Raw genomic sequence first — 115,343 nt, forward strand, 5'->3', positions numbered from 1 at the left:
GAGGAGTCGATTGCTCGAAAACATGATTCTCCTTGGGCCGAAAAGATCCTTCCATCAAAAGGGATTACTGTATATGATCGGGGTTATCTGGATCTTGGGCGACTGGATGGATGGGAAGATCAGGGACACTTGTTTGTGGTTCGCCTTCGAGACAACACCGTGGTTTCCAAGCAAAAAGGGCTGAAACGGCTGCCGGTGGAGGGTTCCAATGTTATGGGAGATATGAGTGCGCAACTGGGTCGGGTAAAGAAAACGGATCATCGATTTCGAGTGGTTACTTTTCGCGACGGACGCGGCAAGCCGATTCGGGTGGTCACGAACCTGTGGAATGTACCTGCGGAAACCATCGCTGCGCTTTACAAAGAGCGTTGGCAGGTGGAGCTCTTTTTTCGTTGGATCAAACAGCATTTACATGTGAAAAAACTCTTCGGAACCAGCCCAAATGCAGTCTACAACCAGCTTTACGGTGCATTCATTGCTTATCTGCTGTTGAACTGGCTTTACCAACAAACCCAGCCTGAATGGCGTACCGTCAAACTTTCATTTGTTCGCTTTGTTCGAAAGCTTTGTTGGCGGCAATTACCGACAGAAGTTGAACTATCCGTTTATGAGTTATTAGACAGATACCGATGATTTTGGTTGATTTTCCCTAATCAACAGGCCTGATAAATGACGTATATAGTGAAACACCTTATCAACGGAGAGGCGAGGTGCATCGGTTTTGTGTTGGAGAATCACGATGGAACATGGGAAGCTTTTAACAATTCCGGCGAGCTTCAAAGATGGGTTTTGGAAAAAGCACCGTTTTTTACGCTGAAGATGGATGTGTGATGTGTCTTTTTGACGGGTAGTACTTAAACTGGTTGAAAAGTGTGGAAAGCCGGAAAGCGGAGTGGAAAGATGAAAATAAGACAAGTATTAACGATACAAAAAACTTTGTAACCGGGGATAAGCATGGATGCTGAGAAAATCACGTTGAAATGTTTGAGAGTAGAACGTGGAGGGAGATTGGGAAAGGGGGTGATGCGTCTCAGACGCTTGGCCTCCTACTTCACCTGGTATTACCCCTTCAAGCCCACCGGACCCGATGAGGGTCCTTTTTCTTGTATAAACATTAAAAATTTAGAATGGAGTGAGGGAAATCACCTTCAACACACATCCACTGTGGTGGGTGAACTGCAGATGACTTATGAAAATATTTGTATATTGACAGTTATCATATTATTTGATAATTTGAACGAAATGAACGTGTTCATAGAAAGAACATGTTCTTGATTTGAAATTGATTAAAGGCCTTACTCATGTCGATAGAAGAAGGTTTACATGATGGAATATGCATGACTGACTCCCCATCAAATGAATGCTGGAGACTTCTGGATTAACGGCTTGTTAACCATTCAGGGAGGGTTAAATGATCAATGGATGCAGACATCGCAGTGATTGGCGTTGGGTCGATGGGCAGTTTTGCCCTGTGCGAGCTGGCTTCAATGGGAGTGAATGTGATCGGTTTTGAACGATATGCGCCCGGGCACGATAGAGGTGCAGGACACGGGGAATCTCGCATCTTTCGCACTGCATACGGGGAAGGGACTGACTATGTCCCGTTTCTACAGCAGGCACGAGATCTATGGAAGCATCTTGAATCTATGACAGGTATTGATATTTACACTGAAACGGGAGGCATGATGATTGGCAGGCCCAATGATGGCTTTCTTGAAGAGGTGTTGATGAGTGCAGAGGCGTACAATCTACCGCATCAAGTGTTAGATGCTGAAGAAGCGCGGGGCCGATTCCCACAACATCGGTTTGATAACGAAGACATTGTGTTCCTGGATCCGTTGGCAGGTGTGTTGCGGCCTGAGCTTGCAATTCAAGCTGCATCAACCCTCGCAACGGAAAAGGGAGCACGGCTTTATTGCGGGTGCCCAATTACGGCCCTTGAACCGCATAGTGCCGGTGTGACGATCCATTGTGAAGGGGAAAAGTTTCACGTTGGCCATGTGGTGATCTCTGCTGGTGCTTGGACGTCTCGACTGCTACCGCAACTCAGCCTACCGGTTTGGGTTGAACGTCAAATCATGTTCTGGTATCCCGCAGGAAACCCGCGGGAATTTGTACCGGATCGGTTTCCAATCAGCATTCGAATCACCGACGGAGATGCATGGTATGCCCTTCCTACCCTTGATGGGAAGACGGTCAAGGTTGCCCTTCATACCGAAGGAGAGCGGGTCGACCCAGATACCATAGACCGTGCAATCCATACAAAGGACAGCGAGCTCTTATCCCAATTTGCCCAGAAATATATTCCGGATCTCGATTCTGAGCCCGAAAAGGGGAAAGTCTGTATGTACACGAACACACCAGACAACGACTTTGTTCTCGGTTCGGTATCGGGGGTTCCTCATGTCACATTACTCGGCCCCATGGGTGGACATGGATTCAAATTTGCGCCAATCATGGGCAAATTGGCTGCCGAGGTTGCCACTGGAATTTCTCCATCGCTCGCCATCGACCTATTCAGTCCTGATCGGCTGATTGGAGTGAAATAAACTCTAGTCTATATGGTTCAGTAACATGTTGTTGGTTACCTGGCACGAATGTTACTGAACCAAACCATTTAATGATACGAAGGAGGCTCCCACGATGTCCAAGATCTTGACGATGGATGATGTTCCATTAAACAAGTTTCATAAACGGGTCGCGGTATTTACAAGCGGCGGATTTTTTTGTGACGGATATATATTGGGCTTAACCGGAATTGCGCTTGCACTTCTGGTTCCAGATTTAAATGTCAATCCATTTTGGGAGGGGATGATCGCAAGTTCCGCTTTAATCGGATTATTCATTGGAGGTTTAATCTTCGGTTGGGTTACGGATCGTATCGGTAGACAGGTTGCGTTTGTGATCGATCTTGCAGCATTCATTGTCGTTTCCATTCTACAATTTTTTGTGACCGACGCGATACAACTCTTCATTCTCCGATTAATCATGGGTATAGCCATCGGGGCAGATTATGCTATTGCACCAGCATTACTTTCGGAATTTTCGCCAAGAAGGGTTCGGGGAATGTTTCTCGCTTGGTTAAATGCGAGTTGGACAATCGGATTTGTGGTAGCTGTTTTTGTTAGTTTTTTAATGCAGCATTATGGCGGTGCGGATGCATGGCGTTGGATTCTTGCAAGTAGTGCGGTTCCTGCATTGATCGTGCTTGGTTTGCGATTAGGAGCACCGGAATCACCACGATGGTTAGTGAAGCAAGGAAGGGTGGAGGAGGCCAAACGCATCATCCATGATTATCTGGGTCCCAATGTCGCCATAGATGATCTCTTTGTAGAAAAAGATACGAAAACACATTACCGGGAGTTATTTACAAAGAAATGGCGAAAACGGATTGCTGTAGGAGGAGGCTTTTGGTTTTGTCAGGTGACTCCGTATTTTGCGATTCTCACATTTGGTCCGTTGGTTTTGAGTCAAGTGGGTATTCAAAATGAATTTGCCGGGACGTTAGCAATGAACCTTGTCTTGCTCATCGGAGCGATGGTCGGTTTATGGATCGTCGATCGAGTACCTCGAAACAATTCCTGATGTCTACCTTTTTAATCATGGCACTACCGCTATTGATATTAGGTAAGGGCATCGGGTGTCGGTGTATGCACAGCGATTAGCCGAGTGGGTGCTGCACTAGGTACGTTTCTACTTCCAATATCGATCGACTCCATTGGAATCGGTAGTACACTGATGATCGCTTGTGGAATTTGTATAATAGGCTTTTTGATGACAAAAGCGTGGGCCCCAGAGACAAAGGGGTTAAATCTCATTGATGCATCGACGATTCATACAACCACTGAGATTACTGGCTCCGGCATAAAATTGCCCAAATGAATCGTTCCAGAAATACCTGCCCAATGTTCGCGCGATGTTGTGTCCCATATGCCGTAAGAATTTGGGTAGAGGTCTCATCCCTTCTGATCATAATACCAGACGCTGAACTCAGTCATGCACTTTTACCACCCTTTCTCCCCAGAAGGGGAGATTGTCTTTTTTACCGAATTATATTCAGCAACTAGCGATAGAGAGAGCAAAAATGAAGGGTGATCAGTTTGAGTCGAAAAGAGATACAAACGAAACGGATGTGGATGTATTTTGTAAATGCAACCGTTGAGATTATTGAAAAAGAAGGCATTGAAGGCGTTACGGCAAGAAAAATTGCTGATCGAGCAGGTTATACAAGTTCTACCATTTATAATTACTTTGGAGAGCTTTCCCATCTTATTTTCTTTGCCTCTATGCGATTTGTTAATGACTATATACAAGAAGTCCCTACATACATGAGTAAAGGAGTGAACTATTTAGAAAAATACTTGTTAAGCTGGGAATGTCTTTGTAAACATTCTTTCACTCGACCAGAAATTTATCATGCGGTTTTTATAGCTAATTTAGGTGGAAAACCCCAAGAACTACTGGATCACTACTATTCTGTCTATCAAAGTGATTTGATCGGTTTTCCGGACGATCTAAAACCATTAATTCTTGAGCACAACCTAATCAAGAGAAATCAAGCATTGTTGGAAATGGCGTCAAAAGAAAACATCGTAAGACCCGAAAACATAGAGGAAGTGAATGATATCATCATTCTCATTTGGGAGGGAATGATAACGACATTACTGAATCAAAGACGTGATTATGAACTGGAAGAAGCGATAGAAAAAACGATGAGGTATATTAATAAAATCGCTTCCAAATTACTTTAGATTTATTCATAGGGACGCATTTCCCGCGATAGGGAGGAAATGATGCACTCCCTGATCACAGTGCAGACTTTTCCACGCTCCAATGGACTGCATCGAATAATTCGAATGGAGGGTGACCGCATGTTCGGCAAAGATTATTTTTATCTCGCTTTTGGCAGCATGATCGGCATCGGGTGGCTGGTATCCGTCCCTTTTTGGATCGATCTGGCAGGAAGTGTCGGGGCAATCATTGCAGTTCTCCTGACAACCGCCATCGCCATTCCCATCGGCTTTGCTTACGGTGAGCTGACCGCCTCCCTGTCCGTTTCCGGGGGAGAATTCGCTTATACCTTGAAAACATGGGGGCGATTGCCGGGGTTTATTTGTGGATGGTTTTTGTGTTTGATGTATATCATGATTCTTCCCTGGGTCGCCATTGCAGTGGCTGTGCTCATCAGTTATTTGTTTCCTCAATTAGATGCTTTTCCTTTGTATACGATATTGGATTATCCGATTTATCTGCCCCACCTTCTGATCAGCTTGCTCATGGTTTTTCTCATCGTCTATATGAATATGAAAGGTGTAAAGTACACAAAGATATTTCAAAATGTAGTTACCATTCTCATGATTACGATCTTTGTTGTTTTTATCGTAAGCGGATGGTTGTTCGGTTCCGTGGAAAATACCCATCCGCTGTTTTCGCCCAAAGGTGAAGTGAATGGAATTCTCCTCGGCATCGCTTCTATTTTGTTTTTTATGAATGGCTTCGACACGATTCCGAAAATGATGGAAGAAGCGAATCAAAAAATTAAACGATCCCGCTTGGGATGGGCTATCGTGGGTACGATCCTGGCCGGGGCTCTGCTCTATATATTAATCATCTTAGCTTCGAGCATGATGATGTCTCCCGGGCAGATGGACAAGCTCGGAGACCTGCCGCTGGCTGCCGCTTTTCAAAAAGCGACCGGTTCTTCAGTATTATCCGGTATTGTCATCTTTGGGGCATTGGCTGGTGTTGTTACCACGTTTAACGGTTTTCTAATGGCGGGAAGCCGCTTGATTTCCTCTTTTTCCACGGCTGGGTTTTTACACCCCGCATTTGGAACTCAGCACCCAGAATATCGGACACCTCACGTTGCGCTATGGGTGATGGCGGTTTTCTCTATGTTCGGAATCCTGTTGGGAAGAGGGGTACTTCTTCCTTTTATCATCTTGGGCGGGGTTTCGCTTCTGATCGCTTGGTTTAGCGTCTCCTTGAGTGTCATTCGACTGCGTATGACCCATCCGGAGATGGTTCGCCCTTACAAGATGCCGGGTGGAATCTACATGGGTTACTTGGCATTCGTTCTTTCCGGTTCCTTTTTGATCATGATGTTGATCCCGGGCACTCCGGTTTCCCTCGGCAAGGTGGAATATTCCCTGTTCCTCGCTTGGGTGGTATTTGGAGGGATGATCTATTTCTTTCAGTCAAAAAAGAGACTGTTTTCTCCAGAGAAAAAATCGGATGAAGGCATGAGTTGATTGGAGGAGATCATTATGAAAAAAAGCACATTAGGTATCCTGGGATTCCCTTGGGACGGAGGCGCCACATTGGGGAGGCCCGGTTCCCGTTTTGCACCTCAAGCGATTCGTGAGGCGCTCCAATGGTTCACCAACCGGATTGGTGATCAAAAAGTGTATGATGTAGAGAAAAAGAGGCTGGTCGACCTGACCAAAATGGAATTGAGTGATTACGACGATATCGATATCGCCGCGTACAGCACGGAAAAGACGTTTCAAAACGCCGAAGACTCAGTGCGGGAATTGTTGAATTCCGGTGTGTTTCCATTAATCCTCGGCGGTGATCATTCCATCTCGTATCCCATGATCAAAGCCCTGCACGATCAGACCGAAGGAAAAGTCGGTATTATCCAGTTGGACGCCCACTTGGACTTGGTCGACGACTCCCCTGTACAAGGGCGGTTTTCCCAGAGCAGTCAGATGCGCCGGGCTTTGGAGCTCTCACGGATCGAACCGGAAAATATCGTCCAGATCGGGGTTAGAGGCTACAATTACCCTTGGTATGAGACCTATTTGAAAGAGACGGGTATCGTTCAAATCACGGCCGCCGAAGTACATCAAACGAAACCTAATCAGGTGATCGAGCGTACCTTAGCCGCCTGTGAGGGCGTGGAAAAAATCTATCTCACCTTTGATATCGACGTGTTGGATCCGGCCTTTGCACCAGGGACAGGCGCCAATGAACCTGGTGGCTTAACGCCTGTACAATGCTTGTCAATCCTGGAAGGGCTCTATCCCCACATCAATGCGATGGACATTGCGGAAGTCAATCCGCTCTATGACCATCATGGAATCACCAGCAGCCTCGCCGCTCGAATTGTTTTCGATTGTTATACGGCATTGGCTTGTAGGGGTAACTAATGTCATAAGGTAAATATGCTCAATAAATGTGAATTTGTTTATACCGGGAACTCTCTCGGTCATATTTCTCTTGTTGGATCCATCATTAAAACTAGATTTTGACAAGTTGCTCTAAAAAAAGATGGTTAAATGAGATACCATGCTTCCATTTTCTCTCATCGTGAATAACCGAAAATACTCAAAAAATAAATCCGGGGGGTACACTTCCCCTCGAAAGAATAAAGAACGCTTAGAAACCAAATTTCGAGGCCTGTTAGGGGTGATATGACCACTTCAGTTTCACACTCTGACTGGTCAGCTCGTTCAACAGGCTCAATTGATGCCGCTGCTTGGCAAAGTCAATATCAATCTCCCGGGCATAGTCTTCATGGCAGACCTCAATAATTTTTTCGTTCGCCTAGCGCAGTTGTCACTTGGGACAAATCGTTGGCTTCTTTTTTGGCAACCTGGTCCAGCAGCTATCCAAATACACCCCGATGGACGGCGACAAACATAAAAGCATCTTCCACCCGACTGAGGTGGAGTACAATTGAAAGCCAGACAAAACGCACCAAATGTAAGGGAGAGATTAGAATCGTATTATAAGTCAGAGGTTACGATACCTGCGAATAGGTGAACTTTGAACGGATCTGAGCCGAATGAGAAGCCAACCTTGTGTATGTATGGAGGGGAAAGTCACAGTGGTATTTGATAAGGAGGGCGATGTAGTTTGAAAATGGCTTAAGCCCGAAGGTAAGGGGTGCGAAAGGATGGATTGATGCTTCATATGATGGTATCGAAAAGTGCGAATGAAATAAGCAGAGGTCAAGGAAAATGGACGCTTTCTTTTTACGAACCGGAGAACAGGGAAATCATCCTTCAGCCCACATGGCCAATGGTATACGCTTATCTGTACCAGGTTGATGGAATTCATTTAAGCCAACTTTCCCTGGATTTAGAGGGAACAGGGTCTTTATGTTTGGGTGGAGGAAACGTTACCGATGAATTTGATGATCCACGGCTTGACAGGGATGTCCGGCATTTCTGCCTGATTTATTTTGATGATCCACCCGATGGGGTGGGAGTAACCCTAATCCGAAGAGACCATCTTTTCGATCCCGATGAAGAAGGTTACATGTGCTTAAATATCACTTGCGGGACCGATATCCCACTATATATGTGTGTTCCCTTGCCAGAAGTATTGGAGGCTTTTCGATACTTTTTTCATACCGGAAGACGATCACCGCATTTGTCATGGGAAGATTAAATCACGTGCCGCGCCCCAAATACCGATATGCCTACTTTTGTATGAGGTACACCCCCTTCCCATGAAAATAAATTTCAAGCCTGTACAAGGCCAAATAGAAGCCCTGAGGGGCACTCTTGGAGTTGTTCACCAACCTCCCCGAGGACGGCCAGCTGTTACTACCTGGTGGTAAAGTGTCCGCGGCGAGTTACCAGTGGGTGTCGGGGTGATCGCCGGTGTCGCCCCGGGTGTCATAGGGTACGGGCCGATTCGGAAAGTTATTGACAAGTATACGCTTTGAATCGAAACGTACCGTCCTTGATGCAGACTCGTACGTTTCGGGAAAAAGCTGGTTGACGCGGCGAGCAGTCCAAAAGACCATGCAAAGATGTCTAGAGAGTCGTGTAGTATTGAAAAATCTACTTTGTTTCGGGAAGGGGGAATGGGTACGACATTGATACCTTGATCTTTACTGAAAAAGTCCTTGAAAAATCACACCTTTTTCCTTTTACTCTTGAGGCTGGTCCCAGGAGTAAGTAGACCACTTTCGTACCATCTTACATTCCCGGCGCTTCTAGTGGCGACATGACGACCAGGCCGGAGACAAGCTGGCACAGTTGGTCGCTGCCAGCCACCAGTAGATCATCCTTATTAAAACAGATAAAGAATAGAGGTTAATGAAATCACCTTGATCGATGTGTTGGGGACAGACCGGGACGAGATCGTGGAGACTGTCCAATTGATGATCGAGAAAAGGAAGATATACGGCCATCTGCACATTTTGGACGAAAGAGAGCAGGAAGTGATCAAAAGCCGGTTCGGCCTCTCCGGCGGCAAAGAAAAAACCCAGCGGGAAATCGCCAGGGAGCTGGGAATCTCCCGGTCCTACGTTTCCCGGATTGAAAAAAGGGCCCTGATCAAGCTGTACCACGAGTTTTACCGGGTGGGTTCCTGAGATACGGGGGAGATCCGGCGATTGTCCCTGCTCTTCGCAGCGGCAATCGCTGTTTTTACGTTTTAAAAAAAGAGAGATCCCGTTATTCCGGCTGTTTTAACAAAAAAGTCGGTTTTATTTTCTTCATAAAAGTTTGACAGGAAGGGGTAAACCGATTTAGAATACCAGTACGTACTGGTACAGACGATCTTACTCTTTGGAACGGATCAGCGTAGAAACTGGTGAGAAGATGTTTTTTTCCGCACTCCGTAAGGCCCATTGACGATGGGCGGGCCGGATCTTCCGGATCCTTCGTGCGGAATTGTCGAAACTGGGTTTGCGGACCCGGAGGTTCAACTTGTATCACAGGCGATGATGGGGGCGATGAAGGGGCGGGAAGATTGATCCTGAAAACGCTTGGCCTGTTTTTGCCGGACAGAGAATAGAAGCTTGTGATTGATGGTCAGGCTCAGAAGAGGGGAAGCGCTTACCCGAGACAGGGACTTTGCTGTCCTGCCCGGTGGAGAATCAGCCGGCAAGGGCGTTCAGGGGCAAAAGCTTCTCTGTGTTGCATCCGCAGGCGTTGGCCCCTGCCCGCAGCAGGAAGATTCGGAGCGGCTTCGGGTCGATGCTGCCGCTCACTTTTTCACCATACTTCCGGTGGTGAGGAGTTTTGTTGATTTAAGGCTGAAGGGAACGGCAGGTCCATCGACGCTTTCGGTTCCGGTTAATACCAGTACGTATCCGTATTTATTTCTGAATTGAATTGTTGGAATGTTGGTTATAGAGTGAAGATGCCCGCGAAAAAGAGACGGGGGAGGGTTTTGTCTTGATTTCCTTTCAACCCACGGAAGAGGAAAGGGCGTTTGTGGATCTGGCCAAGGATTTTGCCGAAGAACGGATCCGGCCGATGGCAAGGGAGTGTGAAGAGAAACGGCAAGTGAGCCCCGAGCTCGTTGAAAAGATCAACGAACTGGGGTTTCTCGCACTGGAGCTTCCCGAGAGTTGGGGTGGACTGGAAATGCCCTTGATCTCTCAAGTGCAGATCCTGGAAGCTCTCAGTTTCGGGGATCTGGGTGTGGTGCAGGGGTTGCCCGGCGCCGGCGAAGCGGCTTCGTTGATCCGCCTGATTCCGGAACATTCCGTTCTGAATGTTTACAGGGAGGCCGGCCGGGAGGGCTCCCGGCCGACCGTCGCCTTTCTTCACGCTGTCGATAACGGGACTCCGCAAGGTTTGAAGGTCGAGGCGGAGGGAGGCGGCTATGTTTTAAACGGCACCTCCCAGCCCGTCAGGCTGGCGGCATTCGCGGATTATTTGGCCGTGTCGGCTGAAGACTCCCGGGGCGAACCCCTGCTCCTGTGGTTGGACAAAGCCGACGGTCGATGGCACGCGGAGGAAGGGGACTATCGTCTTGGATTGCTGGCTTCGGGTTGTGCCCGGATCCGCTTCGACAACGAACGTGTCTCTCAGAATCAGGTGCTCGCCAAAGGCGATGAGGCACAGGGGATGCTGTCAAAAGCGCTCTCCCGCATTCGGGTGTTGGAAGCAGCCAAAGAAGTGGGATTGATGGAAGCCGCGTTGTCTTACACCACCGGATACACCGCGCAGCGCAAAGCCTTCGGCCAGGAAATCGCCAAGTTCCAAGGGGTCTCCTTCGCTCTCGCCGATATGGCCATCGAAACCCAGGCTGCCCGTCATCTCGTCTGGCGATCGGCGACGAAAACAGACCGAGGCGAATCCGACGCCCGTGATTCTTCCTTCAGCCTGCTGTCCCGGGTGCACCGATCCCTTCGCTTTGTGACCGATTCCGCTGTCCAGCTGCTCGGTGGACACGGATACGTTCAGGAATTCCCCGTGGAGAAGTGGATGCGGGATGCACAGGCGCAAACGGTCCTTTACGGCCGGGAGGGTGATCTTTTGGTCCGCTGCGGCGAACAGTTGCTTAATGAACGAATTCCGACTGAAGTTTAAGGAGGACAACCGATGATCTCGTTTGAAATGTCATCGCACCAACAACAGGTGAAGGACGTGGTTCATTGGTTTGCCGAAAACGAAATGCGGCCGATTTCCATGGAAGCGGACAAAATGGGAAGGGTCCCGGATGACTGGCTCGAAAAGATCAATCAGCTGGGCATTCAATTGAGCACGTCCTCCTTCGACGGGGGGGAACAAAAATCAGAAAAAAAGGAAAAGAAACGGAAATCCGAGCGTCAGGGCAACCGGCTGGCGGTGATCGCCTCCGAAGAACTGGGTTGGGGAGATCCGGCGATTGCCCTGACCCTCCCGGGCCCGGGACTCGGGGGGCCGCCGGTGCAGTCAAGCGGAACGCCGGAACAGAAGGAACGTTTTCTCTCCATCTTTTCAAAAGATGAGCCGCCCCGTTGGGGTGCTTACGCTTTAACCGAGCCGGATGCCGGATCCGATGTCTCCGGGATCCGGACCACCGCCAAAAAAGTGGAGGGTGGATACGTTCTTAACGGACAAAAGATTTTCATCACCAACGGCGCACGCGCTTCCTGGGTGGTCGTGTTCGCCACTGTCGACCGCAGCTTGGGACGCGCCGGGCATCGGGCATTCGTCGTCGAAAAAGGAACGCCGGGATTCCGCTGCACCCGCCTGGCCCGCAAAATGGGCATTCGTGCTTCTGAGACGGCGGAGTTGTTGTTCGAGGATTGCTTCGTGCCGGAGGAAAACCTCCTGGGCGGCGAGGCGTACTACGAATCCCGGGGTTCCGGTCCGTCGGGTTTTCAGGTTGCGATGAAGACCTTTGACAATACCCGTCCCATTGTGGCGTCCATGGCGATCGGGATCGCCCGCGCCGCCTATGAGTATACATTGGATTGGGTCCGTCGCGAGTACCCCAGGCACGGACGCTTTTACCATCGGGCTTCGGAAGTGTTGGCGAACGCGGAATTGGACATCGAGGCGGCCCGCCTTCTGACATGGGAAGCGGCTTGGAAGGCCGACATTGGTCAGCCCAACGCCAAGGAAGCTGCCATGTGCAAGGCCTACTCGGGAAAAATCGCCCTCGATGTGTGTGCCAAATGCCTGGAACTCCTCGGCCCCGCCGGGTTGGAGAATCACATCCTCGAGAAGCTCTACCGCGATGCCAAGATCTTCGACATCTTCGAAGGCACCAATCAAATCCAACACCTGGTGACGGCCCGTCAACTGTATGAACCCCACGGGGTCCGTGTGTGAAGAAGGGGGAAAAGCGAGCCGGGAACGGTGGAGGATCCAGTAACCAGGTGTAGGAGCCGTGTTTTGCCGTAGCGAGACCGGCAAACAACTCGTTTGCCGGGAAGGATCACAATTTTGGAAAGGGGAATGGAAAATGGCGAAGAACATTCAGGATTACACCGTGGAGGAAGCCTGGGAGGAGATCGAAAAGAATTTGAATGAAAATCCCGAACCGATCAAAGGGATGAACGTTGTTTATCAGTACGACATTTCCGGAGACGAAGAAGGAGCCTATCAGCTCCACTTGTCCGGTGACAAGGCGAAGGTGGAGAAAGGAACCCCCGCCGAACCCGATTGTACGTTGCAGATGTCAGCCGAGGACTTCAAAGACTTGCTGGTGGGAAACCTGAACGGAACCGCCGCCTTCATGTCCGGGAGGCTGAAGATCAAAGGGAACATCGGGCTGGCGATGAAATTGGAAAGCCTGCTCCGGAGATATGACACCAGTCAATATCAATAATGGATGGACCCGGTTCGGCTCCCCCGGACCGGGTTGCTTTTTGATCGAAAGCCCTCTCAACCTGCGGCTCAAAATTCGCAGATAACAGGGAGAAGGATTGGCTGAGGAGGGGTATCTGCCACCAGCTGTCTCTGAACATGGGGGAAGGGGGAAAACAGGGGTCGACAAAAAATCAATGTTATGTCAAGATGCTTTTGGTGTGTGATGAGCATGGATGGATGCGTTACCATCCTGAAGATCAGTTGGGGGAGGGTCGAAGGAAAAGAGATTCGGACATGATATTCAGCGAAGAATGATTTCCCTCTATTTCCAAATAAAGTCCATTCCCGCAGACAAGAAGATCCGGGCGTTCGGGGTTTCCCTCTTCCCAAAGCGGGTAAAGGGATCGCAAGAATCCGAAACAAATTTTACCGAGTGGGCTCAGCGAGATATAATAGAGGGCGAGGATCCCCATGGTGCGGAAATGGTGGGTCCTTGCCTTTTGGGTGTTTACGGATTCATTTTTTAAATGGATGCTAAACGGGACACCGCCAGTGAATTTTAAATAAAAAGCAGTTGGAGGTTCTTTGGATGTCAACAGGGAAAACCGGAATGGGAACTCCATGGAAGGGCGTCCACAGCCACAACCTGGCGTATCTTCTGGACCAGTATGACCGATACAGCCAGGATCCGGAAGCCGTGGATCCCGAATTGAAAAAGCTGTTTGAAGAGTGGGGACCACCGCCGGCAACCATCGGGGATGCCGCCGATTTAAGGGGGGTCGCTCCCGTTCAACCTTCCGACGCCCCGGCTACCGTCCCCGATTTGAGAAAAGTCGTTTTGGCCGAGAAACTGTCCCACAAGATCCGGACGTACGGTCACCTTGACGCAAAGATCGATCCCCTCGGGGTCCACGGAAGCAAACCCAACCCCCTCCTCGACCCGGCCGAGTACGGGTTGACGGAAGACGATCTGAAAGCGATTCCCGCTCATGTGATGTGGGAAGAGGAAGATGAAGAAATTCAGACGGGACTGGACGTCTACAAACGTCTCCGTCAAATTTACACCCAGTCCCTCGCTTTTGAATTCACCCATGTGCACAACCGGGAGGAACGAAGATGGTTGCGCCACATGGTCGAATCCAAAGAATTTCTTCCCTCCCTTTCCAAGGAGAAGCGGGTGAATGTGCTGAACCGCCTGGTGGAAGTGGACGGTTTTGAAAAATTCCTCCATAAAACCTTTGTGGGTCAAAAGCGTTTCTCCATTGAAGGCGTTGACATGCTGGTGCCGATGCTGGACGAAATCATCCATCGCAGTGTGCATGGCGGAATGAACAACGTCATGATCGGCATGGCGCACCGCGGCCGTCTCAATGTGTTGGCCCATGTGCTGGGGAAACCCTATGAAACCATTTTCTCCGAGTTCCACCATGCGCCCAACAAGGAGTTGGTCCCCTCTGAGGGTTCCATGGGGCTCAACTACGGCTGGACCGGAGACGTGAAATACCATCTGGGCATGGATCGGGAAGTCGACGAAAGCGACACTCACCATACCCGCCTGACCTTGGCCAACAACCCGAGCCACTTGGAGTTTGTCAATCCCGTGGTGGAGGGTTACACCCGGGCGGCCCAGGAAGACCGCAGCAAAGCCGGCTATCCCGAGCATGACGTGGAGAAAGCGTTGGCCGTACTCATCCACGGGGACGCCGCCTTCCCGGGGGAAGGCATTGTGGCCGAAACCCTCAACATGAGCCGTCTGAGGGGTTACCACACCGGGGGAACGATCCACATCATCGCCAACAACCAATTGGGCTTCACCACGGAGCATCTGGATTCCCGCTCCACCACCTATTCCAGTGATCTGGCCAAAGGCTTCGAAATCCCGGTGGTCCATGTCAACGCAGACGATCCGGAAGCCTGTCTGGCGGCGATCCACCTCGCTTATGAGTACCGCAGGCAATTTCACAAAGATTTCCTGATTGACTTGATCGGTTACCGCCGTTTCGGTCATAACGAGATGGACGATCCCAAGGCCACCCAGCCGCAAATGTATGCCAAGATCGAGAAGCATCCTCCGGTAAGGGACCTGTATGCCGGGAAACTGAAATCGGAAGGTCTGATCACCGACGAGGAATTGAAGAAGCTGAACAAAAAGGTTCAGGATCGGTTGCAAAAGGCGTATCAAAAGGTGAAGGAAAGCCGGGAAAAGGGTGCGGAAGATGAACGGAGCTCTGAAAAAGTTCCGGGTCCCCTGCCGGAAGTGGATACGGGTGTACCGGTCGACACCCTTCGGGAAATCAATGAAGGGCTGTTGAAACGGCCGGAAGGATTCAAAGTCTATCCCAAGCTGGAGAAAGTGTTGAAGCGGCGCGCGGGCGCCCTGGACGGGGATGGCAAGGTGGACTGGGCTCTGGCGGAAACCCTTGCTTTCGCCACGATTCTGGCGGATGGAAAGGGAATCCGACTGACCGGACAGGATTCGGAGCGGGGAACGTTTGCTCACCGTCACCTGGTCCTGCACGATCCGGAGACCGGGAAAACCTACTGCCCTCTGCACGGTCTGCCGCAGGCCAAGGCCTCATTCGCCATCCACAACAGTCCGCTGTCCGAGGCGTCGGTGCTGGGTTTTGAGTACGGGTACAACGTACAGGAACCGGAAGCGCTGGTTCTGTGGGAGGCGCAGTTCGGCGACTTTGTCAATGCCGCCCAAGTGATCATCGACCAGTTTCTGGCTGCCGGACGCGCCAAGTGGGCCCAGCGCTCCAGCCTGGTGATGCTGTTACCCCACGGTTATGAAGGACAGGGGCCCGAGCATTCCAGCGCTCGTCTGGAACGCTTCCTGCAGTTGGCGGCGGAAAACAACTGCGTGATCGGCAATCTGACCACCGCTGCGCAATATTTCCATATCCTGCGCCGTCAGGCCGCGTTGGCCGGAAAGGAAGAAGCCCGGCCCTTGATCCTGATGACACCGAAGAGCTTGATCCGGAACAAACGCTCCGCTTCGAGCGGCGTGGAATTTGAGTCCGGCCGATTCCAACCGGTGATCGAAGAGCCCCTCCTGGGATCCCGTCCGGACCGGGTGGAACGGCTCATCCTGGCCAGCGGGAAAGTGGCCGTCGATCTGGAAACGGAATTGGAGGACATGGAAGAAATACCGGATTGGTTACACATTTTGAGGGTGGAACAGCTGTATCCGTTCCCGAAGAAAGAAATCCAGGCGGTGATCCACCGGCTGAAAAACCTGAAGGAAATCGTGTGGGTACAGGAGGAACCCAAAAACATGGGCTCCTGGTTCTACATGGAACCCCGGCTTCGGGAAGCCGTCCCTTCCCGTTTGAACATCCGCTACGTCGGACGTCCGGAACGGTCCAGCACCGCCGAGGGACAACCCGATGACCATGATCGGGAGCAAAGCCGTATCCTGACCGAAGCCCTCAACCCGGAAACGATCAAAACCGAAACCATCGCGGGAGGTAAATGAAATGCATGAAGTCAAAGTGCCGGAGTTGGCCGAATCCATCACGGAAGGAACCATATCCGACTGGATGGTCAACGAGGGAGACTCCGTCAACGAGGGGGACGTCCTCCTTGAGCTGGAGACGGACAAAGTGAATGTGGAAATTCACGCCGAGCACAGCGGCACCCTCCAAAACATTCAAAAACAAGCCGGCGAAACCGTGGAAGTGGGCGAAGTGATCGCCTACATCGGAGAAGGTACGGAAGAAAAACCCGCTTCCGGGGCTGAAGAAACCGCGGATGACCCGAAAGGGGAAAACCGGAAGGAGGAAGCGGCTGATTCCCAACCTGAGGAGAAGACGGAGCCGGAAACCCCGGGAGACGATATCACGGCTTCCCCTGCCGCCCGCAAACTGGCCCGTGAAAAGGGAATTGACCTCCGCCGTGTGCGTCCGGCCGATCCGATGGGTCGGATCACCGTGGACGACGTGAAAGGTCATACGGAAGAACCCCCCGCGAAGAAGGAAACACCCCGGCAAACCCAACCGGCCGCACCCGCCTCCCCGGCTCAGGAAGCGGATCCGGCCAAACCGGTGGAACGCGTTCGCATGTCCCGACGCCGGCAGACCATCGCCAACCACCTGGTTCAGGCTCAACAGAACGCGGCGATGCTGACCACGTTCAACGAAGTGGACATGAGCGCCATCATGGAAGTGCGCAAGCGGCGGAAGGAAGCGTTCAAGGAAGAGCATGAAGTCAGCCTCGGTTTCATGTCTTTCTTCACCAAGGCCGTGGTGGCGGCCCTGAAGAAGTTCCCGATGCTCAACGCCGAAATTGACGGTCAGGATATTCTGTACAAGAAATATTACGATATCGGTGTGGCCGTGGCGACCGACGAGGGACTGGTGGTTCCCGTGGTGCGCAATGCCGACAGCCGTTCCTTCGCCGAAATCGAACGGGATATTGCCCAACTGGCCAAAAAAGCCCGGGAAAACAAGTTGTCCCTGTCCGACCTCCAGGGTGGTACCTTTACCATCACCAACGGCGGTGTTTTCGGATCGCTGATGTCCACCCCGATCCTGAACGCGCCTCAAGTGGGGATTTTGGGCATGCACACCATCCAGAAGCGGCCTGTGACCGTGGACGGCGACAAGCTGGAACACCGTCCGATGATGTACATCGCCCTTTCCTACGACCACCGGATCGTGGACGGAAAAGAAGCGGTCAGCTTCCTCGTCACCGTCAAGAAACTTCTGGAAGATCCGGAGCTGCTTCTGCTGGAAGGATGACAACCGAACAAAGAGAAAAGCCGCCGTCTCGGCCGGCTTTTTTTACAGAGGGACGCGGAGTCCGAGTCCGTCGTCGCGGTGTCGGGACGCCGGATCAAAGAGACAGGGGGGGACATCGAAAAAAAACCCCGCGGGGGGAATCCCGGCGGGGGAGGGGATCAGTTTGCTTTTCGGACGGTGATGTCGCCGTCTTCCACATCCACGACGATCGCTTTCACGTCTTCTTCTTCGAGCAGCAGATCGGCGATGCCGTCTTCCACCCGTTCCTCGATCACCCGGCGCAACGGACGGGCACCGAAGGAGGGACTGTGACCCAGTTCCGCCAGTTTGGTTTTGGCATCTTCGGTGACGGTCAGGGTCAGCCCCTGTTCCTCGGCGGCTTCGTGGACGTCTTTCAGCATCAGTTCAACGATCTGAACCAGATCGTTCCGGTCAAGGGCGCGGAAGGGGATGATCCCGTCAAACCGGTTCAGGAACTCCGGCCGGAAGTAGTCGGTCAATGTGTCGATATCCGTCGGGGCCGGGGTATCCGGATCCTTCCCGAATCCGATGCTGGCTTTTTTAACACCGACGCCGGCGTTGCTGGTCATGATGAGGACGGTGTCTTTGAAGCTGACCGTGCGCCCCTGGCTGTCGGTGAGCCGACCGTCCTCCATGATTTGGAGGAACATGTGTTGCACGTCGGGGTGCGCTTTTTCGATCTCGTCCAGCAGGATGATGCTGTAAGGTTTCCGGCGAACCCGTTCCGTCAGCTGTCCGGCTTCCTCATGGCCGACGTAACCCGGAGGGGAACCGATCAGTTTGGACACGGAGTGTTTTTCCATGTATTCACTCATGTCAAGGCGGATCATGGAGTCCTCACTTCCGAACAGTTCCCGTGCCAGACTCCGGGCCAGTTCCGTTTTCCCGACGCCGGTGGGGCCGACGAACAGGAAAGAACCGATCGGACGGTTGCCCCTGCGGAGCCCCGCGCGGTTGCGACGGATCGCTTTGGCCACCTTGCGGACGGCTTCGCCCTGACCGATCACTTGGCTGTTGAGGCGCTCGGAAAGGTTTTTCATTTTCTCCTGTTCGTCTTTTTGCAGCTTGCGCACCGGGATGCCCGTTTTGTTTTCCACGATCTGTTGGATGGTCTCCACGTCGACGACGGCATTTTTCGCTTGCCCGCCGTCGCCTGCTTCCTTCAGTTTCGCTTCCAGCTGCTGCTCTTCATCCCGAAGGCGGGCTGCCCGCTCGTACTCTTCTTTTCGGGTGGCTTCCTCTTTTTCCGCTGCGATCTGCTCCAACCGGTCGCGGAGTTCCGCTTCGCCGCCGGTTTCATGGATGAGGTTCACTTTGGAGCCGGCTTCATCCATCAGGTCGATCGCTTTGTCCGGCAGGAAGCGGTCCTGGATGTAACGGTTGGAGAGCGTGACACAGGCCCGGATGGCTTCATCGGTGTACCGGACGCCGTGGTATTTTTCATAGTTCTCCCGAAGCCCTTCCAGGATCCGGACCGCTTCTTCGATGGTGGGTTCGTTCACCATCACCGGTTGGAAGCGGCGCTCCAGGGCGGCGTCTTTTTCGATTTGGCGGTATTCTTTCAGGGTGGTGGCGCCGATCACCTGGATTTCACCCCGGGCCAGAGCCGGCTTCAGAATGTTGCCGGCGTCGGAGGAACCCTCCGCGGAACCGGCTCCCACCAGTTGGTGAATTTCATCGATGAAGACAATGACGTCTTTTCGTTCCTGCATCTCTTTGATCAATTGTTTCATCCGTTCCTCGAACTGACCCCGGATACCGGTGTTCGTCACCAGGGAAGAGACGTCCAGGAGATAAATCTGTTTGTTTTTCAGTTTACGGGGAACCTCTCCTTCCGCGATCCGGAGGGCCAACCCCTCGGCGATTGCCGTTTTTCCGACCCCGGGCTCCCCGATGAGGACCGGGTTGTTTTTATTGCGTCGGTTGAGCGTTTCGATCACGCGCTCCACTTCGGCGTCCCGGCCGATTACAGGGTCGATCAGGCCGGCGTTGGCCGCGTGGGAAAGGTTTTTCCCCAGTTGGTCCAGAAGTCCGCCGTTTTGGCCGCTTTGTCCTGCCGTCATCCCCTGGGACGGGGAAAATTGCGGATTCATGCCGCTGCTTTGAGGTCCCATCATGTGACGGAACAGTTCATCAAAGGGGGAGCTTCCCCCGAAGGCCATCCCGGCGGGGAATTTCATCTGACTTTTCACTTTCCGGTAGCATGCCCGGCACAGCCGGAGATGCTCCACACGGTTGTTCATCTGCAGATGAAGTTCAACCGTGGCCGGGTTTTGTTTACATTGATTGCAACGCATCCTGCTTACCTCCTTCTGTCGTTGTTTATGGAATTCCAATTCAGATTCGTTATCCAAGGGCGATTTGACTTTGACTATCCTTGACCTTTCGGTTTTTATTATACATTGACCTTTCCTGACTTTCAAGGGGGGGGCTTCATGGCCGTTCCCCCCTGTTTCATCTTTCCGCCTCTTTCCCTGATGAAGGGAAATGGAGAGTGATGTCGCAATATGTCGGATTCAAGCCTTTTGGTCTATTGTTTTGACAGGGGGGATCGGATAAACTGTACATAGAATAGAAATGATATTCAAAAAACTCTTTCTTAATATGCAAAACGGAAACTGATCAAGGAGTGAGTCAACAGCATGAGGATTATCGGGGGCAACTACCGCGACTGGAAATGTCTCACCTGGAAAGAACAGGTGGAGCGGTTCAACCGGGCCAAGGCGGACTATTACGGCAAAATGGCGGGAGAGGCGTGCGAAAACCAACCCTTTGCGTCAAAACTCGTCGATTTCAGCGGACTCCACCATTGTTATCCCATGCAAAAACCGATTCTGCACTGATTCGATTCTTCATTTTATTTTTTTTCTGTATGGCTTCGTTCCAAATATCCGCTGTAAGAAAAGCCGTCCTTCCTTCGGGCGGCTTTTTCATATGATGAGGTCAGCCGGTGGGTGAAGGAACGTCTGCGGAATAACAGAAAACGGACTGATCCGCCTTCCGGTCGCATATCCTTTAACGGACGATCATGGACCGGAGGGGTTGGATGGTTGTGAGAAGCGAGTTCAAACGGGCGCTGGAGAAAGCCCACATGTACGGATTGTTGGCTGAGTATTACAAGTTCAGGGATCCGGATCTTTATATGTATTACTATCAAAAGCATTACAAGTATACGAAAAAAGTGGCTGCCCTGGCCCGCGGTGCCGACACCCGCATGACGGGTGAAGGAAGGAACGAATCCGTCCCTGTCAGCCGGAGGGAGCTGGAAGAGGGGGATCGGAGACAGGATCCGGCCCGGATCCGGGTGCTGCATGCTTCACCGGATGCTCCCGCGGTGGATGTGGTGATCAACGGCCGCACCCTGGCCCCCAATCTCTCCTTCGGCCAGGTTTCCCCGACCCTGGCTCTCCCGGCGGGAAGTTACCGGGTCGATCTCTTCCGGGCGGGAAGGAGGGGGACCCCCCTTTACTCCGAAGGGATCACGCTCCAACCGGGTCGGACCTACACGGTGGCGGCGGTGAATCCGCTGGACAATCTGGATCTGCAGGTGATCGAAAGTGAGCCGGAAGTGCGGGAAGGGATGTCCAAGTTCCGTCTCATCCACTTGTCCCCCGATGCTCCGCCGGTGGATCTGGCCACAAGGGAGGGGGATGTGCTCCTTTTCAACCTGAGGTATCGGGATGAATCGGAATACTACGTTTCGCCGCCGGCCACACAGGATCTGGAATTGAGGGCGGCAGGATCCGAACGGGTCCTTGTGGAGATTCCCAATGTCCGACTGGAACCCAACCGGGCGTACAGCATCTACGTTCTCGGGCGGGAAAGGCGGGCCCCCCGGTTGCGGGCTGTGGTGTTGCAGGATTGAATGGGAAGACCCGTTGTTTGCGGGTCTTTTTTTCTTGCGAAAAAAACGGGTAAAACTTATAATGGCTTATATTTGCTTAAATCATTGCTTATAAAAACTTAAAAACCCCGGAGGGATGGATGTGTACCAGGAAGAGCGGCTGCTGGCCATCCTGAAGTTGCTGAAAGAACAGGGACGGGTCAGTGTCCGGGAACTGTGCGACCGGTTCGGGATCTCCCGGGATACGGCGCGGCGGGATCTCGTCCGGTTGGATGAACAGGGAGTCATTCTCCGGACGCGGGGCGGGGCCATCCTGCGGAAACTGTCCGGGGAAGTGAAAAGTTACAAGGAACGCCTCGAGGCGGAACCGGCCGGGAAACGGGAAATCGGACGGATAGCCGCCGCGCTGGTCCGGCCCGGGGAACACCTGATCATGGATGCGTCCACCACGGTCCAAGCCGCTGCCTCCTTTCTCGAAGGTGAAGGGATCACGGTGGTAACCAACTCCATTGATATCGCCGATATCCTGGTGGACCGGGAAGGGGTGACCGTTCATTTGTTGGGCGGACGGTTGCACCCCCGGCACCGTTATGTCTTTGGGAGCACCACAGTGGACCAATTGCGGAACTACCGGGTGGATCGAGTGTTCCTCGGTGCCGGCGGGGTGACCGGGGAGGGATTGTTTTATCCGTCGGAGGAAGACGGGTCCGTGATCCGGGAAACGATCCGATGTGCTTCGGAAGTGGTCGTGTTGGCCGACGCCACCAAATTCGACAAACGGTTCTTTTTCCGCGTCTGCGGCTGGGAGGACGTCGATCTCCTGGTGACGGACCGGAAGCCGGATCAGGCACTGCTGGAATCCATCTGTCAGGCCGGAGTGGAAGTGAAAGGGTGGGAGAAGGAATGATTCGTCTGATTGTCTGCGATCTGGATGGCACTTTGCTGGATGAGGAAAAGCGGGTGAGCAAAGAAGACCGGGAAGCTTTGGAGAAAGCCGTCGACCGGGGGGTGGAGATCTGCCTTGCATCGGGGAGGATGCAGGCGGAACTGGACCAGGTGGCCCGGGAAATGGGGATTCCCGCTCACGGGGTGAGTCAGAACGGCTCCTTTGTAAGGACGAAAGAAGGGGAATCCCTTCACCACACCGTTTTCCCACTGGAACTGGCCCTGGAGATCTTCGATCGCACCCGGGGGGTCGATCTGTTTTCGATCGTCTGTTTTGAGCACCACTTGTGGTCTCCCGAAGATCACGCTTACGCCGGGGTGGTTCGGGAGCGTTTGTTTGCTCCTGTCGAGGTGGTGGAGAATCTGCGGGATCAACTCAACGGGGGGCTCCTTCCCTGCAAGTTCAGCTACTTCGGTGACCTGGAAGCATGCAAAAAGCTGAAAGAAGAGCTGGACCGGCGCTTTCCCGGAGAGATCGACACCTTTATTTCGGATCGGGATTGCCTGGACGTGATGCCGGTGGGTGTCTCCAAGGGTAACGGACTGAAGGCTCTGATCCGTCATCTGGGGATCGGTTCCGATGAGGTGATGTGTATGGGGGACGCTTTCAATGACGTTTCCATGTTCCGTTGCTTTCCCCGGCACAGTTACGCCATGGATCACGCTCCGGAGGGCGTGCGCCGGGAAGCGGCCCACACGGTCCCCTCGGTCGCCGCGGCCCTCGACCGGGCCTTCGGGGACTGAGGGGAAAAGTGGACGGACAGGGAAAACCGGAGTAAGGTCCGCTCCCGGGTTCATCCGCAAATAACATGCCCGAACCGGGTTTATCCTCCCGCCGATGAGGGAAAAAGGATACTGAAAAACCGAAAGAGTTCAGGTTTCGCGATATTCTCCCTCGAAAGGGGTTGGTCCTGTGATTCGTTCCGTATGGAAGAACCTGACGGGGAAACGCCGGGTCCAAATTCATTCCCGGGTGATCAAGCCCTTGAACCACCGGGGGATCTACGAATACCGCGAATACCTGATGCACCATGTGAAAGAGGGTCAAAGGAGTCTTCCTCCCGTTGTCTGGACCGAAAAAGAACGGGGGGCATAGATTAAACAGCAGAAGAAAAGCCGGGCCGGGATGGGTCCCGGCTTTCTTTTGTGTTGAAAAAATGGCGAAAGGAATTGATTAAAATTTAACTGATTTCTGATAATATAAAGAGAGACCAATCATGTCACAATATATAGGGACAGGAGGGGTCCGAATGGCCAGATGTTTTGCCGGGCAAAAAGCCGTTGCCGTCGCCCTGACATGGACGCTGTTGACGCCGGCGACGGCCCTGGGGAGCGAAGCGCCGCCGGAGCCGACGATCGAACCGAAAGCCGCGGTCAAGAAAGAGGTGAACCCGATGGAGAAGGGTCAGCCGGCCTACGGGGATCCATTTCCCTGGGACGAACCCGCCCCGATCAGCCCCCGGTTGCATCCGGGACACCCTGCCTCCGCCGGGATGAAGGAGAAACCCTTGAAGGCGATCGATCCGTTCATGGAGCAATCGGTTGAGAGCGGGGTGATGCCGGGATCCGTGGTTCTGGTGGCCCGCCGGGGAACAATCGTGAAACAGGAAGCTTACGGGCATGCGGCCCGGTACAAAGATGATCGGGGGAACCCCTTGGAACACCCGGTACCGATGAAGGAGGACACCATTTTCGATCTGGCTTCGATCAGCAAGGTGTTCACGACGGTGGCCGCCATGAAATTGTACGAGCAGGGCAAGTTCAAACTGGACGACCCGGTTGCCAAGTACATCCCGGAATTCGCGGTGAACGGGAAGGAAAAGGTCACCATCCGACAGCTGATGACCCACACCTCCGGGTTTGAGCCGTGGATTCCGCTGTATACCATGGGGGAAAACCGGGAAGAGCGGTTGCAGATCGTATTTTCCCACCCGCTGGCCAACGAACCCGGCACCACCTACACATACAGCGACCTGAATCTGATCACCTTGGGAGCGTTGGTGGAACGGATCTCCGGTCAGCGGCTGGATCGCTTCGTCCGGGAACAGCTGACGAAGCCTCTGGGGATGAAGGACACCCTGTACAACCCTCCTGCCTCGCTCAAGCACCGGATCGCCGCGACGGAGTACCAACCTTGGACCGACAGAGGAATGGTGTGGGGCAGCGTCCACGATGAGAATGCCTGGTCCCTGGACGGAGTGGCGGGTCACGCCGGCGTGTTTTCCACGGCGAAGGATTTGGCTGTCTTCGCCCATATGCTGCTCAACGACGGGAAGTACGGCGATGTCCGGATCCTGAAACCGGAGACGGTGGCACTGATGGAAGAAAACCGGAACGCCGCGTTCCCCGGGGAAGATCACGGCTTGGGATGGGAACTGAACCAGGGCTGGTACATGGACGCCCTTGCCGATATCCACACCATGGGACACACCGGTTACACCGGAACGTCCTTGGTGGTGAGCCGGGATAACGGAGTGATCGCGATCACGCTCACCAACCGCGTGCACCCCACCCGGAACACCGTTTCCACCAATCCGGTCCGTCGCCAGGCAGCCCGGCTGACGGCGGATGCGATCCCCGTGAGCATCCCCGGGAACGGGACCGCATGGTTCTCCGGCTACGGAGACCATCTGGATCGGTCACTTGCCAGCGGGAAGCTGACGGACCCCGCCGGAAAACGGACCCTCACTTTCGAGACCTGGTACCGGGTCGAAGCGGAACCCGACTCCGGACCTCCGGATTTCGGCGTGGTGGAAGTCTCCTCCGACGGGGAAAACTGGTCGGCGATCGGAGACCCCCTGAAGGGGAACAGTAAAGGCTGGAAAGCGATGAAACTCACCGTCCCCGCCGACACCCGATACCTCCGGTTCCGCTATCACACCGACGGCTACGCCAACGGCCGGGGCTGGTACGTAAAAGATCCCGCTCTCAAAGATGCCTTCGGCCGCACCCTGGACGTACATTGGTCCGGGGACGGATGGGAAAAGAGAAACTGGTGAGTGGAACAGACGACAAACCCCGCCCGGGCGGGGTTTTAACTTTAACATGGTTCTGACTCCGGTTAGACCCTTTCCCCGAAGGTGTGAAGCCGTGTCAATCGGCCGCTTCCCGTTGACGGAGGACTCGGGGGGCGGATGGGCGCAGAGGGACGGATAAAATCTGATCGACGCCTGCTGCGGAGTCGGCACCATCGGCTCCCACCTGGCGAAAGACGCCGCAGGATCCTCGGTGTCGAGTCTCCCCAGGTCGTCGAAGACGCCCGGCTGTGCGAAGGAAGGCATCCGGCCCGACGACATCGTCGTCGACCCGTCCTGCTCAGCTGAAGATCTCAATCTGACGGCTGTCCCGAAGGGTCCGGAGGGTTAGGGTTGAGCAGGGACCGTGCCGTAATACCATCCCCGGCCGTTGGATCAAACAGTCCGGGTAACACCGCCGTTGCTTTGCCCGGGCTTCGGGGGTGTGGTATAGTTAGTGCCGATGAATCATGTTGACGAGGTGGAGCCGTGTTAAAACGGATAGTGCCGGACGAATTCGTCCAGTCGGTTTATGAAATCGATTTTAACGCCCTTCAGCGGCGGGGGGTCAAGGCGGCCATCGTCGATCTGGACAACACCCTGGTGGAATCGAACCGGCCGGAGGCCACCCCGGAACTGATCCGTTGGCTGGATCGGCTGCAGGGGATGGGGTTCAAGGTGATGATCGTCTCCAACAACAACCGCACCCGGGTGTCCCGTTTCGCGACACCGCTCAGGGTTCCGTACATTCACCGGGCGCGCAAGCCCCTGTCCGCCGCTTTCAAAAAAGCGATGCGCCGGTTGGAAGTGGGTCCGGGTGAGACGGTGATGGTCGGAGACCAGCTGTTCACCGATGTGCTGGGAGGAAACGCTCTCGGCCTGCATACGATTCTGGTGGTGCCGGTCTCGGAAGCGGAAGGATTTTTTACCAAGTTGAACCGGCTGTTGGAACGGGTGGTCTTTCGTTGGATGAAACAGCGGGGGTTACTGGGTTGGGAGGAGCAGCAAAAGTGATGGAACGGGAAGTTTGGTGTGAGGGTTGCGGCGTCGAGCTGCAGACGGAGGATCCCAAGCGGCCGGGATATGTACCCCCGGCTGCTCTGGAAAGGGAGAACGCGATCTGCCGGCGCTGTTTCCGGATCCGCCATTACAACGAGGTGGCGAAAGTGGAGCACGACCCGGACGAATACCTCTCCATGCTCCGGGAGATCGGAGATCGGGAAGCCTTGGTCGTCCAGGTGGTGGATCTTTTTGACTTCGCCGGGAGTTGGATCCCCGGCATCCAGCGGCATATCGGGGGAAACCCGATCCTGATCCTGGGGAACAAGCTGGATTTGTTTCCCAAATCGGCCAAAGTGGGGCGGTTGAAAGAGTGGGTGTACCGCACAGCGAAAGAGCTGGGCGTCAAGCCCGCCGACGTGGTGCTGACCAGTGCCGTCAAGGGGCACCGCATGGACGAAGTGGCGGAAGCGATTGAGAGATGTCGCCGGGGACGGGATGTGTATGTGGTCGGTACAGCCAATGCGGGCAAGTCCACCCTGATCAACCGCCTGTTGAAAGAGTTTGGCGGAGGAGAAGAAATGATCACCACCTCCCCCTACCCGGGGACGACCCTGGACACCATCCACATTCCCTTGGAGGACGGCCGGGAGATCATCGATATGCCGGGAATCGTCCGGAAGGACCGGATCAGTGAGTGGGTGGAGCCCGATGAACTGGCCGATGTTACGCCGAAAGACGAAATCAAGCCGAAGGTCTACCAATTGAACGATGGGCAGACCCTCTTTTTCGGCGGGCTGGTCCGGATGGACCATGTGGAGGGTGAACGGCAACCCTTTGTCTGTTATATGGCCAATTCCCTTTACATTCACCGAACCAAGCTGGAAAAGGCGGAGGAAATCTGGCAAAAACACCGGGGTGAGCTTCTGTCTCCGCCGAAGGACCCTTCTTCCCTTCCACCGCTTACGCGTCACTCCTTTCATTTGAAAGGGAAGCAAAAAGAGGACCTGGTCATCTCCGGGCTGGGCTGGATTGCAGCGGGAAAGGAACGGAGCCGTGTGGATCTGTGGGTGCCGGAAGGAATCACAGTGGAAATCCGTCCTTCGATTCTTTAATGTCCGATTAAGAGGAAAAGGGAGGGAGAGGCTTGCAGATCGATGCCAACACGATGAAAACGGGCCTCCTCGGTCATCCCGTCGGCCATTCCAAGTCACCGGAGATGTTGAACGCGGCCTACCGCAGGGAAGGACTTCCTTTCGTCTATCTGGCCTTCGACGTCGCCCCCGGCGATCTGGAAAGTGCCGTCACCGGGTTGCGTGTTCTGGGATTTAAGGGTTGGAATGTCACCATCCCCCACAAAGTGGCCATCATGGATCATCTGGACGACATCGAGGAAAGCGCACGTGCCATCGGAGCGGTCAACACCGTCATCTCCGAGGGGGGACGGCTGATCGGAACCAACACCGACGGGGCGGGTTATCTTCGGTCCCTTGTGTCGGAAACAGGGATGGACCCCGTGGGACAGCGAGTGGTCCTGCTCGGGGCCGGAGGAGCCGCCCGGGCGGTGGGGTATGCCCTGGCCCGGGCGGGGGTGGAGAGAATCACCGTCGCTAACCGGACGGAGTCTCGTGCGGAAGCCCTCGCCTCCCATCTCGGCCGATGGACGAAAACGTCCGGGATCGGACTGTCACGGGTGGAGGATGCGATCCGTGAAGCCTCCCTGCTGATCCAGACCACTTCCGTCGGCATGCATCCGGACTCCTCGGCCTGCCCGGTTGATCCCGGTTGCCTCCACGGGGAGTTGCTCGTGAGTGACCTGGTGTACCATCCCAGAGAGACCCGTCTTCTGAAAGAGGCCCATCGCCGGGGGGCCCGCGTTCACGGGGGGATGGGAATGCTCGTCCACCAGGGGGCCCTCGCCTTCCAGCGGTGGACCGGACAGACTCCCCCCGTGGCGACCATGTGGGACGCCCTCGAAGAATCCCTGAAGGAGACGGAATCTTGAAGAAACGAATCGGTATTTACGGGGGTACCTTTGATCCGGTTCACATCGGCCATCTGATCGTGGCGGAGCAGGCCCGGGCCGAAGCGGGATTGGATGAAATCTGGTTTGTCCCCGCTGCCAGCCCTCCCCATAAAAGCGGAACCGTCGCTTCTGCCGAAGACCGTTTCACCATGGTGGAGCTCGCCGTGGCGGATCATCCGGCTTTTCGGGTTTCCCGGGTGGAGATGGACCGCGGAGGGCCGTCCTATACCATCGATACGGTGAAGCATTTCGCCGACCGTCATCCGGGTGCCCAATTTCATCTGATCGTGGGCGCCGATATGGTGCTGGATCTTCCCCATTGGTATAAAATAAAAGAAATCACGTCCGCCGTGGATATCATAGGGTGGGTCCGGCCGGGCTACACGATGGATACCGATCGGCTTCCCGAACATATTAAAAACAGGCTGACCCTGATTACGGAAGGGGTTCGGATCGACCTTTCCTCCACATGGATCAGGGAACGGGCAACCAACGGGGAATCGGTGCGGTATCTCGTCCCCGAGCCGGTCCGCCGATACATGGAGGAGCATCAGCTGTATGAACCGAAAGGACTTGGCTGAAGCAGTCAGACAGGAATTGCCGAAAACCCGTTGGGAACACACCCTGCGGGTGGTGGATACGGCACTGGAACTGGCGGACCGCTTCGGCGCGGATCGCGAAAAAGTCGATCTGGCGGCGTTGTTGCACGACTTTTGCAAGTTCTGGCCCGAAAAGCGGATGGAAAAGGTCATCCGGGACCGGGATTTGCCCCGGGATCTGTTGGAACACAACGTGGAACTCTGGCATGCTTTTGTGGGGGCGGAAGCGGTTCGTGACCGGTTTGGGATCGAAGACGGGGAAATTCTGGACGCGATCCGTTATCATACCTCGGGTCGGCCGCATATGTCTTTATTAGACAAAATCATTTTACTCGCGGATTACATCGAACCGGGAAGAAAGTTTCCGGGGGTGGAGGAAGTCCGCCAACTGGCCCGGGAGGATTTGGACAAGGCGGTATTGAAATCCTTGGACAACACTTTGGTGTTTCTGATTCATAGAGGTCAAAAAGTGTATCCCCTGACACTGGCTGCACGGAACGACATGGTGGATCGGGTCCGCCAACCAAGATCGAAGGAGGAATCTCTTTGAACCTGGTGGAAATCGCAAGGCTGGCGGCCACAGCCGCCGAGGAAAAGAAAGCCCAACGTGTCAACATCCTCGATATCCGGGGGCTGTCCATCATCGCCGATTATTTTGTCGTCTGTCACGGCAATTCCCAGACCCAGGTACAGGCGATTGTGGATGCGGTCCGGAAACGGATGGAGAAAGCGGGCGTTCAACCCCGGTCGGTCGAAGGAATGTCGGATGCACGGTGGGTGTTGATGGATCTCGGCGATGTGGTTGTTCACGTGTTCCACAAGGATGAGCGGGATTTCTACGACTTGGAACGTTTGTGGGGAGATGCGGCTCAGGTGGAAGCGCAGTAAAAAAAGGGCAAACGGATGAAACAAAAAATCGACAAGAAACGTTGACACATGCCCAAGCGGTTGCATATAATGTAAACTAAATTATTTCAAGAGCAACATGCAGTGTGGAAACACCGACATGATCAGGCTATGATGGGGAGCAGTAATCCGTGACAGTCCTGCCCAGAGAGTCGGCGGAGGGTGAGAAGCCGATCAGGACCGGCGGGTGAACTCGCCCCATCGCCTCGGAGGGGAACCCTTTCAGTACCCTTCGACGGTTGATCCCCGTTAACGGATGATGGAAGAGGGCATCGCAGGCCGGTGCCAATCAGGGTGGTACCGCGGGAGATTGTGAACCAACCTCTCGTCCCTAGCAACAGGCTGGGGGCGGGAGGTTTTATTATTTTTCGCAGGGTTGGAGGAGTTGCCGATGGAAAAATACGTGCCTTCCGATCTCGAGCCCAAGTGGCAAAAAATCTGGAACGACCGGAATGCATACCGGACACCGGAAAACGAAAAAGAGAAACCCAAGTTTTACGCTTTGGAAATGTTCCCGTACCCTTCGGGGGAAGGGCTTCACATGGGTCACGTCCGCAACTATTCCATGGGGGATCTCGTTGCCCGCTTCAAACGGATGAACGGGTATAAAGTGATCCATCCGATGGGGGCCGACGCCTTCGGCCTTCCGGCGGAGAACGCCGCCATTCAGCGGGGGGTCAATCCGCGGAAGTGGACCCTTTCCAACATGGAGAAAATTCGGGAAGAACAGGCCCGTCTCGGGCTGTCCTATGACTGGGACCGGTACGTGGGAACCTGCACCCCCGAGTATTACCGGTTCACCCAGTGGTTGTTCCTGCTCTTTTACGAACGGGGGCTTGCCTACCGGGAAAAAGGAGCCGTCAACTGGTGCCCGGATTGTCAGACCGTGCTGGCCAACGAACAGGTGGAAGACGGTCGCTGCTGGCGTTGTGATTCCACCGTGGAAAAGAAGGACCTGGAACAGTGGTTCCTCCGCATCACCGAGTATGCGGACCGCCTGGTGGAGGACCTGGATCGTCTTCCGAAGTGGCCCGAACAGGTGAAGACGATGCAGCGGAACTGGATCGGCCGGAGCGAAGGGGCGGAGGTCCGATTCACCATCCCCGAACTGGACGATGAAGAGGTGGCTGTCTTTACCACCCGGCCCGACACCCTCTTCGGAGTGAGTTACCTGGTGTTGGCCCCCGAGCATCCCCTGGTGGAAAAATTGATCCAGGGCAAGCCCAACGAGGCAGCCATCCGCTCCTTCATCCGGGAGACGAAAAACCAGTCCGAGCGTTCCCGGACCGGTGCCGATGTGGAAAAGACAGGGTTCGACACCGGAGCGAAAGCCAAACACCCTTTGACCGGCGGGGAAGTGCCGATCTGGGTTGCCAACTACGTGCTGATGGATTACGGCACCGGGGCCGTGATGGGCGTTCCGGCCCATGACGAACGGGACTTCCAGTTTGCGGATCAATATGGCTTGCCGATCCGGACGGTGATCCGGCCCAGGGATGGGGAAGCGACCGAGGGAGAGCTCCGGGAAGCCTACACCGGTGAGGGTGTCCTGATCAACTCCGGACCCTTTGATGGGATGGACAGCCGGGAAGCGATCGGGGCCATCGCCGACCGGTTGGCTGAGGAGGGGAAAGGAAAGAAAACCGTCTCCTACCGACTCCGGGACTGGCTGATCTCCCGGCAACGGTACTGGGGTTGCCCGATTCCGATCGTGTATTGTGATTCATGCGGCACCGTGCCCGTCCCCAAAGAGGAATTGCCGGTGAAGTTGCCGGAGGATGTGGTCTTTGACGGAAAGCGGAACCCGCTCACCACCTCAGAGAGCTTTGTGAAGACCCGCTGTCCTTCCTGCGGAGGTCCGGCACGCCGGGAGACCGACACGATGGACACCTTCATCGATTCTTCCTGGTACTTCCTGCGCTATACGGACCCGCACAACACCGAGAAACCCTTCGACGCGGTCAAAGCCAATGAGTGGATGCCGGTGGACCACTATATCGGGGGGATCGAACACGCCGTGCTCCACCTCTTGTATTCCCGTTTTTTCACCAAAGTGCTCCATGACGCCGGTATGGTGGATGCGGTGGAACCCTTCGAGCATTACTTTCCGCTGGGCATGGTCTTAAAAGACGGTGCCAAGATGTCCAAGTCGAAAGGCAACGTGGTTTCCCCGATGGAGATCATCGACCGGTACGGGGCGGATACCGCCCGCCTGTTCATTCTCTTCGCGGCTCCGCCGGACGGAGAGCTCGACTGGAGCGATTCCGGGGTGGAAGGGAGTTTCCGTTTCTTAAACCGTGTCTGGCGCCTCGTTCACCGGCACAAAGATCTCTTCCGCGACCGCCCCCCGGCACGGCCCGAGAAGGGAGCGGCCAAGGACCTGTATCGGCTCCTGCATCAAACGATCAAAAAGGTGACCGCCGATGTGGGGGATCGCCTCCAGTTCAACACCGCTGTCAGCGCCATCATGGAGCTGGTGAACGGGATCCATTCCTATCCAAAAGAAGCCGACCGGGGAACCCTGGCCGAGGCCATTGAGAAAACCGTGATTCTTCTCGCTCCCTTTGTCCCCCATATCACGGAAGAGCTCTGGCACCGGCTGGGACGGGAGGGCAGCATTCACGAACAACCCTGGCCCCGGCACGATGAGAAGGCGCTGGTCCAAAGCGAAGTGGAAATCGCCGTCCAGATCAACGGCAAGGTCCGTCACAAATCGGTGGTCCCGGCCCGTGCCGACAAAGAGGAAGTGGAAGAACGGGTGATGGCCGAGGACAAGGTGAAGAACCTCCTCGAAGGCAAAACCGTCCGCAAAGTCATCGTGGTGCCCGGAAAACTGGTCAACATCGTGGCCAAATAATCCACAGAGGATTCACCACCTGAAAGGATATTCAGGTGGTCTTTTTTTATGTCTGCCCGGAAAAGGCATGAGTGAAGGATATCCTTCATATTTTAAAAAACCGGAGGGAAAAAGAGGTGGTTCGGCACGAAGGGGACTTATGCAAACTTTCCCCTTGATAATAGGGGTTTAGGAGTTGAACAAATGGATTTAACAAGTGTATAATGAAATATATATTTCTTTTACAGGAATATATGAATGAAATATTTCTTTCAGGAGGATGAGACAGATGGCAACACCGGCCAAGCCGGTTCATCCGTTGCTGGATCGTACGCGGCGTTCCGCGGAATTGTATGAGGAAGCAGCCCGATACATGCCGGGTGGGGTCACGGCCAATATCAAGCACTTCGATCCGTATCCCCTGTTCATGGAGTCGGCTTCGGGGGCGCGTCTGTACGACGTGGACAGCAACGACTACATCGACTATAACCTTTGTTACGGTGCGTTGATGCTGGGGCACGGGCACCCGCAGGTCCTGGAAGCCGTCCGGGAACAACTGTCCCGGATGGGGACGCCTGTTTTCGGTACCCCCCATGAGATGGAAGTGGAGATGGCAAAAAAACTGGCAGCCTTGGTCCCCGGGGTGGAGACCGTCCGTTTCACCAACTCCGGGATGGAAGCCACCCTCTTTGCCCTCCGGTTGGCCCGGGCATGGACTGGAAAACGGAAAGTGGCCAAATTTGAAGGCCATTACCACGGGGGTTATGATCAGGTATTGGTCAGTGTCAGCACCCGGGAACGGAAGCGGGGAGCGCCGCCGGAAGCCCGCGCGGATTCCATGGGAGTGCCGGAGGAAATCCGGGAGCAGACGGTGGTCCTCCCTTTCAACGACTGGGAAACGACGGAATCGGTGCTGGACCGTCAAGCGGAGGAACTGGGAGCGGTCATTCTGGAACCGGTTCAGGCAGGGTTTATCCCCCCGGATCCCGAATTCCTGAGTAAGTTGCGGGAATACACCCATCGGCACGGCATTCCGCTGATCTTCGACGAAGTGAAAACCGGTTTCCGGATGGGGCTTTCCGGTGCCCAGGGAAGGTTCGGGGTCATTCCCGATCTGACGGCTCTCGGCAAAGTGTTGGGCGGTGGTTTTCCGATCGGTGCCGTCGGCGGCAGGAGGGAGATCATGGAGCTGGCCTCGCCGGTCCGCTCCGGTGATATCCTGGGGGGGGATAAGGGAGCGCAAGGCAGTGAGGTCCTCTTCCACAGCGGCACCTACAACGGCCATCCCACGGTTCTTTCCGCCGGACTGGCCACCATCCGGGTGTTGGAGAAGGCGGGCGCTTTTGAGGCGGTTGAAAAAGCGACGACGAAACTCAGGCAGGGGATGGAGGAGATCCTTCTCCGAAGGGGGTTTATCGCTCAGTCGGTGGGTACGGGAACGATTTTCAACCTCGTCTTCGGAGATCATCCGGTAAGAGAGGCGCAGGATGTCCTTCGTTCGGATCTGACCATGCGCCGCCGCCTGGATCACCTGCTTTTGGAACAGGGGATCTACATCAAACCGTTGAACCGCTTCTCTCTTTCGACGGCTCACGTGGATGCTGAAGTGAACGAGACACTGACCCGATTCGAAGCGGGGGTGAAACAACTGAGGAGAGGATGATGGCCGGTGAAGGAAGATGTGTACCGGAGGATCCGGGAGCGGTCCGGCGAGTTGAGCCGGGCCCAGAAGAAGGTGGCCGCTTATATTGAAAAGCACCCGGATGTGGCCCCGTTCCTTACAGCCGCCCGGATGGCGGAGAAGTCCGGGGTGGCGGAAGCCACCGTGGTCCGTTTTGCCGTGGCGCTGGGTTATTCGGGGTATACGGAGATGCAGCGGAGCCTGCAGGACGGGATACGGGAGCGCATCACCACGGTGGAAAGGCTGGATCTCGCCGATAATCTGTACCCGGAAGAGTCCAGAGTGGCTTTTGAAGTGCTGAGCGACGATATCAACAACCTGCACCAGACCATGAGCCGTCTTCACGGTGAAACCTTTGCGGAAGCGGTGAGGCGGATTTCCACGGCGGGAAAGATCCGGGTGATTGCCTTCCGGAGTTCCCACGCTTTGGGATATTTCCTTACTTTTTATCTTCAACTGATCCTGCAGAACACGGAGTTGATCGACAACTCCGACACGATGTTCGAACGGCTGTCGGTGTTGGGAAAAGAGGATCTCGTGATCGGCATCGGGTTCCCCCGGTACACGCACCGGACCGTTCAGGCTCTTCAGTTTGCCCGTTCCCGGGGGGTGCCTTCCATCTGCCTCACGGATACGGGCAGCTCTCCTTTGGCCCGGGAAACGGATGTTTGCCTCTTGGCTTCCAGCCGTCTCCCCTCCTACGTGGATTCCTTCACTGCTCCCCTGAGTCTGCTGAACGGTCTGTTGACGGCGGTCGGCCGGGACGTGAAAGAACACGCCTCCCGGCGCTTGTCTGAAATGGAGGGGTTGTGGGAGAGGGAAGGGATTTATTATCCGGAAGAAAATTGATCCTCCAAAACAAAAAATCGGGAGAACCCATCCGGTTCTCCCGATTTTTTTCGGTTGTGGTATACTAAATTTATCCATCAAGGAATGAAATAATGAAACCCGGGTTACTTTTTCATTTTCGGAAACAGAGAATTCTGCACTTTTTCGATGTCGTCTTCATATTTGGCGTGCGTCAGGCGGATCAGTTCGTTAAAAACGGGCCCCACATCCTTCTGAAGGAGGTTGAGCCCCTCCCGGGTGATCCCGCCGGGCACCGCCACCCGTTCCTGCAGGGTCTCCAGCGTGAATCCGCCTTCCGTCAGCAGGCGTCCCAAGCCCTCGGCCATACGGGTGACCAAAGACAGTGCCGTTTCCCGGGGAAGGCCGGTTTCTTCCACCGCGGCGTCGGCCAGCTTCTCCATCAGATGGGCCATGAATGCCGGGGCACAACAGGCCAGATCCGAAGCGACACGGGTGTGGACTTCCTCGACCATCAGGGGCTGGCTGATAGCACCGAACAGGTCCCGGAGGTGATCCCGGTTTTCCCGGGTGAGCCGGGATCCGGGGATAAACAGTGAATTCCCGGCACAGGCTGCGTTGGCGATACTGGGAATGATTTTGGCGATCCGGGCGGAAAGCCATGCCTCCAAATCCGCGACCATCACCGGACTGGTGATGGAAACGGCGATTTGATCCTCCCGGACCGCATCCCGGATTTCATCGAGCACATTCCGGAATTCTCCGGGCTTGATGCAGAGAAAAAAGACGTCCGAGTTTCGGACCGTTTCCCGGTTGTCGGAGGCCAACCGGAGACCGGGGTAAGACTTTGCCAAGGCTTCCGCTTTGGATTTCGTTCGGTTGCTGATGATCAATTCGGACGGCTTCAGCTTGCCGGACCGGATGAAGGCTTCGATCAGAGTTCGGCCCATGTTGCCGGTGCCGATAAAACCGTATATCATGGATTTTCCTCCCCGAAACGAGAGTCTATGGAACCGTGCCCGCCGAGCGGGATCTTCTTTTTATCCATACGCCCGGGGATGTAATTATATGAGGAGACGAAAACCAAATCGAAAGGGGGTGAGTCAAGTGTGGGAAGATGGATGGACCCTGCGGGAAAAGATTCTGGTCGGGGTGGCGGGAGTGATGACCCTGGGGCTTCTGGGGACGCTGGCCTTCCTGTGGACGGGGGAGGAAGAGCCGGAGGACGAGCCCGGGCTGGCCGCTTACGAACCCCGGGCCGAAGCCGCCCCCGAAAAAGATCAGAAGAAAGAACCCCCCGCCGAGATCGTGGTCGATGTGAAGGGCGAAGTAAAGAAGCCCGGGGTCTACCGCTTCGCTCCCGGAGCCCGGGCGGAAGAGGCGGTCCGGAAGGCGGGCGGGCCCGGAAAAAAGGCGGACATGGACCGGGTCAATCTGGCGCAACCCCTCTCCGACGGGATGGCCCTCTACATCCCGGCCGAAGGGGAGGAGGCGCCGGCCGCCGGGGTGTCGCCGGAGAACGGGGGACCGGCGGGGGTGAAGATCAACGTGAACACGGCATCAGGGGAAGAACTGCAGGAGTTGAACGGCGTCGGTCCGTCCAAGGCGGAGGCCATCATCCGTTACCGGGAGGAAAACGGCCCCTTCACCTCCGTCGACCAGCTGACCGAGGTGCCGGGCATCGGGGAGAAGACCCTGGAACAATGGGGGGATCAAGTAACGGTGAATTGAGTCGGCTGCAACTTGTCTTTATCTCCTTTCCTAACCTTGTACGGTATGTACCGTACCATCACCATCATGGTATCTTACATCCTCTCCTTGACCGCAAAAAAAAAGAACCCGATGGCGGGTCCCTTTTTGTTGATCCTTTATTTCAACACGGAACGGATTTTGTCCAGTGCCCAGTCCAGTTCTTCCCGGGTGATGATCAGCGGCGGGGCGAACCGGATCGTGTTTTCATGGGTTTCCTTGCAGAGGAGTCCCGCGTCGGACAGAGCTTCGCAATAAGAGCGTGCCGGTTCAAAAAGCTCCATGCCGATGAAGAGGCCTTTCCCGCGGACTTCTTTGATCACCGGGTTTTGAATTTTTTTCAGTTCATCCATGAAGTATGTTCCCAACTCCCGGGAACGTTCCACCAGGTTTTCTTCTTGGAGGACGTCCAGCGCGGCAACGGAAACCGCACAGGCCAGCGGGTTGCCCCCGAAAGTGGAACCGTGGGAGCCCGGATCGAAAACGCCCAGAATTTCTTCGTCCGCGGCCACGGCGGAAATGGGCATCACGCCGCCGCCCAAGGCTTTCCCCATGATGTACATATCGGGCTTGACGCCTTCCCAGTCGCAGGCGAAGGTCTGGCCGGTCCGGCCGAACCCGGTCTGAATTTCGTCGGCGATGAAGAGGACTTGGTGTTCCTTGCAGATGGCGGCGGCTTCTTTGAGGTAGCCTTCCGGCGGGACGATCACTCCCGCTTCCCCCTGAATCGGTTCCGCCAGAAACGCGGCGGTGTTGGGGGTAATCGCTTTCCTGAGGGCTTCGGCGTCGCCGTAAGGGACGATTTTGATCCCCGGAAGCATCGGTCCGAATCCCCGTTTGTATGCGTCCTCGGAGGAAAGGGAGACAGCCGTCATGGTCCGGCCGTGGAAGTTGTTTTCACAGGCGATGATTTCAGCCCGGTCTTCCGGAACGTTTTTCACGTCATAGGCCCAGCGCCGAACGGCTTTGACGGCGGTTTCCACCGCTTCGGCCCCGGTATTCATGGGAAGGACCCTCTCTTTGCCCGTGATGTTCGCCACTTTTTCATAAAAGAAACCGAGTTGGTCGTTGTGGAAGGCGCGGGAGGTCAGGGTCACCTTGTCGGCCTGCTCTTTCAGCGCCCGGATCAGTTTCGGGTGACGGTGCCCGTGATTCAGCGCGGAATAGGCACTCAACATATCCATGTAACGTTTGCCGTCGGCATCTTCCACCCAAACCCCCTCGGCTTTGGAAATCACAATGGGGAGCGGGTGATAGTTCCGGGCTCCGTATTTGTCGGTGATCTCGATCAATTCTTTGTTTCGCGACATACGCTTCCTCCTTTTCCAGCGCTTTTCATGCCTCGGCGCGGCGGTTTCACCTCCATTAGTTTATCACCCAGGTCTCTCTTGTAGAAGGTTTCGAAGCAAAACGGATAACATTGAACCCGCTTACATAAATATTCCGGCAGGAAGCGGATTTCAGATCAATTGGTGGTTGACGGGGGAGGCAGACCCCCGTTATAATGAAACACAAGTTTTCAGACTGGAAGCACGAAAACATCTTCATAAGGACGCTCTTATCAAGAGAGGCGGAGGGACTAGCCCGATGAAGCCCGGCAACCCCGGCCACCGAGCCGGAAGGTGCCAATTCTTGCAGAAGCTTGGTTGCTTCTGAGAGATAAGAGAAGGGTCTGTGTTGATTGAAAAAGCCTCTTCTCTTATCGGGAAAGAGGTTTTTTAATTTTTAAAGGAGGCGTTCCCATGAGCTTCGATTCCCAAGAAAAAACGTTCCGTCCCGAAACCTTGGCCGTCCATGCGGGCCAGGAGCCCGATCCGGCGACCAACGCCCGCGCGGTGCCGATTTACCAGACGACTTCCTATACCTTCAACGATACGGAACATGCGGCCAATCTTTTTTCTCTCGCGGAGCAAGGCAACATCTACACCCGGATCATGAATCCGACTCAGGATGTGTTTGAGAAGCGGGTGGCGGCCTTGGAAGGCGGTGTGGGAGCGCTCGCGGTCAGCTCCGGACAGTCTGCCACCACGTACGCCCTTCTGAACATCGCAGGTTCCGGCGATGAAGTCGTCGCCTCCAGCAGCCTGTACGGCGGAACCTGGAACCTGTTTCGGCACACGCTCCCCAAACTGGGCATCCGGGTCACTTTTGTCGACCCCTCAAATCCGGAAAATTTTAAAGATGCGGTTACGGAAAAGACCAAAGCGATTTACGCAGAAACCCTGGGCAACCCCAAAGTGGATGTGCTCGACATCGAAGCGGTGGCAAAAGTGGCCCATGAAGCCGGGATTCCGCTGATCGTCGACAACACCCTGGCCACGCCCCACCTTTTAAGGCCCATCGATTTCGGTGCGGACATTGTCGTCCATTCTGCCACCAAATTCATTGGCGGACACGGCACCTCCATCGGCGGGGTGATCGTCGATTCCGGGAAGTTCGACTGGACGAACGGGAAATTTCCGGGGCTTGTGGAGCCGGATCCCAGCTACCACGGGGTTTCCTACACGGAAGCTCTCGGGGAGCTGGCCTATATCACCAAAGCCCGGGTACAGCTTCTCCGGGACTTGGGCTCGGCTCTTTCCCCCTTCAATGCGTTCCTCCTGTTACAAGGGTTGGAAACCCTTCACCTGCGCATGGAGCGCCACAGTGAAAACGCCCTGAAGCTGGCCCGTTGGCTGAACGATCACGAGTTGGTCGAGTGGGTGGATCATCCGGGGCTTCCGGATCATCCGGATCACGACAAAGCGAAGAAATATCTCCCGAAAGGGCAAGGGGCTATCTTCACTTTCGGAATCAAAGGAGGACTGGAGGCCGGCCGTCGTTTCATTGACAGCCTGCATCTCTTCTCCCACCTGGCCAATGTCGGGGACGCCAAGTCCCTCGTCATCCATCCGGCCAGCACCACCCACCAGCAACTGACAGGGGAGGAACAAAAGTCCGCGGGCGTCACGCCCGAACTGATCCGGCTTTCCGTCGGCATCGAATCGGCAGAGGACCTGATCAGAGACCTGGATCAGGCCCTGAAAAAGAGCCAGGATCCCGCTCTGGTCTAAGCGGGACCTTCCCCCCGCCGGTGAAAACCGCCCGAAAGCAACGGAGGGTGAATCATGCACAAGGAGACACAGCTGGTGCAGATCGGAAAAAATAAAGATCGAGGAACCGGGGCGATCAGCTATCCGGTTTACCACTCGACGGCATACCAACATCCGGGTCTCGGGGAGAGCACCGGTTTCGACTATAGCCGGACCGCCAACCCGACCCGGACGGTCCTGGAAGAGGCGATCGCCCGCCTGGAAGAAGGCGATGCGGGGTTTGCCTGCTGTTCGGGGATGGCGGCCATCCAAACGGTGATGGGACTTTTTTCCCGGGGAGACCATCTGATTGTCTCCCTTGATCTTTACGGCGGCACGTACCGTTTGTTTGAAGAAGTGCTGACACGTTACGGCCTTTCCTTCAGTTATGCGGACCTCCGGGATCCGGAAGCGGTGGAACGGGCAGCCACTTCCCGCACCCGCGGAATCTTCATCGAATCGCCGACCAATCCCTTGATGCGCGTGACGGATCTTGCGGTGATCTGTGGAATGGCCCGGAAACACGGTTGGCTTTCCATCGTGGACAACACGTTCATGACGCCTTTCTTCCAGCAACCTCTCGCCCTCGGCGCCGATGTGGTCGTGCACAGCGCCACCAAATACTTGGGCGGGCACAACGATGTCCTTGCCGGACTGATCGTGACCGGCACCCGGGATCTGTCGGAACGGGTGGCCGATCTGCACAACGCTGTCGGAACGGTTCTGGGGCCGCAGGATTCCTGGTTGTTGATGAGGGGGATGAAAACCCTGGCTCTCCGGATGGAGAAGCATCAGAAAAACGCACTGGCCCTGGCCCGCTTCCTGGACGATCATCCGGGGGTGGAAGCGGTTTTCTACCCGACGCTCTCCCCGAAGGATCGGGAGGTGCAGGACCGGCAGGCGTACGGTTACGGCGGGATGCTTTCCTTCCGGGTGAAAGATGCGGAAATGGTGGCTCCGTTCCTGTCGTCCCTCCGGTTGATCTCTTTCGCGGAGAGCCTCGGTGGAGTGGAGACACTGGTCACCTACCCGGTGACCCAGACCCACGCCGATATTCCGGAGTCGATCCGGAAGCGGGTGGGGGTCTGTGACCGGCTCCTTCGGGTGTCCGTCGGAATTGAGCATGCAGACGATCTGATCGAAGACCTGTCCCGGGCGTTGGACCGGGCCCGGGTCACGGTCTGATTTACCGGAAAGGAGTGGAGAGGATGAATTTCGGAACCCGGCTGCTTCACAACGGAAACGAAATCGATCCCTATACCGGCGCGGCCAGCATCCCCCTGTATCAGGCGTCCACCTACCACCAGCCGGACATTGACCATCCGGGAGCTTATGACTACGCGCGCTCGGGTAATCCCACCCGGCAGGCTCTGGAGCGGACCATTGCCGAGTTGGAGGGGGGCAGCCGGGGATTTGCTTTCGCATCGGGGATGGCGGCCATCTCCACGGTATTTTTCCTCTTCTCCCAGGGGGATCATCTGGTGGTGTCCAACGATTTGTACGGAGGGACGTTCCGGGTCCTGAGCGATGTGCTTCCCCGCTTGGGGATCCGCGCCTCCTTCGTGGACACGACCGATCCGGATCAAGTGGAAGCGGCGATTCGGCCGGAAACCCGGGCGATCTACATCGAAACCCCCTCCAATCCGACCCTGAAGGTGACGGATCTGAAGAGGGCGGCCCAACTGGCGAAGGAACGGGAAATTCTCACCATTGTGGACAACACCTTCATGACTCCCTGTCTTCAGCGGCCGCTGGAATTGGGAGCCGATATTGTCGTCCACAGTGCGACCAAGTTCATCGCCGGTCACAGCGACGTGGTGTCGGGGCTGGTGGCGGTGAAAGATCCGGAGGTGGGGGAACGGCTGTTTCACCTGCAAAACGCCCTGGGTTCGATCTTGGGAGTGCAGGATTCCTGGCTGACCATGCGGGGGCTGAAAACCCTGAAGACCCGGATGGAAGTCTCCACCGCCTCCGCTCACCGCATCGCCCGGGAGTTGCGCCGCCTTCCCGAAGTCCGGCGCGTTTTCTACACGGGTCTCGAAGATCACCCGGGACACCGTTTGCAAGCGTCCCAATCCGACGGTCACGGGGCGGTCCTCTCCTTTGATCTGGGAGATAAGGAACGGGTCAGGGAAGTCCTCTCCGCCGTAAAGATTCCCATCGTGGCTGTCAGCTTGGGAGCCGTGGAGAGCATACTCTCCTATCCGGCCCGGATGTCACACGCCGCGATGCCTCCGGAAGAACGCACCCGAAGAGGGGTGACCGACGGGCTTCTGCGCCTGTCGGTCGGCCTGGAGGACCCCGACGATCTGCTCGAGGATCTGGACCGGGCCATCCGAGGCCGCCGGATCGCCGCGGCCGGGGTGGAATGGCGGGCCTCCATCGTGTGAAACTCTTCTTTTCCGGTAAAAACCGTTGGACCTGATCGGGTCCGGCGGTTTTTGCTTGTCCCGTTATGTTATAAAATAGATGGGAGCAAATCATAAAGGGGAATTCGCTATCATGACGATCAAGTCCGATAAATGGATCCGCAGAAAAGCAAAAGAAGAAGGCATGATCGAACCCTTCGTGGACAGCAATGTCGGGAAAGGGGAAGCTGTCAGCTTCGGACTTTCCAGTTACGGATACGATCTTCGGGTGGGGGACGAATTTAAGATCTTTCACAACGCACTGATGCCCGTCATCGACCCCAAAGAAATCAGTGCCGATTCGTTCCTCGACTACAAGGGGGATGTTTGCATCATCCCTCCCAACTCCTTTGCTCTCGCCACGTCCGTTGAGTATTTCCGCATCCCGGAAAACGTGCTGGCGGTCTGTGTCGGGAAATCCACCTATGCCCGATGCGGGATCATCACCAACGTGACGCCTTTTGAGCCCGGATGGGAAGGCCACGTCACTTTGGAAATCTCCAACACGACGCCATTGCCGGCGAAAATTTACGCCAACGAGGGGTTGTGTCAGGTGTTGTTCTTTGAAAGCGATGAGGCCTGCGAAGTTTCTTATAAGGCCAAACAGGGGAAATATCAGCACCAGCGGGGTATCACTCTCCCCCGAATTTGAGAATCCGACCGCAGCAAGCAGTCACCCGCCCGTGCGCGGGTGTTTTTTGTGCCTTCCAAATGACTTTTTGTCAGAGGTCGTTTGGACTGAGGGCGAAGGGGGGAGAAGTTGAAACCGAGAGCGTTGTGATTGAATGTTCGTTTCGAGAAAAGGGGAAGCGTTTATCCAAAATCGCGACTTTGCTGTCCTGCCCAGCGGAGAATCAGCCTGCAAGGGCATTCAGGGGCAAAAGCTTCTCTGTGTTGCATCCGCAGGCGTTTGCCCCTGCCCGCAGCAGGATGATTCGGAGCGGACCGTGCAACCATCTCTGCAGGACAGCATAGCGAGACCGGGGAGCGCAAGCGACCCAGGCGAGACTTGTGCTCTGTGAGTGCAGCCGGAGCGGCTTTGGGTAAATGCTGCCGCTCACTGGTTTCACAACGCTTCAAGTCTTTCTTTTAAAACGAAATAATTCAAAAATTGGTCAAACAAGTCACGCTTCAAGCGGGTAACGGCATATTAAAATAAAGGTGTAAACCGTAAAACAAAGCCGGACAATTGCAAACTTCAATATTCCGAATATTAAACCTTAATGTAAAGGAGGATTCTCCATGGCTAAATATAGAGGCAAATACGTGTTCGGAGGTGTCGCGTCGGGAGAAGGGATGGATCATCTCCGGGCCGGGGACGAGCTTGCCCTGATCGGGGCTTTCGGCAAGGTGAACAACGTCAAGATCCTCGAAACCTACCGCTATAAGGGTCGTCGCGTGTATGTGACCGACGGCCTGGGGCTCATCTACGCAGACGAAGTGGTGGCCGTCAGCATGCCTGCCTGGAAAAAAGGATCCGCGGGCCGTCGAGCCAAGGTGGTCTGAGAGAGGTCCCGGCCAAATGAAAAGAGTCCGCTCGATGGAGAACCCGTCGGCGGACTTTTATATTGGGGGAGTTCAGTCCCTCCGGAAATAACCGAGGACGTCCACTGTCTGTGTGATGTTGACAAAAGCGTGGGGATCGGCTTCCCGGATCATCCGCTTCACATGGGCGAGTTCGTACCGGGAGATGACCGTGATCAGGACATTGCGCCGTTCCGAGGTGTAGGCGCCTTCCCCGTCCAACACCGTGATCCCCCGGACCAGATTGGAAAGCAGCTTCTTTTTGACTTTCTCTCCCTGTTTGCTGATGATCATCAGCGTCAGTTTGATATGCCGGGTGTGGACCGTATCCACCACTTTACCCGTCGCATAGATGGAGATCATGGTATACAGGGCGAGGTCCCAGTCGAAGACAAATCCCGAAATAAAGACCACAATCGCGTTCATGGCAAAGATGAGAATGCCGAGGGGCAGTTCTCTTTTCCGGGTTAACACCATTCCGATGATATCGAAACCGCCGGTGGAAGCGCCGGACCGAAAGATCAGCCCGGTGGCGGCCCCCACGATGACCCCTCCGAAGACGGCCGAGAGGATGGGGTCGTCGGAGATCCCCCTGAGAGGGATGACCTGCAAGCTGAGAGAAGTGACCACCACAGAAAAAAGACTGTACAGGATGAACTGTTTGCCCAGGCGCAAGTAACCGATAATAATGATCGGGATATTGAGCAGGAAAATAATCGAGCCGGTGTTAAAGGGAGTAACCAAACCGAAAATCATCGCGATTCCGGTGATCCCGCCGCTCAGAATTTTCTGTGGAAGCAGGAACATATTGAATGCAAAAGCGATCAGGACGGACATCATGAAGATGATGAACAGGTTCAACAGCCGATAAACCACGTGATCCCTCCTTTCTTCTGATATCTTTTACAAGATCCTCCCACTCAGCCAGAAAGCGCCCTGCAAAATCCCGCCCGCTTCGGGTTGTTGATCGGGAAGAGCCGGATCGGCGACCATGTCCACCGTTCCCCCACGGGTGCGGACCAGACAGTGAAGAAAAGCCACTTCACCCGGACCGGTGAGCGTTTCCGCCGAAAGCACCCTGCCCGTGATTACCGCGGTGGATTCCGTTTCCTCTTCTTTTTTGTTTTCTGCCAAAACCAAACCGGAGGAAACAAAGGATTCCGGCTCAAACTGGATCCCGTGTTCCTCGCGGAAGTTGTGGTAGGACGCTTCGTCCCGGAAAGAGTGGAGTTCATGAGCGAAAGCGGTGAGCTGGACGACCGCCGTTTCGGGGAAACGAATCCGGCTTTTCACCCGTTCGTAATCCGGCACGTCGAAAAGGAATGGGTAAAGCCCCGGTCGGTCCGGATCCTCTTCCGGCGCGGCCCAGGCGTAAAAGCTCCCTTCCAGGGGGATTCCGGAGGGCTCCGTTCCCCTGTACAGGGAAACGTTGAGACGACCGTCGCCGGCAAAATGGGGGTTGACACCGGTGACCTCGCCGGCGGGATTACACTGGACCCAAAGTTCGCTCCGTCCGTCGGCCGACCAGTGGACATAGCGTCCCGACGGCGTCGGATACGGTTTTCCTTCCCGGAGAGCCCGGGCGATCCAGGGGGAAAGGTCCGCTTCCGAGGCTACGCGGAAACCGACATCGGTGAAGTGGTTGGACATGACCGGCTTCTCCTTTCTCCAAAGGCGGTAACATTCTGTCTTATGCTACCACCGGGTTCCGGATTTCTGCAATCATTTTATACCCGGGAGGGACCGCGGTTGAACATCAGAGTGGAACCATATAAAAACGCCGGCCAAAGGCCGGCGTTTGGCGGTTATCGGAAGCGCCGTTTCAATTCTTGCAGGGTCAGTTTTGAGGTGTCGGAAACGATCCAGTCCGCTCCCTTCATGGCCGTTTCGGTTCCCACTCCCACGGCAAACATGTCGGCCTCCCGGATGGCCCGGATGCCGGCTTCGGCATCTTCAACCGCGGCACAGTTGGTACGGGGAACGCCCAGCTGTTCCGCCGCCGTCAGAAAGATTTCGGGATCGGGCTTTCCTTTGCTCACATGGGCGGCATCCACGATGGTGTCAAAGAAAGATTCGATCTTCAACTGTCGGATCACGGTGCGGGCGTTTTTGCTGGCGGAGGCCAGGGCGATCCGGATGCCGTTTTCCTTCAACTCCCGGAGCAGCCGGCCCATGCCCGGGAGAAGGTCCTCGGGCGAGATCCTTTGGATCCGCTTCCTGTAGTGCCCGTTTTTCCGGTCGGCCAGCCGGCGTTTTTCCTCTTCGCTGAAGCTCTTTCCGCCCTTCTCCAGGATCCGGTCCAAAGAGTCCATCCGCCCCAGCCCTTTCAACTCTTCGTTGAAGTCCCGGTCAAAGGGAATCCCGAGCTCATCGGCCAGTTGTTTCCAGGCTTGATAATGGTATTCCGCGGTGTCGGTCAGAACCCCGTCCAGGTCAAACACGACCGCTTCCAGTTCCCGGGTGATCCCGGCGGAAACGGGTTGACTCCCTGTGAGCCGGAGGGGGCGTCCCCGGTGGTGAAGGGTCAACGGTTCCCCTTCCAACAGCGTGTAGACCGCCTCCCGGGGACGGACCTGAACCTCGATCAGACGGTTACGATACTGGAGGCGGAAGCGGTACTCCTTCCACCGGGAAGGGATGGTGGGGGAGAAGAAAAGCTCTCCCCCGTTTTCGCGGAAGCCGCCGAAGCCGTGGACGATGGAAAGCCAGGTTCCCGCCATGGAAGCGGTATGGATCCCGTCTTTCACGTTTTTGTTGTAGTCATCCAGGTCCATCCGGGCCGTTTGCATGAAATAGCGGTATGCTTTCTCCCCGTAACCCAGTTCCGCGGCCAGGATGCTGTGGATGCAAGGGGAGAGGGAAGAGTCATGGGTGGTCAGGGGTTCGTAGAAATCATAGTTCCGCTTCTTTTCGGCCAAGGTGAACCGGGAGGACTGCAGGAACAGCGCCAGCACGAGATCGGCCTGCTTCAACACCTGGTGCCGGTAGATATTGAGAGGGTGGTAGTGAAGCAGGAGCGGATATCGATCTTTCGGTGTGTTTTCGAAATCCCAGGGAGCCTTTTCCAGGAAGGAATCATCCTGGGGAATGATTCCCCGTCCCCGGTCACGGGGGATGTACATCCCCTCCGCTGCTTTTTTCCAGCTTTGCCGTTCTTCCTCGGCCAGGCCGATCCGTTCGGCCAATGCCCGGTATTGTTCGGGGTGTTCCCGTTCCATTCTCCGGGCCGACTCTGCGGCGTATTCCAGATGATCTTGAACCATCAGGTTGGTGTAGGCGTTGTTGTTGACGATGGCGGTGTACTCATCGGGCCCGGTCACGCCGTTGATGCAGAAGCCTTTGTCCGGGATCCACTCCCCGAGGTCGACCCAAAAGCGGGCGGTTTCAAAGAGCATCTCCGCGCCGGCTTCGAGGAAAAACGCCTTGTCCTCCGTCGCGTTCATGTATTTTTTCAGGGCGTACAGGATGTCGGCGTTGATATGAACCTGTGCCGTTCCGGCGGGGTAATACGGGGAGGTTTCCTCCCCGCCGATGGTTCGCCAGGCATAGAGGGCTCCTTTGTGGGAAAGTTCCCGCGCCCGCTCTCTGGCCTTGTCCAGGATGTGAAAGCGGTATTGGAGCAGGCTTTTGGCGATCGATGGATGCGTGTAGAGGAAGAAAGGCAGGATGTAGGTTTCGGTGTCCCAAAAATAATGGCCTTCATACCCTTCGCCGGTCAGCCCCTTGGCTCCGATATTCGTCTTCCCGTCGCGGCCCGCCGACTGAAGCAACTGAAAAGCGTTGTACCGGATTCCCTGTTGCAGGGCGGGGTCGCCCTGAATTTCCACGTCGCTTCGGTACCAAAAACCGTTCAAAAATTGTTTCTGCTCTTCCGCCAGTTTTGAAAATCCGAGATTTTTGCCTTCGGTCACTTCCCTTAAAGCCCGCGGCAGAAGTTCGTCTTCCGGGTAGTCCCGGGAGGTGAAGTAGGCAATCGTCTTGGTCAGCGTGACCGGAACTTCCCGTTTCGCTTCCAGATTCCAGCGGACACTCACGGTCTGGTCCCCGGTTTCCGTTTCCGGTTCTGTCGGTGACTGGCATTCCAGCAAGTTTTCCATGGCGCAGACCAAAGAGAAGCGGGTTTGCCGGGTCCTTTGACGGATGGCGCCCAATGTCGCTTCCGCTTGAAGTTCTTCCGTCATCAACACCTGTCCGGAGAAGGAGGAGCCCGCACGGGGGTCCCCGGTACTCACTTGGTTGCGGACGGCTCCGTTCAGACAGGACTCCAGCTGGATGGAGCCGTCGAAATTGAGCGGCGTCACTTCAAACCGGATGATCGCGAGGTGTTTGCGGGAGAGGGAAACCAAGCGCCGGATCCGGACACGGACCCGCTTTCCCGATGATGTTTCCCAGGTCACCTCCCGGGTCAATATCCCCTCCCTCATATCCAGGGTCCGCCGGTAGTCCCGGACCGCACCCTCAAACAGAGTGAAGGGTTCCCCGTCCACCCGGAGGCGGATGATTTTGGCATCGGTCACATTGAGCATGGTCTGGCTCTTTTTGGCGTAACCGTATGCTTCCTCCCCGTAGATGATCGGTTCCGAATCATAGAACCCGTTGAGGTAGGTTCCGTTTACCGAAGTTCCCTCCGGTCCGCCGTATCCTTCTTCGAAGTTGCCCCGCATGCCGATATAGCCGTTTCCGGTGGAAAATATCGTTTCGTTCCGCAAGTTGTTTTCGGGGTTCCACTCCGTCTCCGTGATCCTCCAATCCTCATAGGGGTAAATGGGTTGGATATTTGTTTCGCTCATCAGCCTTCCCCCGTTCGTCTGATCCATCTGTGTCTTCAATTGGGTCGGTTTTCATATTCGGAAAACGTTTTCCCGGAAAGTCAAAAGAAAAACGGCTCAAAGGCGGGGGAAACCCACGCCCTCCGTTGCAGTCATTATATCGAAAACAAGGAGTAGTCTGAACCCTGAAAGCGTTGTGATTTCATGTTCGTTTCCAGAAAAGGGGAAGCGTTTACCCAAAATAGCGGACTTTACTGTCCCGGTGCAACCATCTCTGCAGGACAGCATAGCGAGACCGGGGAGCGCAAGCGACCCAGGCGAGACTTGTGCTCTGTGAGCGCGGCCGAAGCGGCTTTGGGTAAATGCTGCCGCTCACTTTTTCACACGTTTCTAAGGGGAAATTCAGAGGATCAGAGGCGGCGGTGCCGGCAATGGGCGTTCACATTTTTGACACATCATTTTTGTGCCGTTTCCATCTCTCCGGATTTTCCAACATATGATACAATGTTTACGGGAAAGAAGGAGGGTTGAGGCGGCCATGAACAAAGGATCGCGCCTGGGTCTCAGATGGGATTCGTGGTGGACCCCGGAGCGGAGACGGCGCATCTTAAAAGGTTTTCTTTTTACTTTTTTGGTAATATTTGTTCTGTTTGTATTCGGGAGCATGGCCACGGTGGGGGCCACGGCGGGGTATGTGGCGTCCCTGGTCAATGAAGAACCGATTCGTCCCCAGGAGAAGTTGCAAGCCAAGATCACCGGTTGGACACAGACCAGTTATGCCTACTTCCGGGACGGAACTTCCATCGGGAAGCTGAGTGCCGATGCCGACCGGAAAGTGGTGACCATGGACGAGGTGAGCCCTCACCTGATTGATGCCCTGATTTCCACCGAAGACCGGGAATTTTATTCCCACAACGGAATCAACCCCAAAGCGATGATCCGGGCCGCCTATCAGATGGTGAGCGGCGCCGAGGATCAGACCGGGGGGAGCACCATCACTCAGCAACTGGTCAAAAACCTCTTCCTCGATTACCGTCAACGGACGGTGGAACGCAAAGCCAAGGAGATCTTCCTGGCCATGCGGATGGAACGTTTCTTCAGCAAAGAAGAAATCATGAACGCGTACATCAACAGTCTCTACTTCGGGAAGAATGCCAGCGGACGCAATATGCTGGGCGTGCAGGCGGCAGCCAAGGGTTTGTTCGGTGTGGATGCCAAGGACCTGAACCTTTCCCAGGCAGCCTACATAGCGGGGATGGTCCAGCGACCCAACGCCTATAACCCCTTCCGCGGAGAGGAGAACCTGAAAAACGGGAAGAAGCGGATGCGGGAAGTGCTCTGGAATATGGTGGTCAACAAGAAGATCACCGAGAAGGAGTATCAAAAAGCACGCAAGTTTGACATCAAGGGCTCTCTTCGAACCGCGGAGGACAACTCCATCGCCTACCAGAAGTACCCTTATGTCACGATCGCGGTGGAAGACGAAGCAGCCAAGGTTCTCATGAGAGCGGATGGGAAGGACCCCAAAGAACTGAGCAAAAAGGGAATCTACCGCGACACCTTGGACGAATACAAGCAAAAGATCCTGACCGGTGGATATAAAGTAACCACCACCCTGGACAAAAAGCTGTACGAAGCGATGAACAAGGCGGCGAAAAACACCGCTTTCAGCGATCAGAAGATCCAGGTGGGAGCGGCTCTTCTCGACGTGAAGAGCGGGGCCACCCTGGCCTTTGTCGGCGGTCGGGACTACCGGAAAAATCAGCACAACCACGCCCTGGACGTGCGCCGGCAGCCCGGCTCCACCATCAAGCCTCTTCTGGATTACGGACCGGGACTGGACAGAGGCGTCATTTCCCCGGATTCGATCATCATCGATGAAAAACTGGCCGCCCGGGGGACAACGGGACACGTGTACCGGAACTACAACGATAAGTACTCGGGTCCCATGACCGCCCGGGAAGCGCTGATGAAATCGATGAACATCCCGGCAATCAAGGTGCTGCGGGCCGTCGGCGTCCAAACCGGGTTGAAGTACCTGGAAAAGATGAACTTCCCCCTTTCCGAAGGCATGGGGGAATCCGTCGCCATCGGCGGTTTCACCTACGGCTTCGATGTGCAGCGGATGACCGCGGGTTATGCCATGTTGGCAAACCAGGGCAAATTCAACGAGCCCTACCTCATCAGCAAGATCGAAGATCCCTCCGGCAAGGTGGTCTACGAACACAAAAAAGAACCGGTTCGGGTGATGTCCGCCAAAGCCGCTTACTGGACCACGGACATGCTGAAGGACGTGGTGCGGAAAGGGACCGGGGTCCGGATCGGCAACAGTTTCCCCGGATACAATCTGGCGGGGAAGACCGGCACCACCAACGATACCAAGGATGTCTGGTTTGTGGGTTATACGCCGGAAGTGGCCCTCGGGACCTGGGTCGGCTACGACCGGCCCAAGACCATCTGGAACGACCAGCAGGCCAAGATCGCTTGGATCAACATGTTCCGCGCCGTCAACCAGGCGGATCCCAAACTCGTTTCCGGAGCCGATTTCCCCCGGCAGCCGGGCTATGATTTCAAGTGCTTCGAATGCAAAAAAGCGGAAAAAATGAAGAAGGAAGAAGAAGAAAAGAAAAAAAAAGAACAACAGGAGAATCGACCTCCGGAACCGAGCCAGCCTCCCGCCCCGGAGCCGGGCACCCCTCCCGGGGGCGGGGATTCGGGGACCAACGGCGGTGACACGAACGGCGACCAGGGCGGAACGGTCTTCCCTCCCCCTGACGATGGCCGCGGAAACGGCGGCGACAACGGCGGCGACGGTGATCAACAGGGCGACGATGCCCCCCGGCCGGAGGATTAAACAGGATGAATCCAAAGCTCCCGCTTGGCGGGGGCTTTTCTTTTGAGGTAAAATACGCCCGATGATTCCGTATCCTCATTTTGGGCACCGGCCACGCGGATGGCAGTTTTCAAAATTGCGGCGTATCCATCCCGATTTCCTTTTGTATCGACCCGAACGGACCCATATTCAACCAATAGCGTGGAAATCTTGCATCCGTAACCTGTGGTAAAAGGCTTTCTTCCCCGGAGGGTCTTTTTTTATGTTCCAAAAACATTCTTTCAAGGATTCTTTTGGAAAGGGATTGGTTTTCTTTCCGTCGAAAAAGAAACCATCCATATGTCGGGGGAGGAGGGGTGAATGAAACGACCCTTTTTCATATTGGCCGTGGGGTGGGCGGCGGGAATCGGATTGGGCCGAACTTGGGGAGGATCCTGGGCCGCCTGGGCCGCTGCCGGGGGGATGGTGCTCCTGATCGGGGGGGCCGTCTACGTCGGTCGGATGCGGGGAGCGGCGGTGACGCTCCTCTTGACCGGAATCTTTTTCGGGGCCGCCCATTTCAGCGGGGTGGAAGAATCGAACCGTTCCAGGCTTCCCTTTTCCGAATCCCCCGTCCGGGCGGAGGTGGGAGGGTTCGTGGCTTCCCGGGCGAAGGTGGACGGAGACCGGCTCACCCTGGAGGTGGATGTTCGGCGCCTCCGTTTTCACGGAAAGGAATACCGGGTGAATGAACGGGTCCGGCTCCGTTTTCGGCTCCGTTCTCCCGGGGAACAGAAGGAGGCCGCCCGTCTGTGGCAGGGGATGTCCCTTTCCGCTCCGGTGGAGTTAGCCCGCCCCGATCCGGCACGCAACCCCGGGGGATTTGACTATCGTGCTTATCTCCACCGGCGATCCATCCACTGGATCGGGGAAGGCGAGTGGCGATCAGCGGTCCTCGGTTCCCGGACCCCCTCCATTTCGGGAAGGATGGACGGGGTGCGCTTATGGCTGGAGGAACGGTTGGATCGGCTGTATCCGCCGGAAACCGCCGGTTTGATGAAGGGGATGCTGCTCGGAGGCCGGGATGAGGTACCCGTGGAGACGGTGGAATCTTTCACCGCACTGGGGCTGGTACACCTGTTGGCCATTTCGGGCCTTCATGTGGCCGTGTTCACAGGATGTCTCTACGGGGCAGCCACTTGGGCCGGGGTCACCCGGGAAAAGTCGGCGCTCCTGTCCATTCTGATCCTTCCCTTCTACGTTCTGCTGACCGGAGCGGGGGCTCCCGTGATTCGTGCCGCGGTGATGGCGGGGCTGGGGTTGTTGGCGATCCTGTTGGGAAAGTGGAGGGACAGCCTCTCCTTTCTGGGGTTGGCGGCGCTTTTGATGCTGTGGTGGAATCCGTATCAACTCTTGGAGGCGGGATTCCAACTTTCGTTTCTGGTCACCCTGGGTCTGTTGGTCGGCACGGGACCGTTGAGCCGGCGGATTCCCACCCCCTGGCGCCGAGTCAACCAGTTCACCGCGGTCACCCTCATGGCTCAAGCCGCTTCTTTCCCCCTCTTGATCACCCACTTCCATGAATTCTCCCTCCTGTCCTGGGGGGTCAACTTCCTGGTTGTTCCCGTCATCACGGGGCTGGTGATTCCACTGGGTTATCTTTCGCTTGCTTTGGGAACGTTCTCTGAGGGGATCGGGGGGGTGCCGGCTGCGCTCGTCTCCGGTTTGCACACCGGTATCCATGCCCTTCTGTCTCCGTTGGCGGCGTGGGGGAGCGCCCGGATTTCCCGGGTTCCTCCGCCGGAATGGTGGTTGGCGGGCTACGGGGTCGCTTCCTTTTACCTTTTGTGGAGTTGGAGCGGCGGGAAACTGCGACAGGCCCGCCACGGCCGGACGGCATGGATGGCTGTCCTTTTTCTGGTCGGGTTCTCCGTCTTTCAGGGGACATCCGGCGGAGGTGACGGGTTGCGGATTACGTTTTTGGACGTGGGGCAGGGAGATGCGGCAGTGATCGAGACCCCGGGCGGTCGGGTGATCCTGGTGGACGGGGGCGGCCACCTTCCGCGGGAGAAGGAAGACTGGCAACGGAAAGGTCGGGAATATGACGTCGGAAGAGAAGTGCTGGTTCCTTATCTGAAGTATCGGGGGATCCAACAGGTGGACTGGATGATCCTGACCCACGGTGACGCGGATCATATCGGGGGTCTGCGGGCGGTGGCGGAGCGGTTTTCCGTGAGCCGGGTGCTCAGGAACCCTCTGCCCCCGAAGGGGCCCATGGAAGCGGAGCTGATGGCGCTCTTGAAGAGTGAAGAGGTTCCCGTTTCCGTGATCGAACCGGGATGGAACGGGGAGGTGGAACCGGGGATCCGGTGGCAATTCCTGCACCCCCCGACGGATCCGGGGGATATACCCGGGGGCGGAAACGATGATTCCGTCGTCTTTCTGCTGACGGCATACGGCAAAACCGTCCTGATGACCGGCGACGTGGAACGGGAAGGGGAGCGTCGGATCCTGAATCGCTGGAACCTTCCCGACATCGATCTTTTGAAGGTGGCACACCACGGCAGCCGCACTTCCACAGGGGAGGAGTGGCTGGATACCGTGCGGCCGCGGGAAGCGGTCATTTCCGCCGGCAGGGACAACCGGTTCGGCCACCCTTCGCCGGAAGTGATGAGACGTCTGGAAGAACGGGGGATCCGGGTTTGGAGAACCGACCGACACGGGGCGGTGACGGTCCGGATCACTCCCGCATCCTGGAAATGGACGTCCATGCTGGACGGACCGAAGGGACCTTAAGCTCGGTCGGTGTTTTTTCATGGACAACCTGTTTTCCGATTCGGGAAGAATCCGGCTGAGAATCATCCGGCCATTTTTGTTTGTAGTCCGTCAAACTTTTGTTTAAAATAAAGACACTTGTTACATGAAGGGGGTGCCCCCCATGAACGAACCGCTGTCACCGAAAGAGAAACGGATTCTGGATCTGATCCGAAAGGACCCTTTTGTGACCCAGCAACAACTGTCCCGGCAACTGGGATTGTCCCGTTCGGCCGTGGCCGGATACATATCCGCCCTGATGCGGAAGGGCCGGATCCTCGGCCGCGCCTATGTGCTGCCGGAACGACGGGGGATCACCTGTATCGGAGGGGCGAATCTGGATCGAAAGGCACGTCTGTCCGGGCCGCTTCAAAGGGGGACTTCCAATCCCGTCGATGTCTCCCATTCCTTCGGGGGCGTGGCCCGGAACATCGCGGAAAATTTGGCCCGCTCCGGCTTGGATGTCTCGCTGCTCACCTTGGTCGGGGAAGACCGGGACGGCGAAGCGTTATTGGAATCCTGTGTGGAATCCGGCGTGGATGTGAGTCTGGCGGAGACGGTTCCCGGAGCCCGCACCGGAACCTATACGGCCGTGTTGCAACCGGGAGGGGAGATGGCGTTGGCCCTGGCGGACATGGAGATTTTTGACCGGATGGACACCCGGATTCTGAACCGCTCTTGGCCCCGCATCCGGGCGGGAGGCATCGTGGTGGCGGATACCAACCTGCCGGCGGACACCCTTGGGGACCTGGTTCGCCGATGCCGGGAGGCATCCCTTTTCCTGTGCGTCGTCCCCGTTTCGGTGCCCAAGGCGGGACGCTTGCCGAGGGAGGCGACGGGGGTCGATCTGTGGATCGGAAACGCCGCTGAACTGGAGGCCGTGACGGGAGTGGAGACAGACACCTCCGCCGGCTGTGAGCGGGCCTGCCTGATTCTCCGTAAGCGGGGGGTGCGCCGGGTGGTGCTGACCTGTGGGGCTGACGGCGTCTTCCACACCGGGGAAGAGGGAGAGGGGTGGCTGGAGTCCCCTTCTTCCGCGAAGGTGGTCGATGTGACGGGGGCAGGAGATGCCTTTGCCGCAGGTGTGGTGGGCAGTCTCCACCGGGGAGCTTCCCTTGAAGAAGCCTGCCGGATCGGAACCGTTTTTGCGGCTCTCACCCTGAAAACGGAAGCGAGCGTTTCCCCCGAATTGAGCCCTGGAGTCTGGCACCGGGAAAAAGGAGGAGCATAATGAAACTGGAAGAGATCATGGAGTACTCGGAGGAAGTCCGGCAAGCGAAGGAAGAAAAGCGGCCCATCGTTGCTCTGGAGTCCACCATCATCTCCCACGGAATGCCTTATCCGGAGAACGTGGAAACGGCGCGGGAAACGGAAGCGATCATTCGAAAACGGGGCGCGGTGCCGGCGACGATGGCCATTCTGGACGGGAAACTGAAGATCGGCCTGACGGGGGAGGAACTGGACGGCCTCGCAAACAGCAAGAACGTGCTCAAAGTGAGCCGGCGGGATCTTCCCTATGTGGTCGCGGCAAAAAAGAACGGCGCGACCACGGTTGCCGCTACCATGATCCTGGCCGATCGCGCCGGTATCGAGGTGTTTGTGACGGGAGGGATCGGAGGGGTCCACCGGGAAGGCCACAAGACCTTGGACATCTCCGCGGATCTGAACGAGCTGTCCCGGACCGATGTGGCGGTGGTATGCGCCGGGGCCAAGTCCATTCTGGATATCGGGTTGACCCTGGAATATCTGGAAACCCGGGGCGTCCCCGTCATCGGCATGGGCACCGATGAGTTCCCGGCCTTCTATTCCCGCCGTTCGGGTTACGGGGTGGACTGTGCTCTGGACACATCCGGAGAGATCGCCCGTTTGATCCGTGCCAAAAGGGCCCTGGGGCTTTCCGGCGGGGTGGTGGTTGCCAACCCGATTCCCGAGGCGGATGCGTTGGATCCCGATGAGATGGACCGCATGATCCGCCAAGCCGTCGAAAAAGCGGATCAAAACGGGATCAAGGGAAAAGAAGTCACTCCATTCCTGCTGAACGAAGTGAAGAGGATGACGGGCGGGAAGAGCCTGAAGGCCAATATCGCCTTAGTGAAACACAATGCCGAGGTGGGGAGCGATCTGGCGGTGGAACTGGCCCGGGAATAAATCCAACCAAAAGCGGCCGACGGCTCCCGGTCGCTTTTTTGATATCCTACTTATGGTTTCGCCATATCGGCGATCCGGTCCGATTCATACACATGGGTCCCCGGTTCTTCCCGGCGGGCGGCTTCCACCATCGCCCGGGCCACGGTTTTACCCGGGATGGCCCGGTATTTTTTCAACCGCCCCCGGAGCGCAAAGGAGAGGGCGGGCATCATCCGGGCGGCGACGGACTCGCCGAACCGGAACTCCTCCCGATTGCCCAAGAGAAGCGATGGCCGGAAAAGGTGAAGGGAGGGAAGATCCAGTTCCTTCAGAGCTTCTTCCAGCTCTCCTTTGACCCGGTTGTAAAAAATTCCTGATCCGGGGTCGGCACCGAGAGCGGTGATCACCAGAAACTGGCGGGTACCGGGTTGCCGGGCATGTCGGGCAAGGGAGAGGGGATATCCGTAATCCACCCGCCGGAAGGCTTCTTTTCCCCCCGCTTTTTTCATCGTCGTACCCAGGCAGCAGAAGACATCCTCCGCATGGACCCCTTCCGCTTCCCGGTCGAGGCGGTCGAAATCAATCACCCTCTGTTCCAATTTCGCCTCTTCGAGGGGGAGTCTCCGCCGGACCAGCAAGGTCACCTGGCGGTACCGGGGATCCTCAAGGAGCCGTTTCGTCAGATGGTGTCCCACGAGGCCGCTGGCCCCGGCGACCAGCGCGGTTTTTTCTCTCATCTGCGGGGTTCCTCCTTCACTGACATCTTACCTTATGATCCGGTCGTGGATTCCTCTATGATACAATGAATAAAAACGAAACAGAAGCGGGAAGAACGGTGGACGCGGAAGTTTCCCGGATAAAAAGGTGCAACTTATTCCGGGCTGCTGCCGTCCGTTCAGGCAGGAGGGATGGGATTGATCGACGGGGATGAGGTCCGGCGGGCCCGGGAAGGGGACCGTGAGGCGCTGGTCCGCCTCTTGAGAAAGCTGGAAGGTCCGGTTTACCGTACCGCCCGTTACATGCTCGGGGATGAGCAGGATGCGATGGATGCCGCTCAGGAGGCCCTGGTCCGGATCTACCGGAATTTGTCGGGGTACCGCATGGAAGCAAAGGTGGAGACCTGGGCTCAACGGATCGCCCTTCGGACTTCCATCGATTTTCTGAGAAAAAGAAAACCCACCCTTCCGTTGGAGGAAGGGTGGGAGCCCCACCGGGTCGGAAAAGGCAGTCCGGTGGAGTGGTCGGGGGTCGCCTTCGATGTGCAGGAGGCGATCCTCCGGTTGCCCGAACCCCAACGAACCGCCGTTATCCTTCGGTACCAGCAGGATTTTACATATGAAGAGGTCGCGGAAACGATGGAAATGCCCCTCAATACAGTGAAATCCCATCTGTTCCGCGGCCGGAAAAAATTGCAGTCGTGGTTGGCCGATTACCAGGAAGGCGGGGTGCTCCCATGAGTTGCGGCAAATGGCTGGAATGGATCCAACGGGATCTGGATGGGGATTTGTCTCCGGAGGAAAGAGGAGAGTTGCGGCGCCATCTGGCCGGCTGTCCCGCCTGCGCCGAATTCGCCGGGCGGCTTCGGAAGATCGATGAGACCCTGTCGGAGCTGCCGCGGCCGGCCCCGCCCGTCTCCCCTGCGGAGCGTGCGCTCCGGGAGATCGAAGGGGCGGGACCGGCGGAACGGAAGTCCCGGAGGAAGAAGACGCCGGGACGGAAAACATGGCGGGTCCTCTCCCTGGCGACCGCGGCGGCGGCGATCCTGGCGGCGATCGGCTTGGCGGTGGACCGCAGGGACCCCGCTCCCGGAATCGGCTCCGCCGGTTCCAACCCATCCCTTCAGTCCTCGGAGTCGGTTTCTCCCCAAAAAGAAAAAGCCATGACGGACCGGTTTCCTTCCGGCGAGGAGGTGCCTTCCCCGGACGGCCGTCTGATCGCCCGGATTACGGAAAACCGCGTGGTGGTCCGGGACCGGAAGGGTGAGGTGCGCTATCGGTCCCCGTCCCGGGAACCGGACACAAAGATCCGAATTCGCTGGAAGGACAAAGAGACCCTCTGGCTTCGGTACGATAACGGAACCGAACGGACCGTGATGATCCCGGTCCGGAAGTGATCCCAACAAGCATTTGACGGAGGATGTGCCATGGACCGAAAACTGTTGCAGGAACTCTCATCCGGCCGGATTTCATCCGCCTATCTCTTTTACGGGAGCGAGACTTTCCTGATGGAAGAAGCGATGAAGCGATTGGAAGATCAGGTCTTGGCTTCCGGGGAAAACCGGGACTGGAACCATACCGTGATGGATCTGGAGGAAGTGCCCGTGCAAGACCTGGTCCGGGAAGCCGAAACACCTTCTTTTTTCGGGGAACGGCGGCTGGTGGTGGGGAAAAACGCCTGGTTTCTCACCGCAAGCCGGGGAAAGGACAAACAGGAGCACCGTCCCGAGGAATTGCTCCGGTACGCACGGGAGCCCCTGAGTGAGAATGTACTGGTCATCACGGTTCCCGCCGAGAAACTGGATGCTCGGAAAAAAGTGGTGAAAGAGCTGAAAAAACACGTCCGGGAAGCTGTGTTCCAGCCTCCCGATGCCCGGGGCCTCACCCGTTGGGTGAACGACCGCCTGAAGCGGACCGGGGCCCGCATCCATCCCCAGACGACGGAAACCCTGATCCGTCAAACGGGAGGGGATCTGCGGCTCTTGGACATGGAAATCCGGAAGTTGGCCATCTATGTGGGACCCTCGGGCACCATTACTCCGGATACCGTCGCCGCGTTGGTGCCCCGGACCCTGGAACAGGACGTGTTCAAACTGGTGGACCGGGTGGCCCGCCGAAAGACGGGGGAAGCGATGGCCGTATTCCACGATCTTCTGGAAAACCGGGAGGAGCCGATCCGGGTGCTGGCCTTGCTCATCCGCCAGTTCCGCCTCATGCTCCAAATCAAAGTTCTTGCCGGCAAAGGGCTGTCGGAGCGGGAAATCGCTTCACAGCTGAAGGTCCACCCCTACCCGGTGAAACTGGCTCTCCGACAGGGAAAGTCCTTTCCGGAGAAGACTCTTCGGACGTTGTTGCACCGGGCCATCGAGACGGACCAGGCCATCAAGTCCGGACAGATGGACAAAACCCTGGCCTTGGAACGGCTGATTTTGACGGTGAGGTAAGGAGGATGGGGTGGAGTGAAAATCGTCAGCCCCTGCGTTGCCGGAACCGTCGGAAGCCCAAACTTCCGGAAGCGGGTCCGGGAAAGAAAGGCGGTCTGGGCCCATACCACCACAACCCGCCGCCCGGACATTCAGGCGGGTTCATCTTTCAGGAGCGGTTGTCGAAGTCTGAGGCATTTTTCAGATCTCCGTAAAACCGAAGGACGGTGCTGAATGGATCGAAGGCCCTGATCGGCTGTGTTCGCAAGCATGAATTCGGGTTTTTCCGGTTGGAACTTGGAGGGTTTTCATGTTCCCCCCTGCTTTCCTTGAGCAGATCCGTGACAAAAAGAAACGTTGCGGGAACGGTCCCGGTCCGGTCCCTTCGACCCAGGGGTTTCTTAGGCGGGCCCTGCATTTCCCTCGCTGTTGCTCCATTTTTCTCCTTTCCATTCGATCTTTTCATGGAACCGTCGCTCCCGGCGGCCCCGCTTTGATTTCGGTGTAACTCCGGTCTCTCCGCGACGAGAGTTCCTTTTTTGAAAAAAAGTTCTTTTATATAATGAGGTGAAAGAAATTATTTTTCAATTATCATGATGCGAAATAAAAGGACAGGGGTGTGCGGATCATGTTTACAGTCGGGGAGATTTTAAAAAACCGGGCGGATTATTCACCGGATTTGGAAGCGGTGGTCGCTCCCGATACCCGTTATACATACGGCGAATACAATCGCTGGGTCAACCGCCTGGCCCATTTTCTGCTGGAGCTGGATGTGCGGAAAGGGGACCGGGTTGCCATCCTGTGCTCCACCAACCACCCTTTCGCCATGGTTTTTTTGGCGGCGGCCAAGGTGGGTGCGGTGGCCGTGCCCCTCAACTGGCGCCTCACCCCGCGGGAACTGAAGCGGTTGATGGAGAAATCCGGGCCGAAGGTCTTGTTTTACGAAGAAGAATTCACTGCGCTGGCGGATGTATTGGAACCCCTCGATTTCCTGGAACGGATGGTCCGGGTGGGGGTGGACCAGAAAATGAACCCGGCCTTTGAAGAAGCTCTGCTGGAGCGTCCCGATCAGGAACCCGGGGTGGATGTCGGCCCGGGGGAGCCCGTGGTGCTGACTTACACCTCCGGCACCACGGGGGAACCGAAAGGAGTGGTCGCCACCCACGCCAATCTTTTCGCCTCGGGTACGTCTGTCGGAATGTCCCTCGATCTCAGAAAGGGAGACCGTTTCCTGGCGACAACTCCCCTCTTTCACATCAGCGGAGCCGCTTTCATTCCCCATGCTCCGCTGATGGGCCTTACCACCGTCTATATGCCGAAGTTCCATCCTGTCCAAATTTGGGAGCTGGTGGAGCGGGAGAGGATCACCCACCTGCTGGCTCTGCCCCCCATGTTGCCTTATATGCTGACTCCGCTGATGGAGGGAGATTGGGATACCGGTTCCCTTCGGGAGATCTTTTGCGGCGGGGCGGAAGTGCCGGAAGACCTGATCCGGCAGTATCATTCCCTTGGGTTTCCCATTGTTCAAATTTACGGAGCGAGCGAGTTCTGCGGTCCCATCACTTTCTGGACGCCGGAGATGGGAATGGACCGGTGCCGTTCCGTCGGCAAAAAAGTGCTGGGGGAGCTCAAACTGGTCGACCCGGAGACCGGGGAGGAACCTTCTCCCGGAGAGATGGGAGAAATCTTTTGCAGAGGGCCCCAGGTGTCTCCCGGGTATTGGAGAGATTCCGAGGCCACGACACGCAATCTGAAGGGCGGATGGTTTCGAACGGGGGACGCGGGGTGGCTGGATGAGGACGGTTTTTTGCACATCGCAGGGCGGTACGGGGACATCATCCACCACCAAAACGAAAAGATTTTCCCCGCTCAGGTGGAAGCCGTGCTTCTGGAACTGGAGGACATCGAGGAAGTGGCGGTGGTTGGAGTCCGCGACGGGGATCGGGGGGAGGTCCCGAGGGCTTATGCGGTGACAAAGGAAGGTTCCGGCCTGACGGAGGAATCGATTCTCGGTTACGCCCGGGAACGGTTAGCGGAACATAAGCTCCAGGAGGTGGTTCTCAAGGATGCCCTTCCCAAAAACGGGCTCGGAAAAATCCTGAAATATGTATTGAAGGAAGAGGCCAACCAGCCGGCATCCGCGGGGGAAGTGACGGGGTAAGACCTTGCCCTTGATTTAAAAATGGCGGCCGTTCTATTCGGCCGCCGAGGTGGAGCTTTGTTCCTTCAGTTTACGGTACTTGAGATACATGGCCACCCGCCAAGGGAGAAGCATGCCGAAGGCCAAAATGAAGAAGAGGCCGGCGGTTTGCTCCAGGGTGATGAAGTGTTCCACATATTCATGAGCCAGCATCCGGACGGCAAGCAGGATAAAAAGAATCGAAACAAATGCCTTGGAACGTTTCAGGTAAATGTCTCCCCCCCTCACCCGGAAGCGGGAGGTCCGGATCAGGGGCCAGGCAAAAAGGAGCGCCCCTGTCGCAAACGCCGCCAATCCCCAAGTCAGGGGAATACGAAACGGCGGGAAGATGAACATCAAAAACCCGGTGCTCATCCCTGCGGGCGGCATGAGAATCTTTTTCGCATTGGTAGGCTTTTTCGCCGACCGGATCCGGATCACGACGAACATCAGAGCCATCAAGAGGGTTCCCAGAGTCACCGTTACATGAAGGTACGGCGGAATCCCATTCCCCATGGTCATGTCTCCTTACAGTAAATTGCTTTCCATGATGGGATGAAAGTCGGCGCTGCCCGAAATCCCCCCTTATGGAGATCGCAAGAGCAACCAGATGATCGTATAATCGAAACATACGAGCGGTGTTCATCCCACGGGCAGTGGGTTCGTTCCTTGAAAACGTCATGGTAGGGGGTTTCAGTGCTGAACCTCCCGCTGGGTAAAACCATGAGCGTGAGAAAAAGGAACCGGGGCACTGGCAGTCCCACGCCTTCAGGCGGGTGGAGTCTCAACATGGTCAGTTACTGGTGGGAGCGAGAAAATCCGGCCTTGGAAGCGTTACGCTTTCAGGGGTGGGATGTATCAATATGGGGCAGGAAACCTGCCTCACCCGCAGGAATGTTGCAGGTGTGTGTAAACCAAGCATATCCTCTATTATACCCCGGGTCCGTCCGGGGAAAAAGGTTGGGTCCCACGTTGCGTTTTGTTTCCCCAAGTTGTAGAATACGGAGTGACTCCATCAGGATCCGATCTGAAACAAGCAACAGCGAGGAAGAAGAAGAGTAGCGCGGACCGTGTCCGTCCAGAGAGCCGGCGGTGGGTGTGAGCCGGCCGGACCGCCGCGTGAATGGGCTTCGGAGCTGCTTTTCCCGATGCGCCTCCGTTGGGGGCGGGAAGGGGAAAGCCGGTCGGAACACCGGCCGTTACCGGACAAGAGCGCGTCTGATTCCAGGCGAATTCGGGTGGCACCGCGAGAGAACCCTCGTCCCGTATTGGAGGACGGGGCTTTTTATTTTTCCGTAAAAGGAGTGGTTCAATGATGAAACGGGTCTTTTCCGGCATGCAGCCGACGGGAAATCTTCACCTCGGAAACTACATCGGGGCGTTGAAACAATTTATTCCCCTGCAGGAGGAAGCGGAATGCTTTTTCTGTGTCGTCGATCTTCACGCCCTGACCATCCCCCGGGACCCCGAAGATCTTCGGAAAAAAACGCTGGAGTTAGCAGGGCTTTATCTGGCTGCGGGACTGGATCCCGACAAGAGCACCCTGTTTGTCCAATCCCACAATCCGGCTCATTCGGAAGGAGCCTGGCTCCTCCAATGCGTTGCCCGCATGGGGGAACTGGGGCGGATGACCCAGTTCAAAGACAAAGGTAAAGGATCTGAATCCGCCACCGCCGGTCTCTTTACCTATCCGGTCCTGCAGGCGGCTGATATCCTGCTGTACGATACTGATATTGTTCCGATCGGAGAGGATCAAAAACAACACCTGGAGCTCTCCAGGGATCTGGCTGAACGTTTCAACCGGCAGTACGGGAAGGTGTTTACGGTACCTGAACCGAAGATCGGCAAAACCGGGGCCCGGGTCATGGGGCTGGACAATCCGAACAAGAAGATGAGCAAGAGTGCCGACAGCTCTTTCAACCGCATCGAGCTTTTGGACGACCCCGACACCATCGTGAAAAAGTTCAAACGGGCGGTCACGGACTCCGAGAATGAGATCCGTTATGATCCCCAAAACAAACCGGGGATCAGCAACCTCCTGGACATCTACAGCGAAATGAGCGGGGAATCCGTGGATTCCTTGGTGGAACGCTATCAAGGGAAAGGATACGGCCACCTGAAACTGGATACCGCCGATGCGGTCATACAGGTGCTCAAACCCCTTCAGGACCGCTACCGCGATGTGATGGAAAGCGGAGAGGTGAAGCGCGTTCTGGCCCAAGGAGCCGAACGGGCCCGGGAAGTCTCCGGAAACACGCTCCAAAAGGTTCAGGAAGCGATGGGACTGGTTCCCCGGGGATAAAAAAGAAGGACAAAATAAAAGCGACCCGAAGCGGGTCGTTTTTTCATGGAAAGATCAGCCGTTCAAGGCATTGTATTTTTGCTCCAGGCGGGATTTCTGCCGGGCAGCTTTATTCTTGTGAAGCAGGCCTTTCGTGACGCCTTTGTCCAGCTTCCGTTTGGCTTCCCGCAGGAGTTCGCCGGCCTTTTCCTTTTCCCCGTTGTCGACGGCGGTCAGGAATCTCTTGATGGAGGTGCGCATGGCGGATTTTTGGGCCATCCGTTGCTCACGCCGTTTTGCGCTGGTTTTGGTCCGTTTGATTGCGGATTTAATGTTGGGCATCTGGTTCACCTCCCGGTTGTCAAGTCGCTCTCTTTGCGTGCAACACGCTAAATTCTAACACGGGGGTTGGCAAAAAGCAAGATATCGGGCGGAAACCGAAACTTCCCCGGCGGTAAGGAATAAACCCCGTCTCGACATGGAGAAAATGGTATCAAACCGAAAAAAGGGGTTGGACGTGGATGGTCTCCGAAGATCAACCGCAAAACAACGACAAGAAGCTGGACCTCGGACGTTTTCCCGTTCGGACCGACTTGGCCCGTGAAGCCCACGATATGGCGGTTCAGGAACGCGGCGAAGACGGGGTGCCGGGTGTCGAGATGGATGAATATGAAGAAAACGGAATCACGACGAGTTGGATTCGGATCCATGATGACCAAGGGGCAAAAGAATTGGGAAAAAACCCGGGACTGTACTTGACTCTGGAGGTTCCTGATCTCCGGAGTCAGGATTCCAAACTTCAGCAAAGGGTTTCGGCCCATTTCTCCGATGAGTTCCAAAAATTCCTGGAGAAGGTGGGAGTCGATCTCAACGCCAAAGTCCTCATCGTGGGCTTGGGTAACCGCAATGTGACCGCGGATGCACTGGGTCCTTTTGTGGTGCAGCACACGATGGTGACCCGCCATCTGTTTGAGCTGATGCCCGAACAGGTGGAGTCCGGTTACCGACCCGTGAGTGCCCTGGCACCGGGGGTGATGGGGCTGACAGGAATGGAAACGAGCGAGATCATATTCGGGGTGGTGGAAAAGACCCGTCCGGATCTCGTGATCGCGATCGATGCCCTTGCCTCCCGTGCCCTGAGCCGGGTGAACACCACCATCCAGGTAGCGGATACAGGGATCAATCCCGGTTCCGGGGTGGGCAACAAACGGAAGGCGCTGAACCGGGAGACGCTGGGAATCCCGGTGATCGCCATCGGGATCCCGACGGTGGTGGACGCGGCCACCATCGCCTACGATACGGTGGAATTCGTTCTCTCCCACCTGAATCGGGAATTGACCCAAACCAAACCGACCAATCCGCTCGACCCGTTAAACCGGGCCGATGTGAAAGAACTCCAGTCCCAGGAAGTTTCCCCCAGGACCGGTAAGCATGTGTTGGGAATGGTGGGAACCCTGGGTGCGGAAGAGAAGCGGCAATTGATTCATGAGGTGTTGGAGCCGCTGGGGCAAAATCTGATTGTGACGCCCAAGGAAGTGGACGCCTTCATCGGGGACATGGGGAAGCTGATGGCGGACGGGCTCAACTGTGCGCTCCACGAAGCGGTTACGCCGGAAAACGTTTCCGCTCATGTCAACTGAAACGGTTCCTCCGACCCCTTCGGATCCCCTCCGAGAGGAAGGGGGCCGGTTCGGGGTGCCCTTCTATCATTCTGACGGGGCGATTCTTCCTATTGGAAGAAAGTCGTTCTACTCTACCTTTTTCCCTCATACATTCGCAAGTAGAGACAGGCTTGGGGGAGGGAAAGGGATGCGGCACCGGTACCGGGGTTTTGCCATATTGAACATGTCGACGCCCCGTGTGAGACAACTGTTTGTTTACTTGATTCTGGGATCCGCCGTGATCTTTGTGTTAACCGGATTGTTTGCGATGATCCAGGCGAAACGGAGTACCGATTCACCGAAGTTAGGCAGAATCACCTCCCAAATTTCCACGGAGACCCTCTTGTACCTGATGGGCGGGGAAGTCCCCCATCTGGTGACGACGGTGAAGGCCGCCGAAGATCCCGGCTTTTCACGGTTGTTTTTCGAGCTGGCGACCAGCGTGGATCCGAAGGACCCACGGACCTTCCTCGGAAGCGAACTGCCGGGATTCGCCCTTTTCGATACGGAGATCGTGGTGGCGGGGGAAGGAGTCGATTACACCTCCGTTCCGATCGAGTCGCCGCCCCCGTCCGATCTGCAGAAAAAGATGGCCGAGGGCCGGAAGGAAAAAAAGCAACCCAGGGAGAAAAAGTCAGCTTCGACACCGGCTTCCAAGGGGAAGAATAAGGTTTTCATCTACCATACTCATTTTACGGAGTCCTATCTGCCTGAACTGAAGGAAACGGATCACCCCAGCCGGGCTTACGACAATGAAATCAATATCACCCGGGTCGGTGCGCGGCTCGGAAAAGAGCTGGAGGAATTGGGGATCGGGGCCCGGGTGTACACCGGCGGTTTTGACGCCGATTGGAACCGCCTCTACCAAGCTTCCCGGGAAGTTCTGGCCACCGCCATCCAACAGAATAACGACTTGGAGTATTTCATCGACATCCACCGGGATTCCCAGCGGCGGGACAAGACGACCAAGAAAATCAGCGGCAAGAATTACGCCCGGATCGCCTTCGTCGTCGGAACCGCCCACCCCCACTGGGAGAAAAACGAACAGCTGGCCCGCAAACTGCACAAAAAACTGGATGAGCTGTATCCGGGCCTGTCCAAAGGGGTGTTCCGCAAGAGCCGGGCCATGGGCAACGGGGAATACAACCAATCCCTTTCGACCAACAGCATGCTGGTGGAAATCGGCGGGGTGGATAATACCTTTGAAGAAAGCTACCGGACGACGGAAGCCCTCGCCCGCGCCTTGGCGGAAATTCACTTCCAGGCCGTGCCGGTGGACAAGAAGGCCGAATCAAACGATTTACAGTAAATGGGTGTTGGGGCGGGAGGTGTGTTTGCCCAAGCGACCTCAGGCGAGACTTGTGCTCTGTGAGTACAACCGGAGCGTGGCAAACACGGTTTGCTGACCCGATATGAGGTTTATCTACATGCTTGGCGAATGAACCGTTAAAGGGGGGATTGGGATGCGGCTGATGATTCAGGTTCTGGCACTGATGATGGTCCTGATGTTCGGGATCTTCCTCGGAATTGACACGGCGGAACAAAACATCCATCGGATGCAGGGAAGTCCGGAGGCTCCGAGGGCTGTCCATATCACCCCCGATGACGGTGGAGTGGAAATCTCGGTGCTGGGACACGTCTACGAAACCGATAGCCCGGTGGTGATCAACCGGGAACCGGAGGAAGAAGAAAAGAAAGAGCCCGAAGAAGCGGAGAAACCCCCCCCTTCTGCACCCGCAGACGGGAGCTGGCTCTCCCGGGCCGGAAACCAGACCGGCGAGGGACTCAAATCCGTCACCCGCAACGTGCTGAACCACGTGGCCGGCTGGATCGAAGATGCCCTGCAGTGAACCACCCCCCGGAAAATCCGGGGGTTTTTTCCTCTCGGGATTCCCCCTCTTCCTCCGTTGTCCCGGCCGGTACAGATTGCTATAATATACAGGATGCAGTCTTGTGCTCGTTTTCCGTTCAGGAGGGAACCGAATGAGTGACGTGTCAAAACGGCAACAAGAGAGGATCCGAAACTTCTCGATCATTGCTCATATCGACCACGGAAAGTCGACCCTGGCCGACCGGATTTTGGAATACACCGGGGCACTCAGCGAACGTGAAAAACAGGATCAGTACCTGGATACGATGGATCTGGAGCGGGAACGGGGGATCACCATCAAGTTGCAATCCGTCCGGCTGCCCTACAAAGCAAAGGACGGGAAGGAGTATATCCTCAACCTGATCGACACCCCCGGACACGTGGATTTCACCTATGAGGTATCCCGGAGTCTGGCTGCCTGCGAGGGGGCGCTTCTTGTCGTGGATGCCGCCCAGGGGGTGGAGGCGCAGACGATGGCCAATGTCTACCTCGCTCTGGATAACGACCTGGAGATCCTCCCGGTGATCAACAAGATCGATCTTCCCAGCGCGGAACCGGAGCGGGTCAAACAGGAAGTGGAAGAGCTGATCGGGCTGGACACCGCGGACGCGGTGCATGCCTCCGCCAAAGAGGGGATCGGGATTGAGGAGATCCTGGAACAGATTGTGGAGAAGGTGCCGCCGCCCTCCGGTGATCCTGAGGCACCGCTCAAAGCCCTCATCTACGATTCGGTCTACGACGCTTACCGCGGGGTGATCACCTACATCCGGGTGGTGGACGGTTCGATCCGCAAAGGGATGAAGGTGCGGATGATGGCCACCGGCAAAGAGTTCGAAGTGGCGGAGGTCGGGGTATTCGCGCCGAAACCCGTTCCCCGGGACGAGTTGACAGTGGGCGAGGTTGGCTTCATGGTGGCTTCCATCAAAAACGTGAAGGACACCCGGGTGGGAGACACCATCACCGACGCTTTGAGACCGGCGCCGGAGCCCCTTCCCGGTTACCGGAAGATCAACCCGATGGTCTACTGCGGCATGTACCCTGTCGATTCAGGGGATTATGACGATCTCCGGGAAGCTCTGGAGAGGCTGGAACTGAACGATGCCTCCCTGCGCTACGAACCGGAAACCTCCGGAGCCTTGGGCTTCGGGTTCCGGTGCGGATTTCTCGGTCTGTTGCACATGGAGATCATTCAGGAGCGGATCGAGCGGGAATACAATATCCCCCTGATCACCACCGCTCCCAGCGTGGTCTACCACGTTTACAAAACCGACGGGGAAAAGCTGGAGATTGAAAACCCGACCCATATGCCGCCCCAACAACAGATCGACCATGTGGAAGAGCCCTATGTCCGGGCGTCCATCATGGTGCCCAACGACTTCGTCGGGGCGGTGATGGAGCTGTGCCAGTCCAAGCGGGGCGAATATGTCGATATGGAGTACCTGGACGCCAACCGGGTCAACATCACTTACCAACTGCCTCTGGCGGAAATCGTCTACGATTTCTTCGACCAGCTCAAGTCGGGAACCAAAGGGTACGCTTCCTTCGATTACGAGCTCTCCGGTTACAAGACGTCCAACTTGGTGAAGATGGACATTCTTTTGAACGGCGAGCCCGTGGACGCCCTTTCATTCATCGTTCACCGGGACAAAGCCTACCACCGCGGCCGCCAACTGGTGGAAAAGCTGAAAAAACTGATCCCCCGGCAGATGTTTGAAGTCCCGGTTCAGGCCGCGATCGGCAACAAGGTGGTGGCCCGGGAAACCATCCGGGCGCAGCGGAAAAACGTGCTGGCCAAATGTTACGGCGGCGATGTTTCCCGGAAACGGAAGCTGTTGGAGAAACAAAAGGAAGGGAAAAAGCGGATGAAGGCGGTCGGAAACGTGGAAGTGCCCCAGGAAGCGTTTATGGCGGTGCTCCAGATGGACGATTCCGACTCCAAATGATCGGGAAACCGTGAGCGGCAACGGAGGTTTGCCGCTCTTTTTGGGAAGGAGGTGCCTCTGTGATCCCCCGTTCGGTCTATATTCATATCCCCTTTTGCAGTCATAAGTGCCACTACTGCGATTTCACCGCCTACGTGGTGGGAGGCCAGCCCGTCGACGAGTACCTGGATGCCCTGGAGGAAGAGATGATCCGGACGGTCAAGGAGATTCCTCCGGAAACCATTGAGACCATTTTCATCGGAGGGGGAACTCCCACCGTCCTTACCCCGGTTCAGTTGGAACGGTTGATGGAGGCCATCCGGCGCCGTTTTCCCGACCGGTCGGAAGATCTGGAATTCACGGTGGAGGCCAATCCGGGCACGTTGACCCCTGAAAAACTGGCGGTCATGAAAGAAGGAGGCGTCAACCGTCTCAGTATCGGAGCCCAGACCTTCCGACCGGATCTTTTGGCCAAGATCGGCCGCGTTCATTCGGTGGAAGATATTGAACAGAGTGTGGAACAGGCCCGGGCCGTCGGGATCGACAATATCTCCCTGGACCTGATGTTCGGATTGCCCGAACAGACCGTCGCCGATGTGGAGGAAGCGCTGCAAAGGGGGCTCGCCCTTTCTCCCGAACACTTCTCCGTCTACAGTCTGAAGGTGGAAGAGGGGACGGTGTTTCACCATCAACTCCTCCGGGGGAAACTTCCCCTTCCCACGGAAGACGAGGAACTGGAGATGTACCTTCTGACCCGCCGTCGGTTGGAAGAGGCGGGCTTCCGACAGTATGAGGTGAGCAATTTCTGCCGCCCCGGAAGGGAAAGCCGGCACAATACCGTCTACTGGCTCAACCTGCCCTATTACGGGCTGGGGGCGGGAGCCCATGGCTATGCGAAGGGGATCCGGCATGCCAATGTGCGCGGAGTGGGTGAATACATCCGGCTGGTCCGATCCCGCCGGCCGGTGGCCGAAAGCCACACCGTTTTTAAAGACGAAGCGATGGAGAACCATTTCCTCCTGGGGCTCCGGCTGCTCGACGGAGTAAGTCGGAAGCACTTTTCCAGGCTGTACGGGAAGGAACCGGAGAAGGTTTTCGGCTCGGTGCTGGACACTCTGACCCGCCGGGGTCTGATTTGTTTGGAAGGGGACCGGTATCGGCTGACAGAGCAGGGGCTTCTCTTCGGAAACGAAGCATTTGCCTCCTTTTTGGGAGAAGGCGCCTGATGGCGGGACCTCAGCGTTGACAACGGGAAAGGGGTTTGATACCTTAAATAAAGCAGGCTTAGCACTCGAGTTATCGGAGTGCTAACAAAGGGGGGAGGCAGATGTTATCCGAGCGGCAGAAAAAAATCCTCCGTGCCGTGGTGGATGAATATATCGTCAACGCTGAACCGGTGGGTTCCCGTACCGTATCCAAACGGGAGGACATGGGGTTCAGCGCGGCCACGATTCGAAATGAGATGGCCGACTTGGAAGAGATGGGCTTTTTGGAACAGCCGCATACATCTGCCGGCCGCATCCCGAGTCAGTCCGGCTACCGTTATTATGTGGATCACCTGATGGTGCCCGAACGCCTCAAGCGGTCGGACTTGTTGGCGATCCGCCGGTTGTTTACTTCACAGATGGATGCCCTGGAACAGACCATTCAACAGACGGTGTCCATTTTGTCCCGAATCACGAATTATACCTCGATCATGCTGGGTCCGGAATTATACGATAACAAATTGAAGCACCTGCAGGTGATCCCCCTCAATGATCGCCTCGCCGTGGCCATTCTGGTGACGGACACCGGACACGTGGATCAGCGGCAAATCACGGTGCCGGAGGGGGTCTCCCTTTCTTCCATCGAGCAGACGGTGAACCTCCTGAACACCAAGCTGTCCGGTGTTCCGCTTTACCGTCTGAAACGGACGGTCTACAAGGAGCTTTTTGAGGAACTCAGCCGACATGTGGAAAATTACGAATACCTTCTGGCCATGATCGATCAGATGTTGGCCTCCGAACTGGAGAGCCGGGTGTTCACAAGCGGGACGACCCACATTTTGAATCAGCCGGAATTCAAAGATGTAGAGAAAGTGAAAAGCCTCATGGAACTCTTGGAGGAGACCGAGACGGTCACCCGTCTGTTTACCACCCGGGACACCGGAGTGCAAATCAAGATCGGTTACGAGAACCATTTGGAAGCGGTAAGCCATTGCAGTATCGTTTCCGCTTCTTTCCTGCTGGATGGCCGCTCCCTCGGGACCATCGGCGTTTTGGGCCCGACACGCATGGATTACCAGAAGGTGGTCAGTTTGCTCGACGTATTGACGCGCGATTTCTCCAAACATCTGCGCGACCTTTACAAATGACGGGAGTCGAATGGGTTCTGTCATCGAGGGAGCATAATGCTCCAAGCGTTGAGATAAAATCGAGTTGCCGGCTTTTTTCCGGGGGTCCCGCGCCCCCTTTCCCTGTGCAGATACCCAACAGAAGGTGGGACCGGATTCATGGAACGTCAGGATGAACCCATCGCCCCGAAACAGGACCGTTCCCCGTATTCAGGGGCACTGTCCGCCAATGCCGAAGCGGTCCGTAAAGTGGCGGAAGCGGTACAAGGCACCCTGGGGCCCAAGGGGCTGGACACCATGCTGGTGAACGACGCCGGTGAAGTGATTGTGACCAATGACGGGGTCACCATTCTCAACCGGATGGAAATCCACCATCCCGCGGCCCGGATGGTGGCCGGAATCGCCAGGGCTCAGCAGGAGGAAGTGGGGGACGGAACCACAACAGCCACCCTGCTGGCGGCGGCTCTGGTGGAGGAAGGCGTGAAGCAGGTGAATCGTGGGGTTCCCGTTGCAAAAGTCATCGCAGGAATCCGCCGCGGTGTTCACTTTGCTTTGGAAAAAATGCAGGACATGGCCCAACCGATCTGGGATTTGGAGGATGAATGGCTTCAGCGGATCGCCTACACGGCAGGCCGGGAACAGGAGGATATCACGGAACTGGTCATGGAAGCCTCCATCCTGGTGGGCCGGGAAAAACTCCTGAACAAAGATTTTCGGCTGTCTGAAGCCGTGGTGGCCCACCCCCGGGCGGAAAGCGGCGTCTTCGCCGGTCTTTTGGTCCCGAGGGGACGGGTCAATCTTCGAACCCCTGAATTAGACGCGGGAGTTCGCATTCTGGTCCTGGCCGACGACTTCCGGCCGGAGCCGGTGGATGAGGAAGCACTGGGAACGGAAGCTGGATTTGCCAAACAGGAGAAAATGAGAGAGGCCTTTGAACAAACGGTTCTGAAACTGATCGATTTGGATGTGGGTCTGGTCATGGTGGAAGGAGAAGCGGATCCGGCGGCGGAAGAATGGTTGTCGGATGCGGGAATCGTGATTGCCCAACAGGTGGCCCGGAGCGATCTCGACCGGGTGGCGGACCACACCGGGGCCCGTGTTTTGAAACGGAACGGGCTCAAGCGTTCACCGGAGGATCTGAAGCCTTTGTGCGGCTTCGCCGAAGAAATGGAAGATAACGGGCGGCTGGGCCGCATCCGGGTGACCGGCGGGCAGGGCAAACCCTTCGCCACGATTCTCGTCAGCGCATCCACGGAACAAGTGATCGAGGAACGGGAGCGGATCACCAAAGACGCGGCTGCGGCGGTGCAGGCGGCGGTCCGGGGCGGCTTCCTGCCCGGCGGCGGCGCGGCTGAACTGGCTCTGGCACGGGAAGTGGAGAAGTACGGGGATACCATTCAGGGGATGGAAGCTTTCGGGGTCACCGCCGTGGCCGAGGCCCTGCAACGGCCCATGGCTCAGGTGGTGGCCAATGCGGGATTCAATCCGCTGGAGAAAGTGGAAGAGGTGAAAGCTCTCCAGTGGAAGCGGACCACCGCGGCTTTGGGACTGGATTGTGACCGCGGCGTTGTCTGCGATGTGGTGGATATGGGAGTGGTCGACCCCCTCCCGGTAAAATACCACGCTCTGCAGGCTGCAGGGGAAGTCAGCACGGCCATCCTTCGGATCCATACCGTGGTGAAGATGAGAGACGAGGTGAGACCATGACGTCCAATGATTTCAACCAAGAGGGCGGGGAGCGCCGTCCCGTCACCGCAAGGGAACTGAGAAAAAGGAAGGAAGCCCTGGAACGGCAACAGAAAGAGCAGCCGGAAAAGGAGAGGGTTGACCAGGAGGACAAGGAAGCCTTACATAATGACCCTCTACCGGATGAAAAGGCTCCTTCGGAACCGGAAAAAGAAGTTTTGCCGGAAAACCCGGAGTTGGTCTTCCAGTTGCTGGAGGAAGAGCTGGAAAAAGTAAAGGGAGAGGCGGAAGAGGCGAAAAAAGAAACCGCCAAGTGGAAAAAAGAAGCCGAAGAGAATGAGGAACGGGCACTCCGCTCCGCAGCGGATCTGGAAAACTTCCGACGGAGGGCCAAAAAAGAACGGGAGGAACTGGCCAAATATGCGGCCGTTCCCCTGGTGGAAAAGCTTCTCCCCGTACTGGACAATCTGGAACGAGCCCTGGAAGCCGGCGGGAAAAGCGAGGATGCCAAGGCTCTCCATCAGGGCGTGGAAATGGTGTACCGGCAATTGCTCCAGTCCCTGGAAGAACACGGCTTGACTCCCATTGAAGCCGAGGGGCTTGAGTTCAACCCACACGAGCACAATGCCGTGATGGAAGTGGAAGCCGAAGGAGTGGAACCGGGGATGGTTGTGGAAGAGCTGCAGAAAGGATACCGGTTCAAAGACCGGGTCATCCGTCCTTCGATGGTCAAAGTCAGCTCTTGACAAAAGAAAAATCCAATTCAGCAGAAATTGCTCGGGATACAGGAGTCCGATAAGGAGGTTACAATTGCGATGGGTAAAGTAATCGGAATCGATTTGGGAACCACCAACTCTTGCGTTGCATTTATGGAAGGGGACGAACCGACAGTCATTCCCAACGCCGAAGGGGGACGAACGACTCCTTCCGTGGTCGGGTTTTCCAAATCCGGCGAACGGTTGGTGGGGGAAGCCGCTAAACGCCAAGCCATCACCAACCCCGATCAAACGGTCAGCTCCATCAAACGTTACATGGGGACCGACCACAAGGAAAAGCTCGGGGATAAGGAATACACGCCTCAGGAAATCTCCGCCATGATCCTGCAAAAATTGAAGCAGGATGCAGAAGCCTATCTGGGGGAAGATGTGACCCAAGCCGTGATCACCGTTCCGGCCTACTTTAACGACAGCCAGCGTCAGGCGACCAAGGACGCGGGCAAAATCGCCGGCTTGGAGGTCCTGCGGATCATCAACGAACCGACGGCGGCCGCCCTGGCCTACGGGATTGACAAAAAGGACCAGGAGCAGACCATCCTTGTCTTCGACTTGGGCGGCGGCACCTTCGATGTCTCCATTCTGGAGATCGGCGACGGTCTGTTCGAAGTGAAGGCGACCAGTGGAGACAACCGCCTGGGCGGGGACGATTTTGACCAGGTGATTATCGATTACCTGATTGAAGAGTTCAAGAAGGAACACGGGATCGACCTCTCCAACGACCGGATGGCCATGCAACGTCTGAAGGACGCGGCGGAAAAAGCCAAAAAGGATCTGTCCGGCGTGCTCACCACCACCATCTCCCTTCCGTTCCTCACCGCGGACGCTTCCGGCCCGAAACACCTGGAGGTCACTCTGACCCGGGCCAAGTTCGAAGAGCTTTCCTCCGAACTGGTGGAACGGACCATGCGCCCGACGCGCCAGGCACTCAAAGACGCCGGCCTGCAACCTTCCGATGTGGATCGGGTGATCCTGGTGGGGGGTTCCACCCGGATTCCGGCCGTTCAGGAAGCGATCAAAAAGCTGACCGGAAAGGAACCGAGCAAAGGGGTCAACCCCGATGAAGTGGTGGCCATGGGGGCGGCCATCCAGGGGGGCGTGCTTTCCGATGATGTGAAAGACGTCGTGCTGGTGGATGTCACTCCGCTTTCTCTCGGGATCGAAACCCTGGGCGGCGTATTCACCAAGCTGATCGAGCGGAACACCGCCATTCCCACGGAGAAATCGCAGGTTTTCTCCACCGCCGCCGACAACCAGACCGCGGTGGACATTCACGTTCTCCAAGGCGAAAGGGAAATGGCCGCGGACAACAAAACCCTCGGCCGCTTCCAACTGACGGACATTCCTCCGGCTCCCCGCGGTGTGCCGCAGATTGAAGTGACTTTCAAGATCGACCGAAACGGAATCGTCAATGTCTCCGCCAAAGACAAGGCCACCGGCAAGAGCCAGGCCATCACCATCAAGTCCTCCAGCGGCCTGTCCGATGATGAGATCGACCGTATGGTGAAGGAAGCGGAAGAATACGCGGAAGAAGATAAAAAACGGAAAGAAAAAGTGGAAATCCGCAACCACGCCGATCAGCTGATCTTCACCACCGAGAAGACGCTGAAAGATCTCGAGGACAAAGTGGACAAGGATGAGATCAACAAGGCGAATGACGCCAAAGACAAGTTGAAGAAGGCCCTGGAAGGGGACGACACCGACGAAATCAAGAAAGCTTCCGAAGAACTGGAAAAAGTGGTTCAGGAACTTTCCGTCAAGCTCTACCAGCAAGCCCAGGAAGCCCAGCAGGCAAAAGGCGATTCCAAAAACGACGACAATGTCGTGGATGCGGATTACGAAGTGGTTGACGACGAGGATAAAGGGGAGAAATAAGAATCCCCGATGGAAGTCAAAGTCGGGGCAATGCCGCCCTGACTTTGACTTTTCCGTTTTCCCTTCCCTTTGGCCGTCACCAGGACCCCCTTTGGCCGGGAGGTCATAAACTGTAACAAGAGGGAGGTGATCCGGTGAGTGACAAAGATTATTACGAAGTTCTCGGCGTCAGCCGGGACGCGTCGAGTGACGAGATCCGGAAGGCTTACCGCAAGCTGGCCCGCAAATACCATCCCGACGTCAACAAATCACCGGATGCGGAGCAAAAATTCAAAGAGGTGAACGAAGCCTATGAAGTGCTTCGGGACCCGCAGAAAAAAGCCAATTATGACCGTTTCGGAACGGCGGATCCCGGTGCGGCAGGCGCCGGAGGCTTCGGTGGAGGGGCCGGCGGCTTCGGCGGAGGGGCCGGAGATTTCGGGTTCGGCGACATTTTTGACATGTTTTTCGGCGGCGGGGGGCGCCGGAACCCCAATGCTCCCCGTCAGGGCGCGGATTTGGAATACCGTTTGACGGTGGATTTCAAAGATGCGGTCTTCGGCAAGGAAATGGACATTTCCATTCCCCGAACCGAAACCTGCGGGGATTGCCGGGGCACCGGGGCCCAGCCGGGAACCCAGCCTGAAACCTGCGGCCACTGTCGGGGAACGGGTCAATCGGAGACCGTTCAAAACACTCCTTTCGGACGCATCGTCAACAAGCGGGTCTGCCAGGAATGCGGCGGCCGCGGAAAGATTATCAAGAACAAGTGCAGCGAATGCGGCGGGACCGGTCAGGTGAAAAAACGGAAAAAAATTCATATCAACCTTCCGCCGGGGATCGACGAAGGGAAACAGCTTCGTATTTCCGGGGAAGGAGAGCCCGGTATCAACGGCGGCCCCCCCGGCGACCTTTACATTACGATCAAAGTGAAGCCCCACGAGTTCTTTAAGCGGGAGGGGGATGACATCACCTGTGAGCTCCCGATCACCTTCGTTCAAGCCGCACTGGGCGACGAAGTGGTGGTGCCCACTCTCGAAGGCCGCGCCAAGCTGAAAGTGCCTGCCGGCACCCAGACCGGTTCGGAATTCCGTCTTCGCGGAAAAGGAGTGCCTCGTTTGTACGGACGGGGACAGGGGGACCAACGGATTCGCGTGAAGGTGGTCACCCCGACCCGGCTGACGGAAGAGCAGAAAAAAACCCTGCGGGAGTTCGGCCGACTGAGTGGAGACTACATCTCCGAGCAAAACAGCAATTTCTTTGATAAAATGAAAAGAGCCTTCAGCGGAGACTGATTTCGGGTCTCTTTCGACAAGTACCCGCAAAACCCGGTCTCCGTTCAACGAACGAAATGAACGGGCAGAAATGCCCGCTTTTTTTTGCGAAAGGAAGTTGAGCTTATGGATTGGGTGGAAATTCGCGTTCATACGACGGCGGAGGCAGAAGAGGCCGTCTCCCATCTGCTCTTGGAAGCGGGTGCCGACGGGACGGCGGTGCTGGATGCCGCGGTGCTGACGAAGGAATGGGAGACGCCCTTCGGAGAATGGGTGGAGTTGTCCAAAGAGGATTACCCGGATGAAGGGGTTTGGATTTCAGGTTATTTTTCGGAGAAGGACTTTCATCCCTCGATCAAGGAAAAACTGGAAAAGGCGGTGGCGGAACTGGCCGTCCACGGCATCGATCCAGGGCCGGCCAAAATTACGACCCGCCGGGTCTCGGAGGATTCCTGGGCCGAAGCGTGGAAAGTGTATTGGAAACCGATTCACGTTTCTTCCCGTCTCACCGTGAAACCCCATTGGGAAACCTATGAACCCCGATCGGAGGAAGAGACCGTCATCGAACTGGATCCCGGGATGGCTTTCGGGACGGGTTCTCATCCCACCACACTCCTCAGCCTGATGTTGCTGGAGAAGCATCTCCGGCCGGGTGAGCGGGTGATCGACGTCGGGTGCGGAAGCGGCATTCTCAGCATCGCTGCCGCACGGCTGGGGGCGGAAGATGTGCTGGCATTGGATCTGGATCCCCTGGCGGTCGAGAGCACCCGTCAAAATGTCCGGCTGAACGGTCTGGGAGACCGGATCCGCGTTCGTCGGGAAAATTTGCTGCAGGGAGTGGAGGAGAAGGCGGATCTCGTCATCTCCAACATTCTGGCGGAAATCATTCTCCGCTTTACAAGGGATCTTTCCCGTGTCGTGAAGCCCGGCGGTTGCTTTATCTCTTCCGGAATCATTCACCAGAAAGAAGAAGACGTTGTTTCGGCCATACGGGAGGCCGGTTTTCAGATAGTGGAAAGGATGTGCGAGGGGGACTGGGTGGCGCTGGCGGCAAGATCGTGATAAGATAGTGGGAGTGGATTATGCAGAGGTATTTTGTCGATTCCGATGCGATCGGCCCGGATCGGGTGACGATCCGGGGCGATGACGTTCATCATATTAAAAACGTGTTGCGGATGTCTCCCGAAGACCGGTTGATCTGTTGCGACGGGCAGGGACGCGATTATCTGACCGAGGTGGAATCGATCGGAACCGATGAGGTTCGGTGCCGCATCATTGACTCTTCGCCCTCTCCCGGAGAACCCGGAGTCCGGGTATCGGTGGCTTCTTCTCTCCCCAAGGGAGATAAACTGGAGTGGGTGCTGCAAAAGGGGACAGAGCTGGGAGCAGACTCCTTTTTACCGTTTACGTCCGCCCGGACGGTGGTGAAACTGGACGGGAAAAGAGCGGCCAAGAAACAAATCCGTTGGCAACGCATCGTCAAGGAAGCCGCGGAGCAGTCCCACCGCGGAAGAATCCCCCCGGTGGAGCTTCCGGGGAACTGGCGGGGTTTGTTGGAAAAGTTCCCTTCCTACGACCGGGTCCTTTTTGCTTATGAAAAGGAAGGTCAATCCCTGGCCGATGCGCTGAAGGGGGCTGTCGGCCGTCGCTTTTTGGTGGTGATTGGTCCCGAGGGGGGGTTCACGGAGGCCGAAGCGATGGAGGCGGCTTCCGCCGGCGCGGTCCCCGTCCATCTCGGACCCCGGATCCTTCGCGCGGAAACCGCACCGTTGGCCATATTGTCCTGTATCTTTTATTCTTACGGAGAGATGGGAGGTGAGCCACTGTGAGCACGGTGGCATTCCATACACTGGGATGTAAAGTGAACGCGTACGAAACGGAAGCCATCTGGCAACTGTTTCAACGTCAGGGTTATGAGAAGGTCGATTTTGACCGCAAAGCGGATGTTTATGTGATCAACACGTGTACGGTGACCAATACCGGAGACCGGAAAAGCCGGCAGATGATACGCCGGGCCATCCGGAAAAACCCCGACGCCGTTGTGGCGGTCACGGGTTGCTACGCTCAGACCTCCCCGGGTGAAATCCTGCAGATTCCCGGCGTTGATGTGGTGGTGGGGACCCAGGGGCGGGAGAAACTCCTGGATTATATCGAGGAACACCGTCGTACCCGCCAGCCGGTCAATGCCGTGAAAAACATTATGAAAACCCGGGAATTTGAGGAACTGGACGTGCCCGCTTTTTCCGAACGGACCCGGGCTTCCCTGAAGATTCAGGAAGGCTGCAATAACTTCTGCACTTTCTGCATCATTCCATGGGCGCGGGGACTCCTTCGCAGCCGCAAGCCGGAGAGCGTCCTCAAGCAGGCCCGTCAGCTGGTGGATGCGGGATATAAGGAAATTGTCCTGACGGGGATTCACACCGGCGGCTACGGAGAAGACTTCGAGGATTACAAGCTGGCCGATCTGCTGTGGGATCTGGACAAGGTGGAAGGACTGCAACGGATCCGGATCAGTTCCATCGAGGCGAGCCAAATCGATGACCGGGTCATCGAGGTTCTCAACCACTCGGACAAAATGTGCCGCCACCTGCACATCCCGCTTCAAGCCGGGGACGACGCCGTCTTGAAACGGATGCGCCGCCGGTATACGGTGGACGAATACCGACGGAAAATCGAACACATTCATCAGGCCATGCCGGGGGTAGCCATCACCACCGACGTGATCGTGGGCTTCCCGGGTGAAACGGAAGAGCAGTTCGAGAACGGTTACCGCCTGATCGAAGAGCTCGGGTTTTCCGAACTCCATGTCTTCCCCTATTCCACCCGCACCGGAACTCCGGCCGCCCGGATGAAGGATCAGGTGCCGGCGGATGTGAAACAGGAACGCGTTGCCAAACTGATCCAGCTGTCCGACCGTCTGGCCCTGGAATACGCTTCGAATTACGTGGGGGAAGTTCTGGAAGTCATTCCGGAACGTCCTTACAAAGAAGATCCCGACAGCGGGCTCTACATGGGGTATTCCGACAATTACCTCCAGGTCGTCTTCCCCGGAAACGAGGACCTGGTGGGCAAAGTGTGCCGGGTCCGCCTGGACGAACCCGGTTCCAAAACCTGCAGAGGGACCTTTGTCCGGACCCTGGACCGTGTGCCGCGCCCTTACAAAGCGGGTTAAAACCGAAACGGCGAGTCCGCCCCTTGAAGGGGCGGTTTTTCTTTGGAAAAAAGGCTGTATCCTTGAAAAATTTCCTCTATACTTTTAACTACGCCGCGGAAGGCAGCAAAAAACATGACACGGATCACCCGTGAAGCGGATCACCCGTGAAAAGGAGGCAACAGCATGGGAAGCATGGAAGACTGGGAGTCCGCGCTGGACGACATCGATTGGAATGACGTCCTGGAAGAAGTCGACGGCGAACTGCTGGAAAATTTGGCGAGAGAGCTCCGTTTTGGTACATACGAAGCCTTGAGGAAATCGTCCCGTCCCTTGGGTGACGGCTTTCAAATCACGCGCCTTTCGGACGGCAATTGGGCTTTTTGGAACGAACAGACCTATGTGCAGGAAGATATCCGGTATTTTGACACGGTGCAGCACTTCCTCCATTTCGCCCTGGAGCAATTCAATTTGGGAGAAGAAGAAGTTCGCGAACTGATTCAGCTCCTGGATCAAACCCCGCGCCTGAAACGATGTGCGGTCTGTGACCTTCACTTCAACCCGGAGGATGAGGCCCGTCGGGAACTGGGGATTGAAGGGATCTACCTCGACGAGGAGAATCAGGAAGGAGAATGCTGCTCCCCTCAGTGTGCCGTGGAAGCGGTTTTGCACGAAATGAAAGAAGGATAAAAACCGGGGAAGTAAAGGAGAGAGACCATTTGAGCGAACAGGAGGCGGTGAACCGACCCCCCTTCATCGGCCGAAAAATCATTCGTGAGTGGATTCTGGAGGAAGGCATGCGGGAGGTGACGGCGGAGACCGACCGGGATGCCGTCGGTTTTTATCGCCGTCTGGGCTTTGAAATTCGCTCCCTCGGGGAAAGATACCCCGGAAGGGGAACGCTTCCGATGCACTCTTTTAATGAAAAACGGATTCCGGTGAAGTCAGGGCCGCTGAGAGGGAAGCGACCCAGGCGGGACTGGAAGCGTTGTGAAAAAGTGAGCGGCAGCATTACCCAAAGCCGCTTCGGCGAGACTTGTGCTCTGTGAGTGCACAGCGGGACCGCGAGGGAAGGGGAGGTTTTTTCATTCGGTTGACAGAGCGGATATGCTAAAATCGTTTCGCAGGGGCTTCATTGAACCAATAGAGAATCTGGAGCATCAGGAAGGGGTGTGATCCCGTGAGGGAAGTATCCGCGGGAGGTGTGGTTTACCGGAGAGAGAGCGACGCGGGTTTGTCCATCTTGATGATCGAGGACCGGTATTCCCGCTGGACCTTGCCCAAGGGTAAGGTGGAATCCGGTGAGACTTATGAAGAAACAGCATTGCGGGAAATCCGGGAAGAGACGGGGATCCGGGGACGGATCGACCGACCTCTCAAAACCATCACCTACCATTACTTCCATCCCGATCACGGGGACGTGGCGAAAGAAGTCCATTATTTTTTGGTTGAAGCGGAGGAAGGAAAGGCCACCCCCCAACTGTCGGAAATATCGAAGGTGGCATGGCTGACACCGGGAGAAGCTTGGCGCCGGCAATCCTCCGAAGGCTACGACAACAACCACGATGTATTGCTGAAAGCTTTCGATTGTCTAGGAATCAAAGTGGACGGAAAGGAAGGAAACTGAAATGAATGCAAACAAATTGGCATCCATGATCGACCATACACTTCTGAAACCGGAAGCGACGGCGGATCAGGTGGACCGTCTGTGTGAAGAAGCAAAAGAGTACGGATTCGCTTCGGTCTGCATCAACCCCCATTGGGTGAACCGGGCCTTCCAGCGCTTGGGTGGAACGGGGGTCAAAGTTTGTACCGTCATCGGTTTTCCCCTGGGTGCAACCACGAGCGAGACCAAGGCGTTTGAAACCCGGAACGCCATTGAAAACGGGGCCGGAGAAATCGATATGGTGATGAATATCGGGGCCCTGAAATCGGGGGACATCGATGGGGTCAGGAACGACATCGCCGCCGTGGTGGAAGCGGCGGAGGATGTCCCGGTCAAGGTGATCCTCGAGACCGGTCTCCTGAACGAGGAGGAAATCCGGGTCGCCTGTGAAAAGGCGAAAGCCGCGGGGGCCCGTTTCGTAAAGACCTCCACGGGGTTCGGTCCCGGCGGGGCGACGGTGGAAGCCGTCAGGCTCATGCGCGGGACGGTGGGTCCAGAGATGGGGGTCAAAGCTTCAGGCGGGATCCGGGACCGTGAAACCGCCATGAAAATGGTCGAAGCGGGAGCGAATCGAATCGGCGCCAGCTCCGGCGTGGCCATTGTTACCGGAGGACGCGGGACGGACAACTATTGATGCCATTTTAAGAGGGGATGCGTGGCAAACCGCTTGCCCGACCATAAGGGATTCCGTTCCGGGAGAAGCCGGGTGATGCCCCGTGCGAAGAGACCGGAAAAGGGCAGTACGAACAGGGAGCAGATGACATTGTACAGTGTCTGAATATGGGCGATCTGAGTCGCCGGATGAGGGGAAAGCCAGTGAGCCATTCCGGCGATGGTTCCGACCCAGGGAGCGAACAGGAGAAGCCCTCCCAGATTGAGCATGAGGTGTGCCAAAGCCACCTGTTTGGCGGTGCGTCCCGCACCGATGGAAGCCAAAAAACCGGTGATGCAGGTTCCCACATTGCTGCCCAGTACCACGGCGACCGCAAAGGGGAGCGGGATCATTCCCGTAGCGAAAAAACCCATGGTAATGGCCACTGCCGCACTGCTGCTCTGGATCAGGGCTGTCAAGAGCGTGCCCGACAACAGGCCCGACCACACCGGATTGTATCCGCTGTCCAGTAACGCAGCAATCCACCCCCGGCTTTTCAAGGGTCCCGCGATCCACTGCATCGCTTCCATTCCCAGAAAGATGCATCCAAATCCCCCGATGGCGAGTCCCAGTGCCGCCCCCTTTCTCCAGGGAACCATATAAAGGGCAGCCCCGGTCAGGATGAGCGGGAGGGCGAAATCTTCCACTTTCAGGGCCAGGATTTCCGTCGTGACGGTGGTCCCGATATTGGAACCGAGGATGATGCCGATGGTTTGGGTGAAGGTGAGGAGTCCCGCGTTGACAAAACCGATCGTCAGGACGGTGACCGCACTGCTGCTCTGCAGAAAAAAAGTGGCCACCATGCCTGTCCAAAAGCCGCGCAGCGGCGTGCGGGTGAAACGCAACAGCCAACGTTGCATCCGATCCGCCGCCAGTTCCTGCAGCCCGACCCGGATCAGTTGCATCCCGAACAAAAATATGGCCAACCCTGTCGCAAATGGAATGACGATTTCTTTCATCGGACAGCCTCCTCCGCCTGTTATCCATGTATATGGCGGAGAGAGGACAGGCATGACAGTCCGGTGGTGAGCCCTGCGGGATCGTGTACCGAAAAAAGCCCCCTTGGGGGCTCCAACACATCAACGGTGACTGCGTTTGTGCGGCATATAGGGGGAAGGGTCCAGTCCGTGATCCGGTTCGAAGGGGCCCACCCACCCTGTGTTTCGCCCCGTCTTCCTTTTTTGCCGGTCGGGGGCGGGCCGGGGAGAACCGAAAATCGCCCGGGGTGGGAGCAGTCCGGGTTCCTCCCCGGGCATTTCCGCTGTTCCTCTGAAGGGGATCTCCCGTTCATCCGATTCCGGCGGCTCCCTTCGCTCTTCTTCCGCTCCGGCTTTTACATTCCTGGAACGGGCCAATTCCTCCTGTACGATTTCCCGGATCAACCGGTGCAGGTTTTCCGGCCGACGGTTTCTAATCACGGTCGGTTTCCTCCTTTAAGTGAGTTCCGGGGCATCCGTACCTCAATATATGTTTTTCCGGCCATGGTTGATCCTGTTTCCCGAACCGCTTCGCCGGGTGTCCTTTTTCTGATATAATACGGGCAACTGAAGGAAGGTGATCACCGTGTCGGATTGTATTTTCTGCAAAATTGTGAAGGGCGATGTCCCCTCGGAAAAAGTGTACGAAGATGAGAGCGTACTGGCTTTTAAGGACATCCATGCCCAGGCACCGGTTCATCTGTTGGTGATTCCCAAAGCCCATATCCCCTCCGTGCGGGAGTTGGGTGAGAAGGACGGAGCCCTTCTGGGACGAATTTTCTCCACCATCAACCGGCTCGCCGAAGAGAACGGCCTCGCGGAACGGGGTTTTCGAATTGTGAACAACTGCGGGGAAGAGGGCGGACAAACGGTTCATCACATCCATTTTCATCTGCTGGGAGGACGGTCTCTGACCTGGCCTCCGGGTTAATGTCTTTTGACACTGTTTTTGGTCGTGTAGTATAATAGACGTGTTTTAATTCCCGACGCATCGGGTCTGTGTGATGCCGCAGGGACTGGTCTGGTTCGGGGTACGAGTTGTTCCTTCTTTGGAACCGTTCGCTTGTATCCGCCATCAATCAGGATTTGCTTCATCCCGGCGGTTCACCCCGGGCGTTTGAAGCCCGCGGAGGGAGGGATAACCATGGCGGAAGTTCACGTTCGCAAAAACGAAACGCTGGACAAAGCGTTGCGCCGCTTCAAAAAGTCCATCGCCAAAGACGGGACGATGCGGGAAGTGAAGAAGCGCAAGTTCTACGAAAAACCCAGCGTCAAGCGCAAGAAAAAATCCGACGCAGCTCGGAAACGGAAATAACACAGTGAGGTGGAGCTCCAGGTGACCCTGACTGAGCGGTTGAACCAGGATATGAAAACCGCGATGAAAGAAAAAGATAAGTTAACTCTCTCCGTCCTTCGGATGGTCCGCTCCGCTCTGAAAAACAAGGAAATCGAACTGAAGCGCCCCCTGGATGAAGAGGAAGCACTCGGTGTGGTTTCCAAGGAGCTTAAGCAACGCAAGGACTCCCTCCATGAATTTGAGCAGGCCGGAAGGGAGGACCTTGCTCAAAAAACCCGGGACGAGATCGCGGTTCTGAAACAGTATCTGCCGGAACAATTGACCGAAGAGGAGTTGCGGCAGATTGTCCGGGAGACTGTCGCTGAAACCGGAGCTTCTTCCAAAGCCGACATGGGCAAGGTGATGAAAGCCATCATGCCCAAGGTGAAGGGACGTGCTGACGGCAAGCGGGTCAATCGGATGGTTCAGGAAGAATTGCAGTAAAACACAGCGCCCCCAAACGCTGTGTTTTTTTATCTTTTTTCTGCTAAAAATAGTGGATAGGCGAAACTTACGATCCATTCATCCGTATAATCCATAGGGGGGAGGTGATGGTGGGTGAAGAGGCTGGTATCAGGTGTGCTCCTGTTTCTCTCTGTTTTCACCTTTGCCGTGGCGGCACCCGGGGTCGGCGCCGAAGACACCGGGGGGCGGCCGGTGTACTGGGTCCCCCTTGAACAGAATGTGGAACGGGGATTGGCCCGGTTTCTCGACCGGGCTTTCCGTGAAGCTGACCAAGTGGGAGCAAAAGCCGTGGTGCTGAAGATGGACACCCTCGGCGGGGATGTGGGGGCGGCGCTTGAAATCGGCAAGCGGATTCGCGCGTCGCAGATTCCTGTCACCGTTTACATAAAAGGCGAGGCCATTTCTGCAGGTGCCTACATCGCGCTGAATGCGGATCATATTCTGATGACCCCCGGCAGCGCCATCGGGGCCGCGGAGCCGAGAACCTTGGATGGCAGGACCGCGGACCCTAAAACCGTGGCTTTCTGGGAATCCAACATGCGGGCGGCCGCAGAGTCCCAGGGGCGTGATCCTGAGATCGCCGCCGGCATGGTGGACCGGAACCTGGTGATTGAAGGTGTCAAAGAGAAAGGGGAATTGATCAGTCTTTCCGCCCGTCAGGCCGTGAAGCAGGATCTGGCGGACCGGATCGTCTCCGGGGAAAAGGAGGTGTATCGGTTTCTCAACGTTTCCGCTTCCGACATTGTCCGGGTCGAGCTGACGCCAAGTGAACGACTGGCCCGGTTTGTGACCAGCCCTTACGTGATTCCGATCTTGTTTATGATCGGGTTGGCAGGGATCGCCATCGAAGTATTCACGCCGGGCTTTGGGTTTCCCGGAGTGATTGGGTTGGGAGCCTTCGGACTTTATTTTTTCGGTCACTATTTGGCGGGATTCGCCGGAGCGGAGACCTTCGTGTTGCTCGCGGCCGGTCTGATCCTCTTGATCATTGAAATCTTCGTGCCCGGGTTCGGCATCTTCGGCATACTGGGTCTTCTGTCGCTGGCCGCGGCGGTGGTCACTGCGGCCAGCGACCGGATGTTCAGCCTGGCTTCCTTTTTGATTGCGATGGGGGGGACGGCCGTCGGAATGTGGCTGGCTGTCCGCTATTTCGGTGCAAGAGGGTTTTGGAACCGGTTGGTCCTGAGTTCGGAACAAAACAACCAAACGGGTTACGTTTCCCGGACACAACAACCGGAGTTGGTGGGAAAACGAGGGAAAAGTCTCACCCCCCTTCGACCCGCCGGAGCGGCCATCGTGGGGGGAGTCCGCCGGGATGTGGTGAGTGAAGGAGGCTTCATTCCCGCAGGTACACCGGTGGAAGTTGTGGAGGTCCGGGGGGGCCGGGTGGTGGTAAGAACGGTGGAACCCGCTCCCGGGGAAAATCGGGATCAACCCGAAGTATAAAAATGTGAAGGGGGATGTATATGGAAGCGAGTGTATTGACCATTCTGTTTATCGCTGTCATCGCGATTGTGGCGTTGTCCGTCCTCTTTACCTTTGTCCCGGTCATGTTGTGGATCTCCGCCATGGCATCGGGGGTTTATGTGGGATTGACCACCCTGATCGGCATGCGCCTCAGGAGGATTATCCCCGCCCGCATCATCAATCCGTTGATCAAAGCGAGAAAAGCGGGTCTTGATGTGACGATTGAAAAATTGGAGACACATTATCTTGCCGGGGGTAACGTGGATCGTGTGGTGGATGCCTTGATCGCGGCGCAGCGGGCGGACATCGACCTGCTGTTCGAACGGGCGGCGGCCATTGACCTGGCGGGGCGGGATGTTCTGAAAGCCGTCCAGATGAGCGTCAATCCCAAAGTGATTGAAACGCCGGTGGTGTCCGCCGTGGCCAAAGACGGCATTGAAGTGAAAGTGCGGGCCCGGGTGACGGTTCGGGCCAATATTGACCGCCTCGTCGGGGGCGCGGGTGAAGAGACGATCATTGCCCGTGTCGGTGAAGGGATCGTGACCACCAACGGTTCCGCCGAGAGCCACAAAGCCGTTCTGGAAAATCCGGACCTGATTTCCAATACGGTGCTGGAAAAAGGACTGGACTCGGGAACCGCCTTTGAGATCCTCTCCATCGACATCGCCGATGTCGATGTGGGTAAAAACATCGGGGCTGAACTTCAAACCGACCAGGCCGAGGCGGACAAAAACATCGCCCAGGCCAAAGCCGAGGAGCGCCGGGCGATGGCGGTGGCCAAGGAACAGGAGATGCGGGCCCGCGTGGAAGAAATGCGCGCCAAAGTGGTGGAAGCCGAAGCGAAGGTTCCCGAGGCGATGGCGGAAGCTCTCCGTGCCGGAAAACTGGGTGTGATGGATTATTACAACATGCAAAACGTCATGGCGGACACGGATATGCGCAAATCCATCTCCAAAACGGACGATGAAGATGAATGATCCGCTTTCCCACGGTTAACCCTTCGGGAGGGGAGGTAGGCTGATGGAATGGTTGGGGGATCTGTTGGATATGGGCGGGATTCTCATCATCCCGATCCTGTATTTTCTCCTCGCGGGTTTTATGCGCCGCCTCCGTGACGGGGCGGACGGGAACAGCGGGACGGAAAAAAGGAAGCCCTGGTTCAACCCCTGGGACGAAGAAGAAGTGGTTTCGGATCGCCGGGAATCTCCCGGTGAACCGAAAGACGGCAACCGAACTTTGTCGCGGGTCCGTGCGACCCCCGGCGTCGCACCCGCCGCTCAACTGTCCGGGGAATTGACCCGGGATCTGTCCCCCCAAGTCCTTCGGAAAACCGGAAAGAGGCAAGGTCGTCGGCAAGCCGCTCTTTTGGGTGAACCGCTGAAGCGGAAGGATTGGCGCCGGGCCGTCATCTTAAAGGAGATCTTGGATGAGCCGGTGTCGAGACGTCGGCGGCGCCGAAGATGAACGACGAGAAACGGAGGGGCCGGCCCTCCGTTTTTTTATGCCATTTCCATGGAAGGATGTGCATTGGATGGTTCTTGTGCCTCCGCTTCAAACTACGGGTACAGGAGGTGAAAAAGAATGGCCCGCAACCGTAATAACAACCGGTTGTTGGTCCCCGGAGCCAACGCCGCGATCCAGCAGTACAAAGAAGAAATCGCTTCCGAATTCGGCGTCCAGCTGGGGGAATCCTCCACCGCCCGTGCCAACGGTTCCGTCGGTGGAGAGATCACCAAGCGTCTGGTTCGACAGGCCCAGCAGCAGCAATCCGGCCAGCAACAATAACGAAATCATCCTTGGTTATCGAAGATGCGGTTTTTACGACCGCATCTTTTTGTTGTGTTTTTATCCCGTTACGGCGGGTCTGTGGCGAGAGCTCCTCACATAAAAATTCCCTGACCCCATCGTTTTGGATCTTGTCTCATAATTCCCGGGGCTTGTTCATAAGGGTTATTAAGGATGGAGGGCTGTTCCATGAGGAATCTGGGCAGCAAAATGAAAAAAGTCGCTTCGGATTGGTTGGACATTCCACAGGACATTGCCGCCAACCTGCCTCGTGTCCTGATGATCGGTCCTTACCGGGCCCACATTGAAAATCATCAGGGCGTGGAACGGTTCAGCCGGACCGAATTGCGGTTGAAAACAGCCAGGGGCCCCTTGTCCGTCACCGGACAGAAGCTGGTCATCCATGCGATCTACCCCGACGAAGTGTGGGTGGAAGGGGAGATCACTGAGGTGAAGTTCCTGGGTTAAGGGGAGAAGACGGTTGCGACATAAAAACCAGTGGCCGCAAAAGATCAGAGGATCGCTGCGCATCGAATTATCGGGTTCGGAGTTGACCCGTTTCATCAACGAAGCGATGGCCGCCGGCTTGGAGATCAGCCGGATTGTCCGGATTTCCGAAGAACGGATTCGGCTGACGATCCCCGTGCCGGATTATCTCCGGTTGAAACCCCTTTTAAAACGGACCGGGACCCGGTCGCGGATTCTGAGGAAAAAAGGGTTGCCCTTTTGGTTGCTCCGTCTCCGAAGAAGGCAGTTTTTTCTCTGGGGAATCCTTCTTTTTTTCCTCTTCCTTTTTTCTTTGACATCCGTGGTTTGGTCGGTGGAAGTGGAAGGGAATGAAACCGTTCCCGATAAAGAGATCATCCGCTTGCTCAAACAAGAGGGGGTGTTCATCGGCCAGCTGAAACACCGGATTCCGGACAATGAAGAAGTGCAGTATCACCTTCAGACGAAACTTCCGCAGGTTTCCTGGGTCGGTTTCCGTATGGAGGGCACCCGGGCCATCATCACCTTGGTGGAGAAAAAGAGGGTGGATGAAAGGGAAAAGAAGGAAGAGGACGGCCCCATTAACCTGGTGGCCAAACGGGGTGCCATGATTTACGATCTCCGGGTGGAACGGGGGCGGTCCGTGGTGAATGTCAACGACGTGGTCAAAAAGGGGGACCTGTTGGTTTCGGGCTGGTACGGTAACCCGGAGACCTCCGACAAGGGAAAACTGGTGGGAGCAAAAGGAAAGGTTTTCGGTGAGGTCTGGTACGAGTCCAATGTCACCGTTCCTTTGAAACAGAAACGGAAAGTGTACACCGGAAACCGCGAGACCGCCTGGTATCCGTACCTGGCATCCAAGGTGGTCCGGATTCCGTATTTATTTCCGGAATCCTACCAACAGTATGAGACGATCCAAAAAATTCATGCCATCAAAATCCGCCATTGGGAACTGCCTTTCGGTTGGGTGGAAGAAGAACGTCTCGAAATGAAGTGGGTGTCCCGCAAGCTGTCGGTGAAGCAGGCGGTTGCTCTCGGGAAGGAACGGGCCCGGGAAGATTTGTTGATGAAGATGGGGGATGACGGGCGGATCTTGGGTGAAAAAGTTTTGCACCCTCACGTCGACAATGATAAAGTTGTTATGAAGATACACTTTGATGCAGTGGAAAACATTGCTGCCAAACAACCCATTTTTCAAGGAGAATGAGCGTTGCAGGAACAGGAGAAGACTCTGAAGATCCGACTGCAGGACGCGAATGAGGCTTTAAACCTCTTCGGGCCGCAGGATGGTTTTTTGCGGATGATCCAGGATCATACCCCGGCCAAAATTGTCTCCCGTGGGGAAGAGGTGGCCATTTCCGGTTCTCCGGAAGAACTGGAAGTGCTGAGCCACCTGTTTCGCGTGTTGTTGACCTTGGTTCGGAGGGGAGTTAAACTGACCGAACGGGATATCGTGTATGCCGAGCGCTTGGCACGGGAGGGTCTGGCGGACGAACTGTTGGAGCTGTACGACGAGCAAATCGGAACCACCCACAAAGGGAAACCGGTCCGGGTGAAGACACTGGGTCAACGGCATTACGTCACCGCCATCCAAAAGGCGGACATCGTGTTTGGGATCGGGCCCGCCGGTACCGGGAAAACGTTTTTGGCCGTGGTGCTGGCCGTGACTGCTTTGAAGTCGAACCAGGTGAAACGGATCGTTCTCACCCGTCCCGCCGTGGAGGCGGGGGAAAGTCTCGGATTCCTCCCGGGTGATCTGCAGGAGAAGGTGGATCCCTACCTGCGTCCCCTCTATGACAGCCTTTACGCCATGCTGGGGGTGGAGCAGGTGAACAAGCTGATGGAGCGGGGGATGATCGAAGTGGCCCCGCTTGCCTATATGCGCGGACGCACCCTGGAAGACTCATTTGTGATCCTTGATGAGGCGCAAAATACGACCCATGAACAGATGAAGATGTTTTTGACCCGGTTGGGATTCGGATCCAAAATGGTGGTAACCGGCGATGTGACCCAGGTGGACCTGCCCAGAGGAAAAGAGTCCGGCCTCAGAGAAGCGGAACGGGTGCTGAAATCGGTGGAGGAGATTCCATTCGTCTATTTGACTCAGGCCGACGTGGTCCGTCACACCTTGGTGCAGAAAGTCATCGACGCTTACGCCAAAGCGGATGAGGAATCCCGCCGTTAAGGAGTCGGTGAACATGAAGGAAGGGAAAGAAGCCAAATCTCCCCGTCAGAACCGGTTCCGGTTGCCGGACCGCTGGAAGACGAGCCGGCGGATCCGGCTTTTCCTGTACGTGGGGTTGGGTGTTTTTTGTTATCTCCTGTTGATGGGGCATGTGCTCCCCCAACAGTATGAAGACCTTTCTCCCGGTTCGGTGGCCCGGGAAACGATTGTTTCCCCGGTGACCAAAGTGGATCAGGCCGCTACGGAACAGGCACGAGAGAAGGCAGCTGAATCCGTGGGGAAACAGTACCGTGTGGACGAACAGCTGACGGAGCGGCAAATCAAACGGCTGGACACACTTTTTTCCGAGATCCGCAAAACGCTCTCCGACTCTTCCCTGAGCGAAAAAGAGAAGACGGCCAAATTGAAAGACACGCTTCCTTACGGTCTTTCGGATGAGTTTTACCAGCAGTTGACAAAGGTCAAACAGGGAGAATGGACCGAAATGCGGATCCTCAGCCGGGAGGCGGTTCAGGAGGTTTTGGCCGACGGAGTCCGCAAAGAGGAACTGGGGAAACAACGGGACAGTGTGGACAGGGTGTTGGTCACCTCCTCTTTGGGGAGCCCGGCCCGCTTTGTCGTCCGGGAGCTGACCCGCCAAATGATTGTTCCCAACGAATTTTATGATGAGGAGCGGACGAAAAACTTGAAAGAAGCCGCACGGGAAAGTGTGGATCCCGTTCCCATAAAAAAAGGGGAAGCGATCGTCACGGCCGGGGACGTCATTACGGACGAACAATACCGCAAACTGGAAGAACTCGGTTTTCTTCGCAAGTTCGCCAATCCGTTCCCCTATCTGGGGCTTGCCTTGTTGATCTCCCTGATTCTGGGCATGTTGGCCCTGTTCGTCCGCCGGTTCAAGCCCGATGTTTATCGGGACAACATCAAAACGTCCATGCTGCTGTCCGTCTTTCTTCTGACCCTGTTGGGGATGAAGGTGGTCAGCTTGGGGCAGAATTTGGAATACAGTACGGTGGGGTATCTCGCTCCCGCGGCGTTGGGCACCATGTTGATTACGCTGCTCCTGAACCTCCAGGTGGCTTTATGGTGCAGCGTCCTCTTTGGCGTGTTTGCAGCGATTTTTTTCAACTCCGACAACCAAATTCTCTTTGACTTCCGTTACGGCTTGGTGACACTGGTCAGCGGAACCGCGGCTGCGTTTGCACTTGCCGGCGTCCGCAACCGTCTGTCCATTTTCCGGGCGGGTCTGATCTCGTCGGGAGCCAGTGTCCTGACCATCACCGCCCTGTATGCCTTGGTTCCGGTGGACGGGGATTGGATGGTGTTGCTGCAGTCGATCGGTTTCGGGGCGGCCAGCGGGATCTTTTCCGCCGTCTTGACCATCGGATTTCTGCAACATTTCGAAACCGTGTTTGACATGCTGTCTCCCCTGCGGCTTTTGGAGCTTTCCAATCCCAATCATCCTCTGCTCCGAAAATTGCTGATCGAAACACCGGGGACGTACCACCATTCGGTCATCGTGGGAAATCTCGCCGAGGCGGCCGCGGAAGCCATCGGGGGTGATGGACTTCTCTGCCGGGTGGGAGCGTATTATCATGATGTCGGGAAAACCAAACGCCCTCAGTTTTTCATCGAGAATCAGATCCAGGCGGAAAATCCCCATGACAAACTTTCGCCCAACCTGAGCAAAAGCATCATCATCTCCCACGCAAGGGATGGTTACGAGATGCTCAAAGAGCACGGGATCCCGACGCCGATCTGTGACATTGCGGCCCAACATCATGGAACCACGCTGCTGAAATACTTTTACCACAAGGCCCGGGAACAAAGCGACGGAACCCAGGTGCTCGAAGCCGATTACCGTTATCCCGGGCCCAAGGCGCAGTTTAAGGAGGCGGCCATCGTGGGAATCGCCGATTGCGTGGAAGCGGCGGTGCGCTCTCTGGCACGGCCCAGCCCGGAACGGGTGGAAAACATGGTGCGGAAGATTATCCAGGATCGCCTGGAAGACGGACAGTTCAACGAATGCGATCTGACCCTGAAAGAACTGGACCTGATCGCGCGTTCCATGTGTGAAACCCTGCAGGGCATCTTCCATTCCCGGATCGAATATCCAGAGGATAACCAGGGTAAAGGAGTGAAGCCCGCATGAGTTTGAAGGTGGAAGTCGAAATCCGCCCCCAGCTTGGAGAGCGGGAATCCTCCGTTCTGGCATGGGTGGAGCGTTGTCTCAAAGAAGCGGCCGCGGTGGAAGAGGTGTCGGAGGCGGAAGTTTCGGTCACCTTTGTGGAGGATGATGAAATCCGAAAACTGAACCGGGATTACCGTCAAGTGGACCGTCCGACGGATGTGTTGTCCTTTCCCCAGTGGGAACCCGGAGAAAAATGGCAGGTGGAACAGGGGGCTTTTGTCCCGCTCGGAGACATCGTCATCTCTCTGCCCCAGGCGCGGCGGCAGGCGGAGGAATACGGCCATTCCCTGGAGAGGGAGGTCGGCTTTTTGGCCGTGCACGGCTTCCTTCACCTTCTCGGGTATGACCACGGGAACGAGGAGGAAGAACGGGAGATGTTCTCCCGGCAGGAAACGATCCTGTCCCGGGTCGGCTTAAAGAGGCAGGGGTGAAGGACATGTGGGCTACCAAGTTGTTGGCCAGCTTCCGTTACGCTTTGGAAGGCCTGAAATATACACTGGTCAGCCAGCGAAACATGCGGCTTCATTTTCTGGCGGCCCTGGGTGTTTTGTTGCTCAGCTTGTATCTTCCCCTGAGCAAGCTGGAAGTGTTAATTCTGTTTGTTTGCATCCTGTTGGTCCTCGTGGCCGAATTGTTCAACACAGCGGTGGAAGCCGTGATCGACATGGTGACCAAGGATTTTCACCCTCTGGCCAAAGTCGCAAAGGACGTGGCGGCGGGGGCCGTGTTGCTCAGTGCGGGCACCGCGGTCGTGGTGGGGATCAGCATTTTTTATCCGTACCTGGACATTTTGTCCCTCCAGGCCTTTGAACAAGCCCCTTATCCACCCAATGTCAGTCTGGCCACCTTAATCGCCTTTCATTTCTTTCTGACACTTTCACTCAAAGGGCTGTTCCACCGTCTCGGGCGTCCGGACTGGGAGCCCAGCATGACCACTTCCCTCGCCAGCCTGATCGCGGCTTCACTGGTGATCATGACCGCTCATTTGCTGGTGACCATTCTCGTTTTGTTGCTCCTGGCACTCCTTTTGGGAACCCGCCTCCGGATCAAAACGCGAAAGAGGCCGGTGATTCTGGGCGCTGTTCTGGGAATGGTCACCGCGTTTGTCGGCTTTTGGTTGATGTAGGCGAGTGAAAGGAGCACTTCCGGTGTTGAAACGGATCCGTACTTATCTCTTCCTGGGTATCATCACACTTCTCCCGGCAGTGGCCACCATCTATATCCTGAAATTGCTGTTCGGGATCATCGATCCAACTTTGGGGGTGGGGCTGGCTCGCCTTTTGGATTGGCTGGGAATCGTGGAATTTCCCCTGATTCTGGGCGGAATCCATTTCGAAACCCATATTCCCGGAGTAGGGACGGTGCTGACCTTCGGGCTCCTCATCCTCATCGGGATGATGGCCCGAAGTTTTTTCGGAAAACAGGTATTCCGATACACCGAAGCTTTGTTTTCCCGCATCCCACTGGCCCGCAGCATTTACTCCACAGTGAAACAAATCACCAGCGCCTTTGCCCATGACAAGACCAGTTTCAAGCAGGTGGTCCTGATTGAGTATCCCCGGAAGGGGATTTATACCCTGGGTTTCTACACCGGTGAAGGGAACAGGGAAGTGCAGAGAAAGACCCGGGAACGGGTGCTGAATATCTTTCTGCCCACCACACCCAATCCCACCTCGGGCTGGCTGGTCCTGGTGCCGGAGTGTGATGTGACGTTTATGGATATGACAGTGGAAGAGGGCCTGAAATACATCATTTCGGGCGGGGTGGTGGTGCCGGCGGGATTGCCGGGGTCGGAGCGCGAAAGCAGGAAGCTCCCGGGGAGCTTAAAGGAAGAAGGAATGATGAATGAAAGATCGATTGATTAAAGAAGCGATTGCGGCGAGGGAACGGGCCTATGTTCCTTATTCGGGTTTTCCGGTGGGGGCGGCGTTACTTACGGAAGACGGCAAGGTGTTTACAGGTTGCAACGTGGAAAACGCATCCTACGGCCTCACCAATTGTGCTGAGCGAACGGCCCTTTTCAAAGCCGTCTCCGAGGGGAAAAAGAAGTTTGTCGCCATCGCGGTGACCGCAGACACGAAAGGCCCCGTCTCCCCCTGCGGGGCCTGCCGTCAGGTAATGGTGGAACTGTGCACGCCGGGGACAAAGGTCTATCTTTCCAACCTCAACGGGGACGTGAAAGAAACGACGGTGGAGAAACTGTTGCCCGGTGCTTTTCACAAGGAGGATCTCAATGAAGGAGACCGCTTTTAAATCCGGTTTTGTCGCTTTGATTGGCCGGCCCAATGTGGGAAAATCGACCCTTCTCAACCATGTCCTCGGCCAAAAGGTGGCCATCATGTCGGACAAACCCCAGACCACGCGCAATAAGATCCGCGGTGTCTATACCACGGATACGGCGCAGGTCATATTCCTGGATACCCCGGGCATTCACAAACCGAAATCCCGTCTCGGTGACTGGATGGTGAAATCCGCCCGGGAAGCCTTCGAGGAAGTGGATTTGGTGTTGTTTCTGGTGGATGCCAAAGAGGGGATGGGGGCGGGGGACCGGTTTATCATGGAACAATTGAGGGAAGTGCGGACACCGGTTTTCCTGGTGGTCAATAAAATTGACCAAGTCCATCCGGATTCTCTGCTTCCCTTGATCGACCGTTACCGGAAGGAATTCGATTTCAAAGAAGTGGTCCCCATTTCCGCCCTTAAGGGAAACAACACTTCCACCTTGCTGGAATTGATCCTGAAGGAATTGCCCGAAGGCCCTCCGTATTATCCTTCGGAATATGTGACCGATCACCCGGAAAGATTCATCGTCGGGGAATTGATCCGGGAAAAAGTGCTTCATCTCACCCGCGAGGAGATTCCCCATTCGGTGGCAGTGATGGTGGAAGAGATGGAACGGGAGGATGGAGACCGTGTCTATGTCCGGGCGACCATTTACACCGAACGTCCCTCCCAGAAAGGGATCTTAATCGGCAAGCAGGGTTCGATGTTGAAAGAGGTCGGGAAACGGGCGAGAGAGGAAATCGGGCGCCTTCTGGGAAGCCGGGTCTATTTGGACCTTTGGGTCAAAGTCAAAAAAGATTGGCGCAACGAAGAATTCATGCTGAGACAGTTCGGTTACCGGGAAGAAGAATGACAGACGAAGACTTTTCCAGTGAAAGCCGGTTATACTCTGACTGCGTGTGGCCATCCTAACCGTAGAAGTATTCATCGCTTGGCGGAGAGGATGAGTCGGTTGCGGAACTTTTCCTGGAACTGTTTTGCGGTAACAGGCAGCATTGATGCTTATCTGTTGTTCAAAGACACGGAAATGCTGAGCGAAGATCGTGAGGAGAAAAACGGTCAGGAGCAGAAAGAGAAAAGCAAGGCGTAAGGGGAATTCGCGATGCTTGAAAAGGTGGAGGGGGTCGTGATCCGGACACGGGATTACGGAGAAAGCAACAAAGTGGTGACCCTGTTCACCCGTGAAAGGGGGAAGATGGCGGCAATGGCCCGGGGGGCCAAGAAGCCGAAAAGCCGGCTGGGCGCAGCCACCCAACCCTTTACTCTGGGGCAGTATCTATGCTTTGCCGGGTCGGGAATGGCGACGCTCTCCCAGGCGGATATTCTTGCGTCCCATTATTCCATCCGGTCCGATCTGACCCTCGCTTCCTACGCAGCCTATCTGGCGGAGTTGCTGGACAAACTGACGGGGGAAAAAGAACCGGCGCCGGAACTGTATGAACTGTTGCTCACCACCTTCCGGATGCTGGAGAAAGGCGTCGATCCGGAAATTCTCTCCCGGATTTTTGAACTGAAGGTGCTGGAAGCGGCGGGTTACCGTCCCCGGTTGGACGGTTGCATTGCCTGCGGCAAGGCGGATCTTCCCGTCCGATTCAGCGTGAGGCAGGGCGGGTTTCTCTGCCGGAAATGCCAGGACCGGGATCCCCGGGCCCTAACTCTTTCTCCCGCGGCTGCCCGAATTCTCAAAACGTTGCAGAGAATCACGCCGGATCGTCTGGGAGATATCCAGGTGAAAGATGAAACCAAAGCGCAACTGGAGCGGGCGGTCCGCTCCTTTGTGGATGAATACGCGGACCTTAAGCTCAAATCCAGGGATTTTCTCGACCGTCTTAAAAGGGACTGGACCTAAAAGCATTGTGATTGATGGTCAGGCTCAGAAGAAGGAAAGCGTTTACCCGAAATAGCGACTTTGCTGTCCTGCCCAGCGGAAAATCAGCCCGCAGGGGCGTTCAGGGGCAAAAACTTCTCTGTGTTGCATCCGAAGGCGTTTTACCCCTGCCCGCAGCAGGATGATTCGGAGCGGACCGTGCAACCATCTCCTGCAGGACAGCATAGCGAGACCGGGGAGCGCAAGCGACCCCGGCGAGACTTGTGCTCTGTGAGTGCATAGCGAGACCGGGGAGACCGGGGAGCGAGCGACCCCGGCGAGACTTGTGCTCTGTGAGCAGCCGGAGCGGCTTGGGTAAATGCTGCCGCTCACTTTTTCACAACCTTCTAATGGGAGAAAATTGACAAGCGGTCCGGTCTTCTGGTATAAATACTCTATCCACAAATGAAAAATGTTGGCGCGATGACGGAAGGGAGTAACCGGTTTCTTTGTGTTCAGCGAGCTGGGGATGGTGAAAGCCCGGTCACAAACCCGGTGAACGGCATCCGGAGCGCATCTGAAATCAAGGGGACCGGCCTTGCCGGTCAAATAGGGTGGAACCGCGGGAAAACCTCCCGTCCCTATGGGGCATCGGCTCCATGTGGGGTGGAAGGTTTTTTATATGCACAGATCTGGAGGTGGGAAAGGGATGAATATTCAGGAGATCATTTTAAAACTGCAGTCTTATTGGAGCACCCAGGGATGCGTTTTGGCACAACCCTATGATGTGGAAAAAGGGGCCGGGACCATGAACCCGATGACATTTCTCAGGTGTCTCGGTCCCGAGCCGTGGAACGTGGCGTATGTCGAACCTTCCCGGCGTCCGGCGGACGGACGGTACGGGGAAAACCCGAACCGGGTGTACCAGCATCATCAGTTCCAAGTGATCATGAAGCCTTCCCCGGACAACATCCAGGAGTTGTATCTGGACAGTCTGAAAGCCCTCGGGATCTCTCCGTTGGAACATGATATCCGGTTTGTCGAGGACAACTGGGAAAACCCGGCGATGGGGGCGGCCGGACTCGGTTGGGAAGTTTGGCTGGATGGAATGGAAGTGACCCAGTTCACCTATTTTCAGCAGATCGGGGGAATGGAAGCGGACCCGGTTTCCGTGGAACTGACGTATGGGTTGGAGCGGCTCGCTTCCTACATTCAGGACAAAGAGAACATTTATGACCTGGAATGGGTGGAGGGGGTTACCTACGGGGACATTTTTAAGCAACCCGAGTATGAACATTCCAAGTACACCTTTGAACTCTCTGAAACGGAGAAGTTAATTCGCTGGTTTGATGATTTCGAAGGAGAGGCGGAACAGGCGCTGGAACAAAACCTGGTGTTTCCCGCTTACGATTACGTTTTGAAGTGTTCCCATACCTTCAACCTGCTTGATGCCCGGGGGGCGATCAGCGTATCCGAACGGACGGGGTACCTGGCCCGGGTCCGGAACCTGGCCCGGCGCACAGCCAAGAGGTATGTGGAGGAACGGGAACGCCTCGGGTTCCCGATGTTGAAACAGGAAGGAGGGGTTCAACATGGCTGAGCGGGATTTGCTGTTGGAAATCGGCGTGGAGGAAATGCCTGCCCGTTTTGTGGAGAGCGGAAGGCAACAGCTGAAAGAGACCTTGGAGAAGTGGTTGAAGAACCACCGGATCGGCCACGGTCCCGCCCGTTCATATGCGACCCCCCGCCGTCTGGCCGTGGTGGTGGAAAAGGTGTCCGAGCGTCAAGAAGATGTGGAAGCAGAGGTTCGCGGACCCGCCAAGAGAATCGCCGTGGCGGAGGATGGAAGCTGGACCAAAGCGGCCCAAGGATTTGCCCGGAAACAGGGCATTTCCGTCGACCAGCTCCGGCTGAAGGACTATAAAGGGGAAGCGTATGTTTTCGCCCGCAAACATGAAGAAGGCCAACCGACGGCCGATCTGCTGAATAAGGGACTGGCGGAGATCCTGGAAGGGTTGCACTTTCCGAAATCGATGCGCTGGGGCCGCCGGCGGACCCGGTTTATCCGTCCCGTCCGCTGGTTGGTCTGCCTCTTCGGGGAAGAAACGGTTCCCGCGAATTGGGCCGGAGTCACCGCCGCCGACCGGACCCGGGGGCACCGCTTCCTCGGAAAGGAGACCGTCATCAAAACCCCTTCCGACTATGTGGAGGTTCTGCGGAAAGAGTGGGTTCTGGCGGATGTGGAAGAACGCCGGAATCGGATTCGGGAGCAATTGTCGGAGATGGAAAAGGAACAAGGATGGAACATTCATGTGGATGAGGAGCTTCTGGATGAAGTCACCCATCTCGTGGAATACCCGACCGCCCTTTACGGAACTTTTGACGAAAGCTATTTGGAGCTTCCGGCGGCCGTGTTGATCACCACCATGCGCGAACATCAGCGTTATTTTCCCGTGGAAAACACAGACGGCGGACTCCTTCCCTATTTCGTCACGGTTCGGAACGGGGACGAACATGCCCTTTCCAACGTAGCCAGGGGAAATGAAAAAGTGCTTTCCGCCCGGTTGGCCGATGCCCGTTTCTTTTACGAAGAGGACTTAAAACTGCCGATCGAAAAGGCGGTGGCCAAACTGGACGACGTGGTTTATTTCGAAGGACTCGGGTCCGTGGGAGATCAAGTCCGGAGAATCCGCCTTCTGGTGGAAGCGCTGGCCGACCGGATCGGGTTGGATGAGAAGGCGCGCGTTTCTCTTTTTCGGGCGTCGGAGATCTGCAAATTCGATCTCTCCACCCACATGGTGGACGAGTTCCCCGAATTAAGCGGAGTGATGGGGAAAGAATATGCGGAAAAGGCGGGAGAGTCTCCTGAAGTGGCCCGGGCCATTCTGGAATATCATTACCCGAGGTTTGCCGGTGACCGACTTCCGGAAGGGACACCGGGGGCAGTGATCAGTCTGGCTGACAAAATGGACACGGTGGTATCCGCTTTTTCCCTTGGAATCCAGCCCACAGGCTCGCAGGATCCATATGGTCTCCGCAGACGGGCTTCCGGAGTGGTGCAGATCCTGGTGGACCGGGGCTGGAGCAACATCACTCTCGGCGAACTGACGGATCTCTGTCTGGAACGACTGAAGTCGGATGGCTGGCTGAAACGGGATGCGACGGAGGTGAAGCGGGAACTTGCCGCCTTTTTCGGACTGCGGCTGAAGGCGGTGCTGCAGGAAGAGGGGATCCGTTATGACCTTATTGACGCCGTTCTTGCGTCCGATACCGGCCTGCCGCGGCTCGTGGTCGAAAAAGCACGGGTTCTTGGGGAAGAAGTGGAAAAAGAGGAATTCAAGAATGTTGCGGAAGGGTTCAGCCGGGCGGCCAATCTGGCAGCCAAGGGAACGCCGGGGGCCGAGGTGAACCGCGACCTGTTGGAAGCTTGGTCGGAACGGGAACTCTATGCGGCGATCAATTCGGCCAGGGACGCCTTTGAAGCAGCCCGTGAAGAACAGGATGCCCGCGGGATGTTTGAGGCGATCGCGAAGCTGGCGCCGGTGATTCACCGGTTCTTTGACGATGTTCTCGTCATGGCTGAGGATGAAGGCACTCGAATGAACCGGCTGGCCCTTTTAGGGGAGATCAAGCGTCTGACCGACGAGTTCGCCGCATTTAACAAAATCGTTATCGCTTCCTGAACATGAACCGTTGTCCTTTGTTAATCAACCGCTCCACCGGAGCGGTTTTTGATTACGGTTTTTTCAGTTCACGAAGGTTTTCATCATCTCCCGCAGGTTTTTTTCGGTGGTGGAAGGGAGAACGACGGGGATTCGGGGGTTCAGGGTTTCGGCAAACTCCAGAAGCTCGGGATAGGCGGTTTCGGGAAACGGGATGTGGAGGCTTTGGGGAGTGTCCCCCCAACTGACCGCGTAGGAGAGGCGAACCATGGCGGTCTGCTCTTTGATCTGTTGGTAGAATTGGGGCCAGTCACGGGTGGCGTTGAGGATTTCTTTCTCCGTCGCCGCCGCAAACAGGCTTCTGGACCGGTGCATGTAGGTGAACACATTGGAAGTGATCCGGGCGTGGGCGGCGTCAAAGCAAATCCGGGTCTCGGTCGCTTCCGTTACGCGAAGCAGGTGCCTGGGTGTCCTCAAGGCCGGGCAGATCCGTCCTTTCCCCGGTTCGAAATAGGCTGGAGCCCCCATCGGGGCGTTTTCCAGGAGCAACCGGATCCCGAGAGGACGGGCGATCGCTTCCAACCGCTTCAGTTGGTCGATGACGGTTTCGACGTACTGGGTTTTATAATCGTGAAGTGCGTTGAAATTGCGGGGGCGTTGATCCAGAAATTCAAACAATTCCCCCAAGGTGACCGCGGAGCCGTGGCAGATAAAATGCCCCGCATCGTCGGGGTAGAGGGAAGCCACCGTATGGAACCAATAAGACCAGGCTTCCTCATTGAAATTTTTCGCTTTCCCCAACGTCAGCTCCCGGGGAGCCCGAAAGGCGATCGGCTTTGTGTCGGTGATCCGGAAGAGGTTCAGAAGTTCCTCGCGGTTATAGCGGGAAGAAGGAAGCTGGATGACGGTTCGTTTGAAGCCCTGATCGGCAACCTGGTGTAACTGGTGCAGTTCCGCCTCGGTTTGCGCGGCCGTCGGATTGGAAAACAGCATCCCTGATTCCTCCAATGAAAAAAATCGATTGCCAGACATTCCACACATTCAGTATACCCGAATGGAAGGGACCCGCGACAAAAGTTGAATGGAAATGGTTGCAGAAAGCCGATTGCCAATATAGTATATACTATATCGGAGTCATGCTCTTTAAGTATGGCATAATAGCCTGGGTCTCATGGGGGGTGCAATTCAAATCGAGCTGACGGAACGCCAGGAAATGATCTTGCGCATCGTAAAAGATGAAGGGCCCATTACCGGGGAGCAAATCGCGGAAAAACTGAACCTGACCCGGGCCACTTTACGTCCGGATCTTGCCATTCTCACCATGTCCGGTTTTTTGGACGCCCGTCCCCGAGTGGGATACTTTTACTCGGGGAAAACAGGGAACCAACTCTTGGGGGAACATATCCGCAAGCTGTCCATCAAGGATTGGAAATCGGTTCCTGTCGTCTGTCAGGAGGAGACTTCCGTTTACGACGCCATTTGTCACATGTTTTTGGAAGACGTGGGAACCCTTTTCGTCGTGAAAGAAGGGGGAATTCTCGTCGGGGTGGTGTCCCGGAAGGACCTCTTGAAAAGTTCCATGGGAAACCAGAACCTCCAATCCATCCCGGTCGGGGTGGTAATGACCCGCATGCCCAACATCGTCACCTGCGACCCGGAAGATTCGCTTTTGGACGCGGCAGCCAAACTGATCCGAAACCAAGTGGACGCCCTGCCGGTGGTCAAGGAGCGGGAGGGAGAAAGCGGTCCGGAGGTGGTCGGGCGGATCACGAAAACAACGATCACCAAAGCATTTGTTGAACTGGGCGAAGGAACGTCCGTTTAAGCCAGGGAGGGAAGAGCCATTAGTGCAACAAACGAACCCGTCATTTTCCTCTTGTCCGATTCGGTGGGAGAAACCGCGGAATTCGTGGTTCGAGCAGCTTCCAGCCAATTTAACGGGGGCGATGCCCACATCCGCCGGATCCCCTATGTGGACGACAGAAAAACCATTCGGGAAACGGTGGAGGCAGCCGCTGAAGTGGGCGGCATGATCGCTTTTACCATGGTGGTGACTGACCTCCGGAAATACCTCAAGGAAGAGGCCGAGCGCCACAACGTGCCTGTGGTTGATATCATGGGACCGATGCTCAAGGGCCTCTCCACCCTTTACGGCCGGAGCCCGAAACGGGAACCGGGGCTGGTTCGAAAATTGGATGAAGATTATTTCCGTAAAGTGGAGGCCATTGAATTTGCGGTCAAATACGACGACGGAAAGGATCCCCGCGGCCTGTTGCGGGCGGATGTGATCCTGATCGGGGTTTCCCGGACTTCTAAAACTCCATTGTCCATGTATCTGGCCCACAAACGGCTGAAAGTGGCCAACGTTCCTCTGGTCCCCGAGGTGGAAGCGCCCGAGGAATTGTTTAGGGTGCCGGCGGAACGCTGCATCGGTCTGACCATCGATCCCGACCAGTTGAATGAGATCCGGCGGGAGCGTCTCAAATCACTGGGTTTGACTTCCCGGGCCAATTACGCCAACATGGAGCGAATTCTACAGGAGCTGGATTATGCCGAACAAGTGATGAAACGCATCGGTTGTCCGATCCTGGATGTGTCCAACAAAGCCGTCGAGGAAACCGCCAATATCATTTTGGAGATGCTCAGAAAAGGAGGCGGCCATGCATGAGCAAAAAGTATGTCATTCCCTTTCATGAAGGCGGTTTGGAACAGAAGCATCTGATGGGGGGAAAGGGTGCCAACCTTGGAGAGATGACGAAAGCCGGCCTTCCGGTTCCTCCGGGATTCACCATCACCACGGCGGCCTGCCTGGAATACTATGATGCCGGACGCATCCTGACCGATGAACGGAAAGAGGAGATCGGTGCCGCTCTTTTCTCACTGGAAAAGCAGACGGAGAAAAAGTTGGGGGATCCCTCCGACCCACTGTTGGTTTCTGTCCGTTCCGGAGCCGTGATCTCGATGCCGGGCATGATGGACACCGTTCTCAATCTGGGTTTGAACGACGAAACGGTCCAGGGACTGGAAAGGCTGACAGAGAATCCGAGGTTCGCTTATGACTGCTACCGGCGTTTCATCCAAATGTTCGGGGATGTGGTGTTGGGCATTCCCCACTGCCGTTTTGAGCGGGTGCTCCAGAGGAAGAAAGAAGAACAAGGCGTCTCCACGGACACGGAACTGACCGCGGATGACTGGAAATCGGTGATCGAGCGGTTCAAGGGAATCGTCAAAGAGGAGACCGGAAACGAGTTTCCCCAAGATCCGGCCGAACAGCTCAACCGCGCCATCATCGCAGTGTTTGATTCCTGGAACAACCAGCGGGCACGCATCTATCGGCGGATTCACAAGATCAGCGACGATCTGGGTACGGCGGTCAACGTCCAGATGATGGTTTTCGGCAACATGGGAGACGATTCCGGAACCGGCGTCGCCTTCACCCGAAACCCTTCCACGGGGGAAAAGGCCCTTTACGGGGAGTATCTGATCAACGCCCAGGGGGAAGATGTGGTGGCGGGGATCCGGACGCCGCAACCCATTTCCTCGCTGTCCGAACGCATGCCGGCGATTTACGAGGAATTCCGGAAAATCGGCAACCGGTTGGAAGCCCATTACCGGGACATGCAGGACATTGAGTTCACCATTGAGCGTGGGAAGCTGTACATGCTGCAAACCCGGAACGGCAAGCGAACCGCTCACGCGGCCGTGAAGATTGCCACCGACCTGGTGAAAGAAGGGGTGATCGACAAGCGGACGGCTCTGACGCGGGTGGACCCGGAACAGCTGGATCAGATTCTGCATCGCCGGATCGATCCGAAGGCCGAATTGGACGTGTTGACCAAAGGCCTTCCCGCCTCTCCCGGTGCTGCATCCGGCAAAGTGGTCTTTGATGCCGACATCGCGGAAAGGTGGTCTCAGGACGGAAAAAAAGTGATCCTGGTCCGGCCCGAGACGACACCGGAAGATATTCACGGCATCGTCGCTTCGGAAGGGGTTCTTACCAGCCGCGGCGGAATGACCAGCCACGCGGCCGTGGTGGCGCGGGGAATGGGCAAACCCTGCATCTGCGGTTGTGAAGAAGCGAAAATCGATCTTAAGAGCAAAGAATTGCGGGTGAAGGGGATGGTGGTTCGGGAGGGGGACGAGCTCTCCATCGACGGAGGCACCGGCCGAGTGATCCGTGGACAGGTGCCGTTGATCGACCCTGAGCTGTCGGACGAATTTCAACAGATTCTCGCCTGGGCTGATGAATTCCGCCGCCTGAAGGTCCGGACAAACGCGGACAATCCTGAAGATTCCGCCAAAGCCCGGGAATTCGGAGCAGAGGGGGTCGGCCTCTGCCGGACGGAGCACATGTTTATGGAAGCCGACCGGGTGCCCCTCGTCCGCGATATGATTCTGGCTGAAACGGCGGAAGAACGGCAGGCGGCCCTGGACAAACTTCTTCCGTTGCAGCAGAAAGATTTTAAAGGTATTTTTGAGGCGATGAGCGGGCTTCCGGTCACCATTCGCCTGCTGGACCCCCCGCTTCATGAATTCCTTCCCAACCAGGAGGAGATTCTCACGGAAGTGGTGAAGCTGCAGATGACGGAGGGGGCCGACCCCGTGGAAGTGAAAAAGAAAGAGGAACTGCTCCGCAAAGTGCGCGGGTTGCATGAGTTCAACCCCATGCTGGGTCATCGGGGCTGCCGCCTCGGCCTGATCCACCCGGAAATCTATGCGATGCAGGTGGAAGCGATCTTCCTGGCCGCCGCAGAAGTGATTCAAGAAGGGGCGACGGTCCGACCCGAGATTATGATTCCTCTGGTCGGTCACGTGAACGAGCTCAGGGAGATGCGTAAACTGGTGGAAGAAATGGCCACTCAGGTGGAAAGCCGGACGGGGCAACCGATCCCCTACACCGTCGGCACCATGATCGAAGTGCCCCGGGCGGCCCTGACCGCGGCTGAAATTGCCGAGGAAGCCGATTTCTTCTCCTTCGGCACCAACGACCTGACCCAAACCACTTTCGGATACAGCCGGGACGATGCGGAAGGAAAATTTCTGCACGAATATATCCATCATAAAATCCTCCCTGATAATCCGTTCATGACCCTGGATACGGATGGAGTGGGGCGTCTGGTCTCCATCGGTGTGAAGGAAGGCCGCCGAACCAAGCCGGCTCTGAAAACGGGGATCTGCGGGGAACACGGCGGGGAGAAACAATCGATCCTCTTTTGTCACCGGGCGGGACTGGATTATGTCAGCTGTTCCCCCTTCCGGGTTCCTCTTGCCCGGCTGGCGGCGGCTCAGGCGGCCCTCATCGACATCGGCGAACCGGAACCGATCGGAAAAACCTCATAAACCCCAAAGACACCCGGGAATGCTCCCGGGTGTTTCTCTATTTCACGGAATGGAGAACCACTTTTTAATAATGTCAAGGTATGGAAGGATTTTTTTTGAAACACGGCGTATAATACAGTAGGAAACCGTTGTTTCTCCCCCGTTTTTTCGACAAATGTTTGAAAAATGGTAACCGCTTAGATGGTGGAAGGATTCCCTGTCATGTTGTAGAATTATATGATATGCAGTCGGTATCGGATCCGTTCCCCACCCATTTGCCAAGTTTTCTCTGTTCGATTTTTGAAGGGTTATGACGAATTTTGGCGAATACGTTTTTGTTGGATGCCGAAAACCGAAGGATATACTTACTCATGGCTGGGAGGCGGTGATTTCATGCGGGGTCGCATCCCTGACGAAGTCATCGACCGGGTCCGGGAGCATTTCGACATCGTCGATGTGGTGGGCCAATCCGTCCGCCTGAAAAGAAGCGGGCGAAACTTTTTTGGTCTTTGTCCGTTTCATTCTGAGAGGACCCCTTCCTTTTCCGTATCCCCGGAAAAACAGATTTACTATTGTTTCGGCTGCGGTGCCGGCGGAGACGTGTTCAAGTTCCTGATGGAAACCGAGCAGCTGAGTTTTGTGGAGGCGGTTGTCCAATTGGCCGAAGAAGCGGGGGTTGAGGTGCCTGGCCAGGAAGAGGATGTCCACGACCCCGAAGAGGCACGGAAACGAAAGCTCCGGGAGGTGACGGACCTGGCGGCCCGCGTGTATCATCATCTGCTGATGGAAACCGAGCACGGGGAGGCGGCCAGGCGTTACCTGAAGGAGCGGGGGATTACCCCGGAAACCATGGTCGAATTCCAATTGGGCTACGCTCCCGATTCGTACCATTTCCTTCGATCTTTCTTAAAACGCCGGAATTACGATGAAGTGCTGGCCGAAGAGGCAGGGCTGCTGGCCCGGAGGGAGTCCGGCCGGGGGTCGGGATCCCGGTTTGACCGATTCCGCAACCGTGTGATCTTTCCGATCCATGATACCCAGGGGAGGGTGATCGGCTTCGGCGGACGGTTGCTGGGGGAGGGCCAGCCCAAATACCTGAACAGCCCGGAGACCGCTCTCTTTCACAAAGGCAAATTTCTTTTCAACCTTCACCGTGCCAGGAAAGCGATTCGCTCCGCGGATCAGGCCGTTCTGTTCGAGGGTTACATGGACGTGATCTCCGCTTGGCAGGCGGGGATCAAAAACGGTCTGGCGAATCTGGGCACCTCGTTGACAGAGGCTCAGGCACGGGTGATCCGCCGAAACGCCGAAACCGCCGTTCTCTGTTACGATTCGGACCCGGCGGGCCAAAACGCGGCAGAACGCGCCATGGAAATGATCCGGGAGCAGGGATGTGTCGTCAAGGTGGCACAGATGCCGCCGGGGATGGATCCCGACGATTACATCCGGCAGCGGGGCGGTCCGGCTTTTTCGGGGGAGGTGATCGCACAGGCGCTTCCTTATGTGTCTTTTAAGCTGGAAGTTCTCAAGGAAGGCTTCGATCTGAAAGACGAGGAAGGGCGGATGCGATACCTGACCCGGGCCGTCGAAGTGATCGCCGGACTGCCCCGTGCCATCGAGCGGGACCATTACCTTCGCCGGCTGGCCGAAGAGTTCCATTTGTCCCTGGACGCACTCAAACAGGAACACCGGCGCATCGCGTCGAAGAAGAAGAAAGAAACCGACGGGGATAAAGGAATGGGGAAGTGGAATAATGGATATCATGGCGGCAAACACATGGTCGGTCGACAGCGCCGCCCCCTGGCGCATGAAGAGGCGGAGAAACGTCTTTTGGTTGCGATGATGCACGATCGGCAGGTGGCCGAACGGGTCAGGGAAACCGTGGGGGCCGGATTCAACGTTGAAATATACGGTGCCTTGGCCGCCTACCTCTATGCTTATTACGCCGAAGGCCATCCCGCTGATCCCGGGCGTTTCATCCGCTGTCTGAAGGATGACCGCCTCTTGGAAGAAGCCAGCGGCCTGGTCATACTGGATGCGCCGGCGGAAGTGACGGAAGAGGAAGTCGCCGATTACATTCGACATATCCTTAATTATCCTCTTTTTAAAGAAATCGAGTTAAAGAAAGAACAAGTCCGACAGGCAGAGCGTGCCGGTGACATTGCCAAAGCCGCCCGTTTGGGGATTGAACTGATGCGACTGAGGGAACAGGTTCAAAAAGAGGCTTGATGCAATGGAGCTATGGAAGGAGGGAATCCCAAGTTGGCAAACGAGCAGAACGTGGACATGGAACAAGAGCTCACATTGGAGCAAGTGAAAGAACAATTAACGGACCTCGGGAAAAAACGCGGGGTCCTCACCTATAAAGAGATCATGGAAAAAATGTCCGCTTTTGACCAAGAACCCCAACAAGTGGATGAATTTTTTGAGAGCCTGAGTGAACAGGGAATCGAAGTGATCAATGAAGACGATGAAAACATGGTCTTCGCCCAGAATGGAGAACCGGATGAAGAAGAGCTTTTGGAAGATGACCTGAGCGTTCCGCCGGGTGTAAAAATCAACGATCCGGTCCGGATGTATCTTAAGGAGATCGGACGGGTTCCGCTCTTGTCCGCCGAAGAAGAGGTGGAGTTGGCCAAGCGGATCGAAGAGGGAGATGAAGAGGCCAAACGCCGCCTCGCCGAAGCCAACCTCCGCCTGGTGGTCAGCATCGCCAAAAGGTATGTGGGTCGGGGAATGCTGTTTCTCGACCTGATCCAGGAAGGAAACATGGGGCTGATCAAAGCGGTGGAGAAGTTTGACTACCGCAAAGGATATAAGTTCAGCACCTATGCCACTTGGTGGATCCGGCAGGCGATCACCCGCGCCATCGCCGACCAGGCGCGTACCATTCGGATTCCGGTGCACATGGTGGAGACGATCAACAAACTGATCCGTGTCTCCCGCCAGCTTCTCCAGGAGTTGGGACGGGAACCCACGCCGGAAGAGATCGCCCAGGAGATGGACCTCAGTCCCGACAAAGTAAGGGAAATCATGAAAATCGCGCAGGAGCCCGTCTCTCTCGAAACTCCCATCGGAGAGGAAGACGACTCCCATCTGGGGGACTTCATTCCGGATGACGATGCCCAGGCCCCGGCGGATGCCGCGGCTTACGAACTGTTGAAGGAACAGCTGAAGGATGTGCTGGACACTCTTTCCGACAGGGAAGAAAACGTACTGCGCCTCCGCTTCGGGCTGGATGACGGCCGGACCCGCACCCTGGAGGAAGTGGGCAAAGTATTCGGGGTTACCCGGGAACGAATCCGGCAAATCGAAGCGAAGGCTTTACGGAAGTTGCGTCATCCCAGCCGGAGCAAGCGGCTGAAAGACTTCCTCGAATAAAGAAAATCCCTCGCTGGAAAAGCACTCATTGACGGGTGCTTTTTATTTTTTGCCACTTTTTCTGGTTCAATTTTATCCCTTTTCCGAACCCAATGCAAACCCGGGGATCCCACAGGAATCCGTAAAAACGCCTGCTTTCTAAAAATTCTTGAAGGATTCCTCTTCTTGTTCCTATAATAATGATTGAAAGCGTTCTCATCAAGAGCTGCAGGCGTGAAGATGCTGATTACCCGGGAAATCGCTGCGACCGAAATGGGGAGGAGGGCGGTCTTTATTAACAGAATAATACAATAAACGGCAGGCGATCCCGACTCCGGGGCGGCAGAATGTGCAAAGAGTGCAACCGGAGCGGCTTCGGTTAAATGCCGCCGGCTCACTTTTTCACAAGCTTTCAGGTATTGGAAGGGGATCGTGTTTAACCACCACCTCGACGAGATGGCGAATCTGCAGGCCTGTCAAAGAAGAGGAGGCATCGTGATGGCTGAACAACTCCACACCACGGTGGGCGGTTTGCTGGATGAAGTGGTGTCCGCACAAGGGGAGCGGGAAGGCGTCGTCTATCCCGAAAAAAACCTGCGGTGGACCTACCGGGATTTCAGGGACCAATGCAACCGGGTCGCCAAGGGTCTGATGAAACTGGGTCTGAAGAAAGGAGATCATCTCGCGGTTTGGGCCACCAATTACCCCGAATGGTTGGTCACCCAATTTGCCACAGGGAAAATGGGAGCCGTGTTGGTGACGGTGAACACCAATTACCGGACCCGGGAGCTGGAGTATCTTCTGCAGCAGTCCGATACGGAAACGCTGATCCTGATGGAAGCGTTCCGTGATGCCAACTATGTGGATATGTTGTACGAGATCTGTCCGGAACTCCATGAGTGTGCACCGGGACAACTTCGCTCCGCCCGCCTTCCCCGACTCAAAAACGTCATTCTTCTGGGGGAAGAGCGAAGGCCGGGGATGTTTCTCTGGTCGGACCTCCTGCAGATGGGGGATTTTGTGGATGATCGGAAGCTGATGGAACGTTCCCAATCCCTCCATCCTGATGATGTGATTAATATGCAGTACACTTCCGGGACAACGGGTTTTCCCAAGGGCGTGATGCTCACCCACAATAACATTGTCAACAACGCCAAAAACATTGCGGAATGCATGAAATTGACCCCGGATGACCGGATGTGCATTCCGGTACCTTTTTTTCACTGTTTCGGCTGCGTATTGGGCACCCTGGCCTGTGTTACGGCCGGTTCCACCATGGTGCCGGTGATTGAGTTCGATCCGTTGACGGTTCTCCGGACGGTGGAAAAGGAACGGTGCACGGCCTTGCACGGGGTGCCGACGATGTTTATCGCCGAGCTGAACCATCCCGAATTTGACCGGTTTGATCTAACTTCGCTGCGGACGGGGATCATGGCCGGCTCGAACTGTCCGATGGAAGTGATGAAACGGGTGATGAATGTGATGGGGGCGGAAGAGATTACCATTGCGTACGGGCAGACGGAATCCTCTCCCGTCATCACCCAGACGCGGACCGATGATCCGATTGAACGGCGGGTGGCCACCGTCGGCAAAAAACTTCCCAACGTGGAAGTGAAAGTGGTGGACCCGGCCACCGGAAAAGAAGTTCCCCCCGGAGAGCAAGGGGAGCTTCTCACCCGGGGGTATCACGTGATGAAGGGATATTACCGGATGCCTGAGGAAACCCGGCAGGCCATTAACGATGACGGCTGGCTCCATACGGGGGATTTGGCGACCATGGATGAAGCAGGATACATCCGGATCACGGGCCGGCTGAAAGATATGATCATCCGGGGAGGGGAAAACATTTATCCCCGGGAAATCGAAGAATTTCTCTACACTCATCCCAAGATTCTGGATGTACAAGTGGTCGGGGTTCCAGACGAGAAATACGGGGAGCAGGTGATGGCCTTTGTCCGGGTGAAAGAGGGGGAGACGCTCGCTCTGGAAGAACTCCGGGAGTTCTGCGACGGAAAGATCGCCCGCTACAAAATCCCCCGCTACATGAAAGTCGTGGAGAGTTACCCCATGACCGCCAGTGGGAAAATCCAGAAATTCCGGCTCCGGGAACAGGGAGTCCGGGAGTTGGGTCTTGAAGTGAAAAGCAATTGAATGAAGCCCCTTTTCGGGGGCTTTTTTCTGGATAAAGCGTTAACGCGCTTCTTCACATGCTTGCAGAGTCGAAGTCCGATCGGTACGCTGAAGATATAGAACTTTCGGAGGAGGGGGAAATGTCGTTGGCTGAAATGAAAGCGCAACCAACCGGGCAGGAAGTGGAAGACTTTCTTCCGATTCTGGACGTGGATTACCTGGAGTTTTACACCGGCAATGCCAAGCAAGCCGCCCATTATTTCTGCAATACATTCGGGTTCCATCCCGTCGCTTACAAGGGGCTGGAGACCCGTAGCCGGAATACGGTCTCCTATGTGCTGGAACAAGGGGACATCCGGTTTGTGGTCAGTGGAGGATTTTCCCCGGATCATCCCATCGCCGGATTCGTCAAACTTCACGGGGACGGGGTGAAGGACATTGCCCTCCAGGTGGACGACGTGGAATCGGCTTACCGGGAGGCCGTCTCCCGCGGCGGAATCTCCGTCAAAGAGCCCTGGGAGGAAAAAGATGAACACGGCGTCATCAAAAAAGCCGTGATCGGCACTTACGGAGACACCGTCCACACCCTGGTGGAGCGGAAGAATTATCACGGAGTGTTTGCTCCCGGTTTTGTGGAAGCGGATTTCTTCATTCCCTTCGAGGATGCCGGGCTGCTTGGATTCGACCATGTCGTCGGCAATGTGGAACAAATGGAAGAGTGGGTTTCCTATTACGAGAAAGTGATGGGTTTTAAAGAACTCCGTCATTTCCGGGATGAGGACATCAGCACCGAATACTCCGCCCTGATGTCCAAAGTGATGCAGAACGGAACCGGACGCATCAAATTCCCGATCAACGAACCGGCGGAAGGGAAACGGAAATCCCAGATCCAGGAGTATCTGGAGTACTACAAAGGCCCCGGTGTGCAGCACGTGGCCCTCTTCACCCAAGACATCATCCAAACGGTGAAGGTTTTGAAAGAAAAAGGGGTGGAGTTTCTTTCCACGCCGGACAGCTATTATGAGGAGTTGCCCAGCCGTGTGGGTGAAATGGACGAGGCGGTGGCCGATCTCAGGAAGTACGGCATCTTGGTGGATCGGGACGATGAAGGTTACCTGTTGCAGATTTTCACGCGTCCGATCGTGGACCGGCCGACCCTCTTCTTTGAAATCATCCAGCGCAAAGGGGCGCGCGGTTTCGGGGAAGGGAACTTCAAAGCTTTGTTTGAAGCGATCGAACGGGAGCAGGAACGGCGGGGCAATCTCTAAAAGCGTTTGTGATTGAATGTTCGTTTCGAGAAAAGGGGGAGCGTTTACCCAAAATAGCGGGACAGTGCCTGCATCTCTGCAGGACAGGAACCGGAGCGGCTTTGGGTAAATGCTGCCCGCTCACCTTTTCACAACGCTTCTAATACCGTCTGAAAGCCATCGACGCGGATCCGTCATAAAAACAACCCGGATGGAGACTCTAGAAAGGGAAAGGATTTCCATCAGAAATGGGGGAGTGGACGGATGAAGCGTCGCTTGTTTTTTGCGGTCACCTTTATGCTGGCTTTGGCTATGCTGCTGGAGTCAACGTGTGTCGCTGCGGAAAGGGGCGTACCGGATTTGCGGGAACGTCCCTATTATTCCATCCAGGCGAAGTACAATGATGCCGCGTCCAAAGTGACGGGTCATTTTTCGGTCAAGGTGCCTGTGAGGGGAGAAGCGTTGACCGAACTTTACTTTCATCTCTATCCCAATGCTTTCGATGATTGGAAATGGGGTGCGGAATCCCGCCCGGAAGAGCCGGGTTATCTGAAAGTGCGGGACGTGAAAGTGGACGGGGTGAAAGCCCGGCACAAGAACAAGGGCACTCTTCTGAACGTGCAGTTGCCCACTCCGGTCCGACCCGGAGAAACCACCCAAGTCGAGATGGATTATGTATTGAAAATCCCCAAAGGCGGGATGCGGCTCAACCGATTCAAAAACACTGCGTTTCTGGCCCAGTGGTACCCGATGCTGGCGGTCAAGGACAGGGAGGGGTGGCATATCGATCCCTACACCTCCACCGGAGACCCTTTTTACAGCCGCATGTCCGATTTCGAGGTGACCTTCGACATTCCGGAAGGGTATCAGTTAATCACCACCGCTCAAGATTTCCCCGACCCGGTTTCCTCCTCCGTGACCCTCCGTCAAGCCAACGTCCGGGACTTCGCCGCGGTGATCACCAAAGATTACGAACCGGTCCGGGGGAAAGCGGGGAAGACCAAGGTCAACCTCTGGTATCAGAAGGGCATGGAAGATGTGGCTCAGGAACTCCACGACGCCGCCATCGCCGGGATGGAGTTCTTCGGAAAGTACTTTGGCCCCTATCCCTACAAAGAAGTGGATGTGGTGCTGGGGGAAACGGGGTACGGCATCGCTGGCATGGAGTATCCCGGATTGGTCACCTCCCTCGATAAAATCACCACCCGCAAAGGGGAACGGCCGGCTGTCAATGTGGTAGCCCACGAGCTGGCCCATCAGTGGTGGTACGGTGTGGTCGGAAACAACCAGGTGAAAGAGCCGTGGTTGGACGAGGGGCTCACCACTTTCTCCGAATTCCTGTTCATGGAAGAGAAGATGGGAGAAGATGAACGGGACCTTTTGGTCAAAGCGGCGGAACGAACCGACGAAATCAACCGGGAAAAAGGGATCACCTCCGTGGAATCTCTCTATCAGTATTCCGACCCCATCTACGGATTGATGGTCTACACCCGGCCGGCCGCCATGATGTGGAAGCT

The 115,343-nt window shown here is 56.0% G+C and carries 100 protein-coding genes, 1 pseudogene, 1 riboswitch and 2 other annotated features (1 of these 104 running past the window's edge); of the genes and pseudogenes, 89 read left to right on the forward strand and 12 right to left on the reverse strand.

Features of this window, described 5'->3' with window-relative positions:
- The 14 genes and pseudogenes from C8P63_RS00005 to odhB all read left to right on the forward strand — a co-directional run.
- Nucleotides 1-633: IS4 family transposase (locus C8P63_RS00005; protein WP_108021283.1), on the forward strand; the 633-nt coding region annotated here is incomplete at its 5' end.
- Between the two features lie 785 nt (nt 634-1,418).
- Complete coding sequence (solA, locus tag C8P63_RS00010; protein ID WP_108021284.1) at nt 1,419-2,549, forward strand: N-methyl-L-tryptophan oxidase; 1,131 nt, start codon at nt 1,419-1,421, stop codon at nt 2,547-2,549.
- A 94-nt stretch (nt 2,550-2,643) separates the two neighbouring features.
- The gene (locus C8P63_RS00015; protein ID WP_108021285.1) at nt 2,644-3,585 is read left to right on the forward strand and encodes an MFS transporter; all 942 of its coding nucleotides are present in this window, start codon (nt 2,644-2,646) and stop codon (nt 3,583-3,585) included.
- A 54-nt stretch (nt 3,586-3,639) separates the two neighbouring features.
- Nucleotides 3,640-3,882 (forward strand): annotated as a pseudogene (locus C8P63_RS19945) (hypothetical protein); the annotation flags it as partial.
- Nucleotides 3,883-4,091: 209 nt separating this feature from the next.
- On the forward strand, nt 4,092-4,751 hold the full coding sequence (locus tag C8P63_RS00020) for a TetR/AcrR family transcriptional regulator (RefSeq protein WP_342748036.1): 660 nt from the start codon (nt 4,092-4,094) through the stop codon (nt 4,749-4,751).
- A 120-nt stretch (nt 4,752-4,871) separates the two neighbouring features.
- Nucleotides 4,872-6,251 carry an APC family permease gene (locus C8P63_RS00025; RefSeq protein WP_170109404.1) on the forward strand — a complete coding sequence of 460 codons (1,380 nt, stop codon included), beginning with the start codon at nt 4,872-4,874 and terminating at the stop codon, nt 6,249-6,251.
- A gap of 15 nt (nt 6,252-6,266) precedes the next feature.
- On the forward strand, nt 6,267-7,151 hold the full coding sequence (speB, locus tag C8P63_RS00030; RefSeq protein ID WP_108021287.1) for an agmatinase: 885 nt from the start codon (nt 6,267-6,269) through the stop codon (nt 7,149-7,151).
- A gap of 757 nt (nt 7,152-7,908) precedes the next feature.
- Nucleotides 7,909-8,397 carry an Imm1 family immunity protein gene (locus C8P63_RS00035; RefSeq protein ID WP_108021288.1) on the forward strand — a complete coding sequence of 163 codons (489 nt, stop codon included), beginning with the start codon at nt 7,909-7,911 and terminating at the stop codon, nt 8,395-8,397.
- Nucleotides 8,398-9,073: 676 nt separating this feature from the next.
- On the forward strand, nt 9,074-9,331 hold the full coding sequence (locus tag C8P63_RS00040; RefSeq protein WP_108021556.1) for a sigma-70 family RNA polymerase sigma factor: 258 nt from the start codon (nt 9,074-9,076) through the stop codon (nt 9,329-9,331).
- An 808-nt stretch (nt 9,332-10,139) separates the two neighbouring features.
- Nucleotides 10,140-11,282: an acyl-CoA dehydrogenase family protein gene (locus tag C8P63_RS00045; RefSeq protein ID WP_108021289.1), complete on the forward strand. Its 1,143-nt coding sequence runs from the start codon at nt 10,140-10,142 to the stop codon at nt 11,280-11,282.
- Between the two features lie 12 nt (nt 11,283-11,294).
- Nucleotides 11,295-12,512: an acyl-CoA dehydrogenase family protein gene (locus C8P63_RS00050; protein WP_108021290.1), complete on the forward strand. Its 1,218-nt coding sequence runs from the start codon at nt 11,295-11,297 to the stop codon at nt 12,510-12,512.
- 133 nt (nt 12,513-12,645) lie between these two features.
- Nucleotides 12,646-13,011, forward strand: coding sequence for an SCP2 sterol-binding domain-containing protein (locus C8P63_RS00055; protein WP_108021557.1), 366 nt, complete (start codon nt 12,646-12,648; stop codon nt 13,009-13,011).
- 570 nt (nt 13,012-13,581) lie between these two features.
- Nucleotides 13,582-16,470: a 2-oxoglutarate dehydrogenase E1 component gene (locus tag C8P63_RS00065; protein ID WP_108021292.1), complete on the forward strand. Its 2,889-nt coding sequence runs from the start codon at nt 13,582-13,584 to the stop codon at nt 16,468-16,470.
- Between the two features lies 1 nt (nt 16,471).
- Nucleotides 16,472-17,734 (forward strand): 2-oxoglutarate dehydrogenase complex dihydrolipoyllysine-residue succinyltransferase, encoded by a 1,263-nt coding sequence (gene odhB, locus C8P63_RS00070; protein WP_108021293.1) that lies wholly within the window; start codon nt 16,472-16,474, stop codon nt 17,732-17,734.
- 158 nt (nt 17,735-17,892) lie between these two features.
- Here odhB and C8P63_RS00075 read toward each other — a convergent pair whose 3' ends face one another.
- Nucleotides 17,893-20,052: an ATP-dependent Clp protease ATP-binding subunit gene (locus tag C8P63_RS00075; protein WP_108021294.1), complete on the reverse strand. Its 2,160-nt coding sequence runs from the start codon at nt 20,050-20,052 to the stop codon at nt 17,893-17,895.
- Nucleotides 20,053-20,397: 345 nt separating this feature from the next.
- Here C8P63_RS00075 and C8P63_RS00080 point away from each other — a divergent pair, with 345 nt between their 5' ends.
- The 15 genes from C8P63_RS00080 to C8P63_RS00150 all read left to right on the forward strand — a co-directional run bounded on the left by C8P63_RS00080 (nt 20,398) and on the right by C8P63_RS00150 (nt 35,454).
- A complete protein-coding gene (locus C8P63_RS00080) occupies nt 20,398-20,598 on the forward strand; it encodes a hypothetical protein (RefSeq protein ID WP_108021295.1) in 201 nt (66 codons plus the stop codon).
- A gap of 203 nt (nt 20,599-20,801) precedes the next feature.
- Nucleotides 20,802-21,620 carry a DUF4397 domain-containing protein gene (locus tag C8P63_RS00085; RefSeq protein ID WP_170109405.1) on the forward strand — a complete coding sequence of 273 codons (819 nt, stop codon included), beginning with the start codon at nt 20,802-20,804 and terminating at the stop codon, nt 21,618-21,620.
- 115 nt (nt 21,621-21,735) lie between these two features.
- The gene (locus tag C8P63_RS00090; protein ID WP_245920603.1) at nt 21,736-22,506 is read left to right on the forward strand and encodes a DeoR/GlpR family DNA-binding transcription regulator; all 771 of its coding nucleotides are present in this window, start codon (nt 21,736-21,738) and stop codon (nt 22,504-22,506) included.
- Nucleotides 22,503-23,288 carry an HAD family hydrolase gene (locus C8P63_RS00095; RefSeq protein WP_108021298.1) on the forward strand — a complete coding sequence of 262 codons (786 nt, stop codon included), beginning with the start codon at nt 22,503-22,505 and terminating at the stop codon, nt 23,286-23,288. Before C8P63_RS00090 ends, C8P63_RS00095 begins: the two co-directional genes overlap by 4 nt.
- A gap of 169 nt (nt 23,289-23,457) precedes the next feature.
- Nucleotides 23,458-23,640, forward strand: a complete 183-nt coding sequence (locus tag C8P63_RS00100; protein WP_108021299.1) for a hypothetical protein — start codon at nt 23,458-23,460, stop codon at nt 23,638-23,640.
- A gap of 154 nt (nt 23,641-23,794) precedes the next feature.
- Entirely contained in the window at nt 23,795-25,543 is a 1,749-nt protein-coding gene (locus C8P63_RS00105; protein ID WP_245920604.1) for a serine hydrolase domain-containing protein, read from the forward strand.
- A gap of 504 nt (nt 25,544-26,047) precedes the next feature.
- A complete protein-coding gene (locus C8P63_RS00110) occupies nt 26,048-26,572 on the forward strand; it encodes a YqeG family HAD IIIA-type phosphatase (protein ID WP_108021300.1) in 525 nt (174 codons plus the stop codon).
- Nucleotides 26,572-27,672, forward strand: a complete 1,101-nt coding sequence (gene yqeH, locus C8P63_RS00115; RefSeq protein WP_108021559.1) for a ribosome biogenesis GTPase YqeH — start codon at nt 26,572-26,574, stop codon at nt 27,670-27,672. The genes C8P63_RS00110 and yqeH overlap by 1 nt, the downstream gene beginning before the upstream one ends.
- Before the next feature lie 53 nt (nt 27,673-27,725).
- On the forward strand, nt 27,726-28,562 hold the full coding sequence (locus C8P63_RS00120) for a shikimate dehydrogenase (protein ID WP_108021560.1): 837 nt from the start codon (nt 27,726-27,728) through the stop codon (nt 28,560-28,562).
- A complete protein-coding gene (nadD, locus tag C8P63_RS00125) occupies nt 28,559-29,164 on the forward strand; it encodes a nicotinate-nucleotide adenylyltransferase (RefSeq protein ID WP_108021301.1) in 606 nt (201 codons plus the stop codon). The genes C8P63_RS00120 and nadD overlap by 4 nt, the downstream gene beginning before the upstream one ends.
- Nucleotides 29,142-29,732, forward strand: coding sequence for a bis(5'-nucleosyl)-tetraphosphatase (symmetrical) YqeK (yqeK, locus tag C8P63_RS00130; protein ID WP_108021302.1), 591 nt, complete (start codon nt 29,142-29,144; stop codon nt 29,730-29,732). Before nadD ends, yqeK begins: the two co-directional genes overlap by 23 nt.
- Nucleotides 29,723-30,070, forward strand: a complete 348-nt coding sequence (rsfS, locus tag C8P63_RS00135) for a ribosome silencing factor (RefSeq protein ID WP_108021303.1) — start codon at nt 29,723-29,725, stop codon at nt 30,068-30,070. The genes yqeK and rsfS overlap by 10 nt, the downstream gene beginning before the upstream one ends.
- Nucleotides 30,071-30,190: 120 nt before the next feature.
- Nucleotides 30,191-30,424: a binding site (T-box leader), on the forward strand.
- Nucleotides 30,425-30,479: 55 nt separating this feature from the next.
- The gene (gene leuS / locus C8P63_RS00140; RefSeq protein WP_108021304.1) at nt 30,480-32,945 is read left to right on the forward strand and encodes a leucine--tRNA ligase; all 2,466 of its coding nucleotides are present in this window, start codon (nt 30,480-30,482) and stop codon (nt 32,943-32,945) included.
- A gap of 268 nt (nt 32,946-33,213) precedes the next feature.
- Nucleotides 33,214-34,587, forward strand: a complete 1,374-nt coding sequence (locus C8P63_RS00145; RefSeq protein WP_108021305.1) for an aspartate aminotransferase family protein — start codon at nt 33,214-33,216, stop codon at nt 34,585-34,587.
- Nucleotides 34,588-34,593: 6 nt separating this feature from the next.
- Nucleotides 34,594-35,454, forward strand: coding sequence for a MurR/RpiR family transcriptional regulator (locus C8P63_RS00150; protein ID WP_108021306.1), 861 nt, complete (start codon nt 34,594-34,596; stop codon nt 35,452-35,454).
- A gap of 104 nt (nt 35,455-35,558) precedes the next feature.
- Here C8P63_RS00150 and comER read toward each other — a convergent pair whose 3' ends face one another.
- Nucleotides 35,559-36,392, reverse strand: coding sequence for a late competence protein ComER (comER, locus tag C8P63_RS00155; RefSeq protein ID WP_108021307.1), 834 nt, complete (start codon nt 36,390-36,392; stop codon nt 35,559-35,561).
- A 127-nt stretch (nt 36,393-36,519) separates the two neighbouring features.
- Between comER and C8P63_RS18695 the strand changes: the two genes are divergently transcribed.
- Nucleotides 36,520-37,143 (forward strand): helix-hairpin-helix domain-containing protein, encoded by a 624-nt coding sequence (locus C8P63_RS18695; protein WP_170109406.1) that lies wholly within the window; start codon nt 36,520-36,522, stop codon nt 37,141-37,143.
- A 137-nt stretch (nt 37,144-37,280) separates the two neighbouring features.
- Here C8P63_RS18695 and C8P63_RS00170 read toward each other — a convergent pair whose 3' ends face one another.
- Nucleotides 37,281-38,471, reverse strand: a complete 1,191-nt coding sequence (locus C8P63_RS00170) for an ornithine--oxo-acid transaminase (RefSeq protein WP_108021309.1) — start codon at nt 38,469-38,471, stop codon at nt 37,281-37,283.
- Nucleotides 38,472-38,716: 245 nt separating this feature from the next.
- A riboswitch (SAM riboswitch) is annotated at nt 38,717-38,827 on the forward strand.
- A 76-nt stretch (nt 38,828-38,903) separates the two neighbouring features.
- Between C8P63_RS00170 and C8P63_RS00175 the strand changes: the two genes are divergently transcribed.
- From C8P63_RS00175 to C8P63_RS00195, 5 genes are all read left to right on the forward strand, one after another.
- Nucleotides 38,904-40,214 carry a homocysteine synthase gene (locus tag C8P63_RS00175; RefSeq protein ID WP_108021310.1) on the forward strand — a complete coding sequence of 437 codons (1,311 nt, stop codon included), beginning with the start codon at nt 38,904-38,906 and terminating at the stop codon, nt 40,212-40,214.
- A 54-nt stretch (nt 40,215-40,268) separates the two neighbouring features.
- A complete protein-coding gene (locus C8P63_RS00180) occupies nt 40,269-41,417 on the forward strand; it encodes an aminotransferase class I/II-fold pyridoxal phosphate-dependent enzyme (protein WP_108021311.1) in 1,149 nt (382 codons plus the stop codon).
- Between the two features lie 23 nt (nt 41,418-41,440).
- On the forward strand, nt 41,441-42,622 hold the full coding sequence (locus C8P63_RS00185; RefSeq protein ID WP_108021312.1) for an aminotransferase class I/II-fold pyridoxal phosphate-dependent enzyme: 1,182 nt from the start codon (nt 41,441-41,443) through the stop codon (nt 42,620-42,622).
- 112 nt (nt 42,623-42,734) lie between these two features.
- Entirely contained in the window at nt 42,735-43,292 is a 558-nt protein-coding gene (gene dcd / locus C8P63_RS00190) for a dCTP deaminase (RefSeq protein ID WP_108021313.1), read from the forward strand.
- Nucleotides 43,293-43,882: 590 nt separating this feature from the next.
- The gene (locus C8P63_RS00195) at nt 43,883-44,146 is read left to right on the forward strand and encodes a hypothetical protein (RefSeq protein WP_108021314.1); all 264 of its coding nucleotides are present in this window, start codon (nt 43,883-43,885) and stop codon (nt 44,144-44,146) included.
- 72 nt (nt 44,147-44,218) lie between these two features.
- Here the strand turns inward: C8P63_RS00195 and C8P63_RS00200 are convergent, their stop codons facing one another.
- From C8P63_RS00200 to pgmB, 3 genes are all read right to left on the reverse strand, one after another.
- Nucleotides 44,219-45,040: a YitT family protein gene (locus tag C8P63_RS00200; protein ID WP_281258653.1), complete on the reverse strand. Its 822-nt coding sequence runs from the start codon at nt 45,038-45,040 to the stop codon at nt 44,219-44,221.
- Between the two features lie 27 nt (nt 45,041-45,067).
- The gene (locus tag C8P63_RS00205) at nt 45,068-45,814 is read right to left on the reverse strand and encodes a hypothetical protein (protein ID WP_108021315.1); all 747 of its coding nucleotides are present in this window, start codon (nt 45,812-45,814) and stop codon (nt 45,068-45,070) included.
- 155 nt (nt 45,815-45,969) lie between these two features.
- Entirely contained in the window at nt 45,970-48,954 is a 2,985-nt protein-coding gene (gene pgmB, locus C8P63_RS00210; RefSeq protein WP_108021316.1) for a beta-phosphoglucomutase, read from the reverse strand.
- A gap of 517 nt (nt 48,955-49,471) precedes the next feature.
- On the opposite strand from pgmB, the gene C8P63_RS00220 reads away from it, so the two are divergent.
- The 4 genes from C8P63_RS00220 (at nt 49,472) to C8P63_RS00240 (ending at nt 56,707) form a co-directional block, all read left to right on the forward strand.
- Nucleotides 49,472-51,787, forward strand: a complete 2,316-nt coding sequence (locus C8P63_RS00220) for a transglycosylase domain-containing protein (RefSeq protein WP_170109407.1) — start codon at nt 49,472-49,474, stop codon at nt 51,785-51,787.
- Between the two features lie 339 nt (nt 51,788-52,126).
- Nucleotides 52,127-54,541, forward strand: a complete 2,415-nt coding sequence (locus C8P63_RS00230) for a DNA internalization-related competence protein ComEC/Rec2 (RefSeq protein ID WP_108021319.1) — start codon at nt 52,127-52,129, stop codon at nt 54,539-54,541.
- Nucleotides 54,542-54,683: 142 nt separating this feature from the next.
- Nucleotides 54,684-55,790 carry a carbohydrate kinase gene (locus tag C8P63_RS00235; RefSeq protein ID WP_108021320.1) on the forward strand — a complete coding sequence of 369 codons (1,107 nt, stop codon included), beginning with the start codon at nt 54,684-54,686 and terminating at the stop codon, nt 55,788-55,790.
- Nucleotides 55,791-55,795: 5 nt separating this feature from the next.
- On the forward strand, nt 55,796-56,707 hold the full coding sequence (locus C8P63_RS00240; RefSeq protein ID WP_211308221.1) for a pseudouridine-5'-phosphate glycosidase: 912 nt from the start codon (nt 55,796-55,798) through the stop codon (nt 56,705-56,707).
- Nucleotides 56,708-56,757: 50 nt separating this feature from the next.
- Here C8P63_RS00240 and C8P63_RS00245 read toward each other — a convergent pair whose 3' ends face one another.
- A complete protein-coding gene (locus C8P63_RS00245; RefSeq protein ID WP_108021322.1) occupies nt 56,758-57,423 on the reverse strand; it encodes an oxidoreductase in 666 nt (221 codons plus the stop codon).
- 171 nt (nt 57,424-57,594) lie between these two features.
- Between C8P63_RS00245 and C8P63_RS00250 the strand changes: the two genes are divergently transcribed.
- From C8P63_RS00250 to C8P63_RS00275, 4 genes are all read left to right on the forward strand, one after another.
- Nucleotides 57,595-58,143: an RNA polymerase sigma factor gene (locus tag C8P63_RS00250; protein WP_211308214.1), complete on the forward strand. Its 549-nt coding sequence runs from the start codon at nt 57,595-57,597 to the stop codon at nt 58,141-58,143.
- Nucleotides 58,140-58,799 (forward strand): anti-sigma factor family protein, encoded by a 660-nt coding sequence (locus tag C8P63_RS00255; RefSeq protein ID WP_108021324.1) that lies wholly within the window; start codon nt 58,140-58,142, stop codon nt 58,797-58,799. Before C8P63_RS00250 ends, C8P63_RS00255 begins: the two co-directional genes overlap by 4 nt.
- A gap of 30 nt (nt 58,800-58,829) precedes the next feature.
- Nucleotides 58,830-59,846 (forward strand): DNA polymerase III subunit delta, encoded by a 1,017-nt coding sequence (gene holA, locus C8P63_RS00260; protein ID WP_108021325.1) that lies wholly within the window; start codon nt 58,830-58,832, stop codon nt 59,844-59,846.
- Between the two features lie 607 nt (nt 59,847-60,453).
- The gene (locus C8P63_RS00275; protein WP_108021328.1) at nt 60,454-61,986 is read left to right on the forward strand and encodes a class I adenylate-forming enzyme family protein; all 1,533 of its coding nucleotides are present in this window, start codon (nt 60,454-60,456) and stop codon (nt 61,984-61,986) included.
- A gap of 33 nt (nt 61,987-62,019) precedes the next feature.
- Here C8P63_RS00275 and C8P63_RS00280 read toward each other — a convergent pair whose 3' ends face one another.
- Nucleotides 62,020-62,520 (reverse strand): CcdC family protein, encoded by a 501-nt coding sequence (locus C8P63_RS00280; RefSeq protein ID WP_108021329.1) that lies wholly within the window; start codon nt 62,518-62,520, stop codon nt 62,020-62,022.
- A 520-nt stretch (nt 62,521-63,040) separates the two neighbouring features.
- Nucleotides 63,041-63,273 (forward strand) — a binding site (T-box leader).
- Between the two features lie 46 nt (nt 63,274-63,319).
- Here C8P63_RS00280 and trpS point away from each other — a divergent pair.
- Nucleotides 63,320-64,306, forward strand: coding sequence for a tryptophan--tRNA ligase (trpS, locus tag C8P63_RS00290; protein WP_108021564.1), 987 nt, complete (start codon nt 63,320-63,322; stop codon nt 64,304-64,306).
- A gap of 54 nt (nt 64,307-64,360) precedes the next feature.
- Here the strand turns inward: trpS and rpsT are convergent, their stop codons facing one another.
- On the reverse strand, nt 64,361-64,627 hold the full coding sequence (gene rpsT / locus C8P63_RS00295; protein WP_108021331.1) for a 30S ribosomal protein S20: 267 nt from the start codon (nt 64,625-64,627) through the stop codon (nt 64,361-64,363).
- A 179-nt stretch (nt 64,628-64,806) separates the two neighbouring features.
- Between rpsT and gpr the strand changes: the two genes are divergently transcribed.
- From gpr to deoC, 17 genes are all read left to right on the forward strand, one after another.
- Nucleotides 64,807-65,925 (forward strand): GPR endopeptidase, encoded by a 1,119-nt coding sequence (gene gpr / locus C8P63_RS00300; RefSeq protein WP_108021332.1) that lies wholly within the window; start codon nt 64,807-64,809, stop codon nt 65,923-65,925.
- Nucleotides 65,926-66,094: 169 nt separating this feature from the next.
- Complete coding sequence (spoIIP, locus tag C8P63_RS00305) at nt 66,095-67,255, forward strand: stage II sporulation protein P (protein WP_170109408.1); 1,161 nt, start codon at nt 66,095-66,097, stop codon at nt 67,253-67,255.
- 154 nt (nt 67,256-67,409) lie between these two features.
- Nucleotides 67,410-67,796, forward strand: coding sequence for a DUF3679 domain-containing protein (locus C8P63_RS00310; RefSeq protein WP_108021334.1), 387 nt, complete (start codon nt 67,410-67,412; stop codon nt 67,794-67,796).
- Nucleotides 67,797-67,929: 133 nt separating this feature from the next.
- Nucleotides 67,930-69,759 carry a translation elongation factor 4 gene (gene lepA, locus C8P63_RS00315; RefSeq protein ID WP_108021335.1) on the forward strand — a complete coding sequence of 610 codons (1,830 nt, stop codon included), beginning with the start codon at nt 67,930-67,932 and terminating at the stop codon, nt 69,757-69,759.
- Nucleotides 69,760-69,818: 59 nt separating this feature from the next.
- Entirely contained in the window at nt 69,819-70,964 is a 1,146-nt protein-coding gene (gene hemW / locus C8P63_RS00320) for a radical SAM family heme chaperone HemW (RefSeq protein ID WP_108021336.1), read from the forward strand.
- A gap of 101 nt (nt 70,965-71,065) precedes the next feature.
- Nucleotides 71,066-72,091, forward strand: coding sequence for a heat-inducible transcriptional repressor HrcA (gene hrcA, locus C8P63_RS00325; RefSeq protein ID WP_108021337.1), 1,026 nt, complete (start codon nt 71,066-71,068; stop codon nt 72,089-72,091).
- A gap of 138 nt (nt 72,092-72,229) precedes the next feature.
- A complete protein-coding gene (locus tag C8P63_RS00330; RefSeq protein WP_108021338.1) occupies nt 72,230-73,777 on the forward strand; it encodes a TCP-1/cpn60 chaperonin family protein in 1,548 nt (515 codons plus the stop codon).
- Nucleotides 73,774-74,502, forward strand: a complete 729-nt coding sequence (grpE, locus tag C8P63_RS00335; RefSeq protein WP_108021339.1) for a nucleotide exchange factor GrpE — start codon at nt 73,774-73,776, stop codon at nt 74,500-74,502. The genes C8P63_RS00330 and grpE overlap by 4 nt, the downstream gene beginning before the upstream one ends.
- Nucleotides 74,503-74,571: 69 nt before the next feature.
- The gene (dnaK, locus tag C8P63_RS00340; protein WP_108021340.1) at nt 74,572-76,404 is read left to right on the forward strand and encodes a molecular chaperone DnaK; all 1,833 of its coding nucleotides are present in this window, start codon (nt 74,572-74,574) and stop codon (nt 76,402-76,404) included.
- A gap of 134 nt (nt 76,405-76,538) precedes the next feature.
- Complete coding sequence (dnaJ, locus tag C8P63_RS00345) at nt 76,539-77,678, forward strand: molecular chaperone DnaJ (RefSeq protein ID WP_108021341.1); 1,140 nt, start codon at nt 76,539-76,541, stop codon at nt 77,676-77,678.
- A 105-nt stretch (nt 77,679-77,783) separates the two neighbouring features.
- Nucleotides 77,784-78,719 (forward strand): 50S ribosomal protein L11 methyltransferase, encoded by a 936-nt coding sequence (prmA, locus tag C8P63_RS00350; RefSeq protein ID WP_108021342.1) that lies wholly within the window; start codon nt 77,784-77,786, stop codon nt 78,717-78,719.
- Between the two features lie 20 nt (nt 78,720-78,739).
- Nucleotides 78,740-79,486 (forward strand): 16S rRNA (uracil(1498)-N(3))-methyltransferase, encoded by a 747-nt coding sequence (locus C8P63_RS00355; RefSeq protein WP_108021343.1) that lies wholly within the window; start codon nt 78,740-78,742, stop codon nt 79,484-79,486.
- Nucleotides 79,483-80,829 (forward strand): tRNA (N(6)-L-threonylcarbamoyladenosine(37)-C(2))-methylthiotransferase MtaB, encoded by a 1,347-nt coding sequence (mtaB, locus tag C8P63_RS00360; RefSeq protein ID WP_108021344.1) that lies wholly within the window; start codon nt 79,483-79,485, stop codon nt 80,827-80,829. The genes C8P63_RS00355 and mtaB overlap by 4 nt, the downstream gene beginning before the upstream one ends.
- A 165-nt stretch (nt 80,830-80,994) precedes the next feature.
- Nucleotides 80,995-81,498, forward strand: a complete 504-nt coding sequence (locus tag C8P63_RS00365; protein ID WP_108021345.1) for a hypothetical protein — start codon at nt 80,995-80,997, stop codon at nt 81,496-81,498.
- Nucleotides 81,499-81,527: 29 nt separating this feature from the next.
- Nucleotides 81,528-81,857 (forward strand): GNAT family N-acetyltransferase, encoded by a 330-nt coding sequence (locus tag C8P63_RS00370; protein WP_108021346.1) that lies wholly within the window; start codon nt 81,528-81,530, stop codon nt 81,855-81,857.
- A 131-nt stretch (nt 81,858-81,988) separates the two neighbouring features.
- Nucleotides 81,989-82,435 carry an NUDIX hydrolase gene (locus C8P63_RS00375; protein ID WP_108021347.1) on the forward strand — a complete coding sequence of 149 codons (447 nt, stop codon included), beginning with the start codon at nt 81,989-81,991 and terminating at the stop codon, nt 82,433-82,435.
- 1 nt (nt 82,436) lies between these two features.
- Nucleotides 82,437-83,108, forward strand: a complete 672-nt coding sequence (gene deoC, locus C8P63_RS00380) for a deoxyribose-phosphate aldolase (protein WP_108021348.1) — start codon at nt 82,437-82,439, stop codon at nt 83,106-83,108.
- Here deoC and C8P63_RS00385 read toward each other — a convergent pair.
- Both C8P63_RS00385 and C8P63_RS00390 read right to left on the reverse strand, forming a co-directional pair.
- The gene (locus C8P63_RS00385; RefSeq protein ID WP_108021349.1) at nt 83,102-84,085 is read right to left on the reverse strand and encodes a Na/Pi cotransporter family protein; all 984 of its coding nucleotides are present in this window, start codon (nt 84,083-84,085) and stop codon (nt 83,102-83,104) included. The genes deoC and C8P63_RS00385 overlap by 7 nt on opposite strands.
- 120 nt (nt 84,086-84,205) lie before the next feature.
- Nucleotides 84,206-84,544: a hypothetical protein gene (locus C8P63_RS00390; protein ID WP_108021350.1), complete on the reverse strand. Its 339-nt coding sequence runs from the start codon at nt 84,542-84,544 to the stop codon at nt 84,206-84,208.
- Nucleotides 84,545-84,689: 145 nt separating this feature from the next.
- On the opposite strand from C8P63_RS00390, the gene C8P63_RS00395 reads away from it, so the two are divergent.
- The 20 genes from C8P63_RS00395 (at nt 84,690) to glyS (ending at nt 101,791) form a co-directional block, all read left to right on the forward strand.
- Nucleotides 84,690-85,034: a histidine triad nucleotide-binding protein gene (locus C8P63_RS00395; RefSeq protein WP_108021351.1), complete on the forward strand. Its 345-nt coding sequence runs from the start codon at nt 84,690-84,692 to the stop codon at nt 85,032-85,034.
- Nucleotides 85,035-85,247: 213 nt separating this feature from the next.
- A complete protein-coding gene (gene rpsU / locus C8P63_RS00400; RefSeq protein ID WP_108021352.1) occupies nt 85,248-85,418 on the forward strand; it encodes a 30S ribosomal protein S21 in 171 nt (56 codons plus the stop codon).
- A 21-nt stretch (nt 85,419-85,439) separates the two neighbouring features.
- Nucleotides 85,440-85,883, forward strand: a complete 444-nt coding sequence (locus C8P63_RS00405) for a GatB/YqeY domain-containing protein (RefSeq protein ID WP_108021353.1) — start codon at nt 85,440-85,442, stop codon at nt 85,881-85,883.
- A 114-nt stretch (nt 85,884-85,997) separates the two neighbouring features.
- Nucleotides 85,998-87,350, forward strand: coding sequence for an NfeD family protein (locus C8P63_RS00410; RefSeq protein WP_108021354.1), 1,353 nt, complete (start codon nt 85,998-86,000; stop codon nt 87,348-87,350).
- Nucleotides 87,351-87,370: 20 nt separating this feature from the next.
- Nucleotides 87,371-88,348: a flotillin-like protein FloA gene (gene floA, locus C8P63_RS00415; protein ID WP_108021355.1), complete on the forward strand. Its 978-nt coding sequence runs from the start codon at nt 87,371-87,373 to the stop codon at nt 88,346-88,348.
- A 43-nt stretch (nt 88,349-88,391) separates the two neighbouring features.
- On the forward strand, nt 88,392-88,835 hold the full coding sequence (locus tag C8P63_RS00420) for a hypothetical protein (protein ID WP_108021356.1): 444 nt from the start codon (nt 88,392-88,394) through the stop codon (nt 88,833-88,835).
- A gap of 117 nt (nt 88,836-88,952) precedes the next feature.
- Entirely contained in the window at nt 88,953-89,156 is a 204-nt protein-coding gene (locus C8P63_RS00425) for an alpha/beta-type small acid-soluble spore protein (protein ID WP_108021357.1), read from the forward strand.
- A gap of 189 nt (nt 89,157-89,345) precedes the next feature.
- Nucleotides 89,346-89,624 (forward strand): sporulation protein YqfC, encoded by a 279-nt coding sequence (gene yqfC, locus C8P63_RS00430; protein ID WP_108021358.1) that lies wholly within the window; start codon nt 89,346-89,348, stop codon nt 89,622-89,624.
- A 13-nt stretch (nt 89,625-89,637) separates the two neighbouring features.
- On the forward strand, nt 89,638-90,849 hold the full coding sequence (gene yqfD / locus C8P63_RS00435) for a sporulation protein YqfD (RefSeq protein ID WP_108021359.1): 1,212 nt from the start codon (nt 89,638-89,640) through the stop codon (nt 90,847-90,849).
- Between the two features lie 3 nt (nt 90,850-90,852).
- Nucleotides 90,853-91,827 (forward strand): PhoH family protein, encoded by a 975-nt coding sequence (locus tag C8P63_RS00440; RefSeq protein WP_108021360.1) that lies wholly within the window; start codon nt 90,853-90,855, stop codon nt 91,825-91,827.
- A 13-nt stretch (nt 91,828-91,840) separates the two neighbouring features.
- A complete protein-coding gene (locus C8P63_RS00445; RefSeq protein WP_108021361.1) occupies nt 91,841-93,979 on the forward strand; it encodes an HD family phosphohydrolase in 2,139 nt (712 codons plus the stop codon).
- Nucleotides 93,976-94,449, forward strand: coding sequence for an rRNA maturation RNase YbeY (gene ybeY / locus C8P63_RS00450; RefSeq protein ID WP_108021362.1), 474 nt, complete (start codon nt 93,976-93,978; stop codon nt 94,447-94,449). The genes C8P63_RS00445 and ybeY overlap by 4 nt, the downstream gene beginning before the upstream one ends.
- Nucleotides 94,450-94,454: 5 nt before the next feature.
- Nucleotides 94,455-95,144, forward strand: coding sequence for a diacylglycerol kinase family protein (locus tag C8P63_RS00455; RefSeq protein ID WP_146172072.1), 690 nt, complete (start codon nt 94,455-94,457; stop codon nt 95,142-95,144).
- Between the two features lie 22 nt (nt 95,145-95,166).
- Nucleotides 95,167-95,883 carry a DUF502 domain-containing protein gene (locus tag C8P63_RS00460; RefSeq protein WP_108021364.1) on the forward strand — a complete coding sequence of 239 codons (717 nt, stop codon included), beginning with the start codon at nt 95,167-95,169 and terminating at the stop codon, nt 95,881-95,883.
- Nucleotides 95,864-96,271 (forward strand): cytidine deaminase, encoded by a 408-nt coding sequence (locus tag C8P63_RS00465; RefSeq protein ID WP_108021365.1) that lies wholly within the window; start codon nt 95,864-95,866, stop codon nt 96,269-96,271. Before C8P63_RS00460 ends, C8P63_RS00465 begins: the two co-directional genes overlap by 20 nt.
- Entirely contained in the window at nt 96,252-97,154 is a 903-nt protein-coding gene (gene era, locus C8P63_RS00470; RefSeq protein ID WP_108021366.1) for a GTPase Era, read from the forward strand. The genes C8P63_RS00465 and era overlap by 20 nt, the downstream gene beginning before the upstream one ends.
- A gap of 99 nt (nt 97,155-97,253) precedes the next feature.
- Entirely contained in the window at nt 97,254-97,391 is a 138-nt protein-coding gene (locus C8P63_RS00475; RefSeq protein ID WP_108021367.1) for a YqzL family protein, read from the forward strand.
- Between the two features lie 12 nt (nt 97,392-97,403).
- Complete coding sequence (gene recO / locus C8P63_RS00480; RefSeq protein WP_108021368.1) at nt 97,404-98,150, forward strand: DNA repair protein RecO; 747 nt, start codon at nt 97,404-97,406, stop codon at nt 98,148-98,150.
- A 667-nt stretch (nt 98,151-98,817) separates the two neighbouring features.
- A complete protein-coding gene (gene glyQ / locus C8P63_RS00485; RefSeq protein WP_108021369.1) occupies nt 98,818-99,708 on the forward strand; it encodes a glycine--tRNA ligase subunit alpha in 891 nt (296 codons plus the stop codon).
- Nucleotides 99,701-101,791, forward strand: coding sequence for a glycine--tRNA ligase subunit beta (glyS, locus tag C8P63_RS00490; RefSeq protein ID WP_108021370.1), 2,091 nt, complete (start codon nt 99,701-99,703; stop codon nt 101,789-101,791). Before glyQ ends, glyS begins: the two co-directional genes overlap by 8 nt.
- A gap of 63 nt (nt 101,792-101,854) precedes the next feature.
- On the opposite strand, the gene C8P63_RS00495 is transcribed toward glyS, so the two are convergent.
- Nucleotides 101,855-102,763 (reverse strand): apurinic/apyrimidinic endonuclease family protein, encoded by a 909-nt coding sequence (locus C8P63_RS00495; protein ID WP_108021371.1) that lies wholly within the window; start codon nt 102,761-102,763, stop codon nt 101,855-101,857.
- Nucleotides 102,764-102,941: 178 nt separating this feature from the next.
- Here C8P63_RS00495 and ccpN point away from each other — a divergent pair, with 178 nt between their 5' ends.
- The 8 genes from ccpN to C8P63_RS00535 all read left to right on the forward strand — a co-directional run.
- Nucleotides 102,942-103,595, forward strand: coding sequence for a transcriptional regulator CcpN (gene ccpN / locus C8P63_RS00500; protein WP_108021372.1), 654 nt, complete (start codon nt 102,942-102,944; stop codon nt 103,593-103,595).
- 18 nt (nt 103,596-103,613) lie between these two features.
- Nucleotides 103,614-104,438, forward strand: coding sequence for a pyruvate, water dikinase regulatory protein (locus C8P63_RS00505; protein ID WP_108021373.1), 825 nt, complete (start codon nt 103,614-103,616; stop codon nt 104,436-104,438).
- Nucleotides 104,435-107,110: a pyruvate, phosphate dikinase gene (gene ppdK / locus C8P63_RS00510; RefSeq protein ID WP_108021374.1), complete on the forward strand. Its 2,676-nt coding sequence runs from the start codon at nt 104,435-104,437 to the stop codon at nt 107,108-107,110. Before C8P63_RS00505 ends, ppdK begins: the two co-directional genes overlap by 4 nt.
- A 372-nt stretch (nt 107,111-107,482) precedes the next feature.
- Nucleotides 107,483-109,318 carry a DNA primase gene (gene dnaG, locus C8P63_RS00515; protein WP_245920607.1) on the forward strand — a complete coding sequence of 612 codons (1,836 nt, stop codon included), beginning with the start codon at nt 107,483-107,485 and terminating at the stop codon, nt 109,316-109,318.
- Between the two features lie 57 nt (nt 109,319-109,375).
- Nucleotides 109,376-110,470 carry an RNA polymerase sigma factor RpoD gene (rpoD, locus tag C8P63_RS00520; RefSeq protein ID WP_425437217.1) on the forward strand — a complete coding sequence of 365 codons (1,095 nt, stop codon included), beginning with the start codon at nt 109,376-109,378 and terminating at the stop codon, nt 110,468-110,470.
- A gap of 477 nt (nt 110,471-110,947) precedes the next feature.
- Entirely contained in the window at nt 110,948-112,600 is a 1,653-nt protein-coding gene (locus tag C8P63_RS00525; RefSeq protein WP_108021376.1) for an AMP-binding protein, read from the forward strand.
- A 134-nt stretch (nt 112,601-112,734) separates the two neighbouring features.
- Nucleotides 112,735-113,847 (forward strand): 4-hydroxyphenylpyruvate dioxygenase, encoded by a 1,113-nt coding sequence (hppD, locus tag C8P63_RS00530; protein ID WP_108021566.1) that lies wholly within the window; start codon nt 112,735-112,737, stop codon nt 113,845-113,847.
- A gap of 243 nt (nt 113,848-114,090) precedes the next feature.
- Nucleotides 114,091-115,343, forward strand: the 5' portion of a protein-coding gene (locus C8P63_RS00535) for a M1 family metallopeptidase (protein WP_108021377.1). Its footprint extends 190 nt past the window's final position; 1,253 of the gene's 1,443 nt are visible here — the first part of the coding sequence; its start codon is at nt 114,091-114,093; its stop codon lies beyond the right edge, outside the window.

This window comes from Melghirimyces profundicolus (assembly GCF_003054245.1).
GTDB lineage: Bacteria > Bacillota > Bacilli > Thermoactinomycetales > DSM-45169 > Melghirimyces > Melghirimyces profundicolus.

Coding starts and splice junctions, on each gene's coding strand:
- C8P63_RS00075 (WP_108021294.1), bottom strand. CDS start 20,052: ATGCGTTGCAATCAATGTAAACAAAACCCGGCCACGGTTGAACTTCAT.
- glyQ (WP_108021369.1), top strand. CDS start 98,818: ATGAATATTCAGGAGATCATTTTAAAACTGCAGTCTTATTGGAGCACC.
- C8P63_RS00525 (WP_108021376.1), top strand. CDS start 110,948: ATGGCTGAACAACTCCACACCACGGTGGGCGGTTTGCTGGATGAAGTG.
- C8P63_RS00175 (WP_108021310.1), top strand. CDS start 38,904: ATGAGCTTCGATTCCCAAGAAAAAACGTTCCGTCCCGAAACCTTGGCC.
- C8P63_RS00275 (WP_108021328.1), top strand. CDS start 60,454: ATGTTTACAGTCGGGGAGATTTTAAAAAACCGGGCGGATTATTCACCG.
- floA (WP_108021355.1), top strand. CDS start 87,371: ATGGAAGCGAGTGTATTGACCATTCTGTTTATCGCTGTCATCGCGATT.
- yqeH (WP_108021559.1), top strand. CDS start 26,572: ATGGAACGGGAAGTTTGGTGTGAGGGTTGCGGCGTCGAGCTGCAGACG.
- C8P63_RS00025 (WP_170109404.1), top strand. CDS start 4,872: ATGTTCGGCAAAGATTATTTTTATCTCGCTTTTGGCAGCATGATCGGC.
- ybeY (WP_108021362.1), top strand. CDS start 93,976: ATGAGTTTGAAGGTGGAAGTCGAAATCCGCCCCCAGCTTGGAGAGCGG.
- grpE (WP_108021339.1), top strand. CDS start 73,774: ATGACGTCCAATGATTTCAACCAAGAGGGCGGGGAGCGCCGTCCCGTC.
- dnaG (WP_245920607.1), top strand. CDS start 107,483: ATGCGGGGTCGCATCCCTGACGAAGTCATCGACCGGGTCCGGGAGCAT.
- trpS (WP_108021564.1), top strand. CDS start 63,320: ATGAAACGGGTCTTTTCCGGCATGCAGCCGACGGGAAATCTTCACCTC.
- C8P63_RS00455 (WP_146172072.1), top strand. CDS start 94,455: ATGTGGGCTACCAAGTTGTTGGCCAGCTTCCGTTACGCTTTGGAAGGC.
- leuS (WP_108021304.1), top strand. CDS start 30,480: ATGGAAAAATACGTGCCTTCCGATCTCGAGCCCAAGTGGCAAAAAATC.
- C8P63_RS00105 (WP_245920604.1), top strand. CDS start 23,795: ATGGCCAGATGTTTTGCCGGGCAAAAAGCCGTTGCCGTCGCCCTGACA.
- C8P63_RS00420 (WP_108021356.1), top strand. CDS start 88,392: ATGGAATGGTTGGGGGATCTGTTGGATATGGGCGGGATTCTCATCATC.
- C8P63_RS00180 (WP_108021311.1), top strand. CDS start 40,269: ATGCACAAGGAGACACAGCTGGTGCAGATCGGAAAAAATAAAGATCGA.
- comER (WP_108021307.1), bottom strand. CDS start 36,392: ATGATATACGGTTTTATCGGCACCGGCAACATGGGCCGAACTCTGATC.
- C8P63_RS00365 (WP_108021345.1), top strand. CDS start 80,995: ATGGGAAGCATGGAAGACTGGGAGTCCGCGCTGGACGACATCGATTGG.
- ccpN (WP_108021372.1), top strand. CDS start 102,942: ATGGGGGGTGCAATTCAAATCGAGCTGACGGAACGCCAGGAAATGATC.
- C8P63_RS00120 (WP_108021560.1), top strand. CDS start 27,726: ATGAAAACGGGCCTCCTCGGTCATCCCGTCGGCCATTCCAAGTCACCG.
- C8P63_RS00080 (WP_108021295.1), top strand. CDS start 20,398: ATGAGGATTATCGGGGGCAACTACCGCGACTGGAAATGTCTCACCTGG.
- C8P63_RS00095 (WP_108021298.1), top strand. CDS start 22,503: ATGATTCGTCTGATTGTCTGCGATCTGGATGGCACTTTGCTGGATGAG.
- C8P63_RS00050 (WP_108021290.1), top strand. CDS start 11,295: ATGATCTCGTTTGAAATGTCATCGCACCAACAACAGGTGAAGGACGTG.
- lepA (WP_108021335.1), top strand. CDS start 67,930: ATGAGTGACGTGTCAAAACGGCAACAAGAGAGGATCCGAAACTTCTCG.
- C8P63_RS00425 (WP_108021357.1), top strand. CDS start 88,953: ATGGCCCGCAACCGTAATAACAACCGGTTGTTGGTCCCCGGAGCCAAC.
- glyS (WP_108021370.1), top strand. CDS start 99,701: ATGGCTGAGCGGGATTTGCTGTTGGAAATCGGCGTGGAGGAAATGCCT.
- C8P63_RS00205 (WP_108021315.1), bottom strand. CDS start 45,814: ATGTCCAACCACTTCACCGATGTCGGTTTCCGCGTAGCCTCGGAAGCG.
- C8P63_RS00465 (WP_108021365.1), top strand. CDS start 95,864: ATGAAAGATCGATTGATTAAAGAAGCGATTGCGGCGAGGGAACGGGCC.
- holA (WP_108021325.1), top strand. CDS start 58,830: ATGGACCGAAAACTGTTGCAGGAACTCTCATCCGGCCGGATTTCATCC.
- era (WP_108021366.1), top strand. CDS start 96,252: ATGAAGGAGACCGCTTTTAAATCCGGTTTTGTCGCTTTGATTGGCCGG.
- C8P63_RS00245 (WP_108021322.1), bottom strand. CDS start 57,423: ATGAGAGAAAAAACCGCGCTGGTCGCCGGGGCCAGCGGCCTCGTGGGA.
- C8P63_RS00230 (WP_108021319.1), top strand. CDS start 52,127: ATGAAACGACCCTTTTTCATATTGGCCGTGGGGTGGGCGGCGGGAATC.
- C8P63_RS00330 (WP_108021338.1), top strand. CDS start 72,230: ATGGAACGTCAGGATGAACCCATCGCCCCGAAACAGGACCGTTCCCCG.
- hppD (WP_108021566.1), top strand. CDS start 112,735: ATGAAAGCGCAACCAACCGGGCAGGAAGTGGAAGACTTTCTTCCGATT.
- speB (WP_108021287.1), top strand. CDS start 6,267: ATGAAAAAAAGCACATTAGGTATCCTGGGATTCCCTTGGGACGGAGGC.
- C8P63_RS00495 (WP_108021371.1), bottom strand. CDS start 102,763: ATGCTGTTTTCCAATCCGACGGCCGCGCAAACCGAGGCGGAACTGCAC.
- prmA (WP_108021342.1), top strand. CDS start 77,784: ATGGATTGGGTGGAAATTCGCGTTCATACGACGGCGGAGGCAGAAGAG.
- C8P63_RS00090 (WP_245920603.1), top strand. CDS start 21,736: ATGGATGTGTACCAGGAAGAGCGGCTGCTGGCCATCCTGAAGTTGCTG.
- C8P63_RS00065 (WP_108021292.1), top strand. CDS start 13,582: ATGTCAACAGGGAAAACCGGAATGGGAACTCCATGGAAGGGCGTCCAC.
- C8P63_RS00185 (WP_108021312.1), top strand. CDS start 41,441: ATGAATTTCGGAACCCGGCTGCTTCACAACGGAAACGAAATCGATCCC.
- deoC (WP_108021348.1), top strand. CDS start 82,437: ATGAATGCAAACAAATTGGCATCCATGATCGACCATACACTTCTGAAA.
- C8P63_RS00195 (WP_108021314.1), top strand. CDS start 43,883: ATGGCTAAATATAGAGGCAAATACGTGTTCGGAGGTGTCGCGTCGGGA.
- C8P63_RS00085 (WP_170109405.1), top strand. CDS start 20,802: ATGGTTGTGAGAAGCGAGTTCAAACGGGCGCTGGAGAAAGCCCACATG.
- spoIIP (WP_170109408.1), top strand. CDS start 66,095: ATGCGGCACCGGTACCGGGGTTTTGCCATATTGAACATGTCGACGCCC.
- pgmB (WP_108021316.1), bottom strand. CDS start 48,954: ATGAGCGAAACAAATATCCAACCCATTTACCCCTATGAGGATTGGAGG.
- C8P63_RS00220 (WP_170109407.1), top strand. CDS start 49,472: ATGAACAAAGGATCGCGCCTGGGTCTCAGATGGGATTCGTGGTGGACC.
- dnaK (WP_108021340.1), top strand. CDS start 74,572: ATGGGTAAAGTAATCGGAATCGATTTGGGAACCACCAACTCTTGCGTT.
- C8P63_RS00355 (WP_108021343.1), top strand. CDS start 78,740: ATGCAGAGGTATTTTGTCGATTCCGATGCGATCGGCCCGGATCGGGTG.
- ppdK (WP_108021374.1), top strand. CDS start 104,435: ATGAGCAAAAAGTATGTCATTCCCTTTCATGAAGGCGGTTTGGAACAG.
- C8P63_RS00255 (WP_108021324.1), top strand. CDS start 58,140: ATGAGTTGCGGCAAATGGCTGGAATGGATCCAACGGGATCTGGATGGG.
- recO (WP_108021368.1), top strand. CDS start 97,404: ATGCTTGAAAAGGTGGAGGGGGTCGTGATCCGGACACGGGATTACGGA.
- rpsU (WP_108021352.1), top strand. CDS start 85,248: ATGGCGGAAGTTCACGTTCGCAAAAACGAAACGCTGGACAAAGCGTTG.
- C8P63_RS00170 (WP_108021309.1), bottom strand. CDS start 38,471: ATGTCGCGAAACAAAGAATTGATCGAGATCACCGACAAATACGGAGCC.
- C8P63_RS00250 (WP_211308214.1), top strand. CDS start 57,595: ATGGGATTGATCGACGGGGATGAGGTCCGGCGGGCCCGGGAAGGGGAC.
- rpsT (WP_108021331.1), bottom strand. CDS start 64,627: ATGCCCAACATTAAATCCGCAATCAAACGGACCAAAACCAGCGCAAAA.
- rpoD (WP_425437217.1), top strand. CDS start 109,376: ATGGAACAAGAGCTCACATTGGAGCAAGTGAAAGAACAATTAACGGAC.
- dcd (WP_108021313.1), top strand. CDS start 42,735: ATGACGATCAAGTCCGATAAATGGATCCGCAGAAAAGCAAAAGAAGAA.
- C8P63_RS00385 (WP_108021349.1), bottom strand. CDS start 84,085: ATGAAAGAAATCGTCATTCCATTTGCGACAGGGTTGGCCATATTTTTG.
- solA (WP_108021284.1), top strand. CDS start 1,419: ATGGATGCAGACATCGCAGTGATTGGCGTTGGGTCGATGGGCAGTTTT.
- odhB (WP_108021293.1), top strand. CDS start 16,472: ATGCATGAAGTCAAAGTGCCGGAGTTGGCCGAATCCATCACGGAAGGA.
- C8P63_RS00055 (WP_108021557.1), top strand. CDS start 12,646: ATGGCGAAGAACATTCAGGATTACACCGTGGAGGAAGCCTGGGAGGAG.
- C8P63_RS00445 (WP_108021361.1), top strand. CDS start 91,841: ATGAAGGAAGGGAAAGAAGCCAAATCTCCCCGTCAGAACCGGTTCCGG.
- C8P63_RS00035 (WP_108021288.1), top strand. CDS start 7,909: ATGCTTCATATGATGGTATCGAAAAGTGCGAATGAAATAAGCAGAGGT.
- yqeK (WP_108021302.1), top strand. CDS start 29,142: ATGAACCGAAAGGACTTGGCTGAAGCAGTCAGACAGGAATTGCCGAAA.
- C8P63_RS00015 (WP_108021285.1), top strand. CDS start 2,644: ATGTCCAAGATCTTGACGATGGATGATGTTCCATTAAACAAGTTTCAT.
- gpr (WP_108021332.1), top strand. CDS start 64,807: ATGGTCTCCGAAGATCAACCGCAAAACAACGACAAGAAGCTGGACCTC.
- hrcA (WP_108021337.1), top strand. CDS start 71,066: ATGTTATCCGAGCGGCAGAAAAAAATCCTCCGTGCCGTGGTGGATGAA.
- C8P63_RS00280 (WP_108021329.1), bottom strand. CDS start 62,520: ATGGGGAATGGGATTCCGCCGTACCTTCATGTAACGGTGACTCTGGGA.
- C8P63_RS00145 (WP_108021305.1), top strand. CDS start 33,214: ATGGCAACACCGGCCAAGCCGGTTCATCCGTTGCTGGATCGTACGCGG.
- yqfC (WP_108021358.1), top strand. CDS start 89,346: ATGAGGAATCTGGGCAGCAAAATGAAAAAAGTCGCTTCGGATTGGTTG.
- C8P63_RS00235 (WP_108021320.1), top strand. CDS start 54,684: ATGAACGAACCGCTGTCACCGAAAGAGAAACGGATTCTGGATCTGATC.
- C8P63_RS00310 (WP_108021334.1), top strand. CDS start 67,410: ATGCGGCTGATGATTCAGGTTCTGGCACTGATGATGGTCCTGATGTTC.